At 59.0% G+C, this 115,343-nt stretch carries 91 protein-coding genes, 1 tRNA gene, 3 pseudogenes and 2 riboswitches (1 of these 97 running past the window's edge); of the genes and pseudogenes, 40 read left to right on the plus strand and 55 right to left on the minus strand.

Annotation, left to right across the window (positions count from 1 at the left end; genetic code table 11):
* Positions 1-55: 55 nt before the first annotated feature.
* A complete protein-coding gene (locus AC30D7_RS02105) occupies positions 56-793 on the minus strand; it encodes a TorF family putative porin (protein ID WP_490132844.1) in 738 nt (245 codons plus the stop codon).
* Between the two features lie 104 nt (positions 794-897).
* On the minus strand, positions 898-2,640 hold the full coding sequence (locus AC30D7_RS02110) for an amidohydrolase (protein ID WP_490132845.1): 1,743 nt from the start codon (positions 2,638-2,640) through the stop codon (positions 898-900).
* Positions 2,641-2,744: 104 nt separating this feature from the next.
* Here AC30D7_RS02110 and AC30D7_RS02115 point away from each other — a divergent pair, with 104 nt between their 5' ends.
* The 7 genes from AC30D7_RS02115 to AC30D7_RS02145 all read left to right on the plus strand — a co-directional run bounded on the left by AC30D7_RS02115 (position 2,745) and on the right by AC30D7_RS02145 (position 12,144).
* A complete protein-coding gene (locus AC30D7_RS02115) occupies positions 2,745-3,662 on the plus strand; it encodes a LysR family transcriptional regulator (RefSeq protein ID WP_490132846.1) in 918 nt (305 codons plus the stop codon).
* Positions 3,663-3,700: 38 nt separating this feature from the next.
* Positions 3,701-4,318 (plus strand): transcriptional repressor LexA, encoded by a 618-nt coding sequence (lexA, locus tag AC30D7_RS02120; protein ID WP_490132847.1) that lies wholly within the window; start codon positions 3,701-3,703, stop codon positions 4,316-4,318.
* The gene (imuA, locus tag AC30D7_RS02125) at positions 4,318-4,935 is read left to right on the plus strand and encodes a translesion DNA synthesis-associated protein ImuA (RefSeq protein ID WP_019578465.1); all 618 of its coding nucleotides are present in this window, start codon (positions 4,318-4,320) and stop codon (positions 4,933-4,935) included. Before lexA ends, imuA begins: the two co-directional genes overlap by 1 nt.
* A gap of 7 nt (positions 4,936-4,942) precedes the next feature.
* A complete protein-coding gene (locus AC30D7_RS02130) occupies positions 4,943-6,358 on the plus strand; it encodes a Y-family DNA polymerase (protein WP_490132848.1) in 1,416 nt (471 codons plus the stop codon).
* The gene (locus AC30D7_RS02135; RefSeq protein WP_490132849.1) at positions 6,334-9,432 is read left to right on the plus strand and encodes an error-prone DNA polymerase; all 3,099 of its coding nucleotides are present in this window, start codon (positions 6,334-6,336) and stop codon (positions 9,430-9,432) included. Before AC30D7_RS02130 ends, AC30D7_RS02135 begins: the two co-directional genes overlap by 25 nt.
* Positions 9,433-9,612: 180 nt before the next feature.
* Positions 9,613-11,724, plus strand: coding sequence for a hybrid sensor histidine kinase/response regulator (locus AC30D7_RS02140; protein ID WP_490132850.1), 2,112 nt, complete (start codon positions 9,613-9,615; stop codon positions 11,722-11,724).
* Positions 11,725-11,901: 177 nt separating this feature from the next.
* Complete coding sequence (locus tag AC30D7_RS02145; RefSeq protein WP_018927630.1) at positions 11,902-12,144, plus strand: DUF465 domain-containing protein; 243 nt, start codon at positions 11,902-11,904, stop codon at positions 12,142-12,144.
* A gap of 145 nt (positions 12,145-12,289) precedes the next feature.
* Here the strand turns inward: AC30D7_RS02145 and AC30D7_RS02150 are convergent, their stop codons facing one another.
* The 7 genes from AC30D7_RS02150 to AC30D7_RS02180 form a co-directional block, all read right to left on the minus strand.
* The gene (locus tag AC30D7_RS02150) at positions 12,290-13,381 is read right to left on the minus strand and encodes an SMP-30/gluconolactonase/LRE family protein (protein ID WP_490132851.1); all 1,092 of its coding nucleotides are present in this window, start codon (positions 13,379-13,381) and stop codon (positions 12,290-12,292) included.
* Positions 13,378-14,517 (minus strand): SRPBCC family protein, encoded by a 1,140-nt coding sequence (locus tag AC30D7_RS02155; RefSeq protein ID WP_490132852.1) that lies wholly within the window; start codon positions 14,515-14,517, stop codon positions 13,378-13,380. Before AC30D7_RS02155 ends, AC30D7_RS02150 begins: the two co-directional genes overlap by 4 nt.
* Positions 14,518-14,631: 114 nt before the next feature.
* Positions 14,632-15,495 (minus strand): LysR family transcriptional regulator, encoded by an 864-nt coding sequence (locus AC30D7_RS02160; RefSeq protein ID WP_007941771.1) that lies wholly within the window; start codon positions 15,493-15,495, stop codon positions 14,632-14,634.
* Between the two features lie 218 nt (positions 15,496-15,713).
* Positions 15,714-17,432, minus strand: coding sequence for a hydrogenase maturation protein (locus tag AC30D7_RS02165; RefSeq protein WP_490132853.1), 1,719 nt, complete (start codon positions 17,430-17,432; stop codon positions 15,714-15,716).
* A gap of 198 nt (positions 17,433-17,630) precedes the next feature.
* Positions 17,631-19,478 carry an amidohydrolase gene (locus AC30D7_RS02170; protein WP_490133051.1) on the minus strand — a complete coding sequence of 616 codons (1,848 nt, stop codon included), beginning with the start codon at positions 19,476-19,478 and terminating at the stop codon, positions 17,631-17,633.
* Between the two features lie 305 nt (positions 19,479-19,783).
* A complete protein-coding gene (locus AC30D7_RS02175) occupies positions 19,784-20,098 on the minus strand; it encodes an SCP2 sterol-binding domain-containing protein (RefSeq protein ID WP_007941766.1) in 315 nt (104 codons plus the stop codon).
* Between the two features lie 64 nt (positions 20,099-20,162).
* A complete protein-coding gene (locus tag AC30D7_RS02180) occupies positions 20,163-20,873 on the minus strand; it encodes a histidine phosphatase family protein (RefSeq protein ID WP_490132854.1) in 711 nt (236 codons plus the stop codon).
* 203 nt (positions 20,874-21,076) lie between these two features.
* On the opposite strand from AC30D7_RS02180, the gene sohB reads away from it, so the two are divergent.
* Positions 21,077-22,099, plus strand: a complete 1,023-nt coding sequence (gene sohB / locus AC30D7_RS02185) for a protease SohB (protein WP_490132855.1) — start codon at positions 21,077-21,079, stop codon at positions 22,097-22,099.
* A 196-nt stretch (positions 22,100-22,295) separates the two neighbouring features.
* Positions 22,296-26,144 carry a dermonecrotic toxin domain-containing protein gene (locus AC30D7_RS02190; RefSeq protein WP_490132856.1) on the plus strand — a complete coding sequence of 1,283 codons (3,849 nt, stop codon included), beginning with the start codon at positions 22,296-22,298 and terminating at the stop codon, positions 26,142-26,144.
* Between the two features lie 41 nt (positions 26,145-26,185).
* On the opposite strand, the gene AC30D7_RS02195 is transcribed toward AC30D7_RS02190, so the two are convergent.
* Positions 26,186-26,680 carry a DUF934 domain-containing protein gene (locus AC30D7_RS02195; RefSeq protein WP_018927639.1) on the minus strand — a complete coding sequence of 165 codons (495 nt, stop codon included), beginning with the start codon at positions 26,678-26,680 and terminating at the stop codon, positions 26,186-26,188.
* Positions 26,664-28,322, minus strand: coding sequence for a nitrite/sulfite reductase (locus AC30D7_RS02200; RefSeq protein WP_490132857.1), 1,659 nt, complete (start codon positions 28,320-28,322; stop codon positions 26,664-26,666). Before AC30D7_RS02200 ends, AC30D7_RS02195 begins: the two co-directional genes overlap by 17 nt.
* Positions 28,323-28,843: 521 nt before the next feature.
* Here AC30D7_RS02200 and AC30D7_RS02205 point away from each other — a divergent pair.
* On the plus strand, positions 28,844-29,929 hold the full coding sequence (locus AC30D7_RS02205; protein ID WP_490132858.1) for an ABC transporter substrate-binding protein: 1,086 nt from the start codon (positions 28,844-28,846) through the stop codon (positions 29,927-29,929).
* Between the two features lie 6 nt (positions 29,930-29,935).
* Here AC30D7_RS02205 and AC30D7_RS02210 read toward each other — a convergent pair whose 3' ends face one another.
* Positions 29,936-30,166 (minus strand): DUF2970 domain-containing protein, encoded by a 231-nt coding sequence (locus AC30D7_RS02210; RefSeq protein ID WP_018927642.1) that lies wholly within the window; start codon positions 30,164-30,166, stop codon positions 29,936-29,938.
* Positions 30,167-30,353: 187 nt separating this feature from the next.
* Positions 30,354-34,064, minus strand: a complete 3,711-nt coding sequence (metH, locus tag AC30D7_RS02215) for a methionine synthase (protein WP_490132859.1) — start codon at positions 34,062-34,064, stop codon at positions 30,354-30,356.
* A gap of 155 nt (positions 34,065-34,219) precedes the next feature.
* Between metH and AC30D7_RS02220 the strand changes: the two genes are divergently transcribed.
* Together AC30D7_RS02220 and nfuA are read left to right on the plus strand one after the other, a co-directional pair.
* Positions 34,220-36,505: a fatty acid cis/trans isomerase gene (locus tag AC30D7_RS02220; RefSeq protein WP_490132860.1), complete on the plus strand. Its 2,286-nt coding sequence runs from the start codon at positions 34,220-34,222 to the stop codon at positions 36,503-36,505.
* A 240-nt stretch (positions 36,506-36,745) separates the two neighbouring features.
* Positions 36,746-37,330: a Fe-S biogenesis protein NfuA gene (gene nfuA, locus AC30D7_RS02225; protein ID WP_007946504.1), complete on the plus strand. Its 585-nt coding sequence runs from the start codon at positions 36,746-36,748 to the stop codon at positions 37,328-37,330.
* A gap of 204 nt (positions 37,331-37,534) precedes the next feature.
* On the opposite strand, the gene cobM is transcribed toward nfuA, so the two are convergent.
* The 4 genes from cobM to AC30D7_RS02245 all read right to left on the minus strand — a co-directional run bounded on the left by cobM (position 37,535) and on the right by AC30D7_RS02245 (position 39,693).
* A complete protein-coding gene (cobM, locus tag AC30D7_RS02230; protein WP_490132861.1) occupies positions 37,535-38,281 on the minus strand; it encodes a precorrin-4 C(11)-methyltransferase in 747 nt (248 codons plus the stop codon).
* Positions 38,282-38,363: 82 nt separating this feature from the next.
* Positions 38,364-38,777, minus strand: coding sequence for a cobalamin biosynthesis protein (locus AC30D7_RS02235; RefSeq protein ID WP_064617086.1), 414 nt, complete (start codon positions 38,775-38,777; stop codon positions 38,364-38,366).
* The gene (locus AC30D7_RS02240) at positions 38,774-39,478 is read right to left on the minus strand and encodes a CbtA family protein (protein WP_490132862.1); all 705 of its coding nucleotides are present in this window, start codon (positions 39,476-39,478) and stop codon (positions 38,774-38,776) included. The genes AC30D7_RS02235 and AC30D7_RS02240 overlap by 4 nt, the downstream gene beginning before the upstream one ends.
* A gap of 11 nt (positions 39,479-39,489) precedes the next feature.
* Entirely contained in the window at positions 39,490-39,693 is a 204-nt protein-coding gene (locus tag AC30D7_RS02245; RefSeq protein WP_490132863.1) for a CbtB domain-containing protein, read from the minus strand.
* A gap of 122 nt (positions 39,694-39,815) precedes the next feature.
* Positions 39,816-40,043: riboswitch (cobalamin riboswitch) on the minus strand.
* 256 nt (positions 40,044-40,299) lie between these two features.
* A riboswitch (cobalamin riboswitch) is annotated at positions 40,300-40,512 on the plus strand.
* A 102-nt stretch (positions 40,513-40,614) separates the two neighbouring features.
* On the opposite strand from AC30D7_RS02245, the gene cobW reads away from it, so the two are divergent.
* The 5 genes from cobW (at position 40,615) to AC30D7_RS02270 (ending at position 49,009) form a co-directional block, all read left to right on the plus strand.
* Positions 40,615-41,682, plus strand: a complete 1,068-nt coding sequence (cobW, locus tag AC30D7_RS02250; RefSeq protein WP_490132864.1) for a cobalamin biosynthesis protein CobW — start codon at positions 40,615-40,617, stop codon at positions 41,680-41,682.
* A 3-nt stretch (positions 41,683-41,685) separates the two neighbouring features.
* Entirely contained in the window at positions 41,686-45,459 is a 3,774-nt protein-coding gene (cobN, locus tag AC30D7_RS02255; protein WP_490132865.1) for a cobaltochelatase subunit CobN, read from the plus strand.
* A gap of 154 nt (positions 45,460-45,613) precedes the next feature.
* Positions 45,614-46,621, plus strand: coding sequence for a magnesium chelatase ATPase subunit I (locus tag AC30D7_RS02260; RefSeq protein WP_064617088.1), 1,008 nt, complete (start codon positions 45,614-45,616; stop codon positions 46,619-46,621).
* 119 nt (positions 46,622-46,740) lie between these two features.
* Positions 46,741-47,286 carry a vWA domain-containing protein gene (locus AC30D7_RS02265; RefSeq protein ID WP_138867274.1) on the plus strand — a complete coding sequence of 182 codons (546 nt, stop codon included), beginning with the start codon at positions 46,741-46,743 and terminating at the stop codon, positions 47,284-47,286.
* Between the two features lie 76 nt (positions 47,287-47,362).
* The gene (locus AC30D7_RS02270) at positions 47,363-49,009 is read left to right on the plus strand and encodes a phospholipase D-like domain-containing protein (RefSeq protein ID WP_490132866.1); all 1,647 of its coding nucleotides are present in this window, start codon (positions 47,363-47,365) and stop codon (positions 49,007-49,009) included.
* A 154-nt stretch (positions 49,010-49,163) separates the two neighbouring features.
* Here the strand turns inward: AC30D7_RS02270 and AC30D7_RS02275 are convergent, their stop codons facing one another.
* Entirely contained in the window at positions 49,164-49,610 is a 447-nt protein-coding gene (locus tag AC30D7_RS02275) for a thioredoxin family protein (protein ID WP_490132867.1), read from the minus strand.
* A 197-nt stretch (positions 49,611-49,807) separates the two neighbouring features.
* Between AC30D7_RS02275 and AC30D7_RS02280 the strand changes: the two genes are divergently transcribed.
* The 10 genes from AC30D7_RS02280 (at position 49,808) to AC30D7_RS02325 (ending at position 57,329) form a co-directional block, all read left to right on the plus strand.
* Positions 49,808-50,056, plus strand: a complete 249-nt coding sequence (locus AC30D7_RS02280) for a type II toxin-antitoxin system Phd/YefM family antitoxin (RefSeq protein ID WP_305412191.1) — start codon at positions 49,808-49,810, stop codon at positions 50,054-50,056.
* The gene (locus tag AC30D7_RS02285; protein ID WP_413694770.1) at positions 50,046-50,327 is read left to right on the plus strand and encodes a type II toxin-antitoxin system RelE family toxin; all 282 of its coding nucleotides are present in this window, start codon (positions 50,046-50,048) and stop codon (positions 50,325-50,327) included. Before AC30D7_RS02280 ends, AC30D7_RS02285 begins: the two co-directional genes overlap by 11 nt.
* Before the next feature lie 340 nt (positions 50,328-50,667).
* Positions 50,668-51,516 carry a transporter substrate-binding protein gene (locus AC30D7_RS02290; RefSeq protein WP_490132868.1) on the plus strand — a complete coding sequence of 283 codons (849 nt, stop codon included), beginning with the start codon at positions 50,668-50,670 and terminating at the stop codon, positions 51,514-51,516.
* A 52-nt stretch (positions 51,517-51,568) separates the two neighbouring features.
* A complete protein-coding gene (locus tag AC30D7_RS02295) occupies positions 51,569-52,231 on the plus strand; it encodes an amino acid ABC transporter permease (protein ID WP_447792133.1) in 663 nt (220 codons plus the stop codon).
* A gap of 8 nt (positions 52,232-52,239) precedes the next feature.
* Complete coding sequence (locus tag AC30D7_RS02300) at positions 52,240-52,902, plus strand: amino acid ABC transporter permease (protein WP_018927656.1); 663 nt, start codon at positions 52,240-52,242, stop codon at positions 52,900-52,902.
* Positions 52,899-53,690, plus strand: a complete 792-nt coding sequence (locus tag AC30D7_RS02305; protein WP_490132869.1) for an amino acid ABC transporter ATP-binding protein — start codon at positions 52,899-52,901, stop codon at positions 53,688-53,690. Before AC30D7_RS02300 ends, AC30D7_RS02305 begins: the two co-directional genes overlap by 4 nt.
* Before the next feature lie 30 nt (positions 53,691-53,720).
* Positions 53,721-54,110: a RidA family protein gene (locus AC30D7_RS02310; protein ID WP_490132870.1), complete on the plus strand. Its 390-nt coding sequence runs from the start codon at positions 53,721-53,723 to the stop codon at positions 54,108-54,110.
* A gap of 126 nt (positions 54,111-54,236) precedes the next feature.
* Complete coding sequence (locus AC30D7_RS02315) at positions 54,237-55,001, plus strand: IclR family transcriptional regulator (protein ID WP_490132871.1); 765 nt, start codon at positions 54,237-54,239, stop codon at positions 54,999-55,001.
* A gap of 37 nt (positions 55,002-55,038) precedes the next feature.
* Positions 55,039-56,256 carry an amino acid deaminase gene (locus tag AC30D7_RS02320; RefSeq protein ID WP_490132872.1) on the plus strand — a complete coding sequence of 406 codons (1,218 nt, stop codon included), beginning with the start codon at positions 55,039-55,041 and terminating at the stop codon, positions 56,254-56,256.
* A 137-nt stretch (positions 56,257-56,393) separates the two neighbouring features.
* A complete protein-coding gene (locus tag AC30D7_RS02325) occupies positions 56,394-57,329 on the plus strand; it encodes a sugar kinase (protein ID WP_490132873.1) in 936 nt (311 codons plus the stop codon).
* Positions 57,330-57,398: 69 nt separating this feature from the next.
* Here AC30D7_RS02325 and AC30D7_RS02330 read toward each other — a convergent pair whose 3' ends face one another.
* Positions 57,399-57,674: a peptidylprolyl isomerase gene (locus tag AC30D7_RS02330; RefSeq protein WP_007933743.1), complete on the minus strand. Its 276-nt coding sequence runs from the start codon at positions 57,672-57,674 to the stop codon at positions 57,399-57,401.
* Between the two features lie 66 nt (positions 57,675-57,740).
* Positions 57,741-60,278, minus strand: coding sequence for a PAS domain-containing hybrid sensor histidine kinase/response regulator (locus AC30D7_RS02335; protein WP_490132874.1), 2,538 nt, complete (start codon positions 60,276-60,278; stop codon positions 57,741-57,743).
* A gap of 119 nt (positions 60,279-60,397) precedes the next feature.
* Here AC30D7_RS02335 and AC30D7_RS02340 point away from each other — a divergent pair, with 119 nt between their 5' ends.
* Positions 60,398-61,507, plus strand: coding sequence for a PilT/PilU family type 4a pilus ATPase (locus AC30D7_RS02340; protein ID WP_019578499.1), 1,110 nt, complete (start codon positions 60,398-60,400; stop codon positions 61,505-61,507).
* A gap of 8 nt (positions 61,508-61,515) precedes the next feature.
* On the opposite strand, the gene AC30D7_RS02345 is transcribed toward AC30D7_RS02340, so the two are convergent.
* The 11 genes from AC30D7_RS02345 to AC30D7_RS02395 form a co-directional block, all read right to left on the minus strand.
* Entirely contained in the window at positions 61,516-63,471 is a 1,956-nt protein-coding gene (locus AC30D7_RS02345) for an acetoacetate--CoA ligase (protein WP_490132875.1), read from the minus strand.
* A gap of 119 nt (positions 63,472-63,590) precedes the next feature.
* Entirely contained in the window at positions 63,591-64,364 is a 774-nt protein-coding gene (hbdH, locus tag AC30D7_RS02350; RefSeq protein ID WP_490132876.1) for a 3-hydroxybutyrate dehydrogenase, read from the minus strand.
* Between the two features lie 7 nt (positions 64,365-64,371).
* A complete protein-coding gene (locus AC30D7_RS02355) occupies positions 64,372-65,763 on the minus strand; it encodes a GntP family permease (RefSeq protein ID WP_490132877.1) in 1,392 nt (463 codons plus the stop codon).
* A 287-nt stretch (positions 65,764-66,050) separates the two neighbouring features.
* Positions 66,051-67,466 (minus strand): sigma-54 interaction domain-containing protein, encoded by a 1,416-nt coding sequence (locus tag AC30D7_RS02360; protein ID WP_490132878.1) that lies wholly within the window; start codon positions 67,464-67,466, stop codon positions 66,051-66,053.
* Between the two features lie 158 nt (positions 67,467-67,624).
* Positions 67,625-69,205: an ABC transporter ATP-binding protein gene (locus AC30D7_RS02365; protein ID WP_490132879.1), complete on the minus strand. Its 1,581-nt coding sequence runs from the start codon at positions 69,203-69,205 to the stop codon at positions 67,625-67,627.
* Positions 69,206-69,232: 27 nt separating this feature from the next.
* Positions 69,233-70,255, minus strand: coding sequence for an ABC transporter permease (locus tag AC30D7_RS02370; RefSeq protein ID WP_490132880.1), 1,023 nt, complete (start codon positions 70,253-70,255; stop codon positions 69,233-69,235).
* Positions 70,255-71,316 (minus strand): microcin C ABC transporter permease YejB, encoded by a 1,062-nt coding sequence (locus tag AC30D7_RS02375; protein WP_064617099.1) that lies wholly within the window; start codon positions 71,314-71,316, stop codon positions 70,255-70,257. The genes AC30D7_RS02370 and AC30D7_RS02375 overlap by 1 nt, the downstream gene beginning before the upstream one ends.
* Entirely contained in the window at positions 71,316-73,184 is a 1,869-nt protein-coding gene (locus tag AC30D7_RS02380) for an extracellular solute-binding protein (RefSeq protein ID WP_490132881.1), read from the minus strand. The genes AC30D7_RS02375 and AC30D7_RS02380 overlap by 1 nt, the downstream gene beginning before the upstream one ends.
* A gap of 135 nt (positions 73,185-73,319) precedes the next feature.
* Complete coding sequence (locus AC30D7_RS02385) at positions 73,320-73,601, minus strand: peptidylprolyl isomerase (RefSeq protein ID WP_007933754.1); 282 nt, start codon at positions 73,599-73,601, stop codon at positions 73,320-73,322.
* 95 nt (positions 73,602-73,696) lie between these two features.
* Entirely contained in the window at positions 73,697-74,578 is an 882-nt protein-coding gene (locus tag AC30D7_RS02390; protein WP_490132882.1) for an esterase/lipase family protein, read from the minus strand.
* Positions 74,579-74,854: 276 nt separating this feature from the next.
* Positions 74,855-75,943 carry a 3-deoxy-7-phosphoheptulonate synthase gene (locus tag AC30D7_RS02395; protein ID WP_490132883.1) on the minus strand — a complete coding sequence of 363 codons (1,089 nt, stop codon included), beginning with the start codon at positions 75,941-75,943 and terminating at the stop codon, positions 74,855-74,857.
* 645 nt (positions 75,944-76,588) lie between these two features.
* Between AC30D7_RS02395 and AC30D7_RS02400 the strand changes: the two genes are divergently transcribed.
* The 7 genes from AC30D7_RS02400 (at position 76,589) to AC30D7_RS02430 (ending at position 81,643) form a co-directional block, all read left to right on the plus strand.
* Positions 76,589-77,347, plus strand: coding sequence for a carbon-nitrogen hydrolase family protein (locus AC30D7_RS02400; RefSeq protein ID WP_490132884.1), 759 nt, complete (start codon positions 76,589-76,591; stop codon positions 77,345-77,347).
* Positions 77,348-77,791, plus strand: a complete 444-nt coding sequence (locus tag AC30D7_RS02405; protein ID WP_490132885.1) for a GNAT family N-acetyltransferase — start codon at positions 77,348-77,350, stop codon at positions 77,789-77,791.
* Between the two features lie 127 nt (positions 77,792-77,918).
* Positions 77,919-78,560: a response regulator transcription factor GacA gene (gene gacA, locus AC30D7_RS02410; protein ID WP_008015884.1), complete on the plus strand. Its 642-nt coding sequence runs from the start codon at positions 77,919-77,921 to the stop codon at positions 78,558-78,560.
* A 2-nt stretch (positions 78,561-78,562) separates the two neighbouring features.
* Positions 78,563-80,386 (plus strand): excinuclease ABC subunit UvrC, encoded by a 1,824-nt coding sequence (gene uvrC, locus AC30D7_RS02415; RefSeq protein ID WP_007933764.1) that lies wholly within the window; start codon positions 78,563-78,565, stop codon positions 80,384-80,386.
* Between the two features lie 33 nt (positions 80,387-80,419).
* A complete protein-coding gene (gene pgsA / locus AC30D7_RS02420) occupies positions 80,420-80,980 on the plus strand; it encodes a CDP-diacylglycerol--glycerol-3-phosphate 3-phosphatidyltransferase (protein ID WP_452626818.1) in 561 nt (186 codons plus the stop codon).
* A gap of 63 nt (positions 80,981-81,043) precedes the next feature.
* Positions 81,044-81,119: transfer RNA gene (locus tag AC30D7_RS02425), tRNA-Gly, on the plus strand.
* Between the two features lie 224 nt (positions 81,120-81,343).
* Positions 81,344-81,643, plus strand: coding sequence for an Arm DNA-binding domain-containing protein (locus AC30D7_RS02430; RefSeq protein ID WP_490132886.1), 300 nt, complete (start codon positions 81,344-81,346; stop codon positions 81,641-81,643).
* 207 nt (positions 81,644-81,850) lie between these two features.
* Here AC30D7_RS02430 and AC30D7_RS02435 read toward each other — a convergent pair whose 3' ends face one another.
* The 4 genes and pseudogenes from AC30D7_RS02435 to AC30D7_RS02450 form a co-directional block, all read right to left on the minus strand.
* Positions 81,851-82,207, minus strand: coding sequence for a type II toxin-antitoxin system RelE/ParE family toxin (locus tag AC30D7_RS02435; RefSeq protein ID WP_490132887.1), 357 nt, complete (start codon positions 82,205-82,207; stop codon positions 81,851-81,853).
* Between the two features lie 2 nt (positions 82,208-82,209).
* Complete coding sequence (locus AC30D7_RS02440) at positions 82,210-82,500, minus strand: type II toxin-antitoxin system ParD family antitoxin (RefSeq protein WP_490132888.1); 291 nt, start codon at positions 82,498-82,500, stop codon at positions 82,210-82,212.
* Positions 82,501-82,705: 205 nt separating this feature from the next.
* Positions 82,706-82,902: pseudogene (locus AC30D7_RS02445) on the minus strand (hypothetical protein).
* A gap of 970 nt (positions 82,903-83,872) precedes the next feature.
* Positions 83,873-84,442 (minus strand): alpha/beta fold hydrolase, encoded by a 570-nt coding sequence (locus tag AC30D7_RS02450; protein ID WP_490132889.1) that lies wholly within the window; start codon positions 84,440-84,442, stop codon positions 83,873-83,875.
* 743 nt (positions 84,443-85,185) lie between these two features.
* On the opposite strand from AC30D7_RS02450, the gene AC30D7_RS02455 reads away from it, so the two are divergent.
* Positions 85,186-85,536 carry a hypothetical protein gene (locus tag AC30D7_RS02455; protein ID WP_490133052.1) on the plus strand — a complete coding sequence of 117 codons (351 nt, stop codon included), beginning with the start codon at positions 85,186-85,188 and terminating at the stop codon, positions 85,534-85,536.
* Here AC30D7_RS02455 and thrS read toward each other — a convergent pair.
* The 15 genes from thrS to AC30D7_RS02530 all read right to left on the minus strand — a co-directional run bounded on the left by thrS (position 85,503) and on the right by AC30D7_RS02530 (position 106,612).
* Positions 85,503-87,416 carry a threonine--tRNA ligase gene (gene thrS / locus AC30D7_RS02460; RefSeq protein WP_253547629.1) on the minus strand — a complete coding sequence of 638 codons (1,914 nt, stop codon included), beginning with the start codon at positions 87,414-87,416 and terminating at the stop codon, positions 85,503-85,505. The two genes, AC30D7_RS02455 and thrS, sit on opposite strands and share 34 nt — an antisense overlap.
* Before the next feature lie 124 nt (positions 87,417-87,540).
* The gene (locus AC30D7_RS02465) at positions 87,541-88,959 is read right to left on the minus strand and encodes a chorismate-binding protein (RefSeq protein WP_490132890.1); all 1,419 of its coding nucleotides are present in this window, start codon (positions 88,957-88,959) and stop codon (positions 87,541-87,543) included.
* Positions 88,956-90,104 (minus strand): 3-deoxy-7-phosphoheptulonate synthase, encoded by a 1,149-nt coding sequence (locus AC30D7_RS02470; RefSeq protein ID WP_490132891.1) that lies wholly within the window; start codon positions 90,102-90,104, stop codon positions 88,956-88,958. Before AC30D7_RS02470 ends, AC30D7_RS02465 begins: the two co-directional genes overlap by 4 nt.
* A 42-nt stretch (positions 90,105-90,146) precedes the next feature.
* Positions 90,147-90,917, minus strand: coding sequence for an SDR family oxidoreductase (locus tag AC30D7_RS02475; RefSeq protein WP_490132892.1), 771 nt, complete (start codon positions 90,915-90,917; stop codon positions 90,147-90,149).
* Positions 90,914-91,180: a hypothetical protein gene (locus tag AC30D7_RS02480; protein ID WP_253547621.1), complete on the minus strand. Its 267-nt coding sequence runs from the start codon at positions 91,178-91,180 to the stop codon at positions 90,914-90,916. Before AC30D7_RS02480 ends, AC30D7_RS02475 begins: the two co-directional genes overlap by 4 nt.
* Positions 91,177-91,821 (minus strand): isochorismatase family protein, encoded by a 645-nt coding sequence (locus AC30D7_RS02485; protein WP_490132893.1) that lies wholly within the window; start codon positions 91,819-91,821, stop codon positions 91,177-91,179. The genes AC30D7_RS02480 and AC30D7_RS02485 overlap by 4 nt, the downstream gene beginning before the upstream one ends.
* A gap of 43 nt (positions 91,822-91,864) precedes the next feature.
* A complete protein-coding gene (locus tag AC30D7_RS02490) occupies positions 91,865-97,615 on the minus strand; it encodes an amino acid adenylation domain-containing protein (RefSeq protein WP_490132894.1) in 5,751 nt (1,916 codons plus the stop codon).
* 42 nt (positions 97,616-97,657) lie between these two features.
* On the minus strand, positions 97,658-99,361 hold the full coding sequence (locus tag AC30D7_RS02495; RefSeq protein WP_490132895.1) for a thiamine pyrophosphate-binding protein: 1,704 nt from the start codon (positions 99,359-99,361) through the stop codon (positions 97,658-97,660).
* On the minus strand, positions 99,358-100,680 hold the full coding sequence (locus AC30D7_RS02500) for a hypothetical protein (RefSeq protein ID WP_253547614.1): 1,323 nt from the start codon (positions 100,678-100,680) through the stop codon (positions 99,358-99,360). Before AC30D7_RS02500 ends, AC30D7_RS02495 begins: the two co-directional genes overlap by 4 nt.
* Positions 100,677-101,951, minus strand: coding sequence for a prephenate dehydrogenase/arogenate dehydrogenase family protein (locus AC30D7_RS02505; protein ID WP_490132896.1), 1,275 nt, complete (start codon positions 101,949-101,951; stop codon positions 100,677-100,679). Before AC30D7_RS02505 ends, AC30D7_RS02500 begins: the two co-directional genes overlap by 4 nt.
* Complete coding sequence (gene pabB / locus AC30D7_RS02510; protein WP_490132897.1) at positions 101,948-103,408, minus strand: aminodeoxychorismate synthase component I; 1,461 nt, start codon at positions 103,406-103,408, stop codon at positions 101,948-101,950. Before pabB ends, AC30D7_RS02505 begins: the two co-directional genes overlap by 4 nt.
* Positions 103,409-103,448: 40 nt before the next feature.
* Entirely contained in the window at positions 103,449-104,048 is a 600-nt protein-coding gene (locus tag AC30D7_RS02515) for an anthranilate synthase component II (protein WP_253547608.1), read from the minus strand.
* 25 nt (positions 104,049-104,073) lie between these two features.
* Positions 104,074-105,024 (minus strand): diiron oxygenase, encoded by a 951-nt coding sequence (locus AC30D7_RS02520; protein WP_490132898.1) that lies wholly within the window; start codon positions 105,022-105,024, stop codon positions 104,074-104,076.
* Positions 105,025-105,117: 93 nt separating this feature from the next.
* Positions 105,118-105,672 (minus strand): acyl-homoserine-lactone synthase, encoded by a 555-nt coding sequence (locus tag AC30D7_RS02525; protein WP_253547606.1) that lies wholly within the window; start codon positions 105,670-105,672, stop codon positions 105,118-105,120.
* Between the two features lie 226 nt (positions 105,673-105,898).
* Complete coding sequence (locus AC30D7_RS02530; protein WP_490132899.1) at positions 105,899-106,612, minus strand: autoinducer binding domain-containing protein; 714 nt, start codon at positions 106,610-106,612, stop codon at positions 105,899-105,901.
* A 407-nt stretch (positions 106,613-107,019) separates the two neighbouring features.
* Between AC30D7_RS02530 and AC30D7_RS02535 the strand changes: the two are divergent.
* From AC30D7_RS02535 to AC30D7_RS02545, 3 genes and pseudogenes are all read left to right on the plus strand, one after another.
* Positions 107,020-107,550 (plus strand): annotated as a pseudogene (locus tag AC30D7_RS02535) (DNA adenine methylase); the annotation flags it as partial.
* 271 nt (positions 107,551-107,821) lie between these two features.
* Positions 107,822-108,127, plus strand: coding sequence for a hypothetical protein (locus AC30D7_RS02540; protein WP_490132900.1), 306 nt, complete (start codon positions 107,822-107,824; stop codon positions 108,125-108,127).
* A gap of 152 nt (positions 108,128-108,279) precedes the next feature.
* Positions 108,280-108,912, plus strand: a complete 633-nt coding sequence (locus AC30D7_RS02545; RefSeq protein WP_019578512.1) for a LysE family translocator — start codon at positions 108,280-108,282, stop codon at positions 108,910-108,912.
* 84 nt (positions 108,913-108,996) lie between these two features.
* Here AC30D7_RS02545 and AC30D7_RS02550 read toward each other — a convergent pair whose 3' ends face one another.
* From AC30D7_RS02550 to AC30D7_RS02565, 4 genes are all read right to left on the minus strand, one after another.
* Complete coding sequence (locus tag AC30D7_RS02550) at positions 108,997-110,253, minus strand: aminotransferase-like domain-containing protein (RefSeq protein ID WP_490132901.1); 1,257 nt, start codon at positions 110,251-110,253, stop codon at positions 108,997-108,999.
* A gap of 59 nt (positions 110,254-110,312) precedes the next feature.
* Positions 110,313-111,461, minus strand: coding sequence for a trans-sulfuration enzyme family protein (locus AC30D7_RS02555; RefSeq protein ID WP_490132902.1), 1,149 nt, complete (start codon positions 111,459-111,461; stop codon positions 110,313-110,315).
* A complete protein-coding gene (gene amrS, locus AC30D7_RS02560; protein WP_490132903.1) occupies positions 111,458-112,942 on the minus strand; it encodes an AmmeMemoRadiSam system radical SAM enzyme in 1,485 nt (494 codons plus the stop codon). Before amrS ends, AC30D7_RS02555 begins: the two co-directional genes overlap by 4 nt.
* A gap of 100 nt (positions 112,943-113,042) precedes the next feature.
* Positions 113,043-113,762, minus strand: a complete 720-nt coding sequence (locus AC30D7_RS02565; protein WP_490132904.1) for a YczE/YyaS/YitT family protein — start codon at positions 113,760-113,762, stop codon at positions 113,043-113,045.
* 200 nt (positions 113,763-113,962) lie between these two features.
* Here AC30D7_RS02565 and AC30D7_RS02570 point away from each other — a divergent pair, with 200 nt between their 5' ends.
* Complete coding sequence (locus AC30D7_RS02570) at positions 113,963-114,394, plus strand: Lrp/AsnC family transcriptional regulator (protein WP_019578517.1); 432 nt, start codon at positions 113,963-113,965, stop codon at positions 114,392-114,394.
* Between the two features lie 498 nt (positions 114,395-114,892).
* Here the strand turns inward: AC30D7_RS02570 and AC30D7_RS02575 are convergent.
* Positions 114,893-115,343 (minus strand): annotated as a pseudogene (locus tag AC30D7_RS02575) (aldehyde dehydrogenase family protein); its annotated part runs 209 nt beyond the window's last position; the annotation flags it as partial.

Here is a 115,343-nt window from a genome sequence, read left to right on the forward strand (position 1 = left end):
GCGGTGTGTCAGGTAAAACGCTTTCGCGGGCAAGCCTCGCTCCTACAAAAAACCATCAAAAGGATTTGCTGACACTCGCCACCAGGGTCGCGCTGCACACATCGTCGAACCCCCAGTTGCTGATGCATTGGCTTTTCGACAAATCGGTGTCGATGTAACTCAACCCCAGCAACACCCCGGCCACTTCGCGGGTCAGCTTCGCCTCCCACTCGTGGTAAGTCTCCTCGCCATGCCCCGAGGCCGAATACAGGCGCGGGTCTTTGAAGTCCATTTCGCCGTAGCGCAGTTTCAGCCCCAGCCCATAGGGCAATTCGGTTTCGTAGCCAACGTAGCGGTACAACGTGCTCTGTTTGCTGTCGATGCCCGGCGCATCGGCGGAGTAATAGGCCGCGAGTTTCACGCCATAGACGTCGAGAATCCCGTAGACCTCGCTCTGATTGAACTGGCTCTCTTTTGGATACGTGTATTTGAGATAGCCGACATCCAGGCTAATGGCATCCGTAGCCTGCCAAAGCCAACCGCCGTAGTAGTCGACTTCCTGGCGGGTTTTCAGGCCGCCGCCGAAATCGACGTTCGAACTCCAGGCGCCCAGATACAGGCCGCTGCTGTGGGCCAGGGTTACACCGGCCTGCATCGCCGGGTCGTTCTGGGTTTGCGAAATACCGCGGGTGCGATAGTCGCTGGCCAGGGTCAGGTCGACCAGCACGGCGAAGTCGTCATTCAAGGGCACGGCCTGGCTGCCCAGGGGCAACAGGCTGAAGGATGCGAGGGCGACCAGGGTGAATGCTTTCATGGTGCAGTGCCTTTGTTGTGATTGTTATGGGCAGATTTGAGACAAAGCTGCTCCAGACCCCAGCGATGAACGCGGAGTTGGGCAGCGTGTACAGGCGATTTTTCTCAGAGTGTCGGGGCGTAGACTTCGCGACCGGCGAACCAGGTTTGCAGCACTTGGGTGTCGTGCAGGGCTTTCTCATCGACGCTGAACACGTCGCGGTCCAGCACGATGAAATCGGCTTGCTTGCCGGGGCTCAACGAGCCGATTTGCTTCTCTAAACCGATAGTGCGGGCGGCGTTGAGGGTGTAGGCGTAGAACATCGTTTCCCGGTCGATGCGTTCGTCGGCGTTCAACACACCCAACGGACCGTTTCGGGTGATCGCCTGGGCCATGGCGTTCCACGGATTGGGCGAAGACACCGGCCAGTCGCTGGCTCCGGCGATCGTCGCGCCCTGTTTGAGCAGCGAGTGCGCCGGGTACTGATAGCGGAAGGCGAGGGCGCTGACGTAAGGCTTGATCATGTCCAGGGTGTAATCGTCGGCGGAGGCCCAGAGCAACTGCATGGAGGCGATGACGTTGAGCGGTTTGAACCGCGCAAACTCTTTCGGGTTGACCATTTGCAAATGGGTGATCGAGTGAGTCACGCCGCTCTGGCGATCCTTGCGCGCCTGGGCGATGCCGTTCAGGGATTCGCGTACCGCGCGGTCGCCGATGGCGTGGATATGCACCCGCCAGCCGCGTTGATCGATGGCACTGACCAGTTCGCCGAAGTGCTTCGGATCGATCAGCAACTCGCCCTGTTTTTGCGAGTTGGTGTAAGGATCGATCATCGCCGCGCTCTGGGCCGGGTATTCGATTACGCCATCGGCAAAAATCTTGATACCGGGCAGGGTCAGGTTGGGGATGCCCTGGAATTGCTGGCGGACCTTGTCCAGCGTGTCGAGATCGGCCGGTACGCTTTTCGGATTGGCCACCAGCAGGGCCGCGACGTGGGCGGTCATGCCACCGCTTTGCGATAGCGCTTTGTACACCGGCAGTACGCCGACGGTTTTCTCTGTGGGTTTAAGGGCAAACACCGGCTCGCCGGGGGCGGCGTTGGCAGCGGGGTCCATCCAGGCCGTAATGCCCAGGCTGTTGTTGTAGCGCACGGCGGTTTGCGCGGCGCGCAGCATGTCGGCGGCACTGGGCGCGGGCATTTTTAACGCAACCCGATCCCAACCGGCGTCCACCAGAAAACCGTTGGGGCTACCGTCGGCAAGCTTGCCAATGGTGTCGAGTTCGGCAGCCGGCAGGTTTTGCAGCAGGGCGGCGTCGATGCCCGCGCGTTCGAGCATGACGTTGTTGGCCCAGGCGGTGTGGTGGTCGCTGCCGGTGAATACCACGGGCACCTTGGCCCATTCGCCGCTGTTGAATTTCTTGCCGAGGGCCTCGGCCTGGGCCCAATACGCCGAACTCATGCCGGCCACGCTCAGCACATCGCCGTGTTTCGCCTTGCCGTCATCACGCCATCCGCGCAGGCGTTTTTCCAGCTCATCGAGGCCGACCACCTCATCTTCCATATTGGCCGAGGCCATTTCCAGACCGCCGAAAATCGCGTGGGAATGGCTATCGATCAGACCGGGCATCAACGTCTTGCCGCCGAGGTCGATCACTTTCGTTTGCGATTCAATCAAGGCTTTTATCTGTGCATCGCTGCCAACTTGCAGCACTTTGCCGTCCTGCACCGCCAGGGCCTGCACCTTAGGCTGGTTGCGGTCGGCGGTGAATATCTTGCCGTTGAGCAGCACCAGATCGGTCGCTGCCATGGCTTCCATCGAGGCAAAAGCCACAGCGGCCATCAATAGATTCGGGATGAATCTTTTCATTGAATGTTTCCTTGTTATTGCGTCTGATGGCCCAGATTAGTGGCTGCTTATGCTCAGCAGAACGCCTCACTCACGAAAAACGTTTTTGCCGGAATGGAAAAAGAATGGACAAGTTGGGTGCGTTGAAAATGTTCGTGGTCACGGCGCAACTGGGCAGTTTCAGCCGCGCCGCCGAGCAACTGGGCAAGACCCCGTCGGCCCTGACCAAAGCGGTCAATCACCTGGAGGCCGAGCTCGGTGCCCGGCTGTTCGAGCGCAGCACCCGGCGGATTCTGCTGACGGAAGTGGGGCGGCTCTACCTGGAAACCGCGCGTCAGGTGTTGCAGCGGCTGGACGAGGCCGGTGAGGAAATCGAGCAGTTGCAGCATGGCCTGCGCGGCAATCTGAAAATCACCGCGCCACTGGCCTATGGGCAAGCCTTTCTCGATCAGGTGTGTGGCGGTTTTCTGGAGCAGTATCCGCAGATCAATCTGCAAGTGGACCTGTGCGATGAGTTCGTCAATCTGCTGGAAAGCGGCTATGACCTGGCCCTGCGCGAAGGCCATGACGACCTGCCGGGGCTGATCGCCCGCGTCGTTGGCAGCAATCGTCTGGCGTTGTGTGGCAGCCCGGCCTATCTGGCGCGCAAGGCGTTGCCGGTCACCCCGCAAACCCTCGATGAGCACGAATGGTTGCTGTATCGCCATCCCTTGCTCAGCCGCGAATTCTGGTGGGCCGAGCGCGATGGGCAGCGCTTGAGCCTGCCGCAACCCCAGGCGCCACGGCTGCGCAGCGACAATTACGACTTGCTGCTGGCCAATGCGCTGGCCGGACGCGGGTTGTTGCACACGCCGCTATGGAGCGCTGCGCCGTATCTGGCCGACGGTCGACTGGTGCGGGTGATGGCGGACTACGACATCGATCCCGACAGCTTTGGCCCGCACATTCTGGCGGTGTACCCGAGCCATCGGCGAGCGACTGCCAAAGTCGTGGCTTTTATCGATTACATCGCCGGGTTTCTGGCCTCTCGTGGGTTGGGCTGACTGGCGGTCCTTGCCAGGAAAATGCCGAAAGAGTACAAATGTACTCCATGACGACTTTAACTCCCCGCCGTACCGCCATCCTGACCTTCATCCGCGATCGCATCGCCGAACACGGTCAGCCCCCGAGCCTCGCTGAAATCAGCGAGGCCTTCGGTTTCGCCTCCCGTAGCGTGGCGCGCAAGCATGTGCTGGCGCTGACCGAAGCCGGTTTCATCGAGGTCAATCCGCATCAGGCGCGCGGTATCCGCTTGTTGAACCAGCCGCCGCGGCCCGAGCTGCTGGACGTTCCGGTACTGGGCCGCGTGGCGGCCGGTGCGCCGATAGGGGCTGATGCCGAGGTCCACAAGCGCTTGCTGCTCGATCCGTCGATCTTCTCGCGGGTGCCGGATTACATGCTGCGGGTCCAAGGCGATTCGATGATCGAGGACGGCATTCTCGACGGCGATCTGGTGGGCGTGCGGCGCAATCCCGAAGCGCTCAACGGCCAGATCGTGGTGGCGCGGCTCGACGGCGAAGTCACCATCAAGCGTTTCGAGCGGGTCGGCGATGCTGTTCGACTGCTGCCACGCAATCCGGCTTACCAGCCGATCATTGTGCGAGCCGATCAGGACCTGGCCATCGAAGGCGTGTTCTGTGGTCTGGTGAGGCAAGGGTGATGGGCGCCGTCGTTGCGCTGGATACGCTGTTCAATGGCGGCCAGGTCTGGAAGGGCCGGCCTGCGCCACCGGCCGTCAGCCCGCAACCCACGGGGCATGCGGCGCTGGATGCGGCGTTGCCGAGTGGTGGCTGGCCGGAAGCGGCGCTGAGCGAAATCCTCCTGGCCGGGCAGGGCGTGGGTGAGTTGCAACTGGTGTGGCCGACGCTGGCACGGTTATCGGCGGCGGGCGAACGCATCGTGCTGGTGGCGCCGCCTTATGTGCCGTATCCCCAGGCCTGGCAGAACGCCGGGGTCGATCTGCGCCAGTTGTCGATCATCCAGGCCAGCGAGCGCGATGCGCTGTGGGCGGCGGAACAATGCCTGCGTTCGGGCAGTTGCGGGGCGGTGTTGTGCTGGCCGCACAAGGCCGACGACCGGGCGTTGCGACGTTTGCAGGTGGCGGCCGAAACCGGGCAGACCCTGGCGTTCGCCTATCGCTCGCTCAGTGAAGCCATCAACCCGTCGCCAGCGGCCCTGCGCATCGCCATCGATGCCAAGCCTGCTCAGTTGCGGGTACTCAAGTGCCGGGGCGGGCTGGCCCGTTCGGCGCCGATTGCCTTTGCCGTGGGGCACTGAGGTTGCCATGCGCTGGGTTTGCATTGTCTTCCCGCAATTGGCGCTGGACGCGGTACTGCGTCAGCGCCCCGACCCCGATGAACCGTTGGCGCTGCTGACCGGCCCGGCCCAGCGGCGGGTGCTGCAGGCGGTCAACGGTGCGGCGCGGGCGCTGGGTTTGCGACCCGGTCAGTCGATGACCGCCGCCCAGGCGCTGAGCAAAGGGTTCGTCACCGCCGAATACGATGCCGCCGAAATCGAACATTGGCAGCAGTTCCTGGCCGCCTGGGCCTATCGGTTCAGCTCCCAGGTCAGCGTGCATTACCCGCGTGCCGTGGTGTTTGAAATCGAATCCAGCCTGGGCTTGTTCGGGCCCTGGCCGCAGTTCGAGGCGCGGCTGCGCGCCGAGCTCGCTGAGCTGGGGTTTCGCCATCGGATTGTCGCCGCGCCAAATCCGGTGGCGGCGCGGGTGCTGGCCAACGTTTATGACGGTCTGGTGGTGCCGGACAATCAAGCCTTGCAGCATCACTTGGGGCAACTGCCTGTCGACCGGATCGCCCTGGAGCCCAGCGTTGCCACGGCGTTATCGCGCATGGGGCTGCGCACCTTGAGTCAGGTGCAGGCGCTGCCCCGGCATAGCCTGGCCCGGCGTTTCGAGGCCCAGGTGCTCAAGCATCTGGACAGCCTGTTCGGTGAGCGGCGGTTGGCGCTGGCGTTTTACCTGCCGCCCGACCGCTTCGATGTGCGCATCGAGCTTAACTTCGATGTGCAATCCCATCAGGCGCTGCTGTTTCCGTTACGCAGGCTGACTGGCGACCTGTCGGCATTCCTCTGCGGCCGGGACAGCGGCGTGCAACGTTTCGACTTGCACCTGGAACACGCCGGCTTGCCGGACACCGTGATCAAGGTCGGCCTGCTCAGCGCCGAGCGCGATCCGGCGATGCTGTTCGAACTGGCCCGGGGGCGCTTGGAACAGGTTCAGGTCGAAGCCCCAGTGCGCGGTTTTCGTCTGCGCGCCGAAGATCTGCCGGCCTTCGTGCCCCAGTGTCAGGAGTTGTTCGACGACCGTCCGCAGCAGTCCTTGCCCTGGGAGCAACTGCGTGAACGCTTGCGCGCACGGCTGGGGGATGAGGCGGTGCAAGGCTTGCGCTTCCTGGCTGATCACCGGCCGGAATGCGCGTGGCAGGCGACTGTCGACAACCAGGCCAGCGGGGGGCTGCCAGCCGTGCAACGTCCGGGCTGGTTGCTGACTGAACCGCAGGCGGTACACGAAGGCTCGACGCGCATCCTCATGGGGCCGGAGCGCATCGAGTCCGGCTGGTGGGACGGCGCCGATGTGCGCCGCGATTACTACCTGATCGAAACCCGTTCCGGTCAGCAGGGCTGGGCCTATCGGGCGGTGGGCGAAGATGGTCCGTTGTGGCTGCAAGGCTGGTTCGCATGAGCGTCGACTATGCCGAGCTGCACTGCCTGTCCAACTTCAGTTTCCAGCGCGGTGCCTCCAGTGCGCTTGAGCTTTTTCAACGGGCGAAAAAGCAGGGCTATCAGGCGCTGGCGATCACCGACGAATGCACCCTGGCGGGTATCGTCCGTGCCTGGCAGGCGGCCAAGACCGTGGAGTTGCCGCTGATCATCGGCAGCTCAATACGTATCGAAAATGGCCCGAAACTGGTGCTGCTGGTGGAAAACCTCGAGGGTTATCAAGCCCTGTGCCGACTGATTACCCGCGCCAGACGCCGCACGCAGAAAGGCCAGTATCAGGTGCTGCGGGAGGATTTCAGCGAGCCGTTGCCGGGGCTGTTGGCGTTGTGGGCGCCGGACGCCGTCGATGATTTTGCGCAGGGTCACTGGCTGAAGCAGAGCTTCGCCGAGCGCCTGTGGCTGAGCGTTCAGTTACATCGCGGGCAGGACGACACTCGGCGACTGGCGGCACTGCTGACCCTGGCGCGGGAACTGCGGATCCCGGCGGTGGCCAGCGGCGATGTGCATATGCACACCCGGGGCCGGCGCGCCTTGCAGGACACCATGACCGCAATCCGCCATCACGTTCCCGTGGCCGAGGCCGGGTTGCGTCTGCACCCCAATGGCGAACGGCATTTGCGCAGCCTCGACGACTTGCGCGATCTCTACCCGCAGGCGTTGCTCGACGAGACGCTGAACATCGCCCGGCGCTGTACTTTCGACCTCGGTCAGTTGCGTTATCAATATCCCCGGGAACTGGTGCCCGAGGGGCACACGGCCACGTCCTGGTTGCGGGTACTGGCAGAAAAGGGGATTCGCTGGCGCTGGGAAAAAAGCCCCAAGGCCGAGGTGTTGGCGCAGATCGACAAAGAACTGGAGCTGATTGCCGAGCTGGGGTACGAGAGTTATTTCCTGACGGTTCAGGACATTGTGAATTTCGCCCGCCAGCAACACATCCTTTGTCAGGGCCGCGGTTCTGCCGCCAACTCGGCGGTGTGCTTCGTGCTGGGGATCACGGAAATCGACCCGGATCGCAGCACGCTGCTGTTCGAGCGCTTTCTCTCCAGGGAGCGCAACGAACCGCCGGACATCGACGTGGATTTCGAGCACGAGCGGCGCGAAGAAGTCCTGCAGTATGTGTTTCAGCGTTATGGCCGGGCCCGTGCGGCGCTGACGGCGGTGGTCAGCACTTACCACGGTGCCGGCGCAATCCGCGATGTGGCCAAGGCGTTGGGTTTGCCGCCGGATCAGGTCAACGCCCTGGCCGACTGTTGCGGCCACTGGAGTAATCAGGCGCCGCCCGTCGAGCGTCTGCGTGAGGGTGGTTTCGACCCCGATAGCCCGGTGTTGCGCCGAGTGCTGAGCCTGACCCAGCAACTGATCGGTTTTCCCCGGCACCTGTCTCAGCACCCTGGCGGTTTCGTGATTTCCGAGCAGCCTCTGGACAGCCTGGTGCCGGTGGAAAACGCCGCCATGGCCGAGCGCACCATCATCCAGTGGGATAAGGACGATCTGGATGCGGTCGGGCTGCTCAAGGTCGATATTCTGGCGCTGGGCATGCTCAGCGCGATTCGCCGTTGTTTCGATCTGCTGCGTCGGCACCGAGGCCGCGACCTGAGCCTGGCGACGGTGCCGGCCGAAGACCCGCAAACCTACGAGATGATTGGCCATGCGGACACCATCGGGGTGTTCCAGATCGAGTCCCGGGCACAGATGTCGATGTTGCCCAGGCTCAAACCCAAGAACTTCTACGATCTGGTGATCGAGGTGGCGATCGTTCGTCCGGGGCCGATTCAGGGCGGGATGGTGCATCCCTACCTGCGGCGGCGTAAGGGCGAAGAAGAGGTGAAATACCCGTCGAAAGAACTTGAAGCGGTGCTCAAGCGTACGCTGGGCGTGCCGCTGTTCCAGGAACAGGTGATGCAGATCGCGATTGTCGCCGCCGACTACAGCCCCGGCGAGGCCGATCAGTTACGTCGCTCCATGGCGGCCTGGAAACGCCATGGCGGACTGGAACCGCACAAGGAACGTTTGGCGGACGGTATGAAGAAAAACGGCTACACGGCGGAGTTCGCCGCGCAGATCTTCGAGCAGATCAAAGGCTTCGGCGATTACGGTTTTCCCGAATCCCACGCCGCCAGTTTCGCCTTGCTGACCTACGCCAGTTGCTGGTTGAAATGCCACGAGCCGGCGGCTTTCGCCTGTGCGCTGATCAACAGCTGGCCGATGGGGTTCTACAGCCCGGACCAGATTCTCCAGGACGCCCGCCGCCATCATTTGCAGATTCGCCCGGTGGACGTGCGGGCCAGTGACTGGGATTGCAGCCTGGAACCGATCACCGGCGCGCAGCCGGCGATACGCATGGGGCTGCGGATGATCAAGGGCTTTCGCGAAGACGATGCCCGGCGTATCGAGACGGCAAGGTCGAAAGGGGCGTTTGCCGACATCGCCGACCTTGGCGAACGGGCACGACTCGATGCCCGCGCCCAGGAGCAACTGGCCGATGCCGGTGCACTGCGCGGGCTGGCCGGTGACCGGCATCGGGCGCGCTGGGAGGTGGCGGGGGTGCAGAAGCAGCTCGGTTTGTTTGCCGGTCTGCCGAGTCAGGAAGAGCCGGCAGTGGAGCTGCCAAAACCCACCGTGGGCGAGGACCTGCAAGCCGATTACGCCAGTGTCGGCACCACCCTCGGCCCGCATCCGCTGGCGTTGCTGCGGGGGGAACTCAAGGCTCGGCGCTGTCGCAGCTCCAGGGAATTGCTGATGGTCGAGCATGGGCGTCCGGTCAGCGTCGCCGGGCTAGTCACCGGTCGGCAGCGTCCGGGCACCGCCAGCGGTGTGACCTTCGTGACACTTGAAGACGAATTCGGCAACGTCAACGTGGTGGTCTGGCGCGATCTGGCCGAACGGCAACGGCAGGTATTGGTCGGCTCGCAATTGCTCAAGGTCGACGGGCGCTGGGAAAAGGTGGGCGAGGTGCGGCACCTGATTGCCGGACGCTTGAGCGACCTGAGTTCATTGCTCGACGGTATCTATGTGCGCAGCCGGGATTTCCGCTGAGCCTTGGTGGTGGATATGTCACCTGTGCAGGAGCCGCTTGTCACAGGGGGCGGTCGAGAATCAGCTATACCTCAATGAAACCATTGGCGTCGGCCGTGCTCGAAACATACGGGCAGGCACCGTCTCCTCATGCTGTTGCACTGCCTGAAAACATGTCATTCACAAGACATAGGCCAGTCGATGCAGTTTCTAGAAAATAGCCACGGATGTACCGGCTGGGGCGGCGAAATGGCCGAACGCATTCGTGCGTTCGACTGGAGCCTGACCGAGCTTGGACGCATCGACACTTGGCCCGGGAGTCTGTGCAGCGCGGTGCAATTACTGCTCGCTTCACCGTTGCCGATGGTGATGCTGTGGGGCCGTCCCGGTTACATGATCTATAACGACGCCTACTCAAGATTTGCCGGTGGCCGCCATCCTTACCTGCTGGGCTCCCCGGTGGAGCTGGGCTGGCCGGAGGTCGCCGAATTCAATCGTCATGTGGTGGATACCTGCCTTGCGGGCGGCACCTTGTCCTATCACAACAAAGCTCTGGTATTGCTGCGCGACGGTGTTCCCGAAGACGTCTGGATGGACCTTTATTACAGCCCGGTCGCCAATGATGATGGGGGCCCCGCCGGAGTCATGGCAATAGTGGTTGAAACCACTGACCATGTGATTTCCGAGCGCCGACGCCAGGAAGCCGAAAGCGCCTATCGTGCCGATAATGAAAGGGTTCGCCTGGCCCTCAATGCCGGGGCTTTGCTCGGCTCGTTTGTCTGGGACATCAAGGCTGATGTGTTGTCTGCCGACGAACGATTTGCCCGCACGTTTTCCTACCCGCCCGATCAGGACCTGGCCAACCTGTCACCAATCATCGCCCAGATGCAGATTCATCCCGACGATCGCAGCTGGGTCCGGGCGCGGATGAATCAGTCGGTGGAAACCGGCGTGCCCTATAACGCCGAATACCGGGTTCTGCGTCCCGATGGCAGCTACCTGTGGGTGCTCGCCAGCGGGTGTTGCGAGTTCAATGAGCAAGGTGAAGCGTTGCGCTTTCCCGGGGTGTTGATCGACATCCACGAACGCAAGATTGCCGAAGAATCTTTGCTCAAATTCACCCGCAACCTGGAGCAACGAGTCGCTGAAGAAGTCGAGGCGCGGCTGGTGGCCGAAGAGCAGTTGCGTCAATCACAGAAGCTCGAAGCCATCGGCGGACTTACCGGCGGCGTGGCCCATGACTTCAACAACCTGTTGCAGGTGATCGCTGGCAACCTGCACTTGCTCGCGCGTCACGAGCCGGACAACGCCAATGTGCAACGCCGGGTCAGCGCATCGATTGTCGCGGTCGAGCGCGGGGCCAAATTGTCTTCGCAGTTGCTCGCTTTTGCCCGTCGCCAGCCCTTGTCACCGGCCGTATGCGACCCACGGCAGATCTTCGAAAACCTCGGAGAATTATTGCAGCGAGCGCTGGGAGAGACGATCCAGATCAAGGTGTCCGCACCTGACGATCCATGGCACCTCTACGTGGACCGCAATCAACTGGAAAACGCCATTCTCAACCTTGCGATCAACGCCCGGGATGCCATGAGCGGCGAGGGGACCATTGCCCTGAGCGCCGAGAACATCGTCCTCGACCGCAAGTTTTGCGCCGGCAAGGGGATTGGCGCTGGCGATTATGTCTGCGTGACGGTGGCTGACTCGGGTATCGGCATGCCGCCGCAAGTGCTTGCACAGGCCTTCGAGCCGTTTTTCACCACTAAGGCTGATGGTCAAGGCACCGGCCTGGGTTTGAGCATGGTGTTCGGTTTTGTCAAACAGAGCGGCGGGCATATCGAGATTTCCAGCGTCGTGGGGCAGGGCACGCGGGTGCAGTTGTATTTCCCTCGCAGCTTGCGCCCATTGCTTGATGAAACAATGCGCCATGCTCCACAGCATCGGGGCGGGCATGAAACCATTCTGGTGGTCGAGGACAACGAAGCGGTGCGCAGTTCGGCCGTGGACTTGTTGCGCGAAGAGGGCTACCAGGTGTTGACCGCGGCCAACGGTGACCTGGCGATGCAGATGCTGCTCGACGGCGCGACAGTGGACCTGATCTTCACCGACGTGGTCATGCCCGGCCTGATCAAAAGCTCGGACCTGGCCGCCTGGGCAAAGGTACAGAACCCTCCGGTGGCGGTGTTGTTTACCTCCGGCCATACCCGCGACATTATTACGCGCGATCACCAACTCAGCTCCGACACGTATCTGCTGAGCAAACCTTATGGCCCCGAGGCACTGACACGGATGGTTCGCACGGTGCTCGGTGGTTGATTCAAGGGGTGGCTTTCCAGGCGCTCGGGCTATGGGGATATCGCGTTTGCGACAGGACGACGAACGGGCACCGCTGGTCTGATAGACGGTCGACAGAACCGGGTAAGCGAGGCCATTCTGATAATTGGCGAACGCCATCGATCACGTTTGCCACCGATTAACAAACGGAGGTGTTCCATGCCGGTGACCCATGACCTTTATCAGGACTTGCGCTGCACGAAGGAAGAGATCCAGCAAAAACGCACCAAGGATCCGTTACTGGATTCACTGCTCAACAAGTACACCCAGGCGGACGCAGAGGTGGTGAAGGCCGAGTCCGCACAATCGGATGCGCCCAGCGATGAGGTACTGAAGAAGCTCAAGGAGAAGCGTGTGCAGGTCAAGGACAAGATCGCTGAGCGACTTAAGACGCCGTCCTGAGGACGCTGTGCAGAATCACCGAAAACTGCCGGACGATGAGGATGTAACGCCACGCGATGGAGAGAAGGATCCACGCTGATCGATAATCGCCCGGACAACCCTGATCCAGTGTGGGAGCAAGCCCGCTCCCACAGTTGGATCGCTATCACGGCTGCAATGCCGCACTCAACGGCAACCGTGCCATATGCCGCGCTTTCAGCGACCCCAGATATAACCAGTCCCCATACTCGCGCACGGTGGTGATGGGGGAGTAGTTGCCGCTGCTGGCGTCCTGCAGATTGGCAATCACTTTGCCGTCGAGGTCCAACCCCAGGACGAAAGCGCGTTTCTCCACGGGCTTGGGCAGTACGGTCAACGCCCTCACGATCATTTTGCGTACCAGAGGGTAGGGCGCGGTGGTGTCGAGCAGTGCATTGCGCGGTGCATACAGCGCCACCCAGAAACGGTCGCGGCCATTGAAAGCCAGGTTGTCCGGCAGCCCCGGCAAATTGTCGATGAACAGATCGTGGGTGCCGGCTTTCGGCCCGGTCAGCCAATAGCGGCTGATGCGATAGGCGCCAGTTTCATTGACCAGCACAAACGCGTCGTCAGGCCCCAGGGTCACGCCGTTGGCGAACTCCAGTTTGTCCAGCAGGACCGCCGTATTGCCGGTCTGGAAGTTATAACGCAGCAAACGGCCGTCGCCACCGTGCTCGATGATCGCCTCGCCGTCCTTGCCGTAGCCCCAACGGCTGGAGGAGTCGCTGAAATAAGCGTAATGCCCGGGCTTGTCGATGGCCACGTCATTGGTAAAACCGAAGGGCAGGTTGTTGGCCGTGGTGGTCAATGGAATCAACCGGCCCTGAGCGTCGAGCGACAGCAAACCTTTGACCCCGTCGGCGATCACCAACAAACCATTGGGGTGCCGTGCCAGGCCCAACGGCCTGCCGCCGGTATCGGCCAGCAGTTGGGTGGTTTTGCCGTCGAGGCTGGTGCGAATCAACCGGCCGTCATGCAGGCCGGTGATAAGGGCGTCTTTCTCCAGCAGCAACGCCTCAGGGCCGTCGATGTCAGCAGCACCGACACGTTTCACGCCTTTGAGTCGCTGATTGTCGGCGTAGATGCCCTCGATGAGGGAGGGCGCCGTTGGCGGTGTCCAGGCTACCGGTTGAACCTTGGTCGGCAATAAAAACAGCAAGGCGCTGATCACGATGATCAGCAGCAGCAACCAATGCCGAAACTTGAGGGGTCTTTTCATGCGCTGACTCCTGCCAGGGCCAGATGTTTTTGCGCCATCTCGCGTAACGCCAGCATCGACTCCGCCGATTCGCGCTCGATGCGCCGCTTGAGCACCAGACGATTGGCAATGCGCATTGCCAGGCCGCTGAAGCTGTATTCCAGAGTACGGACAAACCGCGTGTCATCGCCCTCAACCTCACACTCGTAAGTCACCACCAACGAGAGACCATGATCGCCCCGGGCCCGAGCCCTCCAGCGGCGTCCGGGCAGGTATTCGTCGACTTCCCAGCTCAAATGCCCCTCACGCCCGCCGGCGCGAATGTCTTCCTCGAACCGTGCTCCGGCATACAACGGCCCGTTCTGCCCGTCGACCTTGAGGGAGGACGGATGCCACTGCGGCCAATGGATCGCGGTGCTGGCGTAGGCGAGCACAGCCACTGGGTTTCCAGCGATGTCGATCACATGCTGCATACGGGTCATGGGCGTTCTCGTCAGGGGCGCTTGCTCCGGTTCCCAGTAGAGGGTGCCGAACAGGTAGTCCATCAGGGGCAACACGATATTGAAATTGCGCTCCTGCATTAGCTCACGACGGTGATGTAGCTCATGCAGACGGCGCATCTGGCGGATCCACGGCAAACGCGTCACCGGGTTGCCGGGCGGTAGATGTTCGCAGGCATGGAACACCTCGTAGGTCAGGTAACCGAGCACCATGCAGCTGCCAAACAGCCCCGCGACGTTGCTATTGAACTGAGCCAGCAACCACCAGGCAGGCGCCGTGATGACGAGGGTGTGCAACACGATCAGCCAGGCTGGAAACAGAATCACCCGCCAGTCCCGGGCGCTGTCGTAGGTCATGTGGCCGGGGGTGAAAAAGCTGTGATGGTCACCGGCGTGACGGGCGTAGAACATCCGCGCCAGGCTCTTTTTGTGGTGCCCCAGATGCCGATGCACGACGTACACGCCGAAGTTGAAAAACAACAGGGTCAGCGGCACCGCCATCCATTCCAGCGGTTGCACCTGATGCACCGTGCGCCAGAATCCGCCGATGGCCAGCAACCCGAACAGCAACACAAAAGCGCCGTGCAACCAAGGGTTGTAGAGCGGATGAATATCGGCACGGTAGCGCGCGCGGAACGCTTCGGTGGTCTGCCTCACTGGGTTCACCTGTGGTTATTGTTATAACCAGCAGATTAGCCGATCCCGCCGCACAGGCAGGCCGAACCTTGAGGACACAAGCGCCATGCTCCGGTGCGAGACGCCCGTATGGTGTCAGGTCAGCGGGTTCCAGCGCTGGGACCAGTCGTCGTCCGTCTTGATCACTTCCCGCAGCAAGTCGAACGCCCGTTGCAGAGTCGCCGAGTCGCGGTCCCGGGAGTAAACCAGGTAGGTCGGGTAACTGAACTCCGGGGCTTTGGGCACTTGTTCCAGCAAGCCGTTTTCCAGGTAACTCTGGACCACCCGGGTGCGGAAATAGCCGCTGCCGCCGTTTTCCAGGATGTATTGCAAGGCCAGCGGGCCGAGGTTGAAGCTCAGGGCTGCCTTGGCTTTTTCCGGCAGCGCCGCATCGTGCTGGCGACGGAAATCCGGGCCCCAGTCGATATACACGTAAGGATCGGGTTTTCCGGCCAGGCGAACCAGGATGAGTTTTTCTTCCAGTACTTGTTCAACCTGCAGCCGGGGCCAGTATTCGGGCTGATAGACCAGCGCCGCATCCAACACCCCCAATTCCAGTTGGCGCAGCAGGTTTTCGCCGTCACGGATTTCCATGCGCAGGGCGTGGCTGGGAATCTTCTCGCGCAGTTCCCCGGCCCAACTGAGCATCAACGGGTTGCACAGGCTGACCTCTCCACCGATGTGCAGCACGTCGCGGTAGCCCTCGGGTAGCGGCAAGTCGCGACGAGCGGCTTCCCAGGTCTGCACCAATTGATTGGCGTAAACCACAAAGGCCTCGCCGTTCGGCGTCAGACGCGCACCGGCGCGATTGCGCACAAACAGCGTGCTGCCCAGCTGACTTTCGAGCTTCTGCACCCGGGCAGTGATCGCGGTCTGGGTGACGTGCAGCTTTTCAGCCGCCGCGGCCAGGCTGCCGTGGCGGACGATTTCCAGAAAGGTACGGGCGAGGTCGATGTCCATGGGCAGGCCGATGTGGGAGGTGCGGGCATTGTAAGAGCAGCCATGGTCTTCCGATACCGTCTGTGGCGAGGGAGCTTGCTCCCGCTGGGGCGCGAAGCGGCCCCAAGCCTGCTTCAGATGCATCTCATCGATGGTATACGGCTGCTGCGCAGCCGGACGGGAGCAAGCTCCCTCGCCACAGAGTTCACTGTCCGGCCTGATCACCTTGTGCCAAACAATCAGTCCACCAACTCAACCTCCCTCACCACCGCCCAATCAGCCACCAACCGCTGCGGCGTGCCGCAAGCCTTGCGCTTGAGCACAAAATTACGGCACTTCTCGGCGAACTGTTTGCGGTTTTGCACCATGTCCTGGTGCATTTCTTCCAGCTCGGCATTGCGGCAGTGCTGCATCAATTGAGTATCGAACCGGTTTTTACGCTCACGCACCGCCTGATACATCGGATCACTCAATGCACCATTGGCCCGCTGCAACAGCCACAGGTCAAACTCGTCCGGACAGCGCGGGCCGATTTCCTGGACCATGCCCAACTGCAAGGCCTGGACGGCGCTGATTGGCAGACAGTCTTCGGTGAGCTTTTCCGCCATCGCCCAGCCGACGGCGCGGGGCAGGCTGTAGGTCCAGTATTCGGAACCGTACAGGCCCATGGTTTTGTAATGGGGGTTGAGCACGATGTCGGAGCGGGCGAAGACGATATCGCCAGTCAGCGCCAGCATCAGCCCGCCGGCTCCGGCATTGCCGGTCAGGCCGCTGACAACCAATTGCCGGGCGCTGAGCAGTTCCTGGCAGACGTCGTCGATCGCCTGAATATTGGCCCAGGCTTCCAGCCCCGGAACTGCTGCGGCCTGGATCACATTGAGGTGCACGCCGTTGGAGAAACTGCCGCGTCCACCCTTGATCAGCAGCACTTGGGTGTCCCGGGACTTGGCCCAGCGCAGGGCATCCACCAGTCGCTGGCACTGTTCGGTGCTCATGGCGCCGTTGTAAAACTCAAAAGTCAGCTCGCCGACATGCCCCGACTCGCGATAGCGGATCGGTTGATAGCTTTCGCTGTTAAACGGCTGAGAGGCGATCGACCAATCAAGGGTCGGAACTTGCGCAAGCTGTTCAGCGAGCACATGCCGGGCCGGACGCTTGAAGGTTTGTTCATCGGGCCGGGGTTTGCGTCGCAGCGAACCGATCCATAGGCTGTGCTCACCAGTCGCGACCAGCACCGCATCGTCGTGCACCGCGAGAATCTCCCCCGGCGTGCCGCCGCGCGAATCAAGATGAGCGTCGTACAGGTAATACTGACCGCCGGCCAGGCTGGCCAATACGCCGGGCTGACCGTCGGCGGCATCGATGCAGCGTTTGATGAAGTGTGCGCTGTCGTGCCAGCTGAAGGAGCGGTCGGCTTGCTTCATGTTCGGCTGCAAGCGGCCAATGACATGGCGTTGGCTGTAGTCCAACGGCACTGGCTCGAAACCGTCGATAAACTTTTCCACGACTTCGCGAATGCAGGCGATCGCCGCGTCGCTGACGCGTCCGTTGTACAACTCGGACTTGCGCAGCCCCTGGGGCAGGTTGAATTCATAGGTGGCCCAGACCGGCCCGGCGTCCATTTCCTCCACCGCTTGCAAAGCTGTCACGCCCCAACGGCTGAGTTCACGGGTGATCGCCCAGTCCAGCGCACTGGCGCCACGGTCGCCGACGATACCCGGATGAATGATCACCACAGGACGCTGGAGATTGCTCCACAGTTGTTGTGGCACCCGATCCTTGAGGAACGGGCAGATCACCAGATCGGCGCCGGAATGCTCGATCTGTTCGCACACCGCGTCTTCATCGGTGAACAGCACCACGCTGGGCGAGTGGCCGGCCTGACGCAAGTCCAGCCAGGCCCGCTGGGTCAGCCCGTTGAACGCTGACGCCAGCAGAATGATCTTCAATGACCGCATGATTGACTCTTCCTTGAGAATGATCGGCCGCAGGCTCCCAATGAGCCGTCCTTGGCCTTCGATGGAAGAGCGATAGTAGAGAGTGTGGGGGGAAGGGCAACTGATCGAGATCAAGCTTGTGTCAGCGAGTGTTGCAGAGGCTCAAAATCAAAAGATCGTCCGAACGCGGCCCGCGCCTTCGGACGATCTTTTCTCTTTTCAAAACGTAAAACACGAACACCCAAACGCCCCCCAGAACCCTTGGAAGTCACTGACCGGCGCCGACGACAACCGCGCCCGTTCATGGCTATGAGCATGCACCGCGCAGGCGCCGACACACTGGTGCACTTGCGCGCCCATTGGCGCCAGGGGTTTCCAGTGCCCCGGTACATTCACCACCGGCGACCACTCAGGCACTACCGGGATTGGCGGTGGCCCGAGTTTTTCGAACTCGACGCTACCGTGGACGATCTTGCCGTCGACAATGGTCAGCACCGACTCGATCCACTTTATGGCTTCGTCTTCGATGTGAAAGTAATCCGCCGACAGCGCAATCAGGTCCGCCAGTTGCCCGACCTTGATCTGGCCTTTCTTGCCTTGTTCGGAGGAAAACCAGGCGCTGCCGTGGGTGTACAGTTCCAGTGCGGTATCGCGGCTCAAGCCTTGCGGGTAGAGCGCCAGCCCGCCGACGGTGCGACCGCTGACCAGCCAGTACAGCGATGTCCAGGGGTTGTAGCTGGAGACGCGCGTGGCATCGGTGCCGGCGCCCACTGGAACGCCCTCGGCGAGCATGCGCGCGATCGGTGGCGTGGCTTCGGCCGCCTTGGCACCGTAACGGTCGACAAAGTATTCGCCCTGGAACGCCATGCGGTCCTGAATGGCGATACCACCGCCCAGGGCCTTGACCCGTTCGATGTTACGGGGGGTGATGGTTTCGGCGTGATCGAAGAACCACGGCAAACCGTTGAACGGAATATCCCGGTTGACCTTCTCGAATACGTCGAGCATGCGGCTGATGGATTCGTTGTAGGTGGCGTGCAGGCGGAAGGGCCAGCGCTGTTCCACCAGATGGCGCACCACCGGTTCCAGTTCCTGCTCCATGGTTTGCGGCAGGTCGGGGCGTGGTTCGAGGAAGTCTTCGAAATCCGCTGCCGAGAACACCAGCATCTCGCCGGCGCCGTTGTGCCGCAGGAAGTCATCGCCCTGGCCGTAATGGGAAGTGCTGGTCCAGTTCTTGAAGTCGGTCAGTTCTTCCTTGGGTTTCTGGGTGAACAGGTTGTAGGCAATGCGTACCGTGAGCTGTTGGTCTTTGGCCAATTGCTGGATGACTTGATAGTCGTCCGGGTAATTCTGATAACCGCCGCCGGCATCGATGGCGCTGGTGACACCCAGTCGATTGAGTTCGCGCATGAACTGGCGGGTCGAGTTGACCTGATATTCCAGTGGCAGCTTCGGCCCCTTGGCCAGGGTCGAGTAGAGGATCATTGCGTTCGGGCGGGCGATTAGCATGCCGGTGGGGTCGCCATTGGCATCGCGCTGGATTTCGCCGCCTGGCGGGTTCGGCGTATCGCGGGTGTAACCGACCACTTTCAGCGCGGCACGGTTGAGCAGGGCGCGGTCGTAGAGGTGCAGGACGAATACCGGAGTGTCCGGCGCGGCTTTGTTCAGATCTTCAAGGGTCGGCATGCGTTTTTCGGCAAACTGGAACTCGTTCCAGCCACCGACCACCCGCACCCATTGCGGGGTAGGGGTGCGGTCGGCCTGATCCTTGAGCATGCGCAAGGCATCGGCCAGGGACGGCACGCCTTCCCAGCGCAATTCGAGGTTGTAATTGAGGCCGCCACGAATCAGGTGCAAGTGGGAGTCGTTGAGGCCGGGAATCACCGTACGGCCATGCAGGTCAACGATTTGCGTGCCGGGGCCTTGCAGGGCCATGGCCTGGGCATCGCTGCCGACCACCACAAAGCGCCCGTCCTTGATCGCGACGGCGCTGGCCTGGGGTTTCTTGCGGTCGACGGTGTGCAGGCGTCCGTTGTACAGAATCAGGTCGGCGGGGGTGTCGGGCATGGTTTTACTCCCTGCGGCTAGCGGACTGATCCAGGCACCGATGGCGCCTGCCGAAAGACCTTGCAGTACGCGGCGGCGACTGAAGTCGTTGTGCTCGTCAGGTGGGCTCATGGCAGTGCTCTCCACACAGTTCTTCATAAAAGAAGCGAGGGCAAACAGCCGATGTCTGACGCATGCGGCCAGAAGGAATATAGACGGCATATCCACAGATAGCCGTTTTCCGAGGGTGAAAAACGACGAATCCCGCCACGAGGGGCGGGATTCGCATGCAGCCAGAGAGGCTCCCGAGAGCGGGAGCCGTCGTCTTAGCCTGGGAACAGCTCGGACAGTTTCATGGCCAGCATCATGTCGCCTTCAGCGCGCAGCTTGCCGCCCATGAACGCTTGCATGCCGTCGGTCGAACCGTCGACGATGCCTTCCAGGGTTTCGCCGTCCATCACCAGAGTCACCTGGGCGTCCGGGTTTTCGCCTTCTTGCAGCTCACAGGTGCCGTCTTTGACGATCAGCGAGAAGTTCTTGGTGTCGTCGATGCGGAAACCGAATACCAGGTCCAGACCGGCAGCAGCGGCTGGGTTGAACTTGGCTTTCATTGCTTGTACGGCATCAGCTACGGAGGTCATGGTTCGATCCTTTCTTGGGTAATAAGAGCTGGGTGATTACAGCCAGGGTCACAATAGTCCGGAATCAACGAAACGTGATGAGTTCCGGGGCCTTCAGCAGTTGCAGATGCGTATGACTGTTGAAGGAAGCCAAAGCCACCTCGCGACCACGAAACTTGAGCAGGTTGAGCGAGGTGTTGACGATTTGCCAGTTCAGCTCAAAGGCCTGCCGGGCAGGCATTTGCGTAATAAGATGGAGCAGGGCAGTGATGGTGCCGCCGGAGGTGAATACGGCGATTTTCTGGGTGTTGTCGGCGTTTTCGAGCAGTCGCTGCAGACCGGCCTGCACGCGTTCTACGAAGCCCGGCCAGCTTTCCAGACCCGGTGTGTCATAGATGCCGGCGAGCCAGCGCTCGATGATCAAGGCGAAGATACGCTGGAACTCGGCACGGTTTTGCGTGGCGTTGCGCAGGATGTCCAGCGCCTCGGGCTCGTCCTCCAGCATGGCTGGCAGGAGGGCACGGATCACTGCGTCGGCGTCGAACTCGTTGAAGGCCGAATCGATTTCCAGGGTCGGCACCGGCAAACCGACGGTGGCGTACTGTTCCAGCGCGCTGTTGGCCGTGTGTTGCTGACGGCGCAGGTCGCCCGACAGGCAGCGATCGAAGCTGACACCAAGCTCGGCCAGGTGCCGGCCAAGGACTTCTGCCTGGCGAATACCGGTCGGCGACAGAACGTCATAGTCGTCTGCACCAAAGGAGGCCTGGCCATGTCGAATCAAGTAGATGCTGCCCACGTCCGCGTCATCCCGGTACGTTGAAGGTTCGGCGAGGTTATGAGGATGGCGGTGAGCTGTCAATGAAAAAACATACGCTTGTTTGAAATGCCCGTTGCCGGCCTGTTGCCAGAGGTTTCACGACTGGTCGTCGGGCCGGTGCATGGGTATGCTGGAGGCATCCCGCGCGTGTTTATGCCGCGCATCGTAGTGAAGGAGTCCCTGTGGAGCTTTTGTCCGAGTACGCCATTTTTCTGGCCAAGACTGTCACCCTGGTGATCGCCATTCTGGTGGTCCTGGCCAGTTTTGCGGCGTTGCGCAGCAAAGGTCGGCGCAAGTCGCACGGCCAGCTGCAAGTCAGCAAACTCAATGATTTCTACAAAGGGCTGCGCGAACGGCTGGAGCAAACCTTGCTCGACAAGGATCAGCTCAAGGCCTTGCGCAAGTCCCAGGCTAAAACCGAGAAAAAGCAAAAGAAGAAACCCGAGGCCAAGCCCCGGGTGTTCGTGCTGGATTTCGACGGCGACATCAAGGCATCGGCCACTGAAAGCCTGCGCCACGAAATCACCGCGCTGCTGACCCTCGCCACGCCCAAGGATGAAGTGGTGCTGCGCCTGGAGAGTGGCGGTGGCATGGTTCACAGCTATGGCCTGGCGTCTTCGCAACTGGCGCGCATTCGCGAGGCCGGCGTGCCGTTGACCGTGTGCATCGACAAGGTTGCGGCCAGCGGTGGCTACATGATGGCGTGCATCGGCGAGAAGATCATCAGCTCACCGTTCGCGATTCTCGGCTCGATCGGCGTGGTGGCGCAGTTGCCCAACGTCAATCGCTTGCTGAAAAAGCACGACATCGACTTCGAAGTGCTGACGGCCGGTGAGTACAAACGCACCCTGACAGTGTTTGGCGAAAACACCGAGAAGGGTCGGGAGAAATTCCAGGAGGAACTGGATATCACCCACCAGCTGTTCAAAAACTTCGTTTCCCGCTATCGCCCGCAACTGGCCATCGACGAAGTGGCCACCGGCGAGATCTGGCTGGGCGTCTCGGCTCTGGACAAGCGACTGGTGGATGAACTCAAGACCAGCGATGAATACCTTGCCGAACGGGCCAAACAATCCGAGCTCTATCATTTGCATTACGCCGAACGCAAAAGCCTGCAGGAACGCATCGGCATGGCAGCCAGCGGTTCGATCGATCGGGTATTGCTGAGCTGGTGGAGTCGGTTGACCCAGCAACGCTTCTGGTAAAGAACTCAAGGATCTTGTTGCTGGCTACAGTGACAAGGCAGGCGAAACCGGGCTATGCCCGGTTTCGTCGTTTTGGGCGGTTCTTTTCTGTGTGTATCGGAGATTTTTCCTCGCTATTTCGGGGACCTTTCCGGCTATCCACCCATATATGCAGGTTTACTGTAGAGGTCCTCGACTGACTGCAATGGACTGCACCATGAGTGACTCAACACTGAACCAGATGAATCTCCCGGAACCGTCCCCGGCTCCAGGAATGCGCGACGAACTGCGAGCGGTCGTCGACACTGCGCGGCCGCAAACTCCCGGCCAATTTGGCGCGGATCTATTCAAGGAAAAATGGGGGCGTGACATCGATCCGCAAACGGCGCTGCTGGTCACCCTCGACTACGACTACAAAGGGCATCCTGCGCAAAGCGGCGTTCATCAAGGCCAAGTGGCCAATTCCCGGACCTTGCTGCAGGCGCTTCTCGGCGATTACCAGACAGTGGGGGACGGACGCTTCGGCGAAACCGGCTTCGGCTTGTACACCCCACCCGACATAGGCCCGGACATACGAATCGTCGAACATGTCGACGAGTTCGCTGATCGCGGCAGCGGCAACCACCAGACCTATGAAGGGATCTATCGCCGAACCATTCCACAAACCTATGGGCCACTCACACAAATTCCCCTGAGCCCCGCCGACTTCAAACAATGGGTCTGGGCGCTGGAGTTCAAGGATTTGTACCAGTCTTATCTTGGACGAACATGGCTCTCGGATGAATCGATCACGGCCGCCAAACCCTATCCCTTGAGAACTTCGGTCAAGGCCGCGTTTGTCATGAGTGCCTGGTTGCAACGTCATGAAAACAGCCTGAGTCAAAAGGGCCTGGAACTGGCCCTGCAGGTGGCAGGACTGCCCCCGCATCAAGCCTGGGACTCGCTGACCCTCACGCAATTGCAGGCATCGACCCGATTGCCTTCCTCGATCATGGCCGGACGTCTCGAGCTGTATCGCTACACGGCGACGGATATCTGGACTTGGCGCGAACGCTCCGGCTCGAGGATTTTGTTATACATCCCTGGCAATTCATCACCCCTGCATGAGTTCACCGATACCGCACATTTGCAACGCTGGATTGTGGCGCAGGGCAAGGGCGATGACACGAAGCGGGCACTGGCGAGTCACTTTGCCGAGGCGGATCGCGATGACGGCACTTTCCACGCAGGCGTGGTGACGGCATTGGAAGGCATGGTGATCTATCCGAGAAAACACAGGCTGACTAAAACTGCCGGCCTGTTCAACGATGATGGCTACTGGAACCCTGCCGACTACGTTGGTTTCGAGTCGCCTGATACAGCCATCGATCCTTGCGCGCAACTGGTGCTGACCATGAAGCGCACCGCTCAGGCCAGCGTTGACAGCATTCGTGACGATGCGCAAGTCAATCGGGAAAACTTGAGTGGATTCGTCGAGCCGATCGTGCAATGGATCAACCGTTTCGGCCCGTTGGCGCTGTTTGTTCCGGGAGGCGAGGGGATATTGGCGCTGGCCGGGCTTATTGACGCGGGTTACGGCTTGGATCAGGTGGTGAACGGCAAAACATCGAACGAACGGTCGGAAGGCGTCACACGCACCGTTTTTGGTTTGCTCAACGCGCTGCCGATAGCCGCGGAGGTAGCGCTAAAGGGTAAAACTGCCGTCGCCCATCCAGCGGAGGAGGGTGTGAGGCCTGTATCGGAAACGGCCGTTGCTCCAACGCCAGAACTCTCGAGCACTGCGCCGGCGACCCGAGTCGAACTGATCCGCGGAATCGGCCCGTCTGTGGTGTCTTTCAGCGATGAAGTGCTGGCACAGATCGGCGAGGTCTGCGCGATCGACGACGATATGTTGCGGTTGATGCAGGCAGGGCGTTCACCGACGCCTCTTTTGGCTGACACGATCAGCCGCTTCAAAATTGATCAGGATCTTGGGCCCGCTGGCACGGCTGAGCAGTTCAACAGCCGTTACGCAGCGCTGCAATACTCGGAGCATGAATGGGTTCGGCTCTTTCAGCGCGAATATCCGGGGCTGCCGAAAAGTGTCATAGAACAAATGTTAGACCGCTATGGCATTGACCTCCGGCTGGCGCCTGATGTTACCGAGGCGAGGCAAGTGTTCGTGCGCCTGGACAGCAAGGCACGGCAATACCAGCAGCATGTGCGACTCAATCGAGCCTATGAAGGTCTTTATTTTCGCTCGATGGTGAACCCGGAGTCGGACACGCTGGCCTTGCACTCGCTCAAAAATCTACCTGGCTGGCCGAAAAACCTTCGGATCGGTGTCCTCGATCATACCGCCATCGGACGGGTGCTGGACCGCAGCGGTCCACTCGATTCGACAGATGTTCGGGGGCTGATCAAGAGTGCCGATCACTACCTGCACCAAGGCATGGAAGCCGATTTTTACCAAGCGCTCGTAGGCTTGTTATCAGAAGACGAGCGTTTGGCGTTGCAGGTAGTGGCGCTTGATCCGGCCAGTGCATTGCGGCTGAAAATCAGTGCACAGGCTTTGCCCCGAGCGGAACTAAGGCTCGGGCTCGGAAGAATGGACGCCGGACTTCCCTTCGATGCCCAGGGACTCAGAGGTGGTGGCTTTCCGGCAACCCATCAGGCCGAGGCGCTGACGCAGCAGATGATGAGGCTGCAGCTCAAAGAGGTCTATCCAGACTTTACCGATGCCCAGGCTGATGCGCTCCTCCAACGTGAAGGCTTAAACGCACAGGCGCACATTGAGTGGCTGAAGCAACAGCTGCAGCAACTCAACACTGACCTGACCGGCTGGATAGATCAGGTGGCGGATGACATTCATGACATGGGGGTTCGCCAGATCGTTGCCGGTGATCCTGAGGCGGCGGGGATGAACGCTGCGCAAATCCAGGCTCATAACATTCAGCTGATGCTGACGGAAATGCACTACGAGCGAGCTACCCGAAATGAATTGGCCGAGGAACTGGTCGCCATTTGGCAGCATCGCGGACCCCGAGAGGGGCTTCTCCTGGCAGGTGAGCAGGTACGCGGTGTCAGGCTTGATCTCGATTTTGAGGATTACCACCGGTTGCCCGTATTGAATGTCCGGCTCAACAACGTTCTCGAGTTATCAATGCGCAGCTTCCACTTGACCGAAGAGGAAGGCTTGAACGGATTTCTTGAGAGTTTTCCAAATCTTGAAGTCCTGAGCCTGGAAAGTGTCGATCTGAGTCACTTCAACAGCAACGACGAAGCTGGACGCGCATTACCTCATGCGATCAACCAGCTGCGGCAGCTCACTTCGCTGAACCTGAGGTCGACAAGGCTGACTTTCAGTCAGCGCAGCGCTTCACAGCTGACTGATCTGACGCGCTTGCAAACGCTGGATTTGAGCAACAATCCATTGGGTGTCCCTCCTTTGGTGCTGGGAATGAACGACTTGCGCCAGCTCAACTTGAGTAACACAAGGATCAGCACATGCCCTGTTGGCATTATGGAGCAGCCTTATCTGACGACCCTGGACTTGCGCAATAACCGGATCATCCGGGTTCCGCAGGGGGTTCTGAACCAGGCCATCGCCAAGGATCGTGTGATGCTGCAAGGCAATCCGTTGACGGACGAGGACACCTTGTTGCGCCTTGTCGATCATCGACGGCGAACGGGCATCAACCTGTGGTTAAGCGAGCCTGGAACTGGCTACGGAACCGTCATGGAGTGGTTGCGTGAAGGTGATGAAGGGCTGCAAGAGACGCGACAATCGATCTGGCAGAGGCTTGCAGCCAGGCCCCTTGGCAGCAGGTTCCTGAGAGTGATGGATGGCATGAGCCTGACGGCGGACTTTCGGGTTGATTACCTGGCGCTACAGGCCAGAGTGTGGCGGCTTCTCGGGGATGCCGATGCTTCTGAGGCGCTGTGGACACAGCTGGTTCAGGATATCGGAGGGGCTGAGGTTGACCCTGAAAACCCGTTTACGCTGTTCACGGCACTTGAGGATCGTGCCCGGCTTTATCGGGACTGGGAGACCATGGAACGGCCGTTTCCGATAGGCACGCAATAAGGGAAAACCTTGAACCCCGCAAGGGGTTCAAGGTGTGACGATCAACGGCGACGGAACAGCGGCAGCGGTTCGTCGGTGGCGGCCTGATAGGTCACCGAGAAGTCCTTGAGACCTTCGAGGGCTTCGTACGGATCTTTATCGGCGCGGATCGCAAACGCATCGAAACCGCAGCGATGCATGTAGAACAGCTGGTCGCGCAATACATCGCCGATCGCCCGCAGTTCGCCTTTGAAACCATAACGGTCACGCAGCAGGCGGGCGTTGGAGTAGTTGCGGCCATCGGTAAAAGCCGGGAAGTTCAGGGCAATGACCTGGAAGTTCGCCACGTCGTCACCGATTTCTTCGGCTTCTTCATCGGCATCCAGCCACACGCCCAGGCCGCCATCGCGGGCCATGAGCATGCGGCTGTGTTCGCGCCACATGTGCAACGGGACGATCAGGTCGTCACAGTTGCTGATCTCGTCGATGTTGAAATCCTTCGGCAACAGGTGCCAGGTTTCGTCGACGACTTCGTTGTTCTTAATTATTCGCTGCATAGACGCGCTCCTTGAAGAGGTCGATGCCGATACGCTGATAGGTGTCGATGAAGCGCTCGTCTTCGGTACGTTGTTCAATGTACACGTCGATCAGCTTCTCGATCACATCAGGCATGGCTTCCTGGGCGAAGGATGGGCCGAGGATCTTGCCCAGGCTCGCATCGCGGCTGGCGCTGCCACCCAGGGACACCTGGTAGAACTCTTCGCCTTTCTTGTCCACTCCGAGAATACCGATGTGGCCGACGTGGTGGTGACCACAGGCGTTCATGCAGCCGGAGATGTTCAGGTCCAGCTCGCCGATGTCGAACAGGTAGTCCAGGTCGTCGAAACGGCGCTGGATCGATTCGGCGATCGGGATCGACTTGGCGTTGGCCAGGGAGCAGAAGTCGCCGCCAGGGCAGCAGATGATGTCGGTCAGCAAGCCGATGTTCGGCGTGGCGAAACCTTGCTCGCGCAACTCGCCCCACATGGCGAACAACTGGCTCTGCTCGACATCGGCCAGGATGATGTTCTGCTCGTGGGAGGTGCGCAGCTGACCGAAGCTGTAACGGTCAGCGAGGTCGGCAACGGCATCGAGCTGCTTGTCAGTGATGTCGCCCGGTGCAACGCCGGTCGGCTTCAGGGACAGCGTGACGGCCACATAACCCGGCTTCTTGTGGGCCAGGGTGTTGCGGGCACGCCAGCGGGCGAAGCCCGGGTGTTGCTTGTCGAGGTTGGCCAGTTCGGCCGTCCGATTGTCCAGAGCCTTGTACTCCGGATCAACAAAGTGCTTGGCCACGCGATGCACTTCGGCCTCGGTCAGCGTGGTCTGGCCACCGCGAAGGTGTTCCATTTCCGCGTCGACTTTTTGTGCGAACACTTCAGGGGTCAGAGCCTTGACCAGAATCTTGATCCGCGCCTTGTACTTGTTGTCGCGACGGCCGTAGCGGTTGTAGACCCGCAGGATGGCGTCGAGGTAGCTCAACAGGTCCTGCCACGGCAGGAATTCGTTGATGAACGCGCCCACCACCGGAGTACGGCCCAGGCCGCCACCGACCAGTACACGGAAGCCCAGTTCGCCTGCGGCGTTGCGCACTGGCTCAAGGCCGATGTCATGGACTTCGATGGCCGCACGGTCGGACGTCGAACCGTTGATGGCAATTTTGAATTTACGCGGCAGGTAGGCGAATTCCGGGTGGAATGTGGTCCACTGACGGACGATTTCGCACCATGGACGCGGGTCGATCAACTCGTCGGCGGCAACGCCGGCGAACTGGTCGGTGGTGACGTTGCGCAGGCAGTTGCCGCTGGTCTGGATCGCGTGCATCTGCACGGTCGCCAGCTCCGCCAGAATGTCCGGGATGTCTTCCACGGCCGGCCAGTTGAACTGCACGTTCTGCCGGGTACTGATGTGGGCGTAGCCCTTGTCATAGTCGCGGGCAATCTTGGCCATCATTCGCGTCTGGCGCGAAGTGAGTTGGCCGTAAGGCACCGCCACCCGCAGCATCGGGGCAAAGCGCTGGATATAAAGGCCATTTTGCAGGCGCAGGGGGCGGAATTCTTCCTCGCTCAGCTCGCCTGCCAGATAGCGTCGGGTCTGATCACGGAACTGCTTGACGCGGTCCTCGATGATCCGCTGATCGTACTCGTCGTATACGTACATATAAGTCCTGTTCTCAGGCTTGGGCCGGTCGGATGTAGCTGCGTTTTCGCAAGCTTTCATCCGATACTGCCTCGGCAATTCTGCGCGCACGGCCGCGCACTCCCAACGGAGCCGACGCAAGATACCAGTTTGCAGTTATGCGCAAAAGTGATGTTTGAGTATATGCAAAGAACCAAAACGACTAATGAAACTCACGGTTATAAAACCCTCATTTGTAGTGCGGGCAATCATCGTCTTAACTGTGCTCGAGTCTTTATGCAATCACCGATAAAACCGACAAGAGGCGATGCAATGAGCAACCCAACCAAAGCAAGGAAAAGCGATAGCACGGTCGATGCTTGGGCGATTCTGTTCCTGATCATCCTGGTCGTGGGTACGGCGGTATTCTGGGTCAGCCATCAATAACGACCCCGTCCGGGCCCGGCGCCGACGATTGTCGGGCAAAAAGCCGGAATAAGCGCCGTTTCAAGGGACTTCGCTGGCTATAATGCGCGGCGGATTCTCGGGGGCTCGGACGATCAATGTTGAAATTCTTCTGTGGTGTAGTGCTGGCGCTTGGCACGGTCCTGGGGTCGTGCGCCCAGGCGGCGTCCGTGTTGTTCCTCAATCCAGGAACCAGCCAAGAGGTGTTCTGGGTCAGTTACTCGCAGTTCATGCAGGCCGCGGCCAAAAACCTGGGCATGGATTTGCGCATTCAGTATTCCGAGCGAAACGCCGAGACCACACTCAAGCAAGCCCGCGAAGCGCTGCAAGGGCCGAATCGGCCGGACTATCTGGTGTTCGTCAACGAACTGTATGTCGCCCCCGAAATCCTGCGCCTGGCTCAAGGCAGCGGGGTGAAGCTGTTTTTGGTCAACAATGGCCTGACCGCAGACCAGATACGCCTGCTCGGCGCCCAGCCGGACAAATATCCCGACTGGCTGGGTAGCCTGGTGCCCAACAACGAGGAGGGCGGCTACCTGATGCTCAAGGAGCTGATTCGCCTGCATCGGCCGGTCGCACCCGGCGAGGTCATTGAGCTGGTGGCCTTTTCCGGCCTGAAAATCACCCCCGCCGCACAACAGCGTGAGCAGGGCATGATGCGGGCATTGGCCGAACACCCTGAAGTGCGCTTGCGCCAGTTGGTATATGGAGGCTGGACCCGCGAGCGCGCCTATGAACAGGCAAGGTTATTGTTCAAGCGTTACCCGAAAATATCGTTGGTCTGGTCGGCCAACGATGAAATGGCTTTCGGCGCCATGCAGGCGTATGCCGAAACGGGAGGCCAACCGGGCAAGGACGTGCTGTTCAGCGCCATCAACAATTCACCGCCCGCGTTGCAGGCGCTGTTGGAGGGGCGACTGAGTGTATTGTTGGGCGGGCACTTCACTCTGGGCGGTTGGGCTCTTGTGCAACTGCATGATTACGATCAGGGGGTGGATGTCAGCCAGTACGGCGGGCGCGACCGGCAGATTCCGTTATTGCAGCTGATCGACCACGCGCAAGCCCGGCGACTGTTGGCGATGAGTGCTACCCAGGATTATGGCGTGGATTTTCAAAAGCTCTCGGCCAAAGGGCGACCGACGTCGTATCGCTACCCGTTCAGCCTGCAAACCCTGATGCACTGAGTCGGCTCAGATCCCGGCCAGATGTAGCACCAGTTTGACGATGCCGAACAGGGTCAGGGCGAACACCACCGTGAACAGAATCCCCAGAATCACGAAATGACTGGGCTTGCCGTGGGTGAAATCCCGCGCCCGGTTTTTCCCGCTCTGCACCCCGAACGCCGCCGCCATGACGCTGTGCAGCATCTGCCAGAAGGTCGGCGGTTTGTTGTGGTTATTGTTGTCGACTGGATCGTCCATAAATCCCCCGTCACGAATGTGTATGAGGCAAGCATAGACAACAGGCACGAACTCTGTGGGAGCCTTTGTGGCGAGGGAGCTTGCTCCCGTTGGGTCGCGAAGCGGCCCCAAAAAATGGGACTGCTACGCAGTCCAGCGGGAGCAAGCTCCCTCGCCACAAAAGGCTCGCTCCCACAGGGGAAGGGGGTTAGTTGTCGTAACCCAGGTTAGGCGCCAGCCAGCGCTCGGTCACGCTCAACTCCTGGCCTTTGCGCGAGGTGTAGCTCTGCACCTGGTCCTTGTCGATCTTGCCCACGGCAAAGTACTGCGCCTGCGGGTGAGCGAAGTACCAGCCGCTGACCGCCGCCGCCGGGAACATCGCGTAGTGTTCGGTGAGGAACACGCCGCTGCGTCCGGCCTTGAGTTCTTCCGCTTCCGGGTCCAGCAGCTTGAACAGCGTGGCTTTCTCGGTGTGATCCGGGCACGCCGGGTAGCCCGGAGCAGGGCGGATGCCGGTGTACTGCTCTTTGATCAGCGCCTCGTTGTCCAGCGTCTCATCCTTGGCGTAGCCCCAGTAGTCTTTACGCACTTGCTGGTGCAGCCACTCGGCGCACGCCTCGGCCAGACGGTCGGCCAACGCCTTGACCATGATCGAGTTGTAGTCGTCGCCCGCTTCCTGATAGGCCTTGGCCACTTCTTCGGCGCCGATCCCGGCGGTGGTGATGAAACCACCCACGTAGTCGGTCACGCCGCTGTCCTTCGGCGCGACGAAGTCGGCCAGGGAGAAGTTCGGCTTACCGTCGGTCTTGATGATCTGCTGGCGCAAGTGATGCAGCTTGGCCAATGGTTTGCCGTCATCGCCATAGACTTCGATGTCATCGTCGCGCACCTGGTTGGCCGGCCAGAAGCCGAACACCGCACGGGCGCTGATCAGCTTCTCGTCGATCAACTTGGCAAGCATTTCCTGGGCATCGGCGTACAGCGCGGTGGCGGCTTCACCGACCACTTCATCCTGCAGGATGCGCGGGAACTTGCCGGCCAGGTCCCAGGAGATGAAGAACGGTGTCCAGTCGATGTATTCGGCCAGAACCTTGAGGTCAATGTTATCCAGCACCTTGGCGCCGGTGAATGTCGGTTTGACCGGCTCATAGCCGGCCCAGTCGAACTGCGGTTTCTTGGCGATGGCCGCCGGGTAGCTCAGGCGCTCGGTGCGGGCGCTGCGGTTGGCGGTGCGCTCACGAACGTCGATGTATTCCAGGCGGGTCTTCTCGACGAAACCGGCTTTCAGCTCCTTGGACAGCAACTGCGTCGCCACGCCCACGGCGCGGGAGGCGTCGGTGACGTAGATCACCGCGTCGTTGCTGTACTTGGGCTCGATCTTCACCGCCGTGTGCGCCTTGGAGGTGGTCGCGCCACCGATCATCAGCGGCAGGTGGAAGTCCTGACGCTGCATCTCGCGGGCCACGTGAACCATTTCGTCCAGCGAAGGCGTGATCAGCCCGGACAGGCCGATGATGTCGCATTTCTCGTCTTTGGCGACTTGCAGGATCTTCTCCGCCGGCACCATCACGCCGAGGTCGACGATGTCGTAGCCGTTACAGCCCAGCACCACGCCGACGATGTTCTTGCCGATGTCGTGCACGTCACCCTTGACGGTGGCCATGAGGATCTTGCCCTTGGCCTCCGGCTTGTCGCCTTTTTCCAGTTCGATGAACGGGATCAAGTGGGCCACAGCCTGCTTCATCACGCGGGCGGACTTCACCACTTGCGGCAAGAACATTTTGCCGGCGCCGAACAGGTCGCCGACGATGTTCATGCCGGCCATCAACGGGCCTTCGATGACTTCGATCGGGCGCGCGAACGACAACCGCGATTCTTCAGTATCTTCAACAATGTGCGTGGTGATGCCCTTGACCAAGGCATGCTCCAGACGCTTGTTGACGTCCCAATTGCGCCACTCTTCGGTCTCGGCTTCCTTGACGCTGCCGTCGCCCTTGTACTTGTCGGCGATGGCGAGGAGGGCGTCGGTGCCTTCCGGAGTACGGTTGAGGATCACGTCTTCAACGGCGTCGCGCAGCTCCACCGGGATCTGGTCGTAGATCTCCAGTTGGCCGGCGTTGACGATACCCATGGTCAGGCCATTGCGGATTGCATACAGCAGGAACACCGAGTGAATCGCCTCGCGCACCGGATTGTTGCCACGGAACGAGAACGACACGTTGGACACACCGCCGGAGCTTAGGGCATAGGGCAGTTCGTCGCGGATGTAGGCACAGGCGTTGATGAAGTCCACAGCGTAGTTGTTGTGCTCTTCGATACCGGTGGCCACGGCGAAGATGTTCGGGTCGAAGATGATGTCTTCCGGCGGGAAGCCGACTTCGTTGACCAGAATGTCGTAGGAGCGTTTGCAGATTTCTTTCTTGCGCGCTTCGGTGTCGGCCTGGCCGGCTTCATCGAAGGCCATCACCACCACCGCGGCGCCGTAGCGTTTGCACAGTTTGGCGTGATGAATGAACTGCTCGACACCTTCCTTCATGCTGATGGAGTTGACGATGCCCTTGCCCTGGATGCACTTGAGGCCGGCTTCGATCACTTCCCACTTCGAGGAGTCGATCATGATCGGTACGCGGGAGATGTCCGGTTCGCCGGCAATCAGATTGAGGAAGGTCACCATGGCCTTCTTCGAATCGAGCATCCCTTCATCCATGTTGATGTCGATCACTTGGGCGCCGGCTTCGACCTGCTGCAGGGCGACTTCCAGGGCTTCGGTGTAGTTGTCTTCACGGATCAGGCGGGCGAACTTGGCGGAACCGGTGATGTTGGTCCGCTCGCCGACGTTGACGAACAACGAGCTGCGATCGATGGTGAACGGTTCCAGGCCCGACAGGCGGCAGGCCTTGGGAATGTCCGGGATTTCACGCGGGGCGTAACCGGCGACCGCTTTGGCGATGGCTTCGATGTGGCCCGGCGTGGTGCCGCAGCAGCCGCCGACGATGTTGAGGAAGCCGCTTTGGGCGAATTCTTCGATGACCTTGGCGGTTTGCGCCGGCAGCTCGTCGTATTCGCCGAATTCGTTTGGCAGGCCGGCGTTCGGGTGCGCCGACACGTGGGTGCTGGCCTTGTTCGACAGCTCTTCCAGGTACGGGCGCAATTCGCTGGCGCCGAGGGCGCAGTTCAGGCCGACGGAAATTGGCTTGGCGTGGGCCACGGAGTTCCAGAACGCTTCGGTGGTCTGGCCGGAGAGGGTACGGCCGGAGGCATCGGTGATGGTGCCGGAGATCATGATCGGCAGCTCGACGCCCAGCTCTTCGTAAACCCCTTGCACGGCGAAGATCGCCGCTTTGGCGTTGAGGGTGTCGAAAATGGTTTCGATCAGGATCAGGTCGGCACCGCCTTCGATCAGGCCTTTGGTGGCCTCGGTGTAGTTCTCCACCAGTTCATCGAAGGTCACGTTGCGGTAGCCTGGGTTGTTCACGTCAGGCGACAGCGAGCAAGTACGGCTGGTAGGGCCGAGCACTCCGGCGACGAAACGCGGCTTGTCGGGGGTTTCCAGGGTTTTGGCATCCGCCACCTTGCGCGCCAGGCGTGCGCCTTCTACGTTCAGTTCGTAGGCCAGTTCTTCCATGCCGTAATCGGCCATGGAAATTCGGGTGGCGTTGAAGGTGTTGGTTTCCAGAATGTCGGCGCCGGCATCCAGGTAGGCGTTTTCTATGCCACCAATCACATCCGGACGGGTCAGTACCAACAGGTCGTTGTTGCCTTTGACATCGCTCGGCCAGTCGGCGAAACGTTTGCCACGGTAATCCTGCTCCTCGAGCTTGTAGCTCTGGATCATTGTCCCCATGCCGCCGTCGAGAATCAGGATGCGCTCTTTGAGGGCGTGCTTGAGAGCTTGAAGGCGAACGCTGCGATCGGACATTTGGACTACTCGGTAAGGCCATGACGAAGGGCCGGAATAATAACAAACCTGTGTGCTTTTGGAGCATGTGCCGGTTTTGCATGAATATCGTTCATGTTGGTGCGCAGGCCAGACCGGTAGAATCGCGGCGTTTTCATATGATCAGGACCAGGGATATGTCGTATCGCGTCGTCACCAGCCTATTGATGCTGTTTTTAAGCGGGGGCGCCGTTGCGCAAGGTCCGGACATTTCCTACGTTCGTGACATTCAACCGATCTTCACCGAAAAGTGCGTGGCCTGCCATGCCTGCTACGACGCCGCCTGTCAGCTCAATCTGGGCAGTGGCGAAGGGGCGGCCCGAGGCGCGACGAAGGCGCTAGTCTATGACGGTGAGCGCAGCCGTGCCGCCGCGCCGACCCGGTTGTTTTATGACGCCTTCGGCAAACGTGCCTGGCAGCAAAAGGGCTTCTATTCGGTGCTCGACGCCCAAGGCAGTCAGGCGGCGCTGATGGCGCGCATGCTTGAACTAGGCCATAGAACGCCGTTGCAACCCAACGCCAAATTGCCGGAAGAGATCGTCCTGGGCCTGAACCGGGAAACGCTGTGCGCCATGCCGGCGGAGTTCGACGGTTACACCAGCTCTCATCCGAAGGAGGGCATGCCGCTGGCGGTTACCGGTCTTACCGATCAGCAATACCAGACGCTGCAACGCTGGCTGGCCTCCGGCGCGCCGATCGATCAGCAGGGTCTGGTGCCCAGTCCCAGGGAAGCCTTGCAAGTGGTGCAGTGGGAAAACCTGCTGAATGCGCCAGGCGCCCGGGAGAGTCTGGTCGGGCGCTGGTTATTCGAACACTGGTTCTTGGCGCATCTCTATTTCAAGGATGGCGAGCCGGGGCATTTCTTTCAGTGGGTACGTTCGCGCACGCCGACGGGCCAGCCCATCGACTTGATCAATACGCGCCGTCCGAATGACGATCCAGGCACTCAGGTCTATTACCGTCTGTGGCCGGTGCAAGGCGTGATCGTGCACAAGACCCACATCACCTATCCGCTGAGCGCGGCGAAGATGGCGCGGGTAAAAAGCCTGTTCTACAGCGGTAACTGGCAGGTCAACGCGTTACCGGGCTACGGGCCGGAACGTCGGGCCAATCCGTTTGCCACGTTCGAGGCGATCCCGGCCCAGGCGCGTTACCAGTTCATGCTCGATAACGCCGAATACTTCGTACGTACCTTTATTCGCGGCCCGGTCTGCCGGGGCCAGATCGCCACCGACGTGATTCGCGATAACTTCTGGGCACTGTTCCAGGCCCCGGAGCATGATCTTTACATCACCGACCCGAAATATCGTGGCCAGGCTACGCCGCTGCTGGCGATGCCGGGGCAGAACGATGACGTCGGCAGTGTCCTGAGTCTGTGGCATGACTACCGCAACAAGCGCAACGAATATGAGGCCCTGCGCCGTGACAGCTATGCCGACTTGCCGGCGCCGAGCTGGTCGACCCTGTGGGCCGGCAATGACAATGCGCTGTTGAGTATCTTCCGGCATTTCGACAGCGCCTCGGTGACCAAGGGCCTGATCGGCGATGTGCCGCAGACGATGTGGCTGTTCGATTACCCGTTGCTGGAGCGCACCTATTACCAGCTGGCGGTCAACTTCGATGTGTTCGGCAACGTGTCCCATCAGGCTCAGACCCGGCTGTACTTCGACCTGATTCGCAACGGTGCCGAGCAGAATTTCCTGCGCCTGATGCCGGCGAGCTCACGGGATGGCTATCTCGACGATTGGTACCAGAACAGCGGCAAGTTCAAGATGTGGCTGGATTACGAGGACATCGACAACGACAAGCCGACGGCACTGACGCTGGACGCAACCGACCCGAAACGCGATTTCGCCTTGCAGCTGCTGTCGCGTTACGGCGAACTCAATGCCAGGCCCGATCCGATCAACCGCTGCGACGGCGCTTATTGCTCACGGCCGAACATTGATCCGGCGTTGCAGAACGCCGAACAGGCCCTGAGTCGCCTGACTTCACGCCCGGCTGCGGGTTTGAAAGTCATCGATCAGCTGCCGGAAGCCACGATGTTGCGCATCGAGAGTCCAAGCGGCAAGCGCGAGGTCTACAGCCTGCTGCGCAACCGAGCCCACAGCAATGTGGCGTTCCTGCTCGGTGAATCGCTGCGTTATCAGCCGGGGCTCGACACGTTGACGATCTATCCGGGTGTTCTGAGCAGCTACCCGAACTTCATGTTCAACATCCCGGCCGGGCAAGTGCCGGCGTTCGTCGACGAGATGGATAATGCCAAAGACGCCGCCAGCTTCGAGAAAATCGTCGAGCGCTGGGGCATACGCCGCAGTCATCCGCAGTTCTGGCAGTATTTCCATGATCTGAGCCAGTACATCCACGACACCGATCCGGTGGAAGAGGGCGTGCTGGACATGAATCGCTACGAGAATCTCTGATTGAAGGCCGAACACGAACCGCCGACCCCCTGTAGGAGCGAAGCTTGCTCGCGAAAGCGGTCTGATAGTCGACATCTACGCTGAATATCAGTGACCCTTCGCGAGCAAGCTTCGCTCCTACAGAGGGCTGCGGTGATCAGGACGCTCATGGACAAAGGCACACTTTCCCGACAAAAATACTAGGACTTTGTGCGGCGCGTCGATTGGCGTAAACTGCGTCCAAGCCTGCGAGGAGTTTCCATGACCGCTATTACCATTACCGACGCCGCCCATGATTACCTGGCCGATCTGCTGTCCAAGCAGAACACCCCGGGTATCGGCATCCGCGTCTTTATCACCCAGCCTGGCACCCAGTACGCCGAAACCTGCATTGCCTACTGCAAGCCGGGCGAAGAAAAACCTGAAGATACAGCGCTGGGGCTCAAAAGCTTCACCGCCTATATCGACTCGTTCAGCGAAGCGTTTCTGGACGATGCGGTAGTCGACTACGCCACCGACCGCATGGGCGGCCAACTGACCATCAAGGCGCCAAACGCCAAAGTCCCGATGGTCAACGCCGACAGCCCGGTCAACGAGCGCATCAACTACTACCTGCAAACCGAGATCAACCCGGGGCTGGCCAGCCACGGCGGTCAGGTCAGCCTGATCGATGTGGTCGAAGACGGCATCGCCGTGCTGAAGTTCGGCGGCGGTTGCCAGGGCTGCGGCCAGGCAGACGTCACCCTGAAGGAAGGTATCGAACGCACCTTGCTCGAGCGCATTCCCGAGCTCAAGGGCGTACGTGACGTGACCGACCACACGCAGAAAGAAAACGCCTACTACTAAGGTGTTCGCTGCGACATAAAAAAACGGTGCCCGTGAGCACCGTTTTTTTATGGATGATCGATAACCTGTGGCGAGGGAGCTTGCTCCCGCTCGACTGCGAAGCAGTCGCAATCCAGCCGATGCATTTTCCCGTGATGAATGCGTTGGCTGATTTTGGGACCGCTGCGCGGTCCAGCGGGAGCAAGCTCCCTCGCCACAAGTGCTTCAGTGTCTGTATAGGTGTGCATGCCCCGCGCGATACAGCGACGATTCACTGAAGTGATCGCTGCCCAGCACTCGACCCACCAGAATCAGCGCCGTTCGGCGAAAACCCTTGGCTTGTACCTTCTGCGCAATGTCCGCAAGCGTTCCCACCACCCAATCCTGATCAGGCCAGGTCGCCCGGTGAATTACCGCGATCGGGCAGTCGGCGCCGTAGTGCGGCAGCAATTCGGCAAGGATCTTCTCTAGATGATTGACCCCCAGGTGGATCGCCATGGTCGCCCCGTGTTGCGCCAGGCTGCCCAGTTCTTCGCCAGCGGGCATGGCGGTCTTGTCGGCGTAACGGGTCAGAATCACGCTCTGTGACACGTCCGGCAGGGTCAGTTCGGCCCCCAAAAGGGCCGCGCAGGCGGCGGTGGCGGTGACGCCGGGAATGATTTCGAAAGGGATGTCGAGTTCACGCAAGTAGCGAATCTGCTCGCCGATCGCGCCGTACAGACTCGGGTCGCCGGAATGCACCCGGGCCACGTCCTGGCCGTTAGCGTGGGCGGTCTTGATCAGCTCGACGATCTGTTCCAGATGCAGTTCAGCGCTGTTGACCACCTGTTCGGCCCGGTGGCCTTCCAGAACGGCGGCGGGGACCAGGGAGCCGGCATAGATGATGACCGGGCAGCTACGAATCAGCCGCTGGCCTTTGACGGTGATCAGTTCCGGGTCGCCGGGGCCGGCGCCAATGAAGTAGACGGTCATCGTCGTTTCCTGTCAGAAATAGGTGCTGGGCATGCTTCAGATGAAGAATGCTCATGATCGAGGGCAGGGATTATCGGGGATTTTACGCGGCGCTGGCCAATGCCAGGGTGGCCTGGGCATATTTTTGTCGTGGAATCAGCAACTTTGCCGGTGCCTGGGCCAATTGTTCGGCCAGGGCCAACGCGGCGCTTTCCGCCACGCCGTAGCAACCGGTGCGTTCAAACGCGATGTCCGAGTGGTGGCTCAGTTGTGCTTGATAGGTCGCCAATTGTTCGCTGCTGAAGTACATCAGCGGCAATGCCAGCTGTTCGGCCAGCTCGATCAGGCCAGGTTCATCGCGCTTGAGGTCGATGCTGGCCAGGGCCTTGATCTCACGAAGCTCGATTTGATGGGCCTGTAACGCCTGATCGAGCAGCGCCCGCAGCGTGCTGACGGGGCAGCCGCGCTGGCAGCCCAGGCCGACCACCAGGGTCGGCACTGTGCCGTTTTCAGTCATGCGCTGTAATGGCCATCGCTTTTGCGGCGGAACAACCAGGCGCTGATCAGGCCCAGGGCCAGCCAGAACGCCACGTTGGTCAACTGCGAAGCGATTTTGAATTGCGCTTCCAAGGCTTGCGGCGCCAGCATCGAATGGACTTCCGGTTGCGGTGCGCCGATCACATGCGGCACGGCCAGGATCGCCACGCCGAGGACTTTCATCAGCCAGTGACGGCTGAACACGATCAACGCGATGCCGACCGCCGTGGACGCGGCAGTGCCAATCCACCAGATTTGCCGTTGCGCCAGATCCGCCGCGGCAGTGCCCGGCAGTTCGGGCGGCAGGCCGAGAGTCGGAGCCAGCACGAACGTCGCATAACCGGCCAGGCCCCAGAGCAGGCCCTGAGAGGTCTTGGTCGGTGCGCGCAGAGTGTAAAGACCGGCGAGCATCAGGGCGAAACCGACGGCTACCACCAGGTTGCCGCCGGTAGTGGACAGCACGCGCTGCCAACCGTCCTCCGGTTCCCAGGCTTCGGCATCGTGGGTATGAGCGACTGCGCCCGCCGCGTGCTCGTGGATTTCAACAGCGGCCGGCTCGGATTTTTCGTAGGTCTCGGCCTGCAAAATCAGCGGGGCGACCCAGAAGCTTTGCAGCAGGGTCAACAACAGGGCGGCCAGCAGCCCGGTGAACCCTGCGGTTTGCGCAATACGCTTGATCATCTCAGCAGGTCTCAATGGCACGGAAAGGCGGAGCTGTGACGGGTATCGTGCGCGGCGTTGTGCACCGCTTCGATGTGCGAGAAACCGGCGAAATACACAAGGCTAGCGCCAAGGATCGACGCACACACGGCGGCGGTCAGGCGTTGAGTCAGGGTCGTGGTGGTGCTGGCGATGCTCTTGTCGGTGTTGCTGGCGGTGTTGCTGATGATCGTCATGGCGCTTCCCTCTGGTCTGTCAGCGGGTGAATAGAGCGCATGAAAACCTCCGCACGCCAAGGGCTCGCAGAGATTTCGAACAGCGCCCGCCCACCGCGGGTTTGTTATTCAGTGAACGTAAAAGTCACTTTGTGTTGCGGGCCGGTCTCCGGGCTCGCGAGGGGCTGGGCTTGTGCCTGAACCTGCAAGCATCACCTTCCCATGCCCAATGACAGGCACAGTGGATCTGACGCTTCACTCGCTTACCGTTGCGGGGGCAGCACCGGACTGACATGGCTTTAGAGTAAAGCACATGATTCACCGGTTTCCCGTTTCACCCTGTGAAGGGCACCCGTAACAAGGCGTGTAGGAGAGCATGGGCGAGGGCGGGGAGTCAATTGGCAGGGGTTCTCACTAACACCCAATATCTGTGGCGAGGGGGCTTGCTCCCGCTCGAGCGCATAGCGGTCGCATCGGATTCATGCGGTCTGTCTGTAAGATTTGCAGTGCATGGTTTCACGACTGCTTCGCAGCCGAACGGGAGCAAGCTCCCTCGCCACAGGCAAGCCCCCTCGCCACAGGTGATCGCATTCGCCGACAAGACATTGACCCGCCCCCACACGATGCGTAGCCTTGCGCTTTCGAGGTTCTTCGGCGTCTGTCGAAGCTAAGAAGGGAACGCGGTCGATGCCGCGGCTGCCCCCGCAACTGTGAACGGTGATGTTCGCTGCCACGCCACTGCAAACCCTGTGCAACGGGTTCGCGGGAAGGCGCAGCGAATGCCGGGCCAACGCCCGGCGCGCCGTCAGCCAGGAGACCTGCCTCGACACAGATTCTCACTTTCAACCGGGCGGGGTGATCCGGTGGCGAACTCTTCAGGCACGCGCGCCCGCGTTGCCGGTCGTCGTCCCGTATGCCCGCCACCTTGCCAAAGGGCATCCGATGAAAACACTGGCCAAACTCCCCGTCACCATCGTTACCGGCTTCCTCGGTTCGGGCAAAACCACCTTGCTGCGGCACATGCTCGACAACGCCCAGGGCCGTCGCATCGCGGTGATCGTCAACGAGTTCGGCGAGCTGGGCATCGACGGCGAGATCCTCAAGCAATGCTCCATCGGCTGCACTGAAGAAGAGGCCAGCGGTCGCGTCTATGAATTGGCCAACGGCTGCCTGTGCTGCACCGTTCAGGAAGAATTCTTCCCGGTGATGCGCGAACTCGTAGCGCGTCGCGGCGACCTCGACCACATCCTCATCGAAACTTCGGGCCTGGCCCTGCCAAAGCCTTTGGTTCAAGCCTTCCAGTGGCCGGAAATCCGCAGCGCCTGCACCGTTGACGCGGTGATCACCGTGGTCGACAGCCCAGCCGTGGCCGCCGGCACCTTCGCGGCGTTCCCGGATCAAGTGGACGCCCAGCGCAAACTCGACCCGAACCTGGACCACGAATCGCCGCTGCACGAGCTGTTCGCCGACCAACTGGCCAGCGCCGACCTGGTAATCCTCAACAAAGCCGACCTGATCAGCGCCACGGACCTGGCCCGCGTGCGCCTGGAAGTCGCCGAAGAGCTGCCTCCAGCGGTAAAAGTCATCGAAGCCAGCAGCGGTCGCTTGCCACTGGACGTGCTGATCGGCCTCGGCGCCGGTTCCGAAGAACACATCGACAGCCGCCACAGCCATCACGATCACCACCACGAAGATGAAGACGACCACGATCACGACCATGACGCGTTCGACTCCATCTCGATCGAGCTGCCACAAGCCGACGAAAGCCTGCTGATGGACGCGCTGACGCAACTGGTGGTGCAGCACGGTATTCTGCGGGTCAAGGGTTTCGCTGCGGTGCCGAACAAGCCGATGCGCCTGTTGATTCAGGGCGTGGGCACGCGTTTCGACAAGCACTTTGACCGTCAGTGGGGGGCCGAGGAAGCGCGCACCACCCGTCTGGTGTTGATCGGTCAGTCGCTGGACGCCGTTCAACTCGAAGCGCAATTGCGCGCTGCGCTCAGCGTTTAACCCATGCACCTGCTCAGGACCCAGCCCGGCGGTTTCGTGTCGGATGACAACATTGCCGACCTTGGACAAACCCCCGCCGAGCTGGTGATCCTGTGCAGCGGCGATTCCAGTCTGGCGTTGCTCGCCGAGGCGGCGCAGCAGCTGCCCGACGATTACCCGAGCCTGCGCCTGGCCAACCCGATGCAGGTGCAGAATCACGCCTCGGTCGATCTTTATGTCGACGAAGTGCTGCGCCACGCCAAGGTGATTCTGATCTCGCTGCATGGCGGTATCGCCTATTGGCGTTACGGCATCGAGCGTCTGGTGGAATTGTCCCAGCGCGGTGTGCAGTTGATTCTGGTGCCGGGCGACGATCGTCCGGACCCGGAACTCAGCGACCTGAGCACCGTAATCCCCGAAGACCGCGACCGGCTCTGGCACTTCCTGCGTCAGGGCGGCATGGCCAATGCGCTCGACTTGTTTCGCTGCCTCGCCAGTCGCTGGCTGGGTCGCGATTATCCATGGTCCGAGCCTCAAACCCTGCCACGCACCGCGATCTACCACCCGCAAAAAAGCCCCGCGCACCTTCAGGATTGGCAAGCCGACTGGCAGGCCGATCAGCCGGTGGCGGCGGTGCTGTTTTACCGCTCGCACTTGCAGGCGGCGAACACCGGTTTCATCGATATTTTCTGCCAGCGTTTGCAGGCGGCGGGGCTCAACCCGTTGCCGATTGCGCTGGCCAGTCTGAAAGAGCCTGGCTGCCTGTCGGTGGTCGAGGACTGGCTGGATGACGTCGAGGCGGGGGTGATTCTGAACACCACCGGTTTCGCCCAGTCCAGCCCTGAAACGCCGCACCTGCGGCCGTTTCGTCGCAACATCCCGGTGATTCAGGCGATCTGCGCCCAGGACAACGAGCCCGGTTGGCGTGCCAGCGAGCAAGGCCTCGGTCCCCGTGACTTGGCGATGCACATCGCGCTGCCGGAGCTGGACGGGCGAATCATCAGTCGGCCGATCAGCTTCAAGGATCTGGCGTGGCGCAGCGAGCGCAGTCAGTCCGATGTGGTTTGCTATCGACCACAACCGGAACGGATGGATTTTGTCGCCGAACTGGCACGGCGCTGGATCGATCTGGCGCGAGTGCCCAACGGTGAAAAACGCATTGCCCTGATCCTCGCCAACTACCCGACTCGCGATGGACGCATCGGCAATGGCGTCGGTCTCGACACACCCGCCGCGGCGCTGAATATCCTGCGTGCGCTGCATCAAGAAGGTTATCCGTTGCCGGCCGAGTTGCCGGACAGCGGCACCGCGCTGATCCAGCAACTGCTCGGTGGCGTCAGCAATGACCTGGACACTATCGATCAACGCCCGTGTCAGCAAAGCCTGGCGCTGGACGATTACTTTTTGATGTTCAACGCGCTGCCCGAAGCCAACCGCGAGGCGGTGTTGCAACGTTGGGGCTCGCCTGAAAACGATCCGATGTTCCGTGGCGGGCGAATGATGATTGCCGGGTTGCGCTTCGGCCTGACCTTCGTCGGCATTCAACCAGCGCGGGGTTATCAGGTTGACCCGAGCGCGGTCTATCACGACCCGGACCTGGTGCCGCCCCACGGTTATCTGGCGTTTTACTTCTGGTTGCGCAACACCTACGGGGCCCACGGCGTGATCCACGTCGGCAAGCACGGCAACCTCGAATGGCTGCCGGGCAAGGGCGTCGGGCTGTCGGAAAACTGCTGGCCCGACGCGCTGCTTGGACCGCTGCCGAACATCTATCCGTTTATCGTCAACGACCCGGGCGAGGGCGCCCAGGCCAAGCGTCGTACGCAAGCGGTGATCATCGATCATCTGATGCCGCCGCTGACCCGCGCCGAAACCTACGGCCCGCTGCGTAATCTCGAATTGCTCGCCGACGAATATTACGAAGCGCAGTTGCTCGATCCGCGCCGTGCCCGGGAACTGCAGCGCGATATTCTGCAACTGGTGCGCGACACGCACATTGATCGCGAACTGCAACTGGACGAGAAGCTCGACAGCGATGCCGACGCGGCGATCTGGTTGCCGCGCCTGGACACCTACCTGTGTGACTTGAAGGAATCGCAGATTCGCGATGGCCTGCACGTGTTTGGCGAGTCGCCGACCGGGCGATTGCGCATCGACACTTTATTGGCCTTGCTGCGCATTCCCCGCGGCGACGGTCGTGGTGCGCAATCGAGCGTGCTGCGGGCGCTGGCCAAGGCGTTCGAATTGGGCTTCGATCCACTGGATTGCGTGTTGGCCGAGCCCTGGAACGGTCCTCGGCCGGATGCCTTGCAGGCGGTCAGTGATGAGCTGTGGCGCACGGCGGGGGACACCCGTGAGCGTCTGGAACTGTTCGCCGCGCAGTTGATCGAGCAAGCCTTGAGCACTGAAATCGATCGGCTGAGCGAGCCAGGCTGGTCCGACGTGAGCGCGATCATCGACAGCTTGCGCGAGGTGGTTGCGCCACGCCTGGACGCCTGCGGCCCGGCGGAAATGCACGGCCTGCTGGACGCCCTCAGCGGGCGATTCGTCCCGGCCGGGCCGAGTGGTGCGCCCAGCCGTGGACGGCTGGACGTGTTGCCCACCGGGCGCAATTTCTATTCGGTGGACGTGCGCAACCTGCCGACCACCACGGCGTGGCGCATCGGCTTTCAATCCGCGAACCTGATTCTCGAGCGGCATTTGCAGGATCACGGCGATCACTTGCGTCAGCTCGGCCTGTCGGTCTGGGGCACCGCGACCATGCGCACCGGCGGCGACGACATTGCCCAGGCCATGGCCTTGATGGGCGTGCGGCCGGTGTGGGCGACGGGCAGTCAGCGGGTCGACGACTTCGAGATTCTGCCGTTGAGCCTGCTGGACCGGCCGCGGGTGGACGTGACCTTGCGCGTCTCCGGATTCTTCCGCGATGCCTTTGCCAACCTGATCCGTTTATTCGATGCCGCCGTGCAAGCAGTCGCCGCGCTGGATGAACCGGACGATCTCAACCCGTTGGCAGCCAAGGTTCGTATCGAGCGCGAAGCGCTGCTGGAGTCCGGTCTGGATGAGGAGGTAGCCAGGCGACAGGCCGGGTGGCGGATCTTCGGGGCCAAGCCGGGTGCCTACGGTGCCGGCGTGCAAGGCGCCATCGACGGTCGTTTGTGGCAAAGCCGCGAAGACCTGGCCGAGGTTTACCTGAACTGGGGCGGCTACGCTTACGGCGGCTCCGATGAAGGCACCGCCGCCCGCGAGCAGTTTGCCCAGCGTCTGAGCCAGGTGCAGGCCGTGCTGCAAAACCAGGACAACCGCGAGCACGACTTGCTCGATTCCAACGACTATTACCAGTTCCAGGGCGGCATGCTGGCGGCCGTCGAAAGCCTCAGCGGTGCAGCGGCGGCGAGTTATCACGGCGACCACAGTCAGCCGGACTTGCCGAAGATCCGTACATTGAAGGAAGAGCTGAACCGGGTGATCCGTTCCCGGGCGGCCAATCCGAAATGGATCGACGGGATCAAGCGTCATGGCTATAAAGGCGCGTTCGAACTGGCGGCGACGGTCGATAACCTGTTTGCGTTCGACGCCACCACGCAGCTGATCGACGATCACCAGTATGCGTTGCTGGCGGACGCCTATTTGCTTGATCCGGCGACTCGAGAGTTTGTTCGCGAACACAATCCCCACGCCTTGCGCGACATGACCGAGCGCCTGCTCGAAGCGCAGCAACGGGGGATGTGGCAGGAACCGGGTGAATACCGCGAGGCGCTGGAGAATTTGTTGCTGGACATCGAAGAAGACGGGTAACTCTGTGGCACCGCTAACCTGTGGGAGCGAGGCTTGCCCGCGAAGAGGCCCTCACCGTCAATATTGATTTCGACTGAGCGGACGCCTTCGCGGGCAAGCCACGCTCCCACAGGTACAAGGTGTGCCTGCCACCGACCATGACTGAGATTTGAACATGACCGACACTCCCCATTTCCCGCTCTCCGCCGTGGTCGGCGCCGATGACTTGAAGCTCGCCCTGTACCTGACCGCCATCGACCCGAAAATCGGTGGCGTGCTGATCGAAGGCCCGCGCGGCATGGCCAAGTCGACCCTGGCCCGAGGTCTGGCGGACCTGCTGGCCAGCGGTCAATTCGTCACCTTGCCCCTGGGCGCCACCGAAGAACGACTGGTGGGCACCCTCGACCTCGACGCAGCCCTGAGCGAAGGGCGCGCACAGTTTTCTCCGGGTGTATTGGCCAAGGCCGATGGCGGCGTGCTCTACGTCGATGAAGTGAACTTGCTGCCCGATCACCTCGTGGACCTGCTGCTCGACGTGGCCGCCAGCGGCACCAACCTGATCGAGCGCGACGGGATTTCCCATCGGCATTCGGCGAAGTTTGTGCTGATCGGCACCATGAACCCGGAAGAGGGCGAACTGCGCCCGCAACTGCTCGACCGCTTTGGCCTGAACGTCGCCCTCAGTGGCCATACCGCACCCGCCGAGCGCGGCCAGATCATCCGTCGTCGACTGGATTTCGACAGCGATCCGCAAGGGTTCTGCGCCGAGTGGGAAAGTCAGCAACACGCCCTGCGCGAGCGTTGCCAGAAGGCGCGTGCGGCCCTGGCGAGTATCCCGCTCGACGATGCCGCACTGGCGCAGATCACCGAGCGCTGCTTTGCTGCCGGCGTCGATGGCTTGCGGGCCGACCTGGTCTGGCTGCGCGCGGCGCGGGCACATGCGGCGTGGCGCGGTGCGAACGCCATTGCCGAAGAGGATATCGACGCGGTCGCCGAATTTGCCTTGCGTCATCGTCGTCGGGAGCATTCGACCTCTGCGCCGCAAAACTCCCAAGCGCCACAGCAATCCCCTGCGCAAACCACCAACCCGAACGAAGGTCAGGGCCAGTGGGGCGAAATGCCCGCCCAGGCGCTGCCGGTCGGTGCTCGACGTGAAGTGCCGAGCTGGCCAAAAAAGCCCTAGGCATTCGCCCTCGATCAGACGCGGGGGCGAATGCCAGACCCCGCGCAGGCCGGCTGGATCACGGTAAACAGGGCAAGCGTCACGCCGCCCGTAGCGGATCGGTCAACTGGCCCGGCACCTTGCTCAATGGCCGACCGCGTCAACGCGATGACCTATTGTTCCATCTGCGGACCCGCACCCCGCATGAACTGTGGCTGGTGATCGTCGATGCCTCGGCTTCGACCCGGCGCCATCAGGCGTTGAGCGATGCCAAGGGCTTGCTGGCGCAACTGTTCGACGATGCCTATCGCCAGCGCGCACGCCTGGCTTTGCTGACCGCCAGCGGTCACTTGCCGAAGTGGCAGGTGCAGGGGTTGAAAGCTTCTGCGGGCTTACGCGATTGGCTCGAGGGATTGGGCGCCGGCGGCGGGACGCCGATGCTGGCGGCGCTGGGCGAGGCGGGGCACTGGCTGGTGGCACGGCAAAAGCGTTTTCAGGCCGAACAGCAGCGGCTGTTGCTAGTGACGGATGGACGGTTGAAGGAATGGTCGACATTGCCGGAGCTGGATTGTCCGGGGTTGCTGATCGACATCGAGCGCGGGCCGATTCGGCTCGGGCGGGCAAAGGTGTTGGCAGCGCAGTTACAGGTTGATTATCGACATATCGATGAGCTGATTTCAGGTTGAGTTTTGTGCTGACAGTGCTGGCCCCATCGCATCGCTGCCCTATGCTCTGTAAGCAAACCCATCACAGGAGTGACCCATGCGCGTTCTAGCCCGCAACGATCAGGACGATTTCCGCGTCAAAGCCTACGCTGGCACCAACGGTGTGCTGCTGGCCATCGACCTGGCCGAACCCCGCCGCAAAGGCCTGCTGGGGTTTGCCATCGAAAAACAGCAAGGCGATAAACCCTGGCTGTTTCTGTTCAACAGCCTAACCTTTCCCGGCAAGGATCATACGTTCCCTCAGTTTCACGCCACCCCGAGCGATGCCGCGCCTTTGCAGAAATTTCGCTGGGCCGATTACGCGATCAATCCGGGTGTGACGATCCATTATCGGGTTCACCTGGCCTATGGCACTGCCGATGCGCCACAGTTGGGTGAAAGCCTGGAAGTGACGGTCACCACGGACAATGGCCTGCCCAAGGGCCAGAACGTGATTTTCAATCGGGCGGTGGCTGCCAGCCAGGCGTTCCAGCGCAAATTCGCCGACCTCGATGCGCTGCTCAGCGTCAACAAGAAACTGCCCATCGAAGAATGGCCCGACGCGCCGCGGCAATGGCTGGAAAATGGTCTGCTCGCACGCCTGCTTGGGTTTATCGAACGTGCCGTGGATGGCCAGTGGGCGCTGGACATCGCGATCTATGAATACCAGTTGCAGGCGATCGTCGATGCGGTGAACGCCGCCTTCGAGCGCGGTGTAAAGGTTCGGGTCCTGTACCACGCCCAACCCGGCGAAGACACCACGGCGTTGAACGAAGCCAGCCTGGAAAAAATCCCGGCGGCGAATAAGCGTGGGCGAGTCACCCACAATATCTTTCACGATAAGTTCATGGTCCTGAGCCGGCTCGATGCGGCGGGGCAGCATCAGCCCGAAGCGGTACTCTGCGGCAGTACCAACTTCACTGCCAACGGCGTCTACCGTCAGGCCAATGTCGTGCATGTGCTGGACGACGCTCGGATCGGCGCCACTTACCTGCAAACCTTCGAGCAGGTCTGGGCCACACCGACGGACGTCGGCGCCACGCGGGACTGGCTCACGGAACATAATCCAATGCAGCCTGACCAGCCGCTGTTCGCCGGCTTTTCACCGCGCTCGGGCGAGGGCGACTTGAGTGAGTTCATCAAGATCATCAACGCCGCCAAAAAAGACCTGCTGTTTGTCACCGCATTCACCTTGCCGGACAAAATACTCAACGCGCTGCTCGGCCAGCCTCACGACGACATCTTGCGTTACGGCCTGCAAAACACGGTCAGCAGCATCACCGGTTTCCACGCCGACCGCACCGCCGAATTCGCTGCCACCGCGCTGCTCAACACCGGCCTGGAAGGCTGGCTCAAGGAAAACATGAAAGGCCAGAAGGGCAACCTGCTGGTGCACACCAAAGCCATCGTCGTCGACTTCACCAGCGACTCACCGACCATCATCAGCGGCAGCCACAACCTCAGTGACGCAGCCAGCAACGGCAATGACGAAAACTACCTGATCATCCGTGGCGACACCGACCTGGCCGATCGTTACGGGCTGGAACTGCTGCGCTTTTACGAGCATTACCGGTTCCGCTACTTCGCAAAGAAACTGCAACTCAAGCAGGTCCGGCCGTTGGCGACGGATGACAGCTGGACCGATGACTATTACCGCGAGGGCGACCTGCGGATGTTGTCGCGGCTGCGTTTTTCCGGACGATAAGCACGCTAGTGATTCCCTGTGGAAGATTCTTTGTGGCGAGGGGGCTTGCCCGCGAAGACGGCAGCACAATCAACATTGATGTCGACTGACACACCGCTTTCGCGAGCAAGCCCGCTCCCACAGGGTTCGGTGTGTTATTGCGATAGTGGTCGACTCAAACGTTACTCATCAAACGTGCATTCAACCGCTCCCGTGCCCGAGGCGCAGTGCATAAGGTGCTGAGGGTTTTCTGTAACCACGGCAAGTCGCGACGCGGTTTTCGGGCAACTCTTTTGGGCCTGAGCTTGCCGATGTGCTTTTTGAAATGTTCTTCCAGGGTTTCCGGGGTCCCTATGCCCTTGAGCTTCGCCAGCAGCTTCCCCTCCTTGCAAAAGAGCACAGTGGGTGTGCCTTTGACTTCCGGATGCCGAGGGGACTTGCTTGTATCCAGCACATAGATGCACGCGTGATCTTTGTACTTCTCGGCAATTTCACGGAAAACCGGCTCGGCCCATTCGCAGGCGGGACAGTGGTCGTTGCCGAAATACAGAATCACCGTGCGCCAGGTGTTGAGCACTTTGCGGTAGGCCGGATCCAGTGGGTGGGTGGACATCGAACTCATTGAAATCTCCTTTTCAAAGACTATCGAAGGCCCTTTGACGTTAAAGGAGGCGAGCGGGTGGGTCTACTGTCAGAAATTACAGGTGGGGTTCGGTGCCAGTGGTCCAAATTCCAATTTCTATGAGTAAAGGATAGATGCCAGACTTGGTTCGGAGTGCTATTTTTAGCGCCATTAAAAGCACTTCAAGGAGTAGCGTAATGACACACATCGTGCTTTCACAGGTCGTAGCGAGCATTTCCGAACTAAAGAAAAACCCCATGGGGACGGTCGCTGCCGGTGGTGGTTTGTCTGTCGCAATCCTCAACCGTAATGAGCCCGCTTTCTACTGCGTCCCAGCCAAAGAATACGAAGCGATGATGGACCGGCTTGAAGACATGGAGCTGGTAGCCCTTTGCCGCGAACGAGAAAACGATCCTACGATCAAGGTTTCTATCGATGACCTATGAGCTGGAGTTTTCTGAAAAGGCCTGGAAGGAGTGGCAGAAGCTTGGGTCAACGTTGAGGGAGCAGTTCAAGAAGAAGCTTCAGGAGCGGTTGGCTAATCCGCACGTTCCAGCGGATCGGCTGAGTGGGCTGGGCAATGCTTACAAGATCAAGCTGCGTAGTGCCGGGTATCGATTGGTTTATCGGGTTGTGGATGAGGTTCTGGTAGTGACGGTAATAGCGGTTGGTAAACGGGAGCGCGGGCAAGTTTATGAGGAGGCTGTTAAGCGTTAGGAAGTATGCAGTTACAGACCTGTTCTTACAGGTACCTCAAGCGCCTGTAGGCGCATGACTTGCCTCGATCGCGATTTGAGTGCACCCCAAGGTTGAGTGCGCCCTGAAATGTGACCCAATTACCCGCACCCTGTAGCCATAAGTAGCGTTCAGCACTTGTGCATTTTGTAACGTCTGTTTGGCGTTCTAGCGCATCCACTTCGCATCCACTTGATTCAAATCACTTTTCAAATCCCCCGAGATTCCGCCCACAACCTGTGGCACACTTTCTGCTGTCTATTCCGTTGTTACATACCAAGTTCCGGTATAGCGGAATAAACACAGCCCTGGAGTGCTTGCCATGCATCGCCGACTTTCCTTGTTTAAAGCGTGTGTTTTCGTTCTCGCGGCTTCGGCCGCTGTCATGGGTGTCGCCCAAGCGGCAGACAGCAAGCTCGACAGCGTGCTGGCCCGTGGGAAATTGATCGTGGGCACGGGCAGTACCAACGCGCCGTGGCACTTCCAGGGAGCGGACGGCAAGTTGCAGGGTTTTGATATCGATATCGCGCGGATGGTGGCCAAGGGGTTGTTCAACGACCCGAGCAAGGTCGAGTTCGTGGTGCAGTCGTCCGATGCGCGGATTCCGAACCTGCTGACCGACAAGGTCGACATGAGTTGCCAGTTCATCACCGTGACCGCCAGCCGGGCCCAACAGGTCGCGTTCACGCTGCCGTACTACCGCGAAGGTGTTGGCCTGTTGCTGCCGGCCAACAGCAAGTACAAGGAAATCGAAGACCTCAAGGCCGCCGCCGACGGCGTGACCGTGGCGGTGCTGCAGAACGTGTACGCCGAAGAACTGGTGCATCAGGCACTGCCCAAGGCCAAAGTCGATCAATACGACAGCGTTGACTTGATGTATCAGGCGGTGAACTCCGGCCGGGCCGACGCGGCGGCCACCGATCAGTCGTCGGTGAAATACCTGATGGTGCAGAACCCTGGCCGTTATCGCAGCCCGACCTACGCCTGGAGCCCGCAGACCTACGCCTGTGCGGTCAAACGCGGCGATCAGGATTGGCTGAACTTCGTCAACACCGTCCTGCATGAGGGCATGACCGGTGTCGAATTCCCGACTTACGCGGCCTCCTTCAAACAATGGTTCGGTGTCGACCTGCCAACCCCAGCCATCGGTTTTCCAGTCGAATTCAAATGATCCCGTGAGAGCGGGGTGCCGATAACGCGCCCCGCTCAAGGTACTGCTGACCATGAACTATCAGTTGAATTTTGCCGCCGTGTGGCGCGACTTCGACACCTTGCTGGCGGGGCTCGGCCTGGGTCTTGAGCTGGCGCTGGTGTCGATCGCCATCGGCTGCGTGATCGGCCTGCTGATGGCGTTTGCTTTGCTGTCGAAGCATCGCGCATTGCGGGTGCTGGCGTCGGTGTATGTGACGGTGATCCGTAATACGCCGATTCTGGTGTTGATTCTGTTGATCTACTTCGCGCTGCCGAGCCTGGGGATTCGTCTGGACAAGATCCCCTCGTTCATCATCACCCTGTCGCTGTATGCCGGGGCCTATCTGACTGAAGTGTTTCGTGGGGGGCTGTTGAGCATTCCCAAGGGGCTGCGTGAAGCCGGGTTGGCGATCGGCTTGGGCGAGTGGCAGGTCAAGGCGTACGTCACCGTGCCGGTGATGCTGCGCAATGTGCTGCCGGCGCTGTCGAACAACTTCATTTCGCTGTTCAAGGACACCTCGCTGGCGGCGGCGATTGCCGTGCCGGAGCTGACCTATTACGCGCGCAAGATCAATGTCGAGAGCTACCGGGTGATTGAAACCTGGCTGGTGACCACAGCGCTCTATGTTGCGGCCTGTTACCTCATTGCCATGATGCTGCGTTACCTCGAGCAGCGTCTGGCGATTCGCCGATAGGAGGCCCCATGTACGAATCCCCCAGCTGGTTGCATGAGTTATGGGTGGCCCGGGATGTCCTGTGGCAGGGCTTCCTGACCAGTGTGCAGTGCTCAGGCCTGGCGATTTTGCTGGGTACGCTGGTCGGCATCGTCGCCGGCCTGGTACTCACCTACGGCACGTTTTGGATGCGCGCGCCGTTTCGGTTTTACGTCGACATCATTCGCGGCACACCGGTGTTCGTGTTGGTGCTGGCCTGCTTCTACATGGCGCCGGCACTGGGCTGGCAGATCAGCGCCTTCGGGGCAGGTACTTTGGGCCTGACGCTGTTTTGCGGTTCCCATGTCGCCGAGATCGTGCGCGGTGCGTTGCAAGCGCTGCCCAGCGGTCAGATGGAAGCGAGCAAGGCCATCGGCCTGACGTTTTACCAGGCGCTGGGTTATGTGTTGCTGCCCCAGGCATTGCGGCAGATTTTGCCGACGTGGGTCAACTCGTCCACCGAGATCGTCAAGGCGTCGACCTTGTTGTCGGTGATCGGCGTCGCCGAGCTGCTGCTCAGCACCCAGCAGATCATCGCCCGGACCTTCATGACCCTGGAGTTTTACCTGTTCGCCGGATTGCTGTTTTTCGTCATCAACTACGCCATCGAATTACTCGGCCGGCACATTGAAAAGCGGGTGGCCTTGCCATGACACAAGCTCAAGTTTCGACCCAGAACCAGGCGCTGCTGGACATTCGCGGCCTGCACAAGCAATACGGCCAGCTCGAAGTGCTCAAGGGCGTCGACCTGACCATGCAGCGCGGCAATGTGGTCACGCTGATCGGCTCCAGCGGCTCGGGCAAGACCACGCTGCTGCGCTGCGTGAACATGCTCGAAGAGTTCCAGGGCGGGCAGATTCTGCTCGACGGTGAATCCATCGGCTATGACGAGGTCAATGGCAAGCGCGTGCGCCACCCGGAAAAGGTCATCGCCCGCCATCGCGCCATGACCGGCATGGCTTTCCAGCAATTCAATCTGTTCCCGCACCTCACCGCGTTGCAGAACGTCACCCTTGGTTTGCTCAAGGTGAAAAAGCTGCATAAGGATGAAGCCGTGGCGCTGGCGGAAAAATGGCTGCAGCGGGTTGGCCTGCTGGAGCGCCGCGATCATTACCCCGGTCAGTTGTCCGGTGGTCAGCAACAGCGCGTGGCGATTGCCCGGGCGATTGCGATGAACCCGAGCCTGATGCTGTTCGATGAAGTCACCTCGGCCCTCGATCCGGAACTGGTGGGCGAAGTGTTGAACGTGATCAAGGGCCTGGCCGAGGACGGCATGACCATGTTGCTGGTGACCCACGAAATGCGCTTTGCCTTCGAGGTCTCGGACAAGATCGTGTTCATGAATCAGGGGCGGATCGAAGAGCAGGGGCCGCCCAAGGAACTGTTCGAGCGCCCGCAGTCGCCGCGACTGGCGGAATTTCTCAAGAGCACCCGCTTTTAAGCCTTCACTTTTTAATCAGGAGAAACATCCATGAGCATTACTCGTTACGGCACCGGCAGCACTGCCGGTGGCGGCCAGCCCCGTCCTTTTGCCCGCGCCGTCGAAGCCGATGGCTGGCTGCACGTGTCCGGCCAAGTGCCGGCGGTGGATGGTGAAATCATCGTGGGCGGGATTGTCGAGCAGACTCACCAGGCCATGAAAAACCTGATCGCGATTCTGGAAGAGGCCGGTTACGGGCTCGAAGACGTGGTGCGCACGGGCGTGTGGCTGGAAGACCCGCGGGACTTCTGGAGTTTCAACAAGGTGTTTTCCGAGTACTTCAAAAGCGAACACGCCCCAGCCCGGGCCTGCGTGCAGGCGAACATGATGGTCGATTGCAAGGTCGAGATTGATTGCATCGCCTACAAGAAAAAGGCCTGAACCGCAGTGAATTCTTCGCGGGCAAGCCTCGCTCCTACAAACGGCGAAATCCTGTAGGAGCGAGGCTTGCCCGCGAAGGCGGCCTTCTGGGTAAACTCCCGGCACTCTGAATGGGAACCTGAAGATATGACCGAAGACACCATCAAGCGCCGGGCTCGCGGTCTGGACCGGGCGTTCGACATCCTCGATTTCCTCAAGGAAATCGGCCAGCCCCTGCGCCCGAACGAAATCGCCAGCGGCATTGGCAGCCCGAAATCCACGGTCTACGAACTGGTTGCGTCCTTATTGGAGCGGCGCATCCTCGAACCCGTGGGCAAGGAAGGTCACGTTTACCTCGGTCGTCAGCTGTACTTCCTCGGACAAGCGCATCTGCGTCATTTCGACCTGTCCCGCGAGGCCGATCACGCCTTGCAGGAAATCGTCAGCCAGACCCGCGAAACCGCGCAGATGTGCCTGCTCAACGGGCGCAAATACACCGTGGCATTGATGAAAGAGGGTGAGCGGCATTTCCGCATTTCCTCGGACATCGGCGAAAACGCGCCGATCCCCTGGACCGCTTCCGGGCGCCTGCTGCTGGCGCACCTGAGCGATCAGCAGATCGTCGATTTGATCGACCCCGAAGACTTCATCCTGCCCGACGGCGAGCGTCTGCCGCTGGAGCAGTTTCTCGCGGAAATCCGCCAGGCCGCCATCGACGGATTCTTTTCCTTCGACAGCGTCGCCGACACCTTTACCCATTGCTTCGCCGCCCCGGTCAAAGACCCGAGCGGCGTGGCCATCGCGACCCTGTGCATCGTCGCCCCACGGGCCGATGCGAAGAACAATTACAACGACTATCGCCGGGTGCTGATCGACAGCGCCAACAGCCTCGCCCGGCGTATCAACGAATAACAGCGGCTGCCTGCGGCCGTGTGTGAGGAGATCGACCATGTCTACTGCCATCAATACCGCCGCCGTGGAAAAGGGCGCCGCCCAGACCGGCGCCAACCTGGTGCGGGACGTCAGCCTGCCGGCCCTGGTGCTGCACCGCGACGCGCTGGAACACAACATTCGCTGGATGCAGGACTTCGTCAGCCACAGCGGCGCGGAACTGGCACCTCACGGTAAAACCAGCATGACCCCGGCGCTGTTTCGTCGCCAACTGGACGCCGGTGCCTGGGGCATCACCCTGGCCAGTGCCACGCAAACCCGTGCGGCCTACGCCCATGGTGTGCGCCGGGTACTGATGGCCAATCAACTGGTCGGCACGCCAAATATGGCGCTGATCGCCGACCTGCTGGCAGACCCGACTTTCGATTTTTATTGCATGGTCGATCACCCGGATAACGTCGCCGACCTCGGCGCGTTTTTCGCCTCGCGCGGTGTGCGCCTGAACGTGATGATCGAGTACGGCGTGGTCGGCGGTCGTTGCGGTTGCCGCACCGAAGCCGAAGTGCTGGCACTGGCCAAGGCTATCAACGCTCAACCGGCGTTGGCGCTGACCGGTATCGAAGGTTACGAAGGAGTGATTCACGGCGATCATGCGGTGAGCGGCATCCGCGAGTTCGCCGCTTCCCTGGTGCGTCTGGCGGTGCAGCTACAGGACAGCGGCGCGTTCGCGATTGCCAAGCCGATCATCACTGCGTCGGGCTCGGCCTGGTACGACCTGATCGCCGAGTCTTTCGAAGCGCAGAATGCCGGCGGGCGTTTCCTCAGCGTGCTGCGCCCCGGCAGTTACGTGGCCCACGACCATGGCATCTATAAAGAAGCGCAATGCTGCGTGCTCGACCGTCGCAGCGACCTGCACGAAGGTTTGCGACCGGCGCTGGAAGTCTGGGCGCATGTGCAGTCGTTGCCCGAACCGGGTTTTGCGGTGATCGCCCTGGGCAAGCGCGACGTGGCCTACGACGCCGGTTTGCCGGTGCCGTTGCTGCGTTACAAGGCCGGCGTGGTGCCGGCGATTGGCGATGATGTGAGTGCCTGCAAGGTGACGGCGGTGATGGACCAGCACGCCTTCATGACCGTGGCGCCGGGGGTTGAGTTGCGGGTGGGCGATATCATTTCGTTCGGGACTTCGCACCCGTGTTTGACGTTCGACAAGTGGCGTATCGGGTGTCTGGTGGATGAGCAGCTGAATGTTATCGAGACCATGGAAACCTGTTTTTAAGGTTTAGATCGAGGCGCGGCCATCGCGGGCAAGCCTCGCTCCTACAGGGTTGGTGTCGACCCACATTCCTTGTAGGAGCGAGGCTTGCCCGCGAAGACGTCCGCCCAGACACAACAGAAACACCAGAGACCCACAACATGAGCACTATCAGCCCCCTGGGCCCCAACACCCCGCGCATCGCCCTGATCGGCGAGTGCATGATCGAATTGCAGCAACGCGCCGACGGCTCTCTGCAACAGAGCTTCGGCGGCGATACCCTGAACACCGCGGTCTATCTGGCCCGTGAACTGGGCGATGGCGGCACGGTGGATTACGTCACTGCCCTGGGTGACGACAGTTTCAGCGATGCGATGTGCCAGAGTTGGGCCAGCGAACATATCGGGCTAGATATGGTTCAGCGGTTGCCCGGTCGCTTGCCCGGTCTGTATTGCATCCAGACCGATGCGGCCGGCGAGCGGCGTTTTCTCTACTGGCGCAATGAAGCGGCCGTGCGCGATTGCTTTACCACCCCGGCGGCCGCGCCGATCCTGGCGGCGCTGCCGGATTACGACGTGTTGTACTTCAGCGGCATCACCTTGGCGGTGCTCGGTGAGCAGGGCCGGGAGAAACTGCTGGACACCCTGATCGAAGCCCGACAGCGGGATGCGCGGATCGTGTTCGACAACAATTATCGACCACGCCTGTGGGCTTCGGTCGAGGAAGCACGGGCGGCCTATCGCCGTGTGCTGCCCTATGTCGACCTGGCGTTGCTGACGGTTGAGGACGAGCAAGCGCTGTTCCAGTTTTCCGATTGCGCGGCGGTGTTTGCCGCTTATGAGCAGATGGGCACGCCCGAAGTGGTGCTCAAGCGCGGTGCCGAGGCGTGTCTGATTCGCTGTGACGGCGAGTCGTTCGAAGTGCCGGCGCAAGTGGTCGAACGGGTGGTGGACACCACGGCGGCGGGGGATTCGTTCAGCGCGGCCTATCTGGCTTGCCGCCTCAAGGGCGGGAGCCCGGTCGAGGCTGCTGAAGCGGGGCATCGCTTGGCGAGTCGGGTGATTCAAGTGCCGGGGGCACTGATTCCCAAAGATTGAAATGCAATGCCTGTGGTGGCTGTGGTTTTTGTGGCGAGGGAGCCTCACCCTGTATATCGAGCCAACCGATCAGTCCCGGTAAAACACCTGCACCAGGTGATACCCGAACTTGCTCTTGATCGGCCCATGCACCACCCGCAGCGGTTTTTTGAAGATCACCGCATCGATCGCCCCGACCATCTGCCCGGGCCGTACTTCGCCAAGATCGCCGCCGCGTTTGCCGGACGGGCAGGTGGAGTATTTCTTGGCCAGCACATCGAAGGCTTCGCCCTTGGCGATGCGTTGTTTGAGCTGCTCGGCTTCTTCCGAGGTTTTCACCAGAATATGGCGGGCTTGGGCTTTCATGGGCAGTACCTTGCAACGGTGGTGGCTATGTTGGTGCCAGCGTGGGGCGCGCGATTATGCCTTAACTTAGCCGGCTTGGCCGATCATCGTGCGAATCTTGTTGGCCAACAGGTCCATGGAAAAGGGTTTGGCCACCATGTCCATGCCTTCCTCCAGGAAGCCCTGGCGTTCGGCGGCTTTCTCGGCATAGCCGGTAATGAACAGCACTTTGAGTTCCGGGCGGTGCTGACGAGCGATTTCCGCCAGTTGCCGACCGTTCATGCCCGGCAGCCCGACATCGGTTACCAGCAGATCAACCCGCAGGTCGGACTCCAGCAAGGGCAGGGCGCTCTGCGCATCTTCGGCTTCATGGGCGTGATAACCCAACTCTTTGAGCAGGTCGAGCACCAGCATGCGCACCGCCGGATCGTCTTCCACCAACACCACGGTTTCACCGGCAACCGCTGGCGGTGCTTCACCTGCGACGGGCAGCTGAGCGTGTTCCGGCAGGGCGACGTGCAACCGTGGCAAATACAGGCGAACGCTGGTGCCCTGGCCCGGCCGGCTGTGCAGGCTGACGTGCCCGCCCGATTGCTGGGCGAAACCATAGATCATCGACAACCCAAGGCCGGTGCCCTGGCCGATGGGTTTGGTGGTGAAGAACGGATCGAAGGCCTTGGCCAGTACCGATGGGGTCATGCCGGCACCGTTGTCGCTGACGGCAATCATCAGGTAATCCCCGGCCCTGACCGGCTCCAGCGGGGTGACGTCGCTGCCGTCGAGGTGAACATTGGCGGTTTCGATCAACAGCTCGCCGCCATCGGGCATCGCATCCCGGGCATTGATCACGAGGTTGAGCAAGGCGTTTTCCAGTTGGCTGACATCGGTACTGACCGGCCAGACCTCATCGGCCAGCTTCAGTTTGAGCTCGATGTGATCGCCCTTGGTCCGGCTGAGCAAGTCTTCCAGGGAATGCACCAGCTGGTTGGCGTCCAGTGGCCTGCGATCCAGTGACTGACGCCTTGAGAATGCCAGCAACCGATGGGTCAGGGCGGCGGCGCGATGGGCCGAGGACACTGCCGCTTCGGTGAAGCGACCGATCTCGGCCGCGCGCCCATCGGCAATGTAGCGCTGCATCAAATCGAGGCTGCCGATGATCCCGGTGAGCATGTTGTTGAAGTCATGGGCGATGCCGCCGGTGAGCTGGCCGACCGCTTCCATTTTCTGCGCATGCCGCAAGGCGTCTTCGGCACGCTCACGCTCGAACATCTCGTTCTGCAGTCGCTGGTTGGCTTCGGCCAGTTGTTGGGTGCGAGCGCTCACGCGTTCTTCCAGGGTTTCGTTGAGGTTGCGCAGCGCCTCTTCGGTCTGTTTGCGCTCGGTCTCGTCGATCACGAAGATGTAGAAACCATTCACCGCGCCGTCTGCGCCGTGGCGTGGCAGGTAGTTCATCAGGGCCTGGCGGGTGCTGCCATCGCGGTGATCGGCGCTGATGCTGAAACAACAGGTCTTGCCTTTAAGCGCCTCGGCGATGTATTCGGCGCGCAGGGCATAGGCTTCATCGCCGAGCACTTCACGAATGGTGCGGCCGTAAAGCTCCTGGGGCGTGAGGCCATACCATTCCAGATAGGCGGCATTGTTCAGGCGAAAGCGCTCTTCGCGGTCCACATAACTGATCAGGATAGGCATCGCGTTGATGATCAGTTGCAGCTCGGTCTGGCTTTGGCGCAAGGCCTGTTCGATGTGTTTGCGTTCGGTCAGGTCCAGCGCGGCGCCGAGAAAACGGATCGGCCGGCCATGGTGGTCCTTGTAGCAACGACCCCGGGCAAACACCCAGCGCAACTGGCCGTCGGCTTGCAGCAAGCGATATTCCTCGGCGTACTCGCTGCCATGGGTGATGCAGTGCTTGATGCTGCGGGCGATCATGGCGCGGTCTTCCGGGTGCACGCCGTGGAGGTATTCGCTGATCGGCAACTGGTTGGCCATGGCCGGATCGATGCCATGCAATTGCGCGAAGTGCGCATCGGCGATGAAACGGTCTTCACCAATGTCCCAGTCCCAGGTGCCGACGGCATCGGTGGCGGCCAGTGCCAGTTGCAGGCGCTGCTCGGTGTCTTGCTGGGCCTTGAGGCTGGCGGCGGAGCGTTGTTCCAGTTCGAGGGCGATGCGGCGGCGTTCGTTGGTTTCGATGGCCGTGACCAGAATCCCGGCAACCTCGGCGCTTTCATTGCGAATGGGGCTGTAGGTCAAATCCAGCCAGAAGTCGGAGTCCTGGCCGTCGCGCTGTAGGGTGAAGCGTTGCTCGCTGTAGGTCCGCACCTGGCCCTGTAGGACGGCGCTGTAAATCGGGTCGGTAAAGTCTTTGAGTTCCGGCCAGATCTGGTGCGCCGGTTGTCCGAAAGCGTGAGGGTGTTTGCTGCCGGCGAGGAAGGCGAAGCCGTCGTTGTAGATCTGCGTGAGCTGCGGGCCCCACAGCAATAGCATCGGCATTGGCGAGTGGATCACGATGTCCACCGCAGTGCGCAGGCTCTGCGGCCAGTTTTCGGCGGCGCCCAACGGGTTGTTTGTCCAGTCCAGTCGGGCAATCAAGGCCTGGGCATCGCTGGCGGTCGGTGGTGCGTTCATCTACATGTCCTGCGCGTGAGTCAGTGTGGCGGCGTCTACTATCCTTGCAAGGCGGTAGACGCTGGATGACCCGCGTGGGGTCATTTTTTTCATTGAATGCTTCGTGGGTGCTTTTTGCCATGGAAATCGATGCACTGCTGCAGATTCTGGCCAGCCGCCATGGCTCCGATCTTTACCTGTCCACGGGCGCGCCACCCAGCGCGAAATTTGACGGTGTGCTCAAAGCCCTGACCGATCAACCGTTCAAGCCGGGAGAAGTGGCGGCCATTGCCGCGTCCATCATGGACGCCGAACAGCGCCTGGAGTTCGATCGGGACCTGGAAATGAACCTGGCACTTTCCCTGCCCGGGGTCGGGCGTTTCCGGCTCAATATCTTCAAGCAGCGCAATGATGTTTCCATCGTGGCGCGCAACATCAAACTCGACATTCCACGCTTCGAAGACCTCAACTTGCCAGCGGTGCTGCTTGAAACCGTGATGCTCAAACAAGGGCTGATGCTGTTCGTCGGTTCGACCGGCTCGGGCAAGTCGACCTCGCTGGCGGCGCTGATCGATTACCGTAATCGCCACAGCAGTGGCCACATCATCACTATTGAAGACCCGGTCGAGTTTATCCATCGGCATAAAAAGTCGATCGTCAATCAGCGCGAGGTCGGTGTCGATACCCGCAGTTTCCATGCCGCACTGAAAAACACCCTGCGCCAGGCACCCGATGTCGTGCTGATCGGCGAAATTCGCGACCGCGAGACGATGGAACACGCGCTGGCGTTTGCCGATACCGGTCATCTGGTAATTTCCACGTTGCATGCGCACAACGCCAATCAGGCGCTGGATCGGGTGATCAATTTCTTTCCCGAAGAGCGCCGGGGGCAGTTGCTCAACGACCTGGGCAACAACCTCAAGGCGTTTGTTTCCCAACGCCTGGTGCGTACCCGCGATGGGCAGCGTCGGGCGGCGGTGGAGGTGATGCTGGGAACGCCGACCATCGGCGACCTGATCCGGCGCAATGAGTTTGGCGAACTCAAGGGGATCATGGAGAAGTCTTCAGAGGTGGGGATGCAGACGTTTGACGGGGCGCTGTTCGCGCTGTTTGCCGAGGGCGCAATCGATGAGGCAGAGGCGTTGAAACATGCGGATTCGGTGAACAACTTGCGCTTGCGCCTGAAAATGCACGCCGAGGCCGCGCCCACCCCCCATGCACCGCCGGGTGAATGGGGTTTGGTGGACTAGCGCCGGCGTCAGTCATTCAGTTCGGGGCGGTTTCGAAATTGCTCCAGGGCTTCGGGGTTGGCCAGTGCATCGGTGTTCTTCACCTTCTGGCCATGCACCACGTTGCGCACCGCCAACTCGACCACCTTGCCGCTGATGGTCCGCGGAATGTCCGTCACTGCGACAATCTTCGCCGGCACATGCCGTGGCGTGGTGTTGGCGCGGATGACCTGACGGATCTGTTGTTGCAGCGCTTCGTCCAGTTCGACGCCGTCGCGCAATTTCACGAACAGCACCACCCGCACGTCATCCTGCCATTGCTGACCGATGGCGACGCTGTCCAGCACCTGCGGGACTTTCTCCACCTGACGGTAGATTTCTGCCGTGCCGATGCGTACGCCGCCGGGGTTGAGCACCGCGTCGGAGCGGCCATGGATCAGCATGCCGCCATGGGGCAGTTGCTCGGCATAATCGCCCTGGGCCCAGACGCCGGGGAACAGGCTGAAATACGAAGCGCGCAGCTTTTCCTGTTGCGGGTCGTTCCACAAGCCGATGGGCATGGCCGGGAAATGCCGGGTGCACACCAGTTCGCCTTTTTCACCGATCACAGGCTTGCCATCGTCGTTCCACACTTCGACCGCCATGCCCAGGCTCTTGCATTGCATCTCACCACGGCGCACCGGCAGGACCGGGTTGCCAATCACAAAGCACGAAACGATATCGGTACCACCGGACATCGAAGACAGGCACAGGTCGGACTTGAACGCGCGGTAGACGTAATCGAAGCTTTGCGGCGACAGCGCCGAGCCGGTGGACAGGATGGTTCTCAGACTGCTCAGGTCATGACTTTCGCACGGCTTCAAGCCATTGCTTTCCAGCGCAGTGAGGAATTTCGGGCTGGTGCCGAAGACATTGAGACGTTCGTCGTCGATCAGGTCGATCAAGCGCTCCGGCCCTGGATGAAATGGCGAGCCGTCATACAGCACCACGGCGCTGCCGACGGCCAACGCCGAGACCAGCCAATTCCACATCATCCATCCGCAGGTGGTGTAGTAGAACAAACGGTCGCCGGCGCCGAGGTCGGTGTGCAGGCCATGTTCCTTGACGTGTTGCAGCAGCACGCCGCCGGTGCTGTGCACAATGCACTTCGGTACACCGGTGGTGCCGCTGGAGTAGAGGATGTACAGCGGATGGGCGAAAGGCACGGGAACGAATTGCGGCTCGCCGCTCGGGTCGTAAAAATCGTCCCACAGCGTCACGTTGGCCTGGCAGTGGAAATCCTCGATGCGCGCTTGAGGACGCGCATAAGGCACAACAATCAATTGCTGCAAAGACGGCAACTGTCCGAGGATTTCATTGACCTTGGTGGTCTGGTCGATCTCTTTGCCGGCGTAGCGGTAGCCAGCGCAGGTGATCAGCACTTTTGGTTCGATCTGGCCGAAGCGATCGATCACCCCGTGGGTGCCGAAATCTGGTGAAGAACAGGACCAGATCGCACCCAGGCTGGTGGTGGCGAGCATGGCCACCAGGGTTTGCCAGGTGTTCGGCATGCACGCCGCCACGCGGTCGCCGAGGCCGATGCCGGCGGCTTTCAGGCTATTTTGAAAACCGGCGACATGGCTTGCCAGTTCGGCCCAGGTCAGCTGTTCCCGTTGACCGTTTTCGCCGATGGCGACGACTGCCACGGCATCGTCACGACGGCGCAGCAGGTGTTCGGCGAAGTTCAAGGTAGCGCCGGGGAACCACTGGGCGCTGGGCATTTGCGCGCCCTCGATCAGCACCGCGTCTGGCTGATCGTGAAAACGGATGTCAAAGAAATCGACGATGGCCTGCCAGAAGGCTTCCCGCTGGTCGATGCTCCATCGGTGCAGGGCAGGGTAGTCGGCGATCCCAAGGGTGTGTCGCTGATTGACGAAACGCCGGAAGGCCTCCATGCGGGACTTGCCGATGCGCTCGGTGCCGGGTTGCCAGAGGATGTCGGACATGGCTTGCCTCTTCTTATGTCTTCAGATCTGTTCGCGGGCAAGCCTCGCTCCTACAAATGACCACAATCCTGTAGGAGCGAGGCTTGCCCGCGAAGAACGATAACGCGTTCTGCAGCGGGCTACTGCGCCAACCACCCACCATCTATATTCCACGCTGCGCCACGCACCTGGCTACCGGCTTCGCTGCATAAAAACAGCACCAACTCACCCAGCTGCGGCGGCGTCACGAATTCCAGGGAGGGCTGTTTCTCGGCCAGCAAGTCGTGTTGCGCCTGCTGCGGGTCGATCCCGGTCGCGGCGCGATCATCAATCTGCTTCTGCACCAGCGGCGTCAGCACCCAGCCTGGGCAAATGGCGTTGCAGGTAACGTTGGTGGTGGCAGTTTCCAGGCCGACCACTTTGGTCAGGCCGATCACGCCATGCTTGGCCGCGACGTATGCCGCCTTGCCCACCGAACCGACCTGGCCGTGCACCGAAGCGATGTTGACGATCCGTCCCCAGCCCTTGGCGCGCATCCCCGGCAAGCTCAAACGGGTGCTGTGAAACACCGACGACAGGTTGATCGCAATGATCGAGTCCCAGCGCTCCACCGGAAAATCTTCCACCGACGCCACGTGCTGGATGCCGGCATTGTTGACCAGGATATCCACGCCACCGAACTCACGTTCGGCGTACTCGATCATGTCAGCGATCTGTGCCGGGTCGCTGACGTCGGCGGGGTGATGGCCGACCTTGCCGCCGAATTGTTCTACTTCGGCAATCACTTTGGACGCATCGCCGAAACCGTTGAGGATCAGGTTGGCGCCAGCCTTGGCCAGGCTCAGGGCGATCCCCAGACCGATGCCGCTGGTGGAACCGGTGACCAGTGCGGTCTTGCCCGAAAGAGTCGTCATGAATACCTCACACAATGCCAGTGGCGTAGAAAGTACCGATCACCACAAAAACAGCGAGTGTCTTGATCAGCGTAATACAGAAAATGTCTTTGTAGGCCTCGCGGTGGGTCAAGCCGGTGACCGCCAGCAAGGTAATCACCGCGCCGTTGTGCGGCAGGGTGTCCATGCCGCCACTGGCCATTGCGGCGACCCGGTGCAGCACTTCCAGCGGAATATTGGCGGCGTGGGCCGCGCTGATGAAACTCTCGGACATCGCCGCCAAAGCGATGCTCATGCCACCCGACGCCGAACCGGTGATACCGGCCAGCAGGGTCACGGTGATCGCTTCGTTGACCAACGGGTTGGGAATGCTCTTGAGCCAGTCCGAAAGCACCAGAAAACCTGGCAACGAGGCGATCACCGCCCCGAAACCGTATTCCGACGCAGTGTTCATCGCTGCCAGCAATGCGCCGCTGACCGCACTTTTACTGCCTTCGGCCAACTTGCCACGAATCGCCTGAAAGCCGAACACCAGCACCATGACGATGCCCATCAGCAAGGCCGCCTGGACCGCCCAGATCGCCGTCAGCTTGGCGATGTCGGTGGTTACGGGAGCGGCCATGCCCGGCAGCGAAAGGCTGTGGGTCTTGCCGTACCACACAGGAATCCAGCGGGTGAACAGCAGGTTCATCAGGCCCACCAGCAACAGCGGCGACAGCGCGATCCACGGGTTGGGCAGTTTGATGTCCGGCGCGGTTTCCGGCTCGTTGCGCAGCTCTGAACCGTAACCCTCACCTGTGCGCTGGGCCTTGTTGCGCTGGCGCTGCAGAAACAGCATGCCGGCACAGAACACGAAAATCGTGCCGATCACACCCAGCCACGGCGCCGCCCAGGCGGTGGTATTGAAGAAGGTGCTGGGGATGATGTTCTGGATCTGCGGCGTGCCGGGCAGGGCGTCCATGGTGAACGAGAACGCGCCGAGGGCGATGGTCGCCGGGATCAGGCGTTTGGGAATATTGCTCTGGCGGAACATCTCGGCGGCAAACGGGTACACCGCAAACACCACCACAAACAGCGACACGCCGCCATAAGTGAGCAGGGCGCAGACCAGTACGATCACCAGCATCGCCTGGCGAGTGCCGAGCAAGCGAATCGCTGCTGCGACGATGGAGCGGGAGAAACCCGACAACTCAATCAGCTTGCCGAACACCGCGCCGAGCAGGAACACCGGGAAATACAGTTTGACGAAGCCGACCATTTTTTCCATGAACACCCCGGTGAAGACGGGGGCGACGGCGGAAGGGTCGGTGAACAGGACGGCGCCGAGGGCGGCGATCGGGGCAAAGAGGATAACGCTGTAGCCACGGTAAGCAGCCACCATCAGCAGCGCGAGGGCTGCCAAGGCAATGATCACACTCATGGTGTGTCTCTCCTGGATTGTTATTTTTGTAGGGTGAAGCTTGGTGGGAGGGCTATAGCGGGTTTCGTGCCAGATATCTAAGCTATTGAAATATATGGAGATTATTTTTTTGTGAAGTGGTTTTGTCGATTTTTGTCTCTGTATTGAGACTTTTGGCGATTGTGCTGACGCTTTCGCGGGCAAGCCTCGCTCCTACGGGAGTGTGGTTATCTACGAAATTGCACGACCCGTAGGAGCGAGGCTTGCCCGCGAAGAGGCCCTATCTACCAATAGAGATGCATGTCTCTTTATAGAGACTCAGCAATCCCCAGCGCCGCCATCTTCTTGTACAGCGTCGACCGCCCCAACCCCAACCGCGCCGCCGCTTCGATCACCTTTCCACCGCATTGCGCGAGGGTAGATTCAATCAACTGCCGATCAAACCGTTCGCGAGCCTCACTGAAGGTTTCATGGGCAATCGGCTCAATGGGCAGAGGCGCCGCACGCTCCACCGGGGTAAAGCTGCCAATCGCCGCGCGGATATCCGCTGCGTTCAGCATCAAGTCATCGCTGAGCAACGCCGCCCGCTCCAGCACGTTGCGCAGTTCACGAATGTTCCCCGGCCAAGCGTGTTGCCCCAACAATTCAAGGGCTTCGCGGTTCAATTCGTGTTGACTGCGCAGTTCCTCAAGGATCGCTTCACTGAGGGCCGGCAGGTCGTCGAGGCGATCACGCAGGGGCGGGACCTGGATCGGCAGCACATTGAGGCGGTAATACAGATCGGCGCGAAACTCGCCGCGTTTGATCGCTGCTACCAGGTCAGTGGAGGTGGCTGCGATCACGCGCACATCACTCTGAATCACTTCGTTGGAACCTACCGGTTCGAATTCCTTCTCCTGCAACACCCGCAGCAACTTGCTTTGCAGCGGCAGCGGCATGTCGCCGATTTCGTCGAGAAACAGCGTGCCGCCCTGGGCGATTTGCAACTTGCCGGCGCGGCCCTTGCGATCGGCGCCGGTGAACGCGCCGGGCGCGGTGCCGAAGAACTCGGCTTCCAGCAGCGACTCGGGTATCGCTGCGCTGTTGATGCTGACGAAGGCCTTATGCGCCCGGGGCGATGCGCCGTGGATCGCCTGGGCCAGCAGTTCCTTGCCGGTGCCGGTTTCACCGAGCAACAACACCGGCGACTCGGCACTGGCGCTGCGTCGGGCGCGGCGTTTGACTTCGAGGCTGGCGGCGCTGGTGCCGATGAAGTGCGCGAAGTTGTACTTGGTCTGCCGTGCTCGCAGCAACGAGCGGGTGGACGCCAGTTCTTCCTGCATGCTCAGGTAGCGCTTGAGCATTGGCGACAGGCTGCGCAATTCGTCGAACAGGGCAAAACCGATGGCGCCGATCACCGCGCCGGCATCGTCGTGAATCGGCAGGCGCATCACCACCAGCGGTTCCTTGGGGGTGTCTTGCATGTCCAGCAGGATCGGCCGTCCGGTGCGTACCACCTCGCGCAACAGGCTACCGGGGATCACGCTTTCACAAGCCCTGCCGATGGCACCGGCGGCCGACTCCAGGCCGAATCGCCGGGCATAACGCTCGTTCATCCAGACAATGTTCGCATCGCGGTCGACAATCACCGTGCCTTCGCTCGATTGCTCGATGATCTCGAACAGCGAGCGGATCGCCAGGGTGCGAACGCGCTGGTAGTCCTTGAGGCTTTCGGTGGTGTTCATGGGGCTGATCCTGATTAAGTATTGCCTGTGCTGGTCCAATCGCGGGCAAGCCCGCTCCCACAGGATTTGGGGTTGCCGCTGAATGTGGGTACGACATAAAACCTGTGGGAGCCGGGCTTGCCCGCGATGGCCGCGACGCGGTTCATCGGCGTACGGGATTATGCCAACCCCGGATGCGCCGCCGCCAACAGCTCTTTGGTGTACGGGTGCTGCGGCGACTCGAACACCGCGTGGCTGGCGCCGCTTTCCACCACTTTGCCGTCCTTGATCACGATCATGTCGTGGGCCAGGGCACGCACCACCGCCAGGTCGTGGCTGATGAACAGGTAGGTCAGGCCATATTTCTCCTGAAGCTGGCGGAGCAGGGCGACCACTTGTTTTTGCACCGTGCGATCGAGCGCCGAGGTCGGCTCGTCGAGCAGGATCAACGCCGGCTTCAACACTAGCGCGCGGGCAATGGCAATGCGTTGGCGCTGCCCGCCGGAAAATTCGTGCGGGTAGCGATGACGGCTTTGCGGATCGAGGCCGACTTCTTCCAGCACCCGGATTACCTGGGCCTCGCATTGGGCAGGTGTGGACTGGCTATGGACCTCAAGGCCTTCACTGATGATCTGTGCCACGGACATTCGCGGGCTGAGGCTGCCAAAAGGATCCTGGAATACCACCTGCATCTTCTTGCGCCATGGCCGCAGTTGCTTTTGCGTCAGGCCATCCAGCGCCTGCCCCTGAAAGCGAATGCTGCCTTCGGAATCGAGCAAGCGCAGGATCGCCTGACCGAGCGTGGACTTGCCTGAACCGGACTCACCGACAATGCCCAGGGTCTTGCCGCGCTGAACGTTCAGGCTGATGCCGTCCACTGCGCGCAGGTACGTCTTACGCTGGAACAGCCCGCCACCGAGGGTGAACTGCACTTGCAGATTCTCCACTTCCAGCACGTTTTCACGCTCGTCCCGGGGCAGGGCTTCACCTTCCGGCTCGGCGTTCAGCAGCACGCAGCTGTAAGGGTGTTTCGGCTCGGTGAACAGCGTTTCGCAAGGTGCCTGCTCGACGATTTCCCCGGCGTGCATCACGCACACCCGCTGGGCCATGCTGCGCACCAGATTGAGGTCGTGGCTGATCAGCAGCAGCGACATGCCAAGCTGCTGTTGCAGGGATTTGAGCAGCCGCAGGATCTTGCGCTGCACCGTCACATCCAGCGCGGTGGTCGGCTCGTCGGCGATCAGCAACTCCGGTTCGCAGGCCAGGGCCATGGCGATCATCACCCGTTGCCGCTGGCCGCCGGACAGTTGATGAGGGTAGGCCTTGAGCCGCTCTTCGGGCTTCTGGATGCCCACCAGTTGCAGTAATTCGAGGATCCGCGCTTGCGCCGCTTTGCCACCCAGCCCTTTGTGCAGCAGCAGGGTTTCGCCGATCTGTTTCTCGATGCTGTGCAGCGGATTGAGGGAGGTCATCGGCTCCTGGAAGATTATCGCGATCCGGTTACCGCGCAGTTCGCGCAAGACGTTAGCCTCGGCGCCGATCAGTTCCTGGCCGCGATAGCGAATGCTGCCGGTGGTTTGCGTACCGTTTTCGGGCAGCAGTTGCAGGATCGAGTGGGCGGTCACCGACTTGCCGGATCCGGACTCGCCGACCAGCGCCAGGCATTCGCCGGGGTGGATGTCCAGGCACAGGTTGCGCACCACGGTCTGGCCACTGAAGGCTACATTGAGGTCACGGATTTCGATCAGGTTGTCAGTCATTTCACCAGTCCGCTTCAAGAACGAGGATCAAGATCGTGGATCAAAGGCATCACGCAACGCCTCGCCAATGAACACCAGCAAAGAAAGAATCAGCGCCAGGGTGAAAAACGCCGTCAGCCCCAGCCACGGCGCTTGCAGGTTCTGCTTGCCTTGGCCAATCAATTCGCCCAGTGACGCACTGCCGGCCGGCATGCCGAAACCGAGGAAATCCAGCGCCGTGAGGGTGGAAATTGCCCCGGTCAGGATGAACGGCAGATAGCTCAGGGTGGCGTTCATTGCGTTGGGCAGAATGTGTCGCACGATCACCTTGCGGTCGGTCAGGCCCAACGCACGGGCGGCTTTGACGTATTCCAGGTTACGCCCGCGCAGGAACTCGGCGCGCACTACGTCCACCAGGGCCAGCCAGGAAAACAACGCCATGATCCCCAACAGCCACCAGAAATTCGGCTCGACGAAGCCCGACAGAATGATCAGCAGGTACAGCACCGGCAGCCCCGACCAGACTTCCTGCAAGCGCTGACCAAGCAGGTCGACCCAGCCGCCGTAATAGCCCTGCAATGCACCGGCGGCGATACCGATCAAGGCGCTGATAAACGTCAGCATCAGCGCAAACAGGATCGACACCCGTGCCCCGAAAATCACTCGCGCCAGCACGTCCCGGGCCTGATCGTCGGTGCCCAGCCAGTTGACCTTCGACGGCGGACTTGGTGCCGGTTGGTTGAGATCGTAATTGGGCGTGTCGTCGCTGAACGGGATCGGCGCAAACAGCATCCAGCCGTTGCCCTTGTTAATCAGCTTCTGCACGTAATCGCTGCGGAAATCGGCCTGAAACGGCAACTGGCCGCCGAACTCCTGCTCGGTGTGGCGTTTGAACGCCGGGAAGTACAGCGAACCCTGATAGCTGACCACCAGCGGTTGGTCATTGGCGATCAGTTCGCCGCCCAGGGTCAGCAGGAACAAACCGACAAACAACCACAGCGACCACCAGCCCCGGCGGTTTTTCTTGAAACGTTCGAAACGGCGACGGCCCAGCGGCGAGAGTTTGAGCATCAGGCGTTCCTCGCGGCGAAGTCGATACGCGGGTCGACCAGGGTGTAGCACAGGTCACCGATGATTTTTATCAGCAGGCCGAACAAGGTGAAGATGAACAGCGAACCGAATACCACCGGATAGTCCCGCGATACCGCCGCTTCATAACTCATGCGACCCAGGCCATCGAGGGAAAAAATTACTTCGATCAGCAGCGAGCCGGCAAAGAAAACGCTGATAAAGGCCTGGGGAATTCCCGAGACCACCAGCAGCATGGCGTTGCGAAACACATGGCCGTAAAGCACCTGGCGTTCGCTCAAACCCTTGGCCCGGGCGGTGACCACGTACTGGCGGGTGATTTCATTGAGGAAGGAGTTTTTTGTGAGGATGGTCAGGGTCGCAAAGCCGCCGACCACCAGCGCCGTTACCGGCAGCACCAGGTGCCAGAAGTAATCGGCGATCTTGCCCACCGTCGACAGCGAATCGAAGTTGTCCGAGACCAGGCCGCGCACCGGAAACCAGTTCAGCGAGGTGCCACCGGCGAAGACCACGATCAGGAACATCGCGAACAGGAACGCCGGCATCGCGTAACCGATGATGATCGCGGTGCTGCTCCAGATATCGAAATGGCTGCCGTGGTGCACGGCCTTGCGGATGCCCAGCGGAATCGACACCAGATAAGTGATCAACGTCGCCCAGAGCCCGAGGGAAATGGTCACCGGCATTTTATCCAGGATCAGGTCGGTGACCGTGGCACCGCGAAAAAAGCTCTTGCCGAAGTCGAGGTGGGCGTAGCTCTTGAGCATCAGCCACAAGCGTTCCGGCGCCGGCTTGTCGAAGCCGTATTGCTTTTCGATCTCCTTGATCAGCTGCGGATCGAGCCCGCGGCTGGCCCGAGAGCTGCCGTGCATGGTCTCACTGGAACCGCCGCCGATACTTGCGCCACCGATGCCTTGCAGGTGTGCGATGGCCTGTTCCACCGGGCCACCGGGCGCGGCCTGGACGATGGCGAAGTTGACCAGAAGAATGATCACTAAAGTCGGGATGATCAGCAGCAAGCGCCGCAGTACGTAAGCCCACATCAGTGCGACCCTCCGGATTTGCCGCGCTTGATGAGTTCGGCGGTCATCTGTTCGTTGGTCAGGGGTGTGGAGCTGACTTCCCACCAACTCTCGATGGCTTCGTCATTGCTTGCTTGTACAGAGGGAATGCCGAAGCGGTTCCACCACACGGTCGAACTGCCGGGCGGGTAATAGTTGGGAATCCAATAGAAGTTCCATTGCAGGACACGGTCCAGGGCATGGGCGTAGCGCAGCATGTCGGCCTGGGTGTTGGCGCGGACCAGGCCGTTGATCAACGTATCGACCGCCGGGTTCTTCAGCACCATGTAGTTGTTGGAGCCCGGATCGCTGGCCGCTGCCGAGCCAAAGTAGTTGTACAGCTCGTTACCCGGCGAGTTGGTGACCGGGTAGCCGGTGACGATCATGTCGTAGTCCCGGGACATCAGGCGGTTGACGTACTGGGAGGCATCGATGCGCCGAATGTTCAGGTCGATGCCGATTTGTTTCAGGGTGCGCTTGTAAGGCAGCAGCAATCGGTCCATGCCGTTCTGGCTGATCAGGAAGGTGAAGCTCAGCGGTTGACCTTCGGCGTTGACCAGTTGATCGCCATCGGGTTTCCAGCCGGCCTGTTCGAGCAGGTCCAGGGCTTGCAACTGTTTGTCGCGAATCACGCCGCTGCCATCGGTTTTCGGTGCTTCGAAGACCTGAGTGAAGACTTCGTCGGGGATCTGCCCGCGCAGCGGTTCGAGAATCGCCCGCTCACCCGCGTCGGGCAGTTGTCGGGCGGCGAGGTCGGTGTTGGAAAAGAAACTCTGCTGGCGGATGTACAGGTCGCGCATCATCTGCCGGTTGCTCCATTCGAAATCCCAGAGCATGGCCAGCGCTTGGCGCACGCGGCGGTCCTGGAACATCGGGTTTTGCAAGTTAAATACAAAACCCTGGGACGGTTGTGGTGCCTGCGTTGCCAGGTGGGCTTTTTGCAGACGACCGTCGCGCAAGGCCGGGCTCTCGTAGCCGATGGAGTAGGCGGTGGCGGAGAATTCGCGGTTGTAGTCGTAGGCGCCGCCACGCAGGACCTGACGGGCGACGTCGGTGTCGCCGAAGTACTCGATGCTGAAATGATCGAAGTTGTAGAGGCCGCGACTGACCGGTAAATCCCTGGCCCACCAGTCGGCGTTACGCTCGAAGGTGATGCTGCGCCCGGAGTCGACCTTGCTCACGCGGTACGGCCCGCTGCCCAGCGGCGGCTCGTAACCGCCACCGTTGGCGAAGTCGCGGGTTTTCCACCAGTGTTCGGGAAGCACCGGCAAAGTGGCGATGTCGAGGGGCAGGGTGCGGTTTTCGTTGCTCTTGAAGTCGAACCGAATGTTTTGCGGTGATTCCACTTCGACGCCTTTGACGTCGGCGAATTGCGTGCGATAGCGCAGGCTGCCCTGGGTCATCAGCAGGTCGAAAGTGTAGCGCACGTCTTCGGCGGTGATCGGCTTGCCATCGGCGAAACGGGCCTTCGGGTTCAGGTAGAAACGCAGGGACAGTCCATCGTCGGAACGCTCCATCTGCTGCGCCACCAGGCCGTACACGGTGTAGGGTTCGTCCAGTGAACGCACGGCCAGGGGCGAGTAGATCAAGCCATCGACTTGTGTGACGCCAATCCCTTTGTCGATGTACGGCAGGATGTGGTCGAAATGACCGATTTCCAGCGCCGAGCGACGCATCGTGCCGCCCTTGGGCGCTTGCGGGTTGGTGTAGTCGAAATGACTGAAACCGGCGGGATACTTCGCCGGTTCACCGTACACGGTCAACGCCTGTTGCGGTTCAGCGTTCACACCGGCGGCGCCCAACAGCAGGGCCACGGCAGTGAACAGTAAAGTGGGGAAAGCCAGTCGCATTGTCAGCCTTAGAGCCGGGTGATCGATAAGCACAATTTGTACGCTAGCGGCGCGTCCCTCGCCAGCCGTATCACGTAACGAAAACACAACGGCCCACCAAAAGGCGGGCCGTTGTGGAGAAAACTCAGGGGTTGATCAGTCCTGACGGCTGGTCACTTCCAGCAGGTGGTAACCGAACTGGGTCTTGACCGGGCCTTGCACCACGTTGATCGGCGCGCTGAAAACCACGGTGTCGAATTCCTTGACCATCTGGCCTGGACCGAACGAACCCAGGTCACCGCCCTGGCGGCTCGATGGGCAGCTGGAGTTGGCTTTGGCGACTTCGGCGAAATCGGCGCCGGCTTCGATCTGGGCCTTGAGTTCGTTGCACTTGGCTTCGCTGGAAACCAGGATGTGGCGGGCGGTGGCTTTGGCCATGGGAAAATACTCCATTCAATGTTCAGTAAAGTGCGGAGCCTACCGGATTCAGAGGGCTATTTCTTCTCAAAATGCCGTCCAGCTTAAGGCATTGTCTAAAGCCCGGCATTTCTTAAGCGTTCGGCATGTTGCACATACAGGTCAATGGGGTCGATGCCCTTGCGGACCTGACCGGTGGTCTGGCTGAGGCTGTCCAGATGATCCAGCGGATAGTCGGAACGGATCACTTTACCCAGATGGGAGCTGAACCGGCCAACCATGCCGTCATTCTGTTCGGCTTCGGTGGTGAAGTAGTGGGAGAACGCCCGCAGGAACCCGTGCAGCGGGTTGAGCGCGTAGAGCCCCTCGTCGAGGATGTTTCCCTGCAGGGTGCCGCTCCAGGAGTAGTAGCGTACGCCGTTCACCAGTTCGCGACCCTTGCCACCCCAGGTTTTCGGTAACCCTTGAGGGTACTTGTCGTTGAAGGCGCCGACGCCTTCGGTGGTCAGCGCGTTGAGCGCGGCGATGGCGTTCTGCGGCAGGTGCCGGTTACCGCTGAGCAACGACAGGAAGTCGGCGAACAGGGTGGCTATCGCCCCGGCGACCTGTTCCGGCAGGCGCCCGGGCGTCAGTGCCTTGCGCAGAAAATCGGCCAGCTCCGAGCCGTGGTTCGGCCCGCTGACCGATGTCACCGAAGCGACCACCTCTGGCGCCAGCGCCCCCGCATAACGTGCAGCCAATGCGCCCTGGCTGTGACCGATCAAATTGACTTTACCTGCACCGGTTCCTTGCAGTACCCGTTCGATCTGCACCAGCAGCTGTTCGCCACGGGTTTCATTGCTGTGGGTCGCTGACAGGTGCGGGATGAAAACCCTCGCGCCGGCGCTTCTGAGCGCCTGTTTGACGTCATGGAACAGTTCCAGTTTACCGATGCGATCGAAGCCGAAAAGCCCGTGGACCAGCAGGATAGGATAGTCAGTGGTTGCATTCCGTAGCATGTACATTTCCTTTTTCGCAGTAGGTCAGGTGTGTGCTCAAGGGGGCACTCTAAAGCACACCCACCGCTCGGCGATGTATGAAAAAGCCGCTGTAACCTGCTGAAAACGGAATAGAAATGGTACGAAAACTCGAATGAGCGTGAGGTCTTGGTCGGAATATCCGGACATCTTTTTAACGATGGCCGAGATATTTCTTTCAATGACCTACCTCTGGTAGGTCATTTTTCCATGTAAACCGACCTGATCACCCTGCGTCGCGGATCTTGGCGCCACCGCTTACGTTGGCTGTTGAATGCTCCGTTGTGCACGGAGTCGCGCGGCTCCTTGCAATAACAACTGTTCCGTCCCGCTCCAGCCAAGGCAGCCGTCCGTTACCGACACCCCGTAACGCAGCGCCGGACTCAACGGTTGGCAGCCTTCGAACAGATGACTCTCAATCATCATGCCGACCAGCGAGCGATCACCGTGCAGGCGTTGTTCGAGCACGTCGTTGAACACGGCGGGCTGACGCAGCGGATCTTTACCGCTGTTGGCGTGGCTGCAGTCGACCATGATCCGCGCCGGGATCTTGAGTCTGGTCAAGTCGCTGTGCACCTTGGCGATGCTGTCGCGGTCGTAGTTCGGCCCGCGATGGCCACCGCGCAGTACCAGATGAGTGTCGGGGTTGCCGGGTGTTTGAATAATCGCAGGATGGCCCTGGCTGTCGACACCGAAATGGCGGTGCGGGTGAGCGGCCGAGCGCATGGCGTCGCTGGCAACCGCTACACCTCCATCGGTGCCGTTCTTGAACCCTACTGGCATGCTCAGGCCGCTGGCCATTTCCCGATGGATCTGCGATTCGGTGGTACGGGCGCCGATCGCGACCCAGCTCAGCAGGTCGTCAAAGTAACCGGCGGCCATCGGTTGCAGCAGCTCGGTGGCAACCGGCAAGCCCAGTTGGAGCATTTCGCGCATCAATTCGCGGGACAGGGTCAAACCGCCCGCCATGTCATCGCTGCCATCCAGGTGCGGGTCGTAGGCCAGGCCTTTCCAGCCGACTGTGGTGCGGGGTTTTTCGACATAGGCGCGCATCACCAGCAGCATCTCATCGCTGACTTGAGCTGACAGACGGGCCAGGTTGGCGGCGTATTCGAGGGCTGAGCGGGGATCGTGAATCGAGCAGGGACCGACGATCACCAGCAGACGGGAGTCTTCACCGTTGAGGATTGCGCGGACCGCCTGACGATGGGCGGCGACTTGCTGGGTCAGGGCGTTGCTGAGTGGCAGTTGCTGTTTGAGTTGCAGTGAGCTGGGCAGACGCAAGGTCAGCGCTTCATTGGCAGGGCTCAAGGTGGACAGCGGCAGAGCAGAGATGGACGAGTTCATATTCGGGCTTCCTGGGCTGGCGGCGGGTTCGTCCCGCGCGCTCGGCCCTACTGGGGTGTTCGACAATTGGCCGGATTGGCTGCGTGTGTGTGCTTGCCACCTGTGGGTGACCGATCGGAGGCGGCAGGCTGTCCCGAGCGGAAGCTGGTAAATCGCCAGGCGGCAAAAGTGTCGTAACGGTAATAAGTGGCGTAATTCATGTCGTAAATCCTCAAGTTGTCTGGTGTAACGCAAAAAATGTTCAGGGCTGAAAAAACAAAACCCCCGGTCGGGAGGCCGACCGGGGGTTGAGAATTCTCTGGTGGCGACCCGTTTAAAGTGGGCGCCGTGTGGGTATCAGGCGCGCCAGTGGCTAAACCAATACCCAAAATAAAAGCTGACCGAAGCACAAACGTCATTCACCCGGGCAGCCGCAACCGAGCGCGGGGCGCTGGCGGTACGAAGCGGTGAGAGGGCGTTGAACATGGTCTGTCTCCGATGAATGAGCCGAGCTTACTAGAGGCCGGTACGCGGATTCAATCAGAAAATGCTATCGAGCATCACAGGGCGTTTCTATCGGTTGGGTACGTCGGGAGTTGTGACACACTTTACGCAACGGGCGGCGTGTAACCGGCGCCCAAACCATCTATGTCACAAGGACGAACCATGACGACACTGACCATCGCCGCCGCTCAATCGATCTCCGTCGCCGGTAATCTTGCCGCCAATATTACCCGGCACCTGCGCTTCATACAGGTTGCCGCGGAGCAGGGCGTGCAATTGCTGGTGTTCCCGGAACTGTCGCTGACCGGCTACGAGCGCGGTCTGGCAGCGGAACTGGCCATCACGCCAGACGCCAGAGTGCTGCAGCCTCTGCGCGATTTCGCGCGGGAGGTCGGTGTGACCAGTGTCGTCGGGATGCCGATTCGTCTGTCAGACGATTCGCCGGTGTTGATTGGTGCCCTGGTATTGGGGGCCGATGGTTTGCTCGGGGTTTACAGCAAGCAGCATCTGCATCCGGGCGAGGAGGTGGCGTTTGCCCCTGGAACGGGCGGTTCGACACTAAAGATCGGTACAGACACCGTCGCGCTAGCGGTATGCGCCGATTTTTCTCACGCCAGTCACGCGGCAGCCGCAGCACGGCAGGACGCAGATCTGTATGCAGCGGGCGTGCTGATCACAGAAAACGGCTACGCTCCAGATACCGAACTGTTGCAAGGTTATGCCCGCACCCACTCGATGGCGGTACTGATGGCCAACCATGGTGGCGCAACGGGTGGCTGGGAGTCGGCAGGGCGTAGTGCAATCTGGGCGGCGGACGGGTCGTTGGTTGCGGCGGCACCGGGTACGGGGAACCTTATGGTGGTTGCTCGTCGCAATGCTGACGGCTGGAAGGGGCAAATCGTGGCTGTCGCGGAGGTTTGAATGGGGTTTGAATTGCGCCCGGCAACGTCTCGTGACCTGGACTTCGCTCGTGACCTGACTTGTCGGAATATGTTTCGCTACTACATTCAACATGAACTGCTGTGGCAGGACGAGGCTTTTGATGTCGCCTGGGAAGGACGCGAAAACTGGTTGATTGTGCGTAATAACACGCTGATGGGGTATGTCAGTCTGAGCCGTGACGCCAGAGCCTTGTATATCCGCGAATTGCATGTGCTTGAAGCGTATCAGGGGCAGGGCGCCGGCTCCTGGGTGATCGACCAGGTATTCGCCATGGCCTGCAAGGAACGGCGTCCGGCATTGCGTCTGACCGTTTTTGAAAATAATCCGGCAAAAATACTTTACGAAAGAATGGGCATGAAGGTGGTCGGTAAAGACCAGTGTTTCCTGAGAATGCAGCGTGATATCAATGGACTGCATCGCTGAAACACACTGGTGGCAAGCCTCGAAAGAAGAATTGACACTTTTTATATGCTGCTTGCCGCTAGGTCTGTCAGTTGCTTTTTGCTAAGGTGTCCGGCAACCCAATAAGACCAAATCGCGAGGTGTCTGCTTGATTAGGGTGCTAGTAGTCGATGACCATGATCTCGTTCGTACAGGCATTACACGAATGCTGGCTGACATCGATGGCCTGCAAGTAGTCGGTCAGGCCGAGTCGGGAGAGGAATCCCTGCTCAAAGCGCGTGAGTTGAAACCCGATGTGGTGCTGATGGACGTCAAGATGCCCGGGATCGGCGGTCTTGAAGCTACGCGCAAATTATTGCGCAGTCATCCCGACATCAAGGTCGTTGCGGTCACCGTGTGCGAAGAAGATCCGTTTCCTACCCGCTTGTTACAGGCTGGTGCCGCGGGTTACCTGACCAAGGGCGCCGGATTGCCGGAAATGGTCCAGGCCATTCGCCTGGTGTTTGCCGGGCAACGCTACATCAGCCCGCAGATTGCCCAGCAACTGGCAATCAAGTCGTTCCAGCCAACCAACGATTCGCCGTTCGACGCCTTGTCTGAGCGGGAAATCCAGATTGCGTTGATGATCGTCGGCTGTCAGAAGGTGCAGATCATCTCCGACAAGCTGTGCCTGTCACCAAAAACAGTGAATACCTACCGTTACCGTATTTTCGAAAAGCTTTCGATCAGCAGCGATGTCGAGTTGACGCTGTTGGCGGTTCGTCACGGCATGGTTGACGCCAGCCTCTGAAAATGACTGAAACCTTCGATCCAAGCGCTTTTCTGTCGACGGTCAGTGGGCGGCCGGGTGTCTATCGCATGTTCGACAGCGATGCCCGTCTGCTTTATGTCGGCAAAGCCAAGAATCTCAAAAAGCGTTTGGCGAGCTACTTCCGCAAAACCGGTCTTGCCCCCAAGACCGCCGCGCTGGTAGGCCGTATCGCCCAGGTCGAAACCACCATCACGGCCAACGAAACCGAAGCCTTGCTGCTCGAGCAGACGCTGATCAAGGAATGGCGCCCGCCGTACAACATCCTGTTGCGCGACGACAAATCCTACCCTTACGTCTTTCTCTCGGATGGCCAGTTCCCACGCTTGAGCATCCATCGCGGAGCGAAAAAGGCCAAGGGCAAATATTTCGGCCCTTACCCCAGCGCCGGAGCGATCCGCGAAAGCCTGAGCCTGCTGCAAAAGGCTTTTTTTGTTCGTCAGTGTGAAGACAGCTATTACAAGAACCGCACGCGACCTTGCCTGCAATACCAGATCAAGCGCTGCAAGGCGCCGTGTGTCGGCCTGGTGGAGCCCGAGGTGTATGCCGAAGATGTTCGCCACTCGGTGATGTTTCTTGAGGGGCGCAGCAACGCGCTGGCGGACGAGTTGTCCGCGGCCATGGAGGAAGCAGCGGTCAATCTCGAGTTTGAACGTGCCGCCGAATTGCGCGACCAGATCTCATTGCTGCGCCGGGTCCAGGACCAGCAAAGCATGGAGGGCGGGACGGGCGATGTCGATGTGATCGCGGCGTTCGTCAATCCGGGTGGCGCCTGCGTGCACTTGATCAGTGTGCGCGGTGGCCGGGTGCTGGGGAGCAAGAACTTCTTTCCGCAGGTGGGTATTGAAGAAGACGTTTCCGAAGTCATGGCGGCGTTTCTCGGTCAGTACTTCATCAGCAGCCCAGAGCGCGACTTGCCGAGCGAGCTGATCGTCAACGTGGTTCACGAAGACTTTCCAACCCTGATCGCGGCCATTGAAGAGCTACGCGGTCGTGAATTGACCATCAGCCATCGTGTACGTGGCACCCGAGCGCGCTGGCAGCAATTGGCGGTCACCAATGCCGAGCAGGCGCTGGGCGCACGTCTGGCGAACCGGCAACACGTTGCGGCACGTTTCGATGCCCTGGCCGAAGTGCTGAGCCTGGACGAGCCGCCGCAACGTCTGGAGTGCTACGACATCAGTCATTCCAGTGGCGAGGCCACCGTGGCGTCGTGCGTGGTGTTCGGCCCGGAAGGCCCGATCAAGTCCGACTACCGCCGCTACAACATCGAAGGCGTTACGCCGGGTGATGACTATGCGGCGATGCACCAGGCCTTGACCCGACGCTTCAGCAAGTTAAAGGACGGGGAGGGCAAACTGCCGGACATTCTGCTGGTCGACGGCGGTAAAGGTCAGCTGTCGATGGCCCGTGACGTGCTCAATGAGCTGGCCGTGCCCGACCTGATTCTGCTGGGCGTGGCCAAGGGGGCGACGCGCAAGGCCGGTTTCGAAACCTTGTACCTCAACGACGCGGCCCATGAATTCACCTTGCGCGGTGATTCCCCCGCGCTGCATTTGATCCAGCAGATCCGCGACGAAGCCCACCGTTTTGCCATTACCGGACACCGTGCACGTCGCGGTAAGACCCGCCGCACCTCCACGCTTGAAGGGGTTGCGGGTGTCGGACCGACACGTCGACGGGATTTGTTGAAACATTTTGGTGGATTGCAGGAGCTGTCTCGTGCCAGCATCGAAGAGATCGCCAAAGCACCCGGGATCAGTAAAAAGCTCGCAGAGTTGATTTATGCAAATCTGCACAGCGAGTAGAATGCCCAACTCACCTCGTAGCCAGTTGTGCCGATGAATATCCCTAATCTGATTACCGTTCTACGCGTCCTGCTCATCCCGATCTTCATTTTGCTGTTTTACTTGCCTTACCACTGGAGCTATCTGGCATCGGCTTCGGTTTTTGCCTTTGCCGCCGCGACTGACTGGCTGGACGGGTATCTGGCCCGACGTCTGGAACAAAGCACACCGTTCGGGGCCTTCCTCGATCCTGTTGCGGACAAGCTGATGGTCGCCGTTGCGCTGGTGCTGCTAGTGCAGGAACACGGCAACCTGTGGCTCACGCTGCCGGCCGCCGTCATTATTGGTCGCGAAATCGTCGTATCGGCACTGCGCGAGTGGATGGCGGAACTCGGCGCCCGTGCCCATGTGGCGGTATCGAACCTGGGCAAATGGAAAACCGCCGCGCAAATGCTGGCGTTGGTGATCCTGCTGGCCAATCCGTCGGACTTCAGCTTTTGGGTCCTGATCGGCTACGCCTTGCTGATGGTGTCCGCTGGCCTGACCTTGTGGTCCATGGTCCAGTACTTGCGAGCTGCCTGGCCGCATCTGAAGACGGATGTGGAAAAGAAATAAAACTTTTTTGAATCAAGGGGTTGACGGGGCATCTGGATTCTATAGAATGCGCCTCACCAAGACGCGGGAATAGCTCAGTTGGTAGAGCACGACCTTGCCAAGGTCGGGGTCGCGAGTTCGAGTCTCGTTTCCCGCTCCAATTATTTTTCTATAGGCTTCCATTGAAGTATGTAGAAACCCAAAAAAGAGGCTTAGGCCTCTTTTTTCGTTCCAGTAAGTTCTTCTTTAAATCACTAGCAGCCACGATTTTTTAGTACATTTTTAGTACATTAATCCGGCGCTTGGTAGATCATTTTTTCGTGGGACTCGCCTCTCTGGAAACCGTACAAATCTCCTCCATCCAAACGAGACGGAGATTGTACGATGGCCCTCACCGATACGGCAGTCCGGTACGCCAAACCCCGTGCCAAGGACTACACCCTCCCTGACTACAACGGCCTCGCTCTTTTCGTGAATACGAAAGGCGCCAAGTGCTGGCACTTCCGCTTTTCCTGGGCGGATAAGCAACCCCGTATTTCTCTCGGTACCTATCCTGAAATTAGCTTACGAGATGCTCGTGCTCTGCGTGATGTTGCGAGGGCACTGGTCGCTAGGGGCATCGATCCGCGTGTCCATCGGCAGCTGGAGCGTAATGCCAGGCGCCTGGCCACGGAAAACGCCTAAGAAGCGGTTGTTCAGCATTGAAAGTGGTACGCAACGTTGAGCATCGTGTTTCTGGTCGTGGGTCTCGATAGTCCGGTCGGACCCACAGCCCCCTCTTCAATTGGCCGCCGAGTCGGCTGACAGCGAGGGCGCTCAGGTTGAGATGTAGAGGGGGGCGCCTTACCTTCGCTGTTCATGGCCGGTTAAGTCTTCAGGCCAGGTCGGTGATCAGTCGTTGGGCAGGTGCAGTTGCACTTCCATGGCGTCATGAAGAAGTCGGGCGACCTCGATCACATCGTCGTTTGCCACACGATAGAACACGATATGGCGTGGGCTTTTGACCGTTCCAGGGGTTTGTTTGGCCTGCTGGCGTGAATAGATGAGGTGATAGCTGCGAAGGCCCGGTGCAAGCTCATCGCGGTCGTGGCTGCCAATGCGATAAGGCGTGTCGGCAATCGCTTGCAGCGCCGCGAGGATCAGTGCCTGGTAGCGCTGGCGTGCTTGATCGCCGAACTGCGTCTGGGAGAGCCTGAGGATGTCGACAATGTTGGCGCGCGCCGCGTTGGAAATCCGATACTGCGACATGCTCAGTGTTTTTCACGCGCGGGGAGGGTGGCCTCCTGGCTCAAACCCTCGAGGTAGTGTTCCAGATCCCCTCCGTTCAACTGAGTGAAGCGCCCGTGCTCAAGGTCCATGATGCCGATCGAGGTCGCCTGACGTAGGGCCTCAATTTTGGCGGTGTCTTCGGCGACGCGCTGTTCCAATAGACGCAAACCTTCTCGCATCACTTCGCTGGCATTCTGATAACGGCCGGACTGAACCAGGTCATGGATAACTTGTTCCTGGTGAGGGGTGAGCACAACGTTTCGCGTCGCCATCATTAGCTCCAGCTCTGGGCAAACAGGTTCTTTCGACCATTGGCATATTATGCCATTTTACCCAGAAACACATAGCTTGAGAGCTGGATCTGACGAACTGGGGCGTACGGGAGCATCCTTCGCGCCGAACAGCGCGTGCTGGCTCCGGAGTGCATTTGCAAATGCACAGAAGGGTGTTGCAGGCGGGACATCGGGGCCGTTTTGATCAGTGTGGGTCTTGGGTTCTCAGCTTGGCCAGGCCCTGTTTGATGTGTCCGGAGTTCTCACAATCGTGTGAGGCGCGCCACGGACATTGTCGCCAGTATCTGTCGCACCTTGGCGTTCAACCCTTAAGGTCAACTCCAACGCGGCCGCCTCTAAGGCGAGCTGGTTTTGGTACAGGCGCTCAAGGACATTAGGCAGTGAGTATTCGGGGGGGGCATAGCTTCGACTCCATTCGAGAGAGTGGGGAGCTTAGCCGGGGGAATGGCTGACAACAAAAAGCCCGCGCATGGCGGGCTCTCTGTATGGGGTCAAATCCTTTTGTCCGTTCAATCTGCGCTCCGTTCTGTGAGCACTTCGTGAAAAGCATGTCGCTGGAACGAAAAAGCCGGGACTTAGCCGGGCTTTCTGTCGATGGGGCCAAATCCCTTTGGCTGACCGCATTGTGCTTGTTGGGTATGACGAAGGCATGACAGGGCGGATACGAAAACGCTGGCAAAAGTCCGCGTAAGGCGGGCCTCTCCATGAGGATTGATCGGTTATCGGTTAAACCGCTCAACCAATGACTATGCGTGGACTCGGTCTTGGTCAGTTCCTTATTCAGATCTGCCGATTGCTGTCTGCCGCGAAGGGCTGAAATCGAATGCGGTCATTCACGCACGATTTTGTATGTGGCGTGGATAGGGATTCGAACCCCTTCAGCTTCCGTCTGGTCCGCTCTAGGCCGTAAAAACGGCGTTTTATGAATCGATCTGAGGCGTGCTGCGGCCTATGGCGGCCCTTAACTTGCCCTAAATATGCCCTAAACCGTTCCCGCATTCGCAGCGCTGAGCCGCGCCCGACTCAGAGGTTTGGTGACGGCAAGCTTAGCGATTTAGCCAATCTGTTGCATCGACCGGTTGAATCCACAGCCGTTTTCTGCCTGTCAAAGTCGGCAGAAAACGCCCCGTAGCAGGTGGTCAATGAGGTGCGAAATCACATGTCATAGCCTCAAGGTTGGTTCGTACACTTTTAGCTACGCTTAAATTTTTTTTCATCTCTACGCGGTTTGCGCAGAGTATCCGGCGAGGTTAGGAGCGATATGCTTCCGGTTGTCTGTCCGCTATCCGAGATGTCTTGAAACGCACGGGGCCGCACAATCAGTCCGATGCGGTGGCAACAAGTGTTCCGCTCACCAGCAGGCCAGATGTCTCTCGATCAACCTCGCCACCTCGGCAGCGTGAGTAAAGCCCAAACTGTGATCGGCACCAGGGAAAACGTGTAGTTCCGCGCGGGGTAACAGTTGAGCAAGGCGCTGTCTGTAGTGGGCAGTGTTATTTCTGGAGTCACTCAGCAGTTCTTTGTGCGTCTTTTTTGCTTCGTTGAGCTTCTCCTCAAACCTTGCATGAGCATCCGGCTCGGCAGAGATCAGTCTGCTGAGCATGTCGGCGGCAGTGATCTTTTTCTTCTTGGCAAGTCGCGTCAGCTCTTCCTTTACATCGATTTCGAGCTTGAAGGCATAGGTCTTCCGGTCCTTGTCCTTATCTGAGTCTTTGCATTTTGCCTGCCGCCATGCGCCCCTCATCTGGCCAAGGATCAGTGCTCCTGTTCTCGATCGCTCCAGCTCCTCGCCGATCTGATGGAGCTTATCGATCGTTGAGGAGCGATCTATCAGGTCTATTTCGCCTTTCCTTTGCAGATATTTGTGAGCCCATTTCAGCTGCTTGGGATTGAACGAAGGGGGACGGGTGGCCGCGCCCAAGTCCACAGTGCAGAAAGGTAGATGCTCCTTGCCCTTGAAGGTAAACGATGAACGTGACGAAACCCTAGCCGCAGGACTGAAGCACGAACGAAACTGCGGCCGGCTGAAAAGCTGACGTTAGGTTTACGGCTGCCCGAAAGGATCCGAAAGGATGGGCTCAGTTGCTCCCGCAGGGCAGAGCCTTGCCTGCTACTTTTAGCTACCTTTTCTTATATATATTAATTATTTATTTATATGGAAAAGGAAGGCTAAAAAAGCAAAGGTTTTCTAAGTGAGAATGACTCGTATCGAAAACCTTCAAAAATTAAGTAGCTAAGTACTCTTGGTTGACTTAGTGACTTGTTTGTCAGGCATAGTCTTCGCGAGTCTGTTCGCGGTTATTTTGATATTTTCTAATTTAATCAAAGTCTTGAGAATTTTATCCAGCTATCGATTTTGCGAAAAAATATTACTATCTGCACTACTTTAGCTACTTGTTTGAATGAACTAATAAATAGCAAACAAATAATCAGTCGGGTATCCGATAAATAGTCAGTATCAAAGCGTGGAATTTCAAAACTAGGTATCTGGTCGGGTAGTCGATACCCAGTTTTTTTGCCTCGTTTCCCCGCTCTAACCGCCATTGCGGCGTGGGTTGATCATCTATGCTGCGACGACTCCCCCTCTATTAGCGCGGACGTTGGCCAAGTACCCCGTCGGTGACCAGAAGCTAATCATCACCGCTGGGGGGCGTAAGATTCGATCTGCGCTTTCCAGACGACTATCTGTCACCTGAATCAGGCAACGCCGTCATCTTCAGGTTTGTCGATTCCTTGACCTTCAGAATTCAATCAGCTCGCAAGCGCTCAGAACGCCAGAATGGCTCCGCACATCAGCCGCGGGTGAGCTGGTGCTGGGGTAGAGAGGTCGTTTGTGTTGGAGGGCGACAGGTCCTCCTTATTCAAGTTCGCTCGTCTGGTCATGCATTAGGAGGGCGGGTGGACCGAGGGCCAACATGGGGTCGTAAAAAAAGGCCATTCTTGCGAATGGCCTTCGGTGTGTCGAGGGCAGAACCGGGCAATCAGCCGGCAGTGGTCTGTTCGTTGAGCAGGTAGGTGTGCAAGGCGTCCATTGTCATGCTGCCCAAGTCTTCGCCGGTGCGGGTGCGAACGGTGACGGTACCGTTCTCTTTCTCTCTCTCTCCGACAACGAGCAAATACGGAACGCGCTGCAAGGTGCTTTCGCGAATTTTGTAGCCGATTTTTTCATTACGCAGATCAGCCTCAACCCTGAAGCCCAGTTGGACCAGATGATTGCGCAAGTGATCGGCGTAATCATTTTGGGCATCGGTGACGGTGACCACGATGGCTTGCACCGGTGCCAGCCATAGAGGGAAATGACCGGCATGGTGTTCGATTAGGATGCCGAGGAAACGCTCCAGAGATCCAACGATCGCTCGGTGCAGCATGACCGGCTTGCGTCGCTGCGAGTGCTCATCAACGTATTCGGCGCCCAGGCGATCAGGCATGTGGTAGTCAACCTGCATTGTCCCCACTTGCCATTCACGACCGATGGCGTCGCGCAGGTGATATTCGATCTTGGGGCTGTAGAACGCGCCTTCGCCAGGCAGCTCTTCCCATTCGACATCACACTCGGACAGCGCCGATCGCAGCAGATTCTCGGCTTTGTCCCAGACTTCGTCGCTGCCCAGGCGTTTGCCCGGTTCGGGACGCAACGCGATCTTCACGGCAATATTGGTAAAGCCGAAATCGGCATACACCTTCAGCGCCTGATAGTGGAACGCCTTGATTTCCGCCGCGATCTGTTCTTCGGTGCAGAAGATATGGCCATCGTCTTGCGTGAATGCCCGCACGCGCATGATGCCGTGCAACGCGCCGGACGGCTCATTACGGTGGCAGCCGCCGAACTCGCCGTAACGAATCGGCAACTCTCTATGGCTGCGCAAGCCATGTTTGAATATCTGGATATGACCCGGGCAGTTCATCGGCTTGAGCGCGTACTGGCGGTTTTCGGACTCGGTGACAAACATGTTTTCCTTGTAGTTGTCCCAATGCCCCGATTTTTTCCACAGCGCGCTGTCCAGCACTTGCGGCGACTTTACTTCGCGGTAGCCGCCATCGCGATAAACCCGGCGCATGTATTGCTCGACCGATTGCCACAGTGACCAGCCTTTAGGATGCCAAAACACCATGCCTGGCGCTTCTTCCTGTTGGTGGAACAAGTCGAATTGTTTTGCCAGTTTGCGGTGATCGCGTTTTTCGGCCTCTTGAAGTTGATTCAAATAGGCTTTGAGCTCTTTTTCGTTGGTCCAGGCAGTGCCATAGATACGACTGAGCATGATGTTGTTAGAGTCGCCCCGCCAGTAGGCTCCGGCCACCTTCATGAGTTTGAAGGCACCCAGTTTGGCGGTGTTTGGTACATGGGGACCGCGGCACAGGTCAGTAAATTCGCCTTGGGTGTAAAGTGACAGAGGCTCATTCGACGGAATGGAATGGATGATTTCTGTCTTGTAGCTCTCACCAATATTCTGGAAAAACGCCAGCGCTTCATCGCGAGACATTTCAGAGCGCACCACGGACAGCTGCTCCTTGACGATAGTGGCCATCTCGGTCTCGATCAGCGGCAGGTCATCCATCGTGAACGGGCGAGTGGTGACGAAGTCGTAATAGAAACCGTTATCGATAACCGGCCCTATGGTAACTTGGGTGCCGGGGTACAGGCGTTGGACGGCTTGTGCCATCAAGTGAGCGGTGGAGTGGCGCACCAGTTCCAGCGCTTCTGCGCTTTTAGTGGTAATGATCTCTACGGTGGCATCTGTTTCCAGAAGATAACTAGCGTCAACTAGCGTTCCATTTACCTTGCCGCCGATTGTCGCGGCAGCTAATCCCGTACCAATGGATTGGGCCAGTTGTTGAACAGTCAAAGGTTCTGGAAAATCTCTAAGATTGCCGTCCGGTAGAGCGATAGTGACCATATATAAGAATGCTCGAGTATTAAATGAAATCTAACGCATGAACGCGTTGTGAGTGGGCGTTAGTCTAGAAACACCACGTCATGGGTGTATTGAGTGGGCAAGCTGCACAGTGCATTCAACCATATTACGGTAGGTTCCAGACATATTCATTAGCTAAATAGGGCTTCATTTTGTTATTGGTCTCCAGCCATTCCCTGTACGGGTCACTGGCCTTGACGATACCGCTGCCAGCATAGACGTGAATATGGGTGGATGTGAGCTTGGCCGTGCGAATCGCCAGTGCAAAATTTGCGTCATCACCCAAGGTGAAGTAGCCCAGGCCACCGGTGAAAAAACCACGCTCGATTTGTTCGTATCGGCGGATCCGTTCACCGCACGCTGCCAATGGCTTGCCCCAGATCGTTGCCGGCGGGTAGACCGCAGCCAGCGCGTCAAATACGTTCAAGCCCGTTTTTACCGTGCCGCTGATCAGGCTTTTAAGGTGTTGAACATAGCCCAGGTCGATCACGCTTCGTGATTCGCGCAACGACAAAGACCCGCTTTCGCAGACGGTCGAGAGCTGCTCGAAGAACAGCCCGGCAGCGGTTTCATGTTCTTCGAGTTCCTTGAGGTCGCTCATCAGTTCCTGGCGGTAGCGGGCACTTTTGTCGTGCTCATGGGAACCTTTGCGAGTGCCTGCCAGTGGCTCGACCACCAAGCTGCGACCGTTCTTGCGTAGCAACGTTTCCGGTGAAATACCAACCCATGCCACCTCGTCCGCCCAACGAAATACGTACTCGTAATGCGGGTTGGGGCGAGGTGCTATCAGGCGCAATAAAAGCGCCGGGGCAATGGGCCGCTCCAGCGTCAGCTTGACTTCACGACCGATGACGACCTTATCGGCGGTTGTCGGTGCCAGTTCGTTCAACAGCCCGATCAGGTTGTCCACATAGTCGGTGCAGGAGGGAATGTCTTCGCGTCCTGTAACCCGTGGATTGGCCGTCGGAGTAAAGTCTGTCGCAAAGGTGATGAGGCTTTCATCGATCGCGTACCAGATGTCCTCGTGGAAACAACTGAAATCCAGTTGCTGATCGCTGATCCGGCACATTACCCGTGGCAACGTGAAAATCACCGGCTCGTTCAGGCGCTCGGGATGGGTTGCACAGCGCCAACCCCCCAGAAAAGCGGTCGATGGTGGTAAGTCGTGATGTTCTTGGAGCCAGGGGCTCAACTGGTTGATGAACTGGGCCACTGCCCCGAATAGCTGTTCATGGAACAGTGTCGAGGGGTCCAGCGCGAGGGTGCGTGACAGGCACACGCTGTTCTCGTGCTGAAGCTCCAGGTTCAGGCGTTCGCCATCGTTGAGTGCAATTAGGCGAAACTCGCTGCCCAATCCAACCAGCGAGCTATTGACTCCTTCGGTGTGATGGCTGAACAGACCGATGAATTCGCTCGCCAGTAGCGGGAAACGTCGCTCCAGAATGGGTAACAACGCCGCCCCGAGCTCGTGCGCGGTCAACGCCGGATAGGGGTTGGCAAAGCTCGCATGCTTGAGGTTTTTCATGGCGACTCCCGGTAGACATGGGCCAAGTGGCTGCACAGTTGCAACGTTTTTTGAAAATCGAAGAACGCCCCCGGGTTTTCGTCTGGCTCAGAGGCCAATCGATTGGAGTCGCTGCTGCGCACTTCCAATGCAATGCCATGCAATCGGCTGTCAACGGTGCGGTGCAGCCTCAAGGTTTGATCCCATTCGTGCGCGACGTTCTGTGCCAGGCTTGCCGTGTGACGACGCGAGTCTTGTGCGTTCAACGGATCACACAGCCATATCACCGGTGAGCGCCGGGACTGCAGGACACGGATTGTTTCACCCAACACTTCTGGCGCATCCCCCGCACTGGCGATGAGGAGGATTTTCCCCGTTTGCCGTTCGGGATTGAGCTGCTCAACCGCCTCGATCAACACAGCGGGGTCGACCGGCTCACTCAGACGTAGGGCGATAGGGTTTTCCAGGCCCCGTGCAAACTCCACGTAGCAGCTGTCGTTGAACAGGTTGCAACCATCAATCCACAGCAATGACGCGCTGGTGGCATAGAACTTGGCGTTTCGTGCACGTCGCACCAGGGCTTGTTCATATTCCAAGTGCGCGCATTCATGGGTGGTATGGACAGCGGATGCCTTGTTTCGCAGGACCTGCATCGCAGCCTGCGAAGCCTCATAAGCCCAGAGCAGGCGATTGGGGTCGGGGCGTCGGGCCCAGGGCGTGGCCTCCCGGCAATTGACCATCTCACCGAAATAGCGGTCCAGCGTTGCACCGCCAAGGATCTCGGTGGCTTGCGGCTGGGTGCGACCATAACTCCCGGCGACAGAGCCAATCGAAAGCACGGGTTGGCCGAGCATTAATCCCAGGTAGCGGCTCAGCGATTCCAGTGCCTTCAGGGGTTGATCGAGGCTGGCCGCACTGGCGTCGTTCAAGCTTTGATCACGCTGGCCCATGAGTTGCACGAATTCCTTGCCTTCAGCGGCGCGGGTCAGCGCACGCTTCAGTCGAAGAATCTCGCTTTCATCCACCAGTCCGGGAAGGCGGGACAGTTGCTTGAGCACGGTCGAGAGCTGTTTCCCTTGATAGTCGGGCATATGGCGGCGTTCTTTGTCGCGCCAGCTTCCAGGATGCCAGGATAGCGACGCGTATATCGAATCAAGGTTCAACATTTCAAGTCTCCAAGCAATGCTCGACGTGGCGAAGGGGCTGGGTTACTCAAAGGTGGCTCCGCCATCGACGACCAGGTTTTGCAGGGTGATGTGGTGCGCGTCGCGAGACAGCAGGAAGGCCACTGCCGCCGCGATGTCCCCTGGCTCAGCGAGCTTTTGCAGCGGAATGCCCAGTCGATAAAGCCGTGGGTCGCCTTCGATCAGGCGTTGGTCGGTTTCTGGACCTTCCCCCGCCAGGCTCGCGAGCATTGGGGTGCGTGTCGATCCTGGCGATACAACGTTGCAACGCAGCCCCCGCGAGGCGAACTCCAGTCCCATGCAACGAGTCAGCATCGCTGCCGCTGCCTTGGACGAGCAGTAGGCGCCCATGTTGACACGCGGTGTGCTGCCCGCGTTGGAGGCGATCGTGACGATCGCCCCCTGACCGCGTTCGGCCATGCGGACGGCGACCGCCTGGGAGACAAAAAAAGTGCCGTGAACGTTGACCTCGAAGGTCTTCAGCCAGTCGGCCGTCGTCGTCGACGCAATGTCCTTGGGGATCAATACGCCAGCGTTGTTGACCAAACCGTCCAGCGGGTGTTCGGCATCAATGCTGGCAATGGCGGCCTCGACGTCGTCCGGCCGAGTGATGTCGACGACTGTCGCAGACAGCCGAGGCGAGCGCTGTTCGTCGGCCAGAGCGGCCAACGCCTGAGCATTGCAATCCAGGGCATAGACCCAGGCACCCTCTGCCAGCAACAGACGCGTAACGGCTGCACCAATTCCTTGGGCAGCACCGGTCACGACAATGGCCTGGTTTTCGAAACGGTTCATGGGCGTTCGCACTCCAGGCCGCGCGTGCGCAAACTGATGAGTCGCCACCAGGCCGCGAAGCTTTGGCGTTCGGCGAGTTCCAGAAAGCTCACGGTGATACCGCGTTGCTGCCATTTTTCACTGAGTATCAGCAGGCGAACCGAATCCAGTCCGGCGTCCTGAGGCGAGTCGAGCTCCACGAGTGACTGGGGTGTGGTTCGCAGAGTCGCGGCGATATCGGCGTAGAAATCCGCTTCCTGGTAGTTCGGATGTCCACTGCTCATAGCGCTTTTCCCAGTTCTGCCAGCATTTCATCGCAGGACATGATCTTGCTGGAGCAGTGGGCCATGTGACGCACTGCCATTTCATGCAGGTCGAGGGAAAAATCGCCCAAGGCATCAGCCACCACGAATGGCTGAATATCGGACATAAAAGCTTCAGTCGCGGTAATCAGGCAACCAATGTGGGCATAGACCCCGCAGATGATCAGTTGGTCACGATTGCCATTTTGCATGCGCTTGAGCAAGTCGGATTTGGCGAAGGCACTGTAACGGTGCTTGACCAGCACTTCATCGAGTTCGGGGGTAGGCTCAAGCCCAGGCACGATGGACTTTGCGCTGCCATCTTCAGGCATTCCCGGGCCCCAGAAGTCGGTCAGCAAACCGCGTTCGTCTTTGGGTTGATCGCCGGGTTGGGCGCTGTAATACACCGGGATGTTCAAGGCGTGGCAGCATTCCCTGATGGCCGCGATGCGTTGCACCATGGCATCAACAAAGGCTTTCGACGCATAGGGCGCCACAAAATAGTTCTGCATGTCGTGAATCAACAGTGTCGCGCGGGACGGGTCGACGGTCCAGTCCAGCGGTTTACGTTGCAGTGCAATGCCGTTCGGAGCGGGGTATTCCATGATCTGTGGGATTGCCATGATTCAGTCCTTATAGGTTCAGGGGCCAGGGGCAGCGGGTGGGCTATTGGCTGAGTTGTGTGCGTAGTACTTTCTTATCGATCTTGCCCAGAGTGGTCTTGGGCAGTGACGGGACGAGCCGAACCTGATCCGGGACCTTGAAGGCCGCTACCCCTTGTTGGCGAACGAACGACTTGAGGGTGTTGGGCGCAAAGTCGACCCCAGAGGCCAAGACCACCACCGCGCATGACATCTCGCCGAGGTATTCATCCGGTATGCCGACGATTGCGGCTTCCAGTACTCCCGGATGGGCCAGTAAATAACCCTCGATTTCTTCGGCGGCGATTTTTTCACCACCACGGTTCACTTGATCCTTTATGCGGCCGGTGACCACGAGGTAGCCATCTTCCCGGCGCATGACCACATCGCCCGTGCGGTAAAATCCGTCGGATGTGAAAGCCCGGACGTTGTGTTCAGGTGCATTCAGATACCCGCGGATGGTGTACGGCCCGCGGACCAACAGTTGCCCGGGCACACCGTCGGGCACCGGCTCGTCGTTTTCGTCGACGATGAGGATTTCATCGTCGCTGCTGATGGGGAGCCCCTGGGTTTGCAACACATGCTCGACCGTGTCTCCCAGGCCGGTGTAGCAGACCAGTCCTTCCGACATGCCATAGACCTGTTGCAGCTGACAGTCGAACGCGGCGGCCAAGCGCTCGGCCACATCGTCACTCAGACGTGCACCCCCGACCTGTAGCAAGCGCAAGCTCGACAGATCGTATTGGCGCGGTGCGTGTAACCAGGACTGGGCGAGACTTGGGACCAGTGAGGTCAGAGTGACTCGCTCACGCTCTATCAGGGCAAAGGCCGCCGATCCACTCGGGTCGGATGTCATGACCACGCGACCTCCTGCATACAGCACCCCGAGGAAACCGGGTGAGCTCAGGGTGAAGTTGTGGCCGGCAGGCAGGGCACACAGGTAGACGCTGTGGGTGTCCAACTGACAGATTTCGGCACTGGCCTTGAAGCTATAGAGGTAGTCGTCATGTCGGCGCAGGATCAGTTTGGGGAGTGCAGTGCTGCCACCGGACAAGGTGATCAGCGCCGGCTCGCGTGAGCTTCGTTGCGGCCAGGCGGCAGTGCGCCCGAAGAGTTTGGCAAAAGGAATGAAGCCTTCAGCGTCGCCAACAACGATCACATGCTTGAGCGACGTGACCTTGCTTGCAATGTCGGTGGCGATGCGGCGGTAATCGAACCCCAGCGCATGGTCCTTGATGACGTAAGCGACCGCTCCCGAAATCTCAAAGATGTGAGTGATCTCACTCAGGCGGTCGGAGGGCAGGGCGAATACCGGAATCGCGCCGAGGCGAAACAGCCCGAAAATGGTTTCGATGAACTCAATCGTATTAGGCAGTTGCACGATCACACGGTCGCCGGCTTTCAGGCCAAGTGTTGCGAAGCCGTCGGCGATGCGATCCGCGTTGGTATCGAGTTGCGAGTAACTCAAATGCCGCTCGCCCTCAGTGACGGCCACCCGATGCGGGTCAATCAGCGCGTGCCGGGTAAGGATGGCGCCAAGGGTTTCACCCGTCCACCAGCCACTGGCGCGATAGCGTGCCTCGAACTCAAGAGGCCAATACGGAGCGTCCAGACCTTCTGTTGGTGGCGGCGGCTCGGTCGCCATGACCGCGTCTGCGGCTTGCGTCTGCCCAAGGCACTCGGCATGGCTCGCCGGGCCGAACACTTTGTTCCAGCCTGCTGGGGAAGGTGCAAATTCAGGCCATAGCGACAACTGGCCTGCGTCGTTGGCCAGCAGGAGGAAACTCCCCTGAAGCTCGTCGAACGGGTTGTGAAACGCTCGCAGAGTCCGAGTCGCACGCTGTGGCGTGCCAGGGTTCAGGTGTTGGTAATGCTCACGCAGCACGTCTGCCAATGGCGCCGCCAGATCCGTCACGAAGTAATGTCCGCCACCCTCGATCACCGACAGCGTCACATTCGGGTTGTAAGTCGCCCAGTCCTTGTAGCGCGTGTCGAAGTCTGGCGTGAGTGGATCCTCGTTGCCGACGATGACGTGAATCGGTGCCTGCAAGCGTTGTCGATCTTGCAATTCTTCAGCAAAGAAGCGAGCGGTCTGCGTGGCATCGTGTTTGGTCATGCGCGCGATGCTTGCCATGCTGGCATCGTCGAGGGCTTCTTTGAACCCGCCAATCTGGCGCAGGAAATCAATGATGTTTTCACCGCTTTGGCCGGAAACATTGGCGCGGACTTCCACAGGGTCCTGATCCAGCAGCATGCCGCCGATGACCAGGGCTTTCAGGTCGGCCCCGCCTTGTTCGAGGCGGCGGGCGATTTCAATGGCGATGGCGTTGCCGGCGCAATGGCCGTAGACGACGATCGGGCCGCTCAGCCTGGAGAGGATCTCCTGAACCGCACCGGCCGCCACCGCTTCCAGGTCTTGCATGGCTTCATCGGGGCGCATGATGTCGTGCCCCGGCAGGTTGACCGACACGCACGTGAACACGTTCGAGAGTTGGTTGACCAGGTTGCGGTAAGCAAAAGCGTTTCCGCCGGCGAATGGGACACAGACCAGGTTGAGCCGGTCTTTGCCCGCGGCCTTGTCGAACTCATGCAGCCAACGGGTAATATCGGGGCCGTCACGGTCGGCGTGATCACGCAGATAGTCGGCGCAAGCGCGAGGCGTCGGGCGTTCGAACAGTTCCGTCACTGGCAGACCCAGGTCGCGGCAGATGCGGATGGCTTTGATCGAGTCGCCGCCGATGTCGAAAAAGTTATCGTCGATACCGAGCGTCTCTATCTCCAGTTGAGCGCTCCAGTTCGCCAATACACGCTCGTCCAGTTCGTCCCGGGCCGGTTCGATCTGACGCGAGCTCGACAGCGCAATCGCGGGCAAGGCCTTGCGATCGACCTTGCCGCTGAGCGTCACCGGCAGGCGTTCCAGCACGCCGATGGCGCTGGGCACCATATAGGACGGGAGGCGATCACGCAGGTAGTCGCGTAGCGCCGAGGTGTCAATGTCCTCGTAGGTGCTGGAGGCATTGGGCACGACGTGGGCGACGAGTTTAGGGTCGTCCGATGCATCGGTGACCACCAGTGCGATGGCATCGGAAAGCGCCGGATGGCCGCGCAGGTGGGTTTCTATTTCGCCCAGTTCAATGCGGTAACCGCGGACTTTGACCTGTTGGTCGGCCCGGCCGATGTATTCCAGCACACCACCGTCAAGCAGTGCCGCGACGTCTCCGCTGCGGTACATGCGTGCTCCGGGGGCGCCGAAGGGATCGGCGACGAACCGTGTTGCGTCGAGGTCGCGACGATTCAGGTAGCCACGGGCGAGGCCGGCTCCGCGCACATACATCTCGCCATAACTGCCCACGGGCACAGGGCGCAGTGCATCGTCCAGGACTTTGATGTCGAGGTCGTCATAAACCGTGCCGATCAGGCTGCCGTTATTGGCTAGTACCTGTTCGCGGGTGATGAACTGATAGGTTGCATTGATGGTGGTTTCGGTAATGCCGTACAGGTTGAGCAACGTCGTCCGGCTGTCGGGGTGCCGTTCAAACCAAGGCTTGAGTCGGCTCAAATCCAGTGCCTCGCCGCCGAAGCACTGGTAGCGCAGGTTCAATTGACCAGACAGGTCGGGACGGTCGGCTTCGGCTTCCATGAAGCGATAGAACGCAGAGGGGATCTGGCCAAAGACAGTCACCTGTTCCCGGACCACCAATTCGAGCAGTTTTTCCGGCTCGCGGGTCGTTTCTACCGGAACCAGGACCAGGCGGGCACCATGGAGCAAGGCCCCCCACATCTCCCAGACCGACGCATCGAAGATGTATCCGTGGCAGCCTGACCAGACGTCGGTGTTGCGATAGTCGAACCAGTGGTGCGTACTGGAGAACAGCCGGACCACGTTGTGGTGCGTGATGCACACCCCTTTGGGTTTACCGGTCGAGCCTGAAGTGTAGATGACATAGGCCAGGTCCTCTGCGCGAGGTCCGTGGTCCAGGTTGCTGGCAGCTTGTTCCTGCAATCGATTCAGGGTTGATGGCCCGTCGATGGACAACACCGGGGAACAGGCCGTGGCGAGCAGGTCGCGGCTGGACTGATCGCAGATCACCAGTGCGGGACGCGTGTCGTCGAGGATGGTCTCGATACGCTCGGCAGGCGCGTCAGGATCCAGCGGTACGTAATAGGCGCCTGTCTTCAAGACACCCAGGATGCAGACGATGGTGTCGACGGATCGGGCCAGCAACAGGGCGATCGGTTGTGAACCGACCTGCGCGACTTCGCTGCGGATCAAATGCGCGAGACGATTGGCGCGCTCGTTCAGCACCCGATAAGACAGGTGTTCGCCGTTGAGTGTCAGGGCAAGGGCGTCCGGTGTTGCTTGCACGGCCTGTTCGAATCGTTCGACCAAAGTGACCGGTGGCGTTTTTGAATCACCTTCAGGTGCGAAACAGGCGTTGCCTTGAGCGAAACCCGGATCTTCTTCATCGTAGGCATCCAGCAAGCCGAGGGCGGTGTCGCTGGCTGCGGCAAAACGCTCGACAAACCGGACAAAACGTTGCACGTGCCGTTGCAGGGTTTCATGGCTGTAAAGGGCAGGGTTGGCCATCGCAATGATGTTCAGCGCGTTGCCGTCGGGGCGGGTCTGGATCAGCAGCGAGAAATCGTCCGCTGGGCCTGCACTCAGGACGTGGACCTGGCCCGGGATACCGCCAAACGAGAGGGCGGCGGAGAAAAAATCAATGTTGATCTGCGGGCCGGTCAGGCGCCGGTTTTCCCCCAGTAAATTACAGTCGCGGCGAATGTCCTCGGCCCGGTAACGCTGATGAGCGCGCAGGCCGGTCAATTGCGCTTCGACAGCCGCCAGCAATTGTTCGACGCTCTCGCCCGGTTTGATGTCCAGACGCAGCGGCAGTACGTTTGCCAGCGTGCAGGGAACGTTGGCCGCGCCGGTGTCGAAGCGGTTCATCATGGGCAGGCCGACCACCACCTGACGGTAGCCGGTGCTGCGCCCGACAAACGCCCCGAAGGCGCTGAGCAGCAGGTTGACCCAATGGGAACCCAGGGCATCTGCCCGTTCGCGCAGGCGAGCCAGGACCTGATCGTTCAGTGATTGCCGATAGTGAATGGCCTGGTGCGAAGGCTGTGCCACTTCACTGCTGAAACTGGTGACTTCACCCATGTCCTGACAGTGCTGGCGCCAGAATTCACGGTCCACTTCAAAGGCCGGCGAGGCGCACCAGGCCTGCTCATTCTCAAGCACTTGGCGCAGGCTGCCAAAGGGCGAAGGCGATGATTGCCCCGGAGTTTGTCCGTAAAGTTCGGCCACTCGCTTGAAGAGCATGGACAGCGCGACACCGTCCATGGCGATGTGGTGGGTCTTGAAATACCAGTAGCTGACCTGTGGCGCTACTTGCAGCAATGCGCTGGTGAAAAGAGGGCCGTTCACCAGGTCGGTGGGTTGGGCGACATCGTTGTCCATCCAGGCCCGCGCTGCGGTTTTGGGGGCGCCGTTGCCGGTCAGGTCGAACAGAGTGAGATCGACGGTCGCCTCGGCCATCACGGTTTGTGTCAAACCGCTGATGCCTGCGTCGTCATGTTCATGAAATCGAGCTCGCAAGGCTTCGATCTCGTCCACGGCCTTTTGCAAGGCGCGCTGGAGGCGCTGTTGATCAATGCTGCCGCTAATTTCGATATAGCTGGCAACGTTGTAGGCGGGGCTCAGCGGATCGAATTGATGTCCCATCCAGATCGACTGCTGGGCAGATGTCAAAGACGTGGTGAAGGAGGCTGACATGCCAGTTTTAACTCCGGTAGAAAACGGTGGGTGCGAGAGGGGTCATGCCTTGGGCAGGTGCTGCTGGCTCTTTACCGCGTCAAAAAAACGCTCACACAGATAGGAACGCATGGCCGGGTCGACCTGCGCATCGATGAGCACGGGCTTATCCATGCCCAGCGCTTCGGCTAGGCGCAGGCGCAATTCGCCACCGGTTGTTGCGGTGAAGGCCTGGACTTGCAGGAACAGGCCGGCGGCCGAAAAGCTCATAGGTAGTTGCTCGGTGAGTGCAATGTCATCAGTGTCCGAGGACAGCGAAGCCCACCGTTGATTGTTCAGGACGATCACGATGGGGCTCAGGCCGAATTTGGCGGCGCGCATCAACTCATTGCCGGTCATGTGGAAGGCGCCGTCGCCCACCAGCACGATGGGGCGCTTGCCGGTTCCCAACTGGTAACCCATCGCGCCGGGGACGGCGATGCCCATGCTCATGTACAGCGGCGAGGTCAGGACATCGGCAGGGAACATGCCCAGTGACATGAAAAATACATCCCCGCAATCGACCACCAATTGGGTGTCGGGGCTGGCCGCGAAATGACGGTTGAGCTCATTGATGATGTCGAATGGCGTCAGCGGGCCTTCTTCCAGCGGATAGTGGGTACTGGGTGCCGGTACTACGAAGGCTTTTTGCTCCTCGGACAGCGGCGCCAGAGAAGGTTTGACAGTGCTGATCAGCTCGGCGAAAGCAATAAGGAACTCGGCCGTGGACGCGTTGAAGCGCTGACGGCCGACGATGATTTTGCCGTCATCGGCATGAATCAAACGGCCACGGGCAATATGGCTCGCGATGCCCATGTTGACGTCCGAGTTGGGCTCGCCGATCAACATCAGTACGTCACATCTGGCCAGCAGGTCTCGGGTCACCCGCGAAGGTGACGCAGGGCCTGCGTAAATACCGCGGTAATTGGGATGCGAGATGGGGATGCCGCCGCGGGACATCGGCGTTGCAACCCAGGGCATGGCCAGCCGTTCGCACACCTGCATGGCCAAATCCGTCAACCCACGGCGCTTGAGCTCAAGTCCGGGAACGAAGACGGGTTCGCGGGCCTTGCGAACCAGGGCATAGGCCTGTTCTGCGGCTTGGCGGGCGGCATGGCTGTAGCGTATCGCGGGTTCGAGGGACACCCGGCGGGCGGGGGTGTAGCGTACTCGCGTCTGAAAAAGATCCCTTGGGATTTCGATGTACACCGGCCTTGAGTGCGCGATGGCCAGGGTGACGGCCTCGCGAATTTGCTCCAGGGCCTGATGGGGGTCTGTCACACAGACCTGATGCACCGTGATCTCCTTCATGATGCGGTACTGGGTTTGATGGTCGACGATCGTGTGGTGCAGAAAAATCGGCGCTTGGCGTTCACGGGCGCCCGGCGAGCCTGACAACACCAGCAGCGGAACCCGTTCCACATAAGCCTGGGCGATCGCATTGGTCGCATTCAGTACGCCGACCCCATAGGTGAAGCACACGGCGCCGGGAACACCCTTTCCGACGGCATAACCCAGTGCGGCCAGGGTGGTGCCGTACTCATGGGACATGGTCCGCAGTGCAAGCCCGGGAGTGGTGAGCAGCTCGCGCGAAAGCTGCATGGTGAAATCGCCGGGAATGCAAAAGAGATCGACGATGCCGCTCTCCACCAACACCCGGCCAACCAGATCCCCCAGGCTGACCTCCAGAGAGGTCAGGTTAATGTTGGCGGTCGGAAGGTTCGTCATCGCTGAGTCCCCCGGTAGACCGTTGCGAGCAGCTCCTCGTCCAGATAATTGTCGAAGGAGTAAGCCAGGGGGGCGAGCGGGAAGGCTTGCAGGAACTCTTTGATCTGCAAGGCTACCCGGGCAGGTTCGGTCTTTTTGAAGTACAAGTCCGCGATAAAGCGAGCGACCACTTCGAAGTCTTTCTCTTTCATGCCGCGTCGGGTCATGGCCTGAACCCCCAGGCGGATACCGTGCACACCGGGCTTGCCCGGAATCTCGATGTTGGTGGAGCGAATGCCGCCGGCGTGCAGGCTGTTGACGCACAGGTCGAGGGCTTTTTGCAGGTCACCCACCGCGAAATGAACTTGGTGGGTCTGGGTGAAACCGAACGATTCCCCAGTCACATCCAGCCCCAATTCGTGCAGATGACGGGCCAGCGTCTTGGCGTTACTGACGATTTGGGCGGCGTAGTCGCGACCGAACACTTCCATCTCTTTGAATGCTACCCACATCGGTGGCAACTGTTCGGCGTGACAGTTGCTCTGCAGGTGAGGACAGACCCACAGCGAAGTATCGACCAGCAACGGATGCTGGTCGGACTTGAAGCCGATGTAGCCTTTTTGCGGGCCAGGAATTGTCTTGTGTGTGTTGCCGTGGACCACGTCGGCACCGCAGTTGAGCGGTGAATCAAAGACGCCGCCCATGATCAGGCCGCCGTCGTGGCTCATGTCGTACGTCAGGGTGCATGAATCCGGCAGGACACTGCGGATCTCATCCAGTGGCTGCCAGCGCAGTTTGAACGACTGATCGAGAATGACGATCCGGATGTGGGGGTTGCGCCTTACCAAGTGATCAAGCTTCGCTACGTCAATCAGCAGGCTGGTCGGGTCCACGGGGAGGTGAAAGATCTCGATGCCCATTTTCTGGGCGAGGCTTTCGAGTGCAAAGTGACCGCCGTCTCGGTGGGCAAAGTGGACGAATCCTTCGCCGGGCTTGCAGGCGGCCAGCATCAATGCTTGCTCAGCCGTGGAGCCACCGTTGGGGCGCCAGTCAAATGCCTGTGCACCGATCAGGGATTTGCCCAGGGCGCGTACTTGATCGGCGATCTCATTCATATGCCCAGGTTCCGGGAAGTGCCACTCGCCTGCCGGCACTGCAAAGGGAAAGGAGCAGTGGTAGAACGCCCCGGCGGTGGAGCCGGACGTCAGGCGGACCAGGGCGCTGGGGTAGTTTTCGTTCGCGGTCAGGCTCAGGCTGTCTTCCCGGTATTGGTGATCTTTTTCCAGCGTGGAGCTCAACCAGTCGACGATCTGGACAGTTTGTTGTTTTACATTGCTCATTGGAGGCTCTCTGCGGTTGAGGTGAAGGCTGAGGGGCTGGCTTCGAAAAGCGACTCACGGGGGCCGCCGACGACGTCATATTCGATCTGGCAGGCTTCACCGATGATCAGCCCGTAAAGCTGCTCGATAAGCTCTTCGCGGATGTGCTGCGCTCGGCCGCGAGCCTTGCAACGCTCAATCACTTGCAGCACACGATCGGGTTGCATGACGGCGGTCTGGTTATCTTTCTTGCTCTGGGCCACCTCCCGAATGAGCTGCAGCCGCTGGCCGAGCAGGTCCACCAACTGATCGTCGATACGGTCGATGCGGCTACGAAAATCCCCCAGGTTCTGCCGGGATGCCTCGGTGTTTACGGGCCGCTCGTTGATCAGTTCGAAGATCTTGCGGCTGGTGTCTCCCAGGCCTGGATTCAGGGGGGCCAAGGCATTTCTCAACACCGCCATCGACAGGTGGTAGTCCAGGCGCGAGCCGGTATTGACCATCACATCCAGCCGGCTCAACTGAGCCAGCATCCGGGTCCGTATTTCCTGGGAGTACGGGTTGTGCGATTGGATTTCCCAGTAGACGTCAGGATGGTTTTGCGTCATGCGCGCCAGCAGCGAGAGCATGACCTTGAACGGTGGCGGTGCGAGTTCAAGCAGGTCCGCCAGTGGGGCGCTGGACTCGTCCAGCGTCAAGCCGAATCCGGTGACCAGTGCGTGTCCCAGTGTCTGCAACAGCGCCATAGTCCGGTCATGTTCGGAGGGCGTCATCTCGAACACGCTGACCGGCCAGGCTCGAAGCCACTCAAGTAAGCCGACCACGGCGTCACCGCCACGGTAAGACACCAGTGCCACCGGTCTGCCGGCCGGGGCCAGGTCCCCGGAAAACATCGGATTGATGCCGACCATGGGCTGCTTGAGATTGGACTGGTCCACGAATGCCGAGAACTCGCTTTTGATCGACAGGGTGTCAACGATCAGGCAGTCGGAACGCAGGTGGGGCGCCAGCACGGGCAGGGCTTTTATCAGTACGTTTTGTGCCAGCGCCAAGACCAGAATGTCGGCGGTGCCGAGCTCGGCCTTGACCTGGTTTGAAGGGGACAGGACGTCGGCTTGAAGTACTCTGAGGGAGTGGGCGTTGTCCGCCAGGCTGTCGCTGGGCGCCGCGATATCGAGGCCAATGACGGCATAACCTGCGATCGCTAATTGGCGAGCGAGTAGTTGGCCGATTGATCCCAGTACACCGACCACGACGGCACGGCGCGGCTGTTGCGAGGTAACTGAACTCATAGTGGTGTGCTCCTCAGTTGCGTGACGGCCTCGACAACGCCGCTGGCCTTGACGATGGTTTCGATGTACTCGCCCAACGGGTCGGAGAGCGATGTGATCGCTCCCCCCACGCCGAAGCGGGCGATTTGGGCATCTACGGTGATCGAGCGGATCATGATGTTGAGGTCGCATGCCCCGCCCAGGCCAAACCAGCCGAGCGAGCCGGAGTAGGCGCCGCGTGGACCTTCTTCGAGGCGGTCGATGATCTCCATCGTGCGTTTCTTCGGCGCCCCGGTCATCGAGCCACCCGGGAACGTGGCACGTACGCAGTCAATCGAACTGACCGACGCCTTCAACTGCCCGCTAATGGTGGAAACGAGTTGGTGGACGTGGGAGTAGGTTTCCACGTCGAACAATGCCGGCACATGGACCGAACCGATGGTGCAGACCTGGCCCAGGTCGTTGCGCAACAGATCGACGATCATCAGGTTTTCCGCCCGATCCTTTTCATCGCCACGCATCTGCTCTATCAACTGGGCATCTTCTTGCGGCGAGCGACCGCGAGGTCGGGTGCCCTTGATCGGTTTGGCCTGCACCTGCCGCTGGTTGTCAATTTTGAGAAACCGCTCAGGCGACGAACTGACGAGATGAAAGTCCGGGATCGCGAAGTAGCCCGCGTGGGGGGCGGGGGTCAGCTCGCGCATCACGCAGTAGAGTTCGAACGGCGAGTCGCAGAAAGGAAACTCAATCAAATTGGTCAGGCAGACCTCATAGGTCTCGCCGTCGATGATCTCTCGTTGGGCTTCATCGATCTTGGCAATGTAACGCTGCTTTGAGTGGCGCATGGTGGCGTGCTGCTCAATCCACTCCTCGACCTGAGGCAGCGACAGCCTGCGCTGGCGGGGTGTCGGTTCAGGCGCCGCCGGTTGGTTCTGTAGCCGCTCCTGCATCTCATCGAACCAAAGCGCCGCATGCTGGCGGTCTTGATCGTCCTGGACGAGGTACAACAGATAGCAGCGCTGTTCGGCATGATCGAACGCAATCATGCGCGTGGCCAGGATGAACGCCGCGTCGTGGGAGTGGGATGCATAGGCATCGGCACCGATCGTTTCACTCTTGAGCTCGTAGCCCAGCAGGCCGACATACCCCAGGTTGAAATCGAACGGCAGAAGGTGCTGGTGTTCGCAGCGGTATCGGGTCAGCCGGGACGCCATCAGTTGAAAGAAGTCAGGCGTGGCTTCCCGGGTGAAGCCGTCGCTGCGTTCAATACAAGCGCTGCGTGAGGACTTGTCATAGGTGATCGTTTCCGCCCAGCGGCCATGGGAGTCGCCCATGAATGAAAAGCGAGAAAAGCCGGGTTTGACGACACTGCTTTCTAAAAAGAAATGGCGTGATGAGGCGAGAAATTCGCTGCGAAACACACGCAACGGATCGGGATTGCATTCGAGCGCTCTGACTTCGACTTGAAAGGTCGTCATTGCCCCCTCCTGATAATTGTGATGCCGGATAACGGCAGGTTTAGCGGGGTAGACGGTCGAGCTTGTGCCGATGCGCGATGTCTCGAAAGTTGCGCAACAGGTCAAGTCCGGAGTCAGTGCATATGGATTCAGGGTGGAACTGGATGCCATAGAGCGGGCGCTCTTTATGGCGAATGCCATGAATCATGCCGTTCTCGTCCCAGGCGCTGAGCTCAAAAGGACTTTTGAGCGACTGGACCACCAGCGAGTGATAGCGAACCACCGGCATGTCGAGGGGCAAGCCCTTGAAGACCCCTTCATTGTTGTGGCGTATACGCCGAACCCGGCCGTGCATGGGTTCCGGTGCGTGGCTCACTTCCATGCCATGCACGTGCGCGATGCATTGATGGCCAAGGCAAACCCCCAGCAAAGGAACATGGGCATCACGAATCACGTCTTCACTGATGCCGACATCGACACGCCGCGTGGGGGTGCCGGGGCCTGGCGAAACAATGATGCAGTCGTAGCGAGCCAGCTCAATATCGTGGGGTGAAGCATCATTGGTGATGACATCAGGTTCTTCGCCAGACACTTGCCCCATGTATTGATAGAGGTTGTAAGTGAAAGAATCGAAGTTATCTATTATCAAGGTCTTGAACATGGGGCGGGCTCTCGGTTCTAAATGCTCAAGTCGTGACGTAGTTACGATCCGAGAAGGCATCTTTAACCGTGTCCAATTCCAATATGCCAATCTGTTTAAGCAGTCGGTAAATGCGCTGCAAGATGGACTTTTTCATACGTTCCTGATCCGTTGAGAAGTGCGGGTCGGATTCAGTAATTACCTGTTCTGCCTGAACATCGGAAAGACCGCAGTTCGCCAGAATCATTCGCTCGAAGCGCCGGCTCAAATCGGCCCCAAGGAAGTCATCCAAATAAGCTGGGAGCATCGTGCCAAATCGCTCTTGTGTGGCAGGAGGCAGTTGCGGCCAGCGTTCCTTCATAAGATCGGCAAAGAAACGCGAGTGCCTGCCCTCATCACGAACATGGTCCATCATTAACGTGGTAAAGGATTGAGCCAGTTCGCGCTCACGGCCCAGATTCGCCACTTCATCGGTCAGCACATTTTCGGCAATAGTGACGGCCAGAAGTTGGAAGTCCATGCGCATTTCGGGCGGTAATGACGCATAAGCGCGTGCGGTGGCATCAAGCTTACGGTTGGTTTGAGGAATTTCCAGCGGTTCAATCGCACTCTTTTTCTTCATCTGGACGATGTAGTCAAGTGCGACATGAGCGTGATAACCCTCATCGATGATAACGGTCAGTGCTTGTAGCTTTGCAGCGTCACTGATTCCCTGGATATGGTTATGAAGCATGTCCAGGCAGCATTGAATGACAAACTTGGTCTCGAGCAGGCCCACGCCGTAAAGAAATTGATAGGCGGCTTGCGTTAGGATGTAAGAGCGGGCCTCGGTCCCCAGCGCCGTTATAAGCGGATGCTCGCAAATGGAACAGCGGGCAACAGGGTAAATCAGTTGATCACTGCTGTAGTCCGGAACACAGATGCGAGGTGTTGAGCGTACGGTCGCCTTGGCATACCACGTATCAGTAATTTTATTCAATGATTCAGTTGCAGGCATTGCAGCCCTCCAGGTTGTCGAGGTTTACCGTGGCCAACTTAAGCTGACAGTCTTGTTTGCGCCCATCGGTGGGTGAATGAAAAGAGGGGTGGGTCACTCCACGGTAATCCACGAAGCAAATAACTTTTTCCCCTCGCAACCCGTTACTTTTCCTGCGCGGGAAGCATTGATGCCGACATGGCGTAGCAGTCGTTCAATCCCCAGGGGGGAAACGGTAATTAACTTGTTGGCGCCTTGTTCGGCTGCGCTGGCGAGGGTCGCGCGCATGAGGTCAATGGCGGCATCGGAGGAAAATTGACCGCTGACTTTTTTGTCATGGCTCTTGAAGTTCATCGCCGCAAAGCGCGACAACTCCAGGATATATTTCGATTGGGGGGGGGCTTGCCCGCTCATCAGCTCGGGAAACACCTCGCTCAGCAGGTAGGGGCGGGTGGTGCTCAGAAGACGGGCGGTGCCGATGATTTGTTCGTCATCATTTTGAGCAACAATGTAGACGGTGTCCTCACGGTCGAACTGATCGTATTCCAGGCCTTCGGAACAATTCAGTTTCCATCCTAAATGCTCTACGAAAACCTTGTGGCGATAACGTCCTATTGCGGTCATTACAGTCGGAGAAAGTGTTGACGATGTTCCAGAAGTAAAATGCAATTGTAATCACCTGGCAGGGAAGGCTGCCGAGTAATTAGATATAAAAGAAGGCGATGCTGTAACCTACTATAAATCGTAGGTTGACCCAGCTTTTCCTGGCGTGGTAATTTTGCTCGCTTTTGAGAAGTTAGTAGTTTAGCTCTGCGTTTGGCCTGTGCAGGGTAATCATGAATCTATACAGGCGTATTCAGCTATTTGAGGTTTTTCCGAGGGTGTGACTAATAAGTCAAAATAATAATCCGAGCATGACGGCACGGACAACGGCGGCCGTTTTATTGCTGGTTTTAAGTTTCAGGATGGCATTCTTTATATGGAAGTCTATGGTGTTTTTTGAGACGATCAGAATATCGGATATCTCAGACGCCGATTTACCGTCAGCGGTCCATTTCAGAACTTCTCGCTCACGTTCGGTAAGGTCGGCGGCGTAGCGTTCTTTGTGGCGATTGTTGAGCGCTCTTGACAGTAAAACATGGGCCACGCATACCAGCCACATCAGCTCTTTTTCATGCAGAGTTAGTTCTGCTGAAGTTAGTGCCTCGCTGGAGCGAGAGACACTAAGCATGCCCCCGACTCCCAGTGTGTCCAGATGCGATTGCGACCAGCCGACACGGATGCCGAATGATTGGGCTTCTTCCCAGAGTTCAGGAGTTTTGGAGAAGAGGGCCTCGCTCCAACTGAGCGGTTTCTGTGCGTGCCGGCCATGCAAGACCGTCGGGTCGACTTTTATATACTGAGCAGAAGCATACCGCGCCTTCCAGGCATCAGGGTAGTTATCGAGCATAACTACCTTGGGGGCAGATAAGGGAAGTGGTAATTGCATGCCATAAGCGCAATATTCAAATCCCAGTCGTTGAGCCGCTATTGTTATTTGCTCGAATATACTTTCTTCACATGTGGCGCATTCGACAATATGCCACATGTCACTCTGCCATTTGTTCATCGATACTTCCCTGTATCTTACTGAGTGTCGACGCCACAGCCCGGTGCGCATCATTTAGGGCGCCGCTTAGGTTTTTCATACCGGCTGCCGCTGAACGACGCGCAATCTAGCATGCTTACAGATTGGATCCAAATTTGATTGATGAATTTTTTTAAGCTTGGCCGGCGTTTTTAGGAAGCTCTGATCAACTTGCGCTGCACCAGCGGTCAGTGGTCAGTGGTCAGTGGTAGCAAACTACAAAACCTCCGTTATCAGTGCGTCGAGGCCATAAATGGGTGGAAAATCGGGTTTTTCGGACCGGTTTTTTCCTTCTTGCTTGCAATTCACGTAAACCATCACCTTGTTCGCCCCATCCAAAGGGTTGATGGAGCGAACAAGGTGAACATTGAGGTCGAAGCAACTGCGTCTTGGTGACGCTGTACCGCGTCGTGCAGAACCACCTGGAAGAATTCGTGCGCCAATTCAAATGGGCACTGAGCTCGCGCCAGGTGTTCGAGTGGCAGAAGATGACCCGCCCCGAAACCCTCACCGACATCCAGCGTGCCGCCCGATTTTTCTACCTGCAGCACCATGCCTTTGCCGGCAAGGTTACCGGGCAGACGTTCGGTACCGCCACCACTGGCCCGGCCATCAACCTGTTGCGGATCGAGGAGAACCTCTCGGCCGCCTGGCAGCGCCTGTCCGGCACCTATGTCGAAAACTTGCCCTAGCTCGAATGCGCCGAACGCTACAACCGCGCCCACACCTTCCACTATATGGACCCGCCTTACTGGACGACCGCTGGTTATGGCGTGGACTTTCCATTCGAAAACTACGAACGCATGGCCGACTTCATGCGCCGCTGTAAAGGCAAGGTGATGGTCAGCATCAACGATCACCCGGACATCCGGCGGGTGTTTGAGGGATTTCATTTCGAGACGGTAGACATTCGCTACAGTGTTGAAACCTACCTCGTACCCCGCGCCGCGCGGATGATCATAGGATGCCAATGCCAATGCCAATGCCAATGCCAATGCCAATGCCAATGCCAATGCCAAGGGCGATGGTGTCCACCTATTGATCTGACTTCGAAAAGTTGGACGCCTTCTATAGCTGCGCTCGATTCCTGTATTCCACAGGCTTCATTGCGCCTCTACCCAATGGGGCGGAATGGTGTCGTATCGGTGATACAACGCCGACAACGTCTCGCTGAGCATGCATGTTTGAAACATGGTGCTGCAGCCGCTGGAGGGCTCTGTGGGGCTTCGGTGGGGCGGTAACGCCGGGCACAAAAAAGCCACCTTCGTGGCGTTTTTTTTGCGCGCTATTTTGTTGTCAGCATTGAAAAAAGAGGCTTTTACCTCTTTTTTCGTTCCAGCGAGTTCTGCTGAAAACCATCATCAGCCACGCTTTTTTTACATTAAAAAGTACATCGAAATCCGGGCCCAGGACGTGCCTGTTCTCAGATTAAAAAGCCTGCGACCAGTCCTGGCCGGCATCATCGTCGAAGGCGAATGGCATACCGATCGTGTTTAGTAAGGCTCATCACAGAGTGCACCTTAATAATGAAGGAAAGATAAGAATACTTCTTACAAAATTATCGAAAAAGCCTCTATAGGAATAAATAATTAATTCATAAAAAAAAGCACTTCCCCTAATCTTTAAGCATCAATTGCGGAGGTGCATTTATGTTGATTTTCATTAAGTCGATGATCATTGGGCTTTGTATTGCAGCCCCTGTGGGACCCATTGGGCTGTTGTGCATACAGAGGAGCCTTGCGCTCGGATGGAGAGCAGGTTTCGCGACAGGGTTAGGGGCGGCCACAGCCGATTCGATCTATGGATTTGTCGGTGCGCTGGGAATCACAGTCATCATAGCGACACTCATTAGCTTTAAGCCATGGTTGTGTATTTTTGGGGGGGTGTTCCTCGCGTACATTGGTTATCAAACAATAAGATCGAAAGCGAGCTCAACAGCCCTGGCGGGAGAACGAGCCAACCTGCTAAAAGCCTACTTGAGTACACTGTTTTTGACACTGTCGAACCCAATGACCATCCTGTCGTTTATTGCGATATTTGCTGCCATGAGCGACGGCATGGCTAATGATCAAAGCGGTCAGCACTCAGTGCTGCCTATGGTGACAGGTATATTTCTAGGCTCGGCTGTCTGGTGGCTGGGGTTGAGCGGATTCTCCTCCATATTCAAGACCAGAATCTCCCAATCAAAGCTCAGGTTGATCAACTATTTTTCCGGGTCAACCATAACCATTCTGGGTGCCTACCAAGTAGCCACTGGCGTTATGCTCGCCACAGCAGCTTAAGCGGGAAATGAGGCAAGGCTTATTTCTCATTGACTGATGAGTAAGCCTTGGCATCAATCCCATACGGTCTGACGGGAGGATGCTTTACTGCATTCTGGATTCAATGTACGCCCTGAATCTACCTATCGCTTGTTTGATTTCTGATTCTGTCGCATTGCTAAACGACAACCTGACCTGATTGACAGCCTGATTCGTCAGCGAAAACAAGGAAGTGGGAAATACAATAACCTTGAAGTTTCTGGCGCACTCGCACATTTCAAAATAATCAAAGGTGAAAGGCAGCTGTACATTGATGAAAAAACCTCCCTCTGGATGGTTCCAGGTGACACTTCTTCGAGAATCAGCCTTGATCGGGAATTCACGATCAAGGCATTCAATCATATAGTTTCTTTTTTGCCTGTAAGACAACACTCTTGGTTGATTAAGCTCTTCTAAAGAGTAATTGTTCTCTATCAGCAAACCTCCGACAACTGCTTGGCACAGGGCAGGTGTATTGACGGTGATCAAGCTTTTGGCTTTACATAATCTGGCGCCAAAGGAAATCACCCCAGCGCCCTCCGGGGCGACTACATAGCCCATACGCAATCCCGGAAAAACTGACTTTGCAAAAGAGCCAAGAAGGAATACTCGACTACTGTCGATCGACTTCATCAAGGGGATTTTATCTCCCTCGTACCTGAAGTAGCTGTAGGCATTATCCTCCAGGATAAAAAAATTCATTTCATTGGCCAAGGAGAGCATGGCCTTTCTGTTTTCATAGGACAGGCTGTTAGCAGTAGGGTTACTAAAATCTGAAATCGCGTACAGCGCTTTTACCTTTTCGCCCCTGGACTCAAGATCTTCAGCTACCTTGCGCAGGGCAGATGGATCGAGGAAGGTGTCCTCGGGAACGGGTACAATTTTTACTCTTAATAATTTCGCAATACCCGTTATTCCGGAAAATACAGGGTCAGGTACTAATAAAACACCACTTCCTTCAAAAATTGATAGCAGCGTCAAGGTCGCAGCTTCCTGAAATCCCATGCACACGATAATACTTTCAGGGTTGAAAATCTTTATGCCTTCATCCACCTGCAAGTGTTCGGCTATTATGCCGTTGATAATCCCGCTGGTTTTTCCATATTGGCAAAGTAGTGTCGCAAGTGAGTGTTTCGTATCGACGGCGTATCGTGCATAGCTGGCCAGCCCTTTATCGATAAGGGACAGGTCGCATTGCTCGTCGTCAGGTCGACCGGAAGCCAGAGAGATTGCCTCTGGATTTTCACTGGAAATGGTATTTAGAAGATGGATAACGTTCAGAGTAGGGTCTTCGAATATCGTTTTTTCGAGTACGCTGGGCAATTTCGCTTCTCCATAAAAAAGCAACGAGCCGTTGAAGGCTCGTTGCTCATGATTAACATCTATTGCGCAGGTTTAAGTGCTCTTTTTTGATCGGTCATATTTTCCATGGCTACAAATGCCTGAAGCAGATCCTCTTTAAGATCTTCAAGGGCCTCTAAACCGAAACACAATCGAACCAAACCCTTTTCAATCCCCATATCCGCTTTTTCCTGCTCCGTCATCGAGGCATGGCTTCCATTAAAGGGTTGCGCAACCATTGACGTGACACAAGCCATTCCCGTACCCGTTCCAAACCATTTGAGGGCGCCGGTGAATGTTTTGTAAAAGGGGACCAGATCGGGCCGAATATCAACAAACACAATGCCGCCATAGCCGGTCAATTGTTTACCATCGACTCGTGGATAATAAACATGCTCAATAAAGGGCAGTTCCCGTAGATAGTTGAGCATGCTGGAGGTTGTGTTGCTGTGTTTTTCCATGCGCAGGTTAAATGTCTGCATGCTTCTGCGAAGCAGCCATGCGCTGTTAGGCGCTAATATTGAGCCTGAGTAAAAGCGGCCTTCGAGGAGGCGCGTATAAATCATTTCATTGTTGACGAGTACCAGGCCGCCCATGACATCGCTATGCCCGGAGAAATACTTCGTTGCGCTGTACAGAGAAATATCCGCGCCGAAGTTCAGAGGCTTTTGAAATATCGGAGTGGCCCACGTGTTGTCAACGACCACCAGAGCGTGTGGGTTGTTTTGCTTAACCGCCTTGCTGACCGCATGAATATCAATATCTTTCAGAAAGGGATTGGTCGGTGTTTCGAAAATGACCATGTCCACATTCAACGGCAACTCTTTCAATCCACTTTCCGTGGTGAGATCCAGAATCGTCAGTTTCGCACCGATACGTGTCGCATATCGCTGAAACAGCTTATAAGAACAGCCATAGATATATTTGTTGATCACCAGCGACCCACCGGGTTTCAGCAGCTCCAGCACCATGTAGATGGCACTCATTCCGGTGCTGTAGGCCAAGGCGTATTCGCTTCCTTCCAGTGCAGCGACAACTTGTTCCAGCTCAGTCACATTGGGATTGGCTTTTCTCGAGTAGAAGAACGCCGAGTCAGCGCTAAAAGCGCTGCACTGATAAATAGGCGTCACGGATGGGTGGGCCTCTCGGTCATCGACCCTGATATGGAGTATTTCAGTAGACACGTTCATGATCTGCTCACCAGTTTGATAACCTGCTCATACATGTTCTGCTTGCCTTCATACCCAATGGTCGGCGTGATGTCGTTTTGCGAAATACCAATCTCTTCAATCGACTCGGTTGGGAAGTGAGCCCTGTCGAATACTTCATGAAGATTTGAGTTCACCCCCTTGGGAAGCCAGACTTCAGGGCCTGATTCATCAATTCGTGCCTTGGCAATAATAAATCGATAGCTTTCATGCGGCCGCAATGTCAGCGATTTCCAATCACTGTTGAGCCCGTCGGTATAGTTGCGCCGCAGGTAGACGGTCTGTTCAAAGTCTTCAGTATTCAACACTTGGGCGTGCAGCGATACGATATCCCCATGCCACTCGAACTTTCGCTTCTCGTAAGAGGTCAATGCAGCCTCTCGCAGTTCAACAGGCGTGTTCGCTTTGTGTTCGCCCAGTAACTTGAAGTGTGCGTCGTGCCCACACCGGGCACAGCAACCGTTGCTGTCCAATCCGATGAGTTCAGCATTCAAACCGTAGCGGGTAACGAGTAGAGCGTTACAATTATTGCAGTTGGTATTGGTGCCCTCGACATCATTTACGTTACCCAGATAAACATGCTCAACCCCCATGCTCCGGGCAATGTCCCGAGCCTTCAGGAGTCTATCCACGGGCGTCCTGATGCTATTACTCATTTTATAATCAGGGTGAAACCTTACAAAGTGGAGCGGCACATTCGGGCCCAGTTCATCCAGCACCCACTGGCTAATTTTCCTGGCGGTATCCTCATCGTCACTTATATCGGTAACCATCAAGGTGCTGACTTCAACATATTTACCAGCATCGTATACTTTCTTGATGCCAGCCAGAACGGGCTCTACCCAGCCTGTTGTGACTTTTCGATAGTACTCGGGGGAGATGGATTTTAGCGAAATCGAGAATATGTCGATGACTGGCAATAGTTCGTCAATGGCTTCTTCACTGATAAAAAAAGCTGATTTATACAAATTGATTAAGCCCGCTTCCTTTGCCAGCTTTGCCGTGTCGAGGATGAATTCATGCCAGACAACAGGGTCGTTATACGTCCAGGAAATAACGCGTATACCATGCTTCAAGGCAGTTTCTACAACCTGCTCAGGCGTATAGTAGTAAACATCTTTGTCTGTCACATACTTGGCCTGAGAGGTCTTCCAATTGTGGCAGTAGCCGCAGTTAAGCATGCAGCCGATATTGCCTAGGGAAAGGATTCGCTCTCCGGGAGCAAAGTGGAATACCGCCTCGGTTTCGATGGTCTCTTCGGTGCTGTGGACGCCTTTGCCATAATTCAATGTAACTAACCGGCCGCCTCTGTTTCCGCGCACCTTGCAAAAACCTACTTTACCCTCCTGAATGACACAGTTTCGGGGAGAAAGATGACACTTTACAACGCCGTTCGGAAGTATTTCTTCCAGCTTTGCAGGCGTGCTTTCCAAGGTCCAGTTTTTATTTTTTGTAGTGTCCATCTCTCACTCCTCATTTCACGGAAGTTGCTGTCAATATCATCGGTTTAAATAGTCGAGGCGAAACAATCCTGCCGCCACAGTGGCAGCAAGCCCCTAGTCGTTATTGAAAGGCGGAAGAAGCGCTGGTCAATCCATAATTCTTAAGTGAAAAACGCCTGGCGTTTATATTCATGAATGGCTGTATAAGAGGGCCTATGACCAACAAGAATGCAATGGTTCCCACACCGAAGGGTCCGCCTAGAAGCCATCCGGTTGAAAAGATGCCAATTTCAATTATCATTTTGGCTTTGGTGAATGACCACGCCCATTTGGACACCATGGTAAGCACCACAAGGTCCATGATTCTGATACCAATACCGCTCATGATAATCAGTGCAGACGAATAAGCGCATAGCACCAGCCCCATCGCCAGCATCGTGTACTCATTCACTCTGACAATCAAATACTCTCCAAGCCCCAGCACGGACCAGAGGTCAATCAACAGACCTGTAAGTGTGGTTGTAATAAATGGGCTTATCGGAGGGTATTTCTTGTTCCAGAGCATCCACCACAGCAGAAAGAATAGAGAAACGATACCCGAACAAATGCCCATTCCGAGCAGGAGTATTTTATTTATCGAGATGATCAGGACATCTAATGGGTCAGTGCCCAGTTGACTGACTATGAAAAGCTTAGCCCCCACGGAGAAGAGGGCGACGCCAGCCAGATACATAAAAATCTGATCCATCTTGAAATCACGAAAACTTAGGACTTGCGTTCCAATATAATTCGAGAATGATGGGTAGGATTTTTTTTCACACTTTATTTTTTCATCTTCCATACGAACACCATCCCTGGAGAAGAATATTTTATTATGCAGTGCGTCACGCTAAGGATTCAGAGTTATTGATTACCCGGGTTCTTGTTAGGCTTTGCCGGGCTGCAAATAGACTAGCACTCTGCTTTATTTTGGTGCATTATTTTTTAATGAAAACCGGGTGCTTTTCATTAAAATTTATACTTTTTGCTGTGGGAGCTTACATGGATCGTATAGACATCAAAATCTTGGGGAAGGTGCAGGACTTTGGTCGCATTTCCATCACGGAGTTGTCCAAGCACGCAGGTCTTTCTATTCCCGCCACCACTGATCGGTTACGAAAGCTCGAAGACTCTGGGGTCATCAAGGGATATAGCGCTCAGTTAGATCCAACCAAGCTAGGGTTCGGCATATCTGCTGTCGTCGGCATGACCACCCTCAAGCCCGCGAAATCCAAATTGATAGCGACGCTCAACGACATACCCGAAGTCGTTGAGTGCTTGCACGTCACGGGTAACGACTCCTACCTGATCAGGATCTATGCCAGGTCAATGGCCGATATCGAAAATATCATTGCGAAGATCAACGCGTACGGTGAGACACGTACAAGCATTGTCTTGTCTGTCCCTATCGAGAGAAGAAAGCTCGTCCCTTGAGCCTGTACATAGAACAGTCAGCTGTTAGCTATTTCAAGGGTGATCATTTTGTTTGCCCTGAACGGCGCCAGCAGCGACTCATCTGTCCCTGAATCGTTAATCAACGTCCACGCCCTTTGAGGGCAGACCAATATTGTTGGAGGGCGCCTAATTTTGTCAGCTTGGAAGCGGAGTGCCTGACAACAAAAAGCCCGCGCATGGCGGGCTCTTTGCTTGGGGTCAAATCCTTTTGTCCATTCAATCTGCGCTCCGTTCTGTGAGCACTTCGTGAAAAGCATGTCGCTGGAGCGAAAAAACCGACACTTAACCGGGCTCTCTGTCGATAGGGCCAAATCCTTTTGGCTGACGGGTCCTGGCGCCTTATGCCGCTCCGGTAAAGACGCTGCCTTATGTAACGGCTCCAGGTTGTGTCAATCGTTGGGGCACCGTATTGAACCAGTCAGTTTGCCGGTGGTATTGGCAGAGCTTCTTGATCAGGTATTCACTTGGTGCAAGCCATCACGTTAGCACCTGCGGCCCGACGAGCGCGCCACAGTTCAATCGCTCTCGGTAGCGAATCATCACCGACTTGAGCTCGGTGTAGTCATCAATAAAAGCACTGCCAAACTCGCGTCCCCCCCCGAGGACTTGTTGCCACCGAATGGCACCGCCGAGTCGAGCATGGTGTGCATGTTCACCCACACGGTGCCGGCCTCGATGGCGGGCACCATGCGCAGGGCTTTGCTCAGATCGTTGGACCAGAGGCTGGCGCTCAGGCCATAGGGCGTGCAGTTCATCAGTTCCAGCAGTTCTTCTTCGGTGTCGTAGGGGAAGAAGGTGGCTATCGGGCCAGTGACGGGGTGATGGTTTGGCCGCTGATCTTGGTCGCCCAGCCAGCGTAATAACGCAGAAAGTGAGCGGCCCTGATCGACTTCGAAAGCCCTGGAAATCTGGATGATCTTGCCCGATT

This window comes from Pseudomonas sp. DF5, from assembly GCF_058148225.1.

Bases quoted from the DNA above. Each gene is read 5' to 3' on its own strand.
- AC30D7_RS02105 (WP_490132844.1), bottom strand. From the start codon at position 793: ATGAAAGCATTCACCCTGGTCGCCCTCGCATCCTTCAGCCTGTTGCCC.
- AC30D7_RS02110 (WP_490132845.1), bottom strand. From the start codon at position 2,640: ATGAAAAGATTCATCCCGAATCTATTGATGGCCGCTGTGGCTTTTGCC.
- AC30D7_RS02115 (WP_490132846.1), top strand. From the start codon at position 2,745: ATGGACAAGTTGGGTGCGTTGAAAATGTTCGTGGTCACGGCGCAACTG.
- lexA (WP_490132847.1), top strand. From the start codon at position 3,701: ATGTACTCCATGACGACTTTAACTCCCCGCCGTACCGCCATCCTGACC.
- imuA (WP_019578465.1), top strand. From the start codon at position 4,318: ATGGGCGCCGTCGTTGCGCTGGATACGCTGTTCAATGGCGGCCAGGTC.
- AC30D7_RS02130 (WP_490132848.1), top strand. From the start codon at position 4,943: ATGCGCTGGGTTTGCATTGTCTTCCCGCAATTGGCGCTGGACGCGGTA.
- AC30D7_RS02140 (WP_490132850.1), top strand. From the start codon at position 9,613: ATGCAGTTTCTAGAAAATAGCCACGGATGTACCGGCTGGGGCGGCGAA.
- AC30D7_RS02145 (WP_018927630.1), top strand. From the start codon at position 11,902: ATGCCGGTGACCCATGACCTTTATCAGGACTTGCGCTGCACGAAGGAA.
- AC30D7_RS02150 (WP_490132851.1), bottom strand. From the start codon at position 13,381: ATGAAAAGACCCCTCAAGTTTCGGCATTGGTTGCTGCTGCTGATCATC.
- AC30D7_RS02160 (WP_007941771.1), bottom strand. From the start codon at position 15,495: ATGGACATCGACCTCGCCCGTACCTTTCTGGAAATCGTCCGCCACGGC.
- AC30D7_RS02165 (WP_490132853.1), bottom strand. From the start codon at position 17,432: ATGCGGTCATTGAAGATCATTCTGCTGGCGTCAGCGTTCAACGGGCTG.
- AC30D7_RS02170 (WP_490133051.1), bottom strand. From the start codon at position 19,478: ATGCCCGACACCCCCGCCGACCTGATTCTGTACAACGGACGCCTGCAC.
- AC30D7_RS02175 (WP_007941766.1), bottom strand. From the start codon at position 20,098: ATGACCTCCGTAGCTGATGCCGTACAAGCAATGAAAGCCAAGTTCAAC.
- AC30D7_RS02190 (WP_490132856.1), top strand. From the start codon at position 22,296: ATGAGTGACTCAACACTGAACCAGATGAATCTCCCGGAACCGTCCCCG.
- AC30D7_RS02195 (WP_018927639.1), bottom strand. From the start codon at position 26,680: ATGCAGCGAATAATTAAGAACAACGAAGTCGTCGACGAAACCTGGCAC.
- AC30D7_RS02200 (WP_490132857.1), bottom strand. From the start codon at position 28,322: ATGTACGTATACGACGAGTACGATCAGCGGATCATCGAGGACCGCGTC.
- AC30D7_RS02205 (WP_490132858.1), top strand. From the start codon at position 28,844: ATGTTGAAATTCTTCTGTGGTGTAGTGCTGGCGCTTGGCACGGTCCTG.
- AC30D7_RS02210 (WP_018927642.1), bottom strand. From the start codon at position 30,166: ATGGACGATCCAGTCGACAACAATAACCACAACAAACCGCCGACCTTC.
- metH (WP_490132859.1), bottom strand. From the start codon at position 34,064: ATGTCCGATCGCAGCGTTCGCCTTCAAGCTCTCAAGCACGCCCTCAAA.
- AC30D7_RS02220 (WP_490132860.1), top strand. From the start codon at position 34,220: ATGTCGTATCGCGTCGTCACCAGCCTATTGATGCTGTTTTTAAGCGGG.
- nfuA (WP_007946504.1), top strand. From the start codon at position 36,746: ATGACCGCTATTACCATTACCGACGCCGCCCATGATTACCTGGCCGAT.
- cobM (WP_490132861.1), bottom strand. From the start codon at position 38,281: ATGACCGTCTACTTCATTGGCGCCGGCCCCGGCGACCCGGAACTGATC.
- AC30D7_RS02235 (WP_064617086.1), bottom strand. From the start codon at position 38,777: ATGACTGAAAACGGCACAGTGCCGACCCTGGTGGTCGGCCTGGGCTGC.
- AC30D7_RS02240 (WP_490132862.1), bottom strand. From the start codon at position 39,478: ATGATCAAGCGTATTGCGCAAACCGCAGGGTTCACCGGGCTGCTGGCC.
- AC30D7_RS02245 (WP_490132863.1), bottom strand. From the start codon at position 39,693: ATGACGATCATCAGCAACACCGCCAGCAACACCGACAAGAGCATCGCC.
- cobW (WP_490132864.1), top strand. From the start codon at position 40,615: ATGAAAACACTGGCCAAACTCCCCGTCACCATCGTTACCGGCTTCCTC.
- cobN (WP_490132865.1), top strand. From the start codon at position 41,686: ATGCACCTGCTCAGGACCCAGCCCGGCGGTTTCGTGTCGGATGACAAC.
- AC30D7_RS02260 (WP_064617088.1), top strand. From the start codon at position 45,614: ATGACCGACACTCCCCATTTCCCGCTCTCCGCCGTGGTCGGCGCCGAT.
- AC30D7_RS02270 (WP_490132866.1), top strand. From the start codon at position 47,363: ATGCGCGTTCTAGCCCGCAACGATCAGGACGATTTCCGCGTCAAAGCC.
- AC30D7_RS02275 (WP_490132867.1), bottom strand. From the start codon at position 49,610: ATGAGTTCGATGTCCACCCACCCACTGGATCCGGCCTACCGCAAAGTG.
- AC30D7_RS02280 (WP_305412191.1), top strand. From the start codon at position 49,808: ATGACACACATCGTGCTTTCACAGGTCGTAGCGAGCATTTCCGAACTA.
- AC30D7_RS02285 (WP_413694770.1), top strand. From the start codon at position 50,046: ATGACCTATGAGCTGGAGTTTTCTGAAAAGGCCTGGAAGGAGTGGCAG.
- AC30D7_RS02290 (WP_490132868.1), top strand. From the start codon at position 50,668: ATGCATCGCCGACTTTCCTTGTTTAAAGCGTGTGTTTTCGTTCTCGCG.
- AC30D7_RS02295 (WP_447792133.1), top strand. From the start codon at position 51,569: ATGAACTATCAGTTGAATTTTGCCGCCGTGTGGCGCGACTTCGACACC.
- AC30D7_RS02300 (WP_018927656.1), top strand. From the start codon at position 52,240: ATGTACGAATCCCCCAGCTGGTTGCATGAGTTATGGGTGGCCCGGGAT.
- AC30D7_RS02305 (WP_490132869.1), top strand. From the start codon at position 52,899: ATGACACAAGCTCAAGTTTCGACCCAGAACCAGGCGCTGCTGGACATT.
- AC30D7_RS02310 (WP_490132870.1), top strand. From the start codon at position 53,721: ATGAGCATTACTCGTTACGGCACCGGCAGCACTGCCGGTGGCGGCCAG.
- AC30D7_RS02315 (WP_490132871.1), top strand. From the start codon at position 54,237: ATGACCGAAGACACCATCAAGCGCCGGGCTCGCGGTCTGGACCGGGCG.
- AC30D7_RS02320 (WP_490132872.1), top strand. From the start codon at position 55,039: ATGTCTACTGCCATCAATACCGCCGCCGTGGAAAAGGGCGCCGCCCAG.
- AC30D7_RS02325 (WP_490132873.1), top strand. From the start codon at position 56,394: ATGAGCACTATCAGCCCCCTGGGCCCCAACACCCCGCGCATCGCCCTG.
- AC30D7_RS02330 (WP_007933743.1), bottom strand. From the start codon at position 57,674: ATGAAAGCCCAAGCCCGCCATATTCTGGTGAAAACCTCGGAAGAAGCC.
- AC30D7_RS02335 (WP_490132874.1), bottom strand. From the start codon at position 60,278: ATGAACGCACCACCGACCGCCAGCGATGCCCAGGCCTTGATTGCCCGA.
- AC30D7_RS02340 (WP_019578499.1), top strand. From the start codon at position 60,398: ATGGAAATCGATGCACTGCTGCAGATTCTGGCCAGCCGCCATGGCTCC.
- AC30D7_RS02345 (WP_490132875.1), bottom strand. From the start codon at position 63,471: ATGTCCGACATCCTCTGGCAACCCGGCACCGAGCGCATCGGCAAGTCC.
- hbdH (WP_490132876.1), bottom strand. From the start codon at position 64,364: ATGACGACTCTTTCGGGCAAGACCGCACTGGTCACCGGTTCCACCAGC.
- AC30D7_RS02355 (WP_490132877.1), bottom strand. From the start codon at position 65,763: ATGAGTGTGATCATTGCCTTGGCAGCCCTCGCGCTGCTGATGGTGGCT.
- AC30D7_RS02360 (WP_490132878.1), bottom strand. From the start codon at position 67,466: ATGAACACCACCGAAAGCCTCAAGGACTACCAGCGCGTTCGCACCCTG.
- AC30D7_RS02365 (WP_490132879.1), bottom strand. From the start codon at position 69,205: ATGACTGACAACCTGATCGAAATCCGTGACCTCAATGTAGCCTTCAGT.
- AC30D7_RS02370 (WP_490132880.1), bottom strand. From the start codon at position 70,255: ATGCTCAAACTCTCGCCGCTGGGCCGTCGCCGTTTCGAACGTTTCAAG.
- AC30D7_RS02375 (WP_064617099.1), bottom strand. From the start codon at position 71,316: ATGTGGGCTTACGTACTGCGGCGCTTGCTGCTGATCATCCCGACTTTA.
- AC30D7_RS02380 (WP_490132881.1), bottom strand. From the start codon at position 73,184: ATGCGACTGGCTTTCCCCACTTTACTGTTCACTGCCGTGGCCCTGCTG.
- AC30D7_RS02385 (WP_007933754.1), bottom strand. From the start codon at position 73,601: ATGGCCAAAGCCACCGCCCGCCACATCCTGGTTTCCAGCGAAGCCAAG.
- AC30D7_RS02390 (WP_490132882.1), bottom strand. From the start codon at position 74,578: ATGCTACGGAATGCAACCACTGACTATCCTATCCTGCTGGTCCACGGG.
- AC30D7_RS02395 (WP_490132883.1), bottom strand. From the start codon at position 75,943: ATGAACTCGTCCATCTCTGCTCTGCCGCTGTCCACCTTGAGCCCTGCC.
- AC30D7_RS02400 (WP_490132884.1), top strand. From the start codon at position 76,589: ATGACGACACTGACCATCGCCGCCGCTCAATCGATCTCCGTCGCCGGT.
- AC30D7_RS02405 (WP_490132885.1), top strand. From the start codon at position 77,348: ATGGGGTTTGAATTGCGCCCGGCAACGTCTCGTGACCTGGACTTCGCT.
- uvrC (WP_007933764.1), top strand. From the start codon at position 78,563: ATGACTGAAACCTTCGATCCAAGCGCTTTTCTGTCGACGGTCAGTGGG.
- pgsA (WP_452626818.1), top strand. From the start codon at position 80,420: ATGAATATCCCTAATCTGATTACCGTTCTACGCGTCCTGCTCATCCCG.
- AC30D7_RS02430 (WP_490132886.1), top strand. From the start codon at position 81,344: ATGGCCCTCACCGATACGGCAGTCCGGTACGCCAAACCCCGTGCCAAG.
- AC30D7_RS02435 (WP_490132887.1), bottom strand. From the start codon at position 82,207: ATGTCGCAGTATCGGATTTCCAACGCGGCGCGCGCCAACATTGTCGAC.
- AC30D7_RS02440 (WP_490132888.1), bottom strand. From the start codon at position 82,500: ATGGCGACGCGAAACGTTGTGCTCACCCCTCACCAGGAACAAGTTATC.
- thrS (WP_253547629.1), bottom strand. From the start codon at position 87,416: ATGGTCACTATCGCTCTACCGGACGGCAATCTTAGAGATTTTCCAGAA.
- AC30D7_RS02465 (WP_490132890.1), bottom strand. From the start codon at position 88,959: ATGAAAAACCTCAAGCATGCGAGCTTTGCCAACCCCTATCCGGCGTTG.
- AC30D7_RS02470 (WP_490132891.1), bottom strand. From the start codon at position 90,104: ATGTTGAACCTTGATTCGATATACGCGTCGCTATCCTGGCATCCTGGA.
- AC30D7_RS02475 (WP_490132892.1), bottom strand. From the start codon at position 90,917: ATGAACCGTTTCGAAAACCAGGCCATTGTCGTGACCGGTGCTGCCCAA.
- AC30D7_RS02480 (WP_253547621.1), bottom strand. From the start codon at position 91,180: ATGAGCAGTGGACATCCGAACTACCAGGAAGCGGATTTCTACGCCGAT.
- AC30D7_RS02485 (WP_490132893.1), bottom strand. From the start codon at position 91,821: ATGGCAATCCCACAGATCATGGAATACCCCGCTCCGAACGGCATTGCA.
- AC30D7_RS02490 (WP_490132894.1), bottom strand. From the start codon at position 97,615: ATGTCAGCCTCCTTCACCACGTCTTTGACATCTGCCCAGCAGTCGATC.
- AC30D7_RS02495 (WP_490132895.1), bottom strand. From the start codon at position 99,361: ATGACGAACCTTCCGACCGCCAACATTAACCTGACCTCTCTGGAGGTC.
- AC30D7_RS02500 (WP_253547614.1), bottom strand. From the start codon at position 100,680: ATGAGCAATGTAAAACAACAAACTGTCCAGATCGTCGACTGGTTGAGC.
- AC30D7_RS02505 (WP_490132896.1), bottom strand. From the start codon at position 101,951: ATGAGTTCAGTTACCTCGCAACAGCCGCGCCGTGCCGTCGTGGTCGGT.
- pabB (WP_490132897.1), bottom strand. From the start codon at position 103,408: ATGACGACCTTTCAAGTCGAAGTCAGAGCGCTCGAATGCAATCCCGAT.
- AC30D7_RS02515 (WP_253547608.1), bottom strand. From the start codon at position 104,048: ATGTTCAAGACCTTGATAATAGATAACTTCGATTCTTTCACTTACAAC.
- AC30D7_RS02520 (WP_490132898.1), bottom strand. From the start codon at position 105,024: ATGCCTGCAACTGAATCATTGAATAAAATTACTGATACGTGGTATGCC.
- AC30D7_RS02530 (WP_490132899.1), bottom strand. From the start codon at position 106,612: ATGAACAAATGGCAGAGTGACATGTGGCATATTGTCGAATGCGCCACA.
- AC30D7_RS02540 (WP_490132900.1), top strand. From the start codon at position 107,822: ATGGTGCTGCAGCCGCTGGAGGGCTCTGTGGGGCTTCGGTGGGGCGGT.
- AC30D7_RS02545 (WP_019578512.1), top strand. From the start codon at position 108,280: ATGTTGATTTTCATTAAGTCGATGATCATTGGGCTTTGTATTGCAGCC.
- AC30D7_RS02555 (WP_490132902.1), bottom strand. From the start codon at position 111,461: ATGAACGTGTCTACTGAAATACTCCATATCAGGGTCGATGACCGAGAG.
- amrS (WP_490132903.1), bottom strand. From the start codon at position 112,942: ATGGACACTACAAAAAATAAAAACTGGACCTTGGAAAGCACGCCTGCA.
- AC30D7_RS02565 (WP_490132904.1), bottom strand. From the start codon at position 113,762: ATGGAAGATGAAAAAATAAAGTGTGAAAAAAAATCCTACCCATCATTC.
- AC30D7_RS02570 (WP_019578517.1), top strand. From the start codon at position 113,963: ATGGATCGTATAGACATCAAAATCTTGGGGAAGGTGCAGGACTTTGGT.